The sequence below is a fragment of the Microbispora sp. H10885 genome, from assembly GCF_014161415.1.
GTDB classification, from domain to species: domain Bacteria; phylum Actinomycetota; class Actinomycetes; order Streptosporangiales; family Streptosporangiaceae; genus Microbispora; species Microbispora triticiradicis.
Window position 1 is genome coordinate 1 of sequence record NZ_JABBWY010000015.1, and the last position, 113592, is coordinate 113592.

The following is a 113592-nucleotide window of genomic DNA, read 5'->3' on the forward strand; positions in this document are numbered from 1 at the left end:
GGCCTGCGGCGCGGGCTGCGGCTCGGGTTCGGGCTGCGGGGCCGGCTCGGGCGCGGCCGGCGCCGGCTCGGCGGCGGCCGGAGCGGCGCCCGCCTCGGAGTCGATCAGCGCGAGCTCGGCGCCGACCTCGACCGTCTCGTCCTCAGCCACAATGATCTTGGTCAGGTAGCCGGCGGACGGCGAAGGGATCTCGGTGTCGACCTTGTCCGTCGACACCTCGAGCAGCGGCTCGTCGGCCTCGACGCGCTCGCCTTCCTTCTTCAGCCAGCGGGTGACGGTGCCCTCGGTAACGCTCTCGCCGAGCTGGGGCATGGTTACGGAGACCGGCATGGTTTCTTCTCTCGCGTTCGCTAGGAGGGCTTCAGTTGTGGACGTGCAGCGGCTTGCCGGCCAGGGCCAGCATCGCCTCGCCGAGGGCCTCGGACTGGGTCGGGTGCGGGTGGATCAGCTGGGCGACGTCGGTGGCCGTGGCCTCCCAGTTGAAGATCAGCTGGGCTTCCGCGATCAGCTCGCCCACCCGGCTGCCGACCATGTGGACGCCGAGCACCCGGCCGTCGCGCTCGGCGACGACCTTGACCTCGCCCTGAGTCTGCAGGATCTTGCTCCGGCCGTTCCCCGCGAGGTTGTAGCTCAGCTCGACGACGTCGTGGCCGCGCTCGCGGGCGACCGACGTGGCGACGCCGACCGACGCGACCTCGGGCTCGGAGTAGGTGATGCGCGGGACGCCGTCGTAGTCGATCGGGACCGGGTTGAGCCCGGCGATGTGCTCGGCCACCAGGATGCCCTCGGCGAAGCCGACGTGGGCGAGCTGCAGCGTGGGGATCAGGTCGCCCACGGCGTACACGCCCGGCACGCTGGTCTGGCAGAACTCGTTGACGAGCACGTAGCCGCGCTCCGTCGAGACGCCGTTCTCCTCGTAGCCGAGACCGGCCGAGACCGGGCCGCGGCCGACCGCGACGAGCATGATCTCGGCGTCGAGGGTCTTGCCGTTCTCCAGCGAGACGACGACCCCGGTGCCGGTGGTCTTGACGCTCTCGAACCGGGCGCCCAGCTCGTACTTGATGCCCCGGCGGCGGAAGGCGCGCTCCAGCAGCTTGGAGCTCGACTCGTCCTCCAGCGGCAGCAGGTGCGGCAGCGCCTCGACGATCGTGACCTCGGCCCCGAACGAACGCCACACGCTGGCGAACTCGACGCCGATGACGCCGCCGCCCAGGATGACCACCGAGGACGGCACCCGGTCCAGGACCAGCGCGTGGTCGCTGCTGATCACCTTCTCGCCGTCGATGTCGAGGCCGGGCAGCGACTTCGGCACCGAGCCGGTCGCCAGCACGACGTTGCGGCCCTCGTACACCTGGTCGCCGACCGCCACGCGGTTGGGTCCGGCCAGGCGGCCCTCGCCCTCGACCACGGTGATCTTCTTGCTCTTGATGAGCCCGGCGAGGCCCTTGTAGAGGCCCCCGATCACCTTGTCCTTGTACGCGTGGACGCCGGGGACGTCGATGCCCTCCAGCCGGGTGCGCACACCGAACGACTCGCCCTCACGGGCCTGGTCGGCCAGCTCGGCCGCGTGCAGCAGCGCCTTCGTGGGAATGCAGCCGCGGTGCAGGCAGGTGCCCCCGACCTTGTCCTTCTCGATGAGGACGACGTTCATGCCGAGCTCGGCCGCCCGCAGGGCACAGGCGTAACCACCGCTACCGCCACCTAGGACGACGATGTCGTAGGGGCCGCTGCCATCAGCCACTGGAATGCTCCTTGGTCGTATTCACTCCGCCGGATGAGTCCGGCGGCATCTTCTCACTAGTCCCAGGCGATCATGGCCCCGGCCCGCGGGCACGCCGCCACACGCCGTCTTCTGTCGGTCCGGCCTGGTGTCAGGCCGTCTTCCTGTTAAACAGCCCGGTCGGACGTGCCGTTCCCGGCGTACCGCTCCGCGATCGCGACGAGCGTGCGGGTCAGCGCGCCGGTGCCGCCCTTGGGGGTGTAGCCGTGCGGCTCGCCCTTGTTGAACGCGGGCCCGGCCATGTCCACGTGCGCCCACGGGACGCTCTGCGGCACGAACTCCCGCAGGAAGATGCCCGCGGCGAGCATGCTGCCCCAGCGCTCGGGCTGGAGGTTGGCGATGTCGGCGACCGCGGAGTCGAGCCCCTTGCGCAGCTCGGCGGGCAACGGCATGCCCCAGGCGCCCTCGCCCTGCTCGCCGGCGATGCGGACGACCTCCTCGCGCAGCGCGTCGTCGTTGGCCATCACCCCCGCCGTACGCCAGCCCAGCGCGACGATCTGGGCGCCGGTGAGGGTGGCGACGTCGATGACCACGTCGGGGGCGTCCTCGAGGGCGCGGGCGATGCCGTCGATCAGCACCAGGCGGCCCTCGGCGTCGGTGTCGAGCACCTCGACGGTCTTGCCGCTGTAGGTGTGCAGGACGTCGGAGGGGCGCTGGGCGCTGCCGGAGGGCATGTTCTCGGCCAGGCAGAGGTAGCCGACCGCGTTGACGGGCAGGCCCAGCCGGGCGATCGCGAGGAGCGCGCCGAACACGGCGCCCGCGCCGCCCATGTCGGACTTCATCCAGTCCATCGAGGCGCTGGGCTTGAGGGACAGGCCGCCGGAGTCGAACGTGATGCCCTTGCCGACGAAGGCCACCTTCCGGGAGGCCTCGGGGTGGCTGTAGGCGAGACGGACCAGGCGGGGCGGGTTGACCGAGCCCTGGCCGACGCCGACGATGCCGCCGAACCCCTCCTCCTTGAGCCGGACCTCGTCCCAGACCTCCACGGAGAGGCCGGCCTCGCCGCCCTTCTCCTGCGCGATCTCGGCGAAGCGCGCGGGCCACAGGTCGGACGGCGGCGTGTTCACCAGGTCGCGGACGAGGGTGACCGACTCGGCGACCGTCGCCGAGCGCTCGGCGGCCTCCTCGGCCCCGGCCGCGCCGGACAGGACGACGATCTCGCCGACGGGCGGCTTGCGGTCGCCGCCGGTGCGGTATCGCGTGAAGTCGTAGGCGCCCAGCAGGCCGCCCAGCGCCACGGCCGCCGCCTCCGCGGCCGTGCGGGCGGGCAGGGCGAGCGCCGCGGACGGCGTGCCGGCGAGCGACCGTACGGCCGCTCCGGCCGCCCGGCGCAGGGTTTCCTGGTCGTAGTCGCCTTCGGGCGCCTCGCCGAGGCCGACGGCGACGGCGACGGGCGCGGGCAGCGCGCCGAAGGTCGGAATCTTCACGACCTCCTCGGCCTTGCCCGTGAACCCCATCGTCGTGAGGATCTCGGTCAGCCGTCCGTCCAGGGCCTGGTCGAGGCCTTCGCCGCCCGGGGCCGTGCGTGGGCCGTCGGGGGTCGTATGGATGCCGACTATGAGGGCGCCGGTCTCGGTCGAGACCGCGTCAGACGCGTCGATACGCACTGTGGTCACGTGAGCCGATGCTAGCTGGGCTTACTCGGCTACGCATAAACGAGGGTTCATCCCATCTATGGGTGCGCTCGATGGTGCTGATGGAAACAGCACCAAACGGCAGATAATGCTAATGTGGTTAGCACCATGTTGCTCATGCTCGATCTCAACGACCCGCGTCCCCTGCACGAGCAGGTGAGCGCGGCCATCAAGCGCGCCATCACCACCGGGGACGTCACGCCGGGCGACCGGCTGCCACCGGCCCGGGACCTGGCCGCCGCGCTGGGAGTCAACGCCAACACGGTCCTGCGGTCGCTGCGCGAACTGCGGGACGAGGGCCTGCTGGAGTTCCGCCGGGGGCGCGGCGTGTCCGTGCTCCGGCGGCCCGACGGGCGTGCGGCGCTCCGCCAACGCGTGCGTGACCTGTTCGACGAGGCCGCCCAATACGGGGTCGGTCCCGAAGACGTCCTCGGCATCGTCAAGGAACTCATGAAGGAATCGCCATGACCCACCCGCACCGGACCTCCGACACGGGCGTGCGCCCCCGCTTCCTCCTGGCCGCCGCGGCCTGGACCGTCCTGGTCGCCGCCGTGCTCGTGGCGGTGCCGCTGGCGTTCGCCGGCCGGCTCCCCGATCCCGTCGCGAGTCACTGGGGGCCGTCCGGGCAGCCGGACCGGTCCATGCCGCCGGCCGCGCTGACGCTCTTCGCCCTGGTGTGGGCCGTCGTCGCGGGGACGAGTCTCGTCGGGCTGGCGCGGACGCGGGGGGAGATCCGCAGGGCGACGCGCGTCTGGTTCGCCGCCGGGCTGGGCTGGACCGGCGCCTTCCTGATCGGCGTCCAGGCCGTGACGGTCGCCGCGAACCTCGGCCGGGACGACTGGACCCGGGCGGCCTCGCCGAGCTGGGAGATCGTGGTGGTCGTCGGCGTCGCTTTCGCGCTCGGGGCGCTGGGCCGGCTCGCCGGGCGGCTCGGCCCGGACGACGCGCCGCCGGAGCGGGAGCGGCCGGGTCCGCTGATCGACCTCGACACCCGGAAGCGGCCGGTGTGGGTGTCCACCGCGACGGCGCCCTGGGCGGTGGGGCTGGGGGTCGTGGCGTTCGCCGCGGCGCTGTCGTTCGCCGCGGCAGCTCTGTTGGGCCTCGCCCCCGCGGGCTGGTCCACCGCCCTGCCGCTCGCCCTGGCGGCCGTGATCGGGCTGGCGGTGTCGTCGGTCTCGGTACGGATCGCACCCGAGGGGCTGACCATGGCGTTCGGCCCGCTGCGGTGGCCCTCGCGCACCGTGCGGCTGGACCGGATCGAGCGGGCCTGGGTGGAGTGGAGGTCGCCTGTGCAGGTGGGCGGATGGGGCGTCCGCGGCCTGCCCGGCAGGGCCACCGTCATGATCCGCGGAGGTGACTGCCTGGTCGTGCGCTACACCTCCGGCGGGCAACTCGCCGTCAGCGTGGACGACGCCGAGACCGGCGCCGCCCTGCTCAACGCCCTCGCCGCCCGCAGGACCGCCTGACCACCGCCGCGCCGCCCCACCGCCCCATCCTCCGCGCGCTTCGTGGGGCGGCGGGCGCTCACCCAGTCCGGCCGTCATCCCACCGCTCGCGACACCGCCTCGCCGTGCCTGCCGCGCGGCGGGACCGTCGTCCGCCTACCATCCGTCCTCGTTCGAAAGGTGATGACCGTGGTCCGCCGTAACGCCGATGTCTGCCTCTTCCTCCTCGTCGCGTTCGGGGCCTCGTGGCTGATCGCGCTGCCCGTCTGGCTGGGGGCCGTACGGCTCGCCACGCCGGCCTTCGCGCTGGTCGGAGGACTGATGATGCTGACGCCCTCCCTCGGCGTACTGGCCGTGTGGGTCCTGCGGCGGCGCGGCACGCGGCTGAAGGAGTGGGCGCGGGCGACGGGGCTCACGCTCGGACCGGACCGGGGGAGAACCGCCGCACTCCTGGCGGCGGCCCTGCTCGGCGTGCCGCTTCTCGTGGCCGTCGCACTCCTGATCAGCGCCGCCGCCGGCGTGGTGAGCCTCGACTTCGCCGGGCTCAGCCTCTTCCGCGCGCAACTTGGAGCGGTCCTGGGGCAGGTCCCGATGGACCCGCGGATCCTGTATGTCGTGCAGGCTGTGCAGGCCGTGCTGATCGCCCCGTTCCTGAACGCGATTCCCGCGCTCGGAGAGGAGTGGGGCTGGCGGGGCTGGCTGCTGCCGCGCCTGCTCGGCGACCCCGCCGTCACGCCCGCGCATGCCGCCGGGCACGAGAACGCCGAGGTCACGCCCGCCGGGAACACTGACGCGGAGGTCGCGCACGCCGGGAACGTCAACGCGGAGGTCGCCGGTGCCGAGGTCGCGAACGCCGAGGTCGCGAACGCCGGGGGCGTGAACGCCGGGGGCGTGAACGCCGGGGTCGCGGGTGCCGGGGACGGGGCCGCGGGGGACAGGGCCGCGGGGGACAGGGCCGCGGGGGAGCGGCGCGGGCGCCGGGTATGGCTCGCGCTGGCGCTGTCCGGGGTGATCTGGGGCCTCTGGCACGCACCGCTGACGCTGAAGGGGTACAACTACCCGGCACTCGGCGCCTGGGCGGCGGTGCTGTTCGTCGGCTTCTGCGTCGTCTTCGGGGCGCTGCTCGGCTGGATGCGGCTGCGCTCGCGCAGCGTGTGGCCCGCGGTCATCGCACACGGCTCGCTCAACGCGGTGACGGGCCTGGCGCTGCTCCTCGGCGACGCGGGCGCCCCGCCGAACCCGGCGCTCGCCGGTGTCACCGGCGTCGTCGGCTGGGCGCTGCTCGCGGTCGTCGTGTTCGTCGCCTTCCGGCTGCGTCCCGTGTCCGCGCCGCGCTGACCCGCCCGGTCGCCGAGGCCGCCGGCGGTCCGGCGGCCGAGCCCGTGGCGGGCTGCCGGGCCCTCTGCCGGTGAGCCCCTGTTCGACCGGCAGGCGCCGGACGGACGTCAGACGAGGACGGCGGCGGCCAGCAGCGTCGCCGTCGTGGCCGTCTCCACCAGGGCGCCGAGCACGTCGCCCGTGATGCCGCCCAGTCGCCGTACGGCCCGGCGGCGCAGCAGGGCGGTGGACACCAGCCCGGCGGCCATCGCCAGGAGCAGACCGGCGGTGACGCTCAGACGCGAATCGCCCGAGAGGCGGTACAGCAGCCCGGCGGGCCGGACTCCCGCGTCGGCGACCGCCACCGCGACGTTCTCGGCAGCGATGGACGGGCCGGAGTGGTCGCTGGGAGAACCCTGCGCGAATCCGATCAGAGCCGAGACCGCGTCCAGGTGCGGCGGGCTGATCGCGGCAAGGGCGAGGAGACCCACGACGGCCGCGGTGACGACGGTCGCCGCGACGGCCGCGCCCCGCCCTACGGTGCCCGCGACCAGAGCGCCGAGGCCGCCTGGACGGGCGGCGGGCACCCCCGCGCGGCAGGCCCACGTGACGGCCAGCCTGCCGGTGGCGGCGGCCGTCACCAGCATCGGCCAGGCGAACGGGCCGGCCCGCTGGAGCGTCGCGACCTGGAGGAACAGGGTGATCAGGATGGTGACGACTCCGAACGGCCCGATGTCGGAGCGCTTCATCACGTCGAGGGCCCCCTGGATCGGCTTTCCGCTGCCGAGCCCGTCGGCGAGGTCCGCGAGGCCGTCGAGATGCAGGGCCCGGGTCAGCCACGCGAGCGTCCCGACCGCGAGGACGGCGGCGATCAGCGACGAGCCGGACGCCGCCCAGGCGGCCACGAACACGGCGGAGCCCGCCACGCCGAGGGCCATCCCGACGAACGGCGCCAGGGACATGGCGCGGCCCACCACGGAGCGGTCGGCCCGTACGGGCGGCACCGGGAAGATCGTGAGGGTTCCCACGGCGAACCACCAGGCCGCACCGGGACTTACGCGGGGGTCAGAGGGCACGGGGGACGATCGTAGTGGCCCTCCGGCTCGTGGCTCCTGGCCTGCTGCGGGTGAGGGCGGTGGCGCTGTGGCGATCAGATCGGCAGGGGGACGACCCGGCCGGCGACCACGAGGGCGACCTCCTCGGACTCCCGGGCGAGGGCCTGGTTGAGGCGGCCGAGCGCGTCGCGGAAGAGCCTGCCGGCGGCGGTGGCCGGAACCACCCCCAGGCCGGTCTCGTCGCTCACCGCCACCACCCGGGCGCGGGTGCCTCGCCAGGCGTCCACCAGCGCCGCACACCGCGCTTCCACCCGGCCGAGGGCGAGGCGGCGGAGGTCTTCCGGGCGGGCGTCGTCCGGCCAGGCGCCGCACTCGTCGAACACGGCGGCGAGCCAGGTGCCGATCCCGTCGACCAGGAACGTCCCCCGGCCGCCGGACAGCACCGCCGCGAGATCGGTGGTCTCCACGGTTCGCCAGTGCGTGGGGCGTCGTTCCCGATGAGCCCGTACGCGGGCCAGCCAGTCCGGGTCGTCGCCCCCGGAGGGCCCGGTGGCGACATAGGTCACCTCCGGCTCGGCGGCCAGACGGAGTTCGGCCTCCTCGGACTTGCCCGACCGGGAACCGCCGAGCAGCAGCGTGCGGCGGGGCCGCCCGCCTCGTTGTGCGGCGCGGACGCCGTTCGTCACCGTGACGTCCGGGGCCGGAGAGACGGCCGCGGGGTCACCCGCGCAGGTCTGGCCGCCGGCTACGGCGGATCCGGCCGTGGTGGGAGAGGGTCCGTCCACGGTGTGCCGGACTCCGGTGACGTGGGCAGGACCGCCGGTGATCGGTGTGCCCGCCGTGCCGACGACGGCTCCGTCGGGGACGGTCTCCGCTCCCCAGAAGCCGAGTCTTCGGGCGAGTTCGCCCTCCGAGGGGATGCGGTGGCAGAGGTGCACCGCGACGATCCGGGTGCTCGCCGTCACCCGCCCCCGCCGGCGCAGGTCACCCAGCCGTTCCGGCCGGTCCGGCAGATCGATGAGCACCACGTCGAAGGGCGCGTCGGGAGGCGAGTCCGGCTCGCCGCGGCCGGACGGCGGGCCCACGGCGTACAGCAGCCTGCCGCCGTCGGGCGTCGTGACCTCGCGGCCGTCCGAGGTGCGGAGTTCCCGGTATCCCTCGGGCAGGCGCCCCTCGGCCCCCGCGTGCGGCCCCGCCGGAGCGTCCGGTGCGATCGGGGTGTCCGGTGCGGTCGCGGTGACAGCCTCCGGCGCCTGACCCGGCGCGGCCGGAGCGAGCCGTACGCGGTCGTCGACCAGGACGGACGCGGGCCGCCGGTGGCCGGGATCGAGGCGTCCGCAGGACGCGCAGGCGCAACCTGGGACAGGCCAGCCCTGGAGCCCGCCGGTGCCCTCCACCCGGACCTTCATGTCGCCCCCTTCCGCGCTCCGCCGAGATCGGGTAGCCAGGATAGGGTCCGGCTGCACGGCCGTCGCGTCGCGGCGGCCCGGCGTGCGTCCCGGGCGCGGGGACGGCGAGGAAGCGAAGGAGCGGGTGCGGATGATTTGGCGGTGGCGTTACGAGGACGCGAACGGCGGCGAGGTCACGGACCGCCCGCTGCCCCGGGAGATCTTCTCCAGCCAGTCGGACGCGGAGTCGTGGCTGGGGGAGAGCTGGCGCGAACTCCTGGAGGCCGGCGTCGAGCAGGTGTCGCTGCTGGAGGACGAACGGGTCGAATACTCGGGGATGTCCCTGCGCGCCGAGTGAGGCGCGCGGCGCTCGCCGCCCGGACCCCGTGAACGCGGGAGCCGGGCGGCGCGCCGACGTGATCGGGCTGAGCCTCAGGGACGGCTGGACGGGCTGACGGTCTTGGCCGGGTCACGCTCGACGACGGGCTCCAGCACGTCGTCGATCTTCTTGAGCACCTCGGCGTCGAGCTTCACACCGGTGGCCTTGACGTTGTCGCGCACCTGCTCCGGCTTGGTCGCCCCGACGATGGCCGACGACACGTTGGGGTTCTGCAGCACCCACGCCACGGCGAGCTGGGCCATCGACAGGCCGAGGTCGGCCGCGATCGGCTTGAGGTCCTGCACCCGCCGCAGCACGTCGTCCCGCATCAGCCGGTTGATGAAACCCGAGCCGGTGGAGTCGGTGGCGCGCGACCCGGCCGGCGGCGGCTGGCCGGGCAGGTACTTGCCGGTCAGCACGCCCTGCGCGATGGGCGACCAGACGATCTGGCCGAGGCCCTCCTTCTCGCACAGCGGCACGACCTCGGACTCGATGACCCGCCACAGCATCGAGTACTGCGGCTGGTTCGACACCAGCCGGTCGAACCCCATCTCGTCGGCGATCTTCAGTGCCCGCGCGATCTGGTCGGCCGACCACTCGCTGACGCCGACGTAGAGGACCTTGCCCTGCCGCACGAGGTCGTCGAACGCGCGCAGGGTCTCCTCCAGCGGCGTCTCGACGTCGAAGCGGTGCGCCTGGTAGAGGTCCACGTAGTCGGTCTGCAGGCGGCGGAGCGAGCCGTTGATCGACTCCGTGATGTGCTTGCGGGACAGGCCCCGGTCGTTCTTGCCCTCACCCGTCGGCCAGTAGACCTTCGTGAAGATTTCCAGCGACTCGCGGCGCACACCTTTCAGCGCGCGGCCGAGCACCTCCTCCGCCCGGGTCCCGGCGTAGACGTCGGCGGTGTCGAAGGTCGTGATCCCCTCGTCGAGGGCCGCGCGGACGCACTCGACGGCGGCGTCCTCCTCCACCTGGGAACCGTGGGTGATCCAGTTTCCGTAGCTGATCTCACTGACCATGAGGCCGCTGCGGCCAAGATGACGGTATTCCATGCCTCTGACATTAGGTCATGAGTCTCGGCACCCCGATGATCGGATCGCGGTAAGGTGCCCGGCGTGCGCCGGTTGATCTCTTCTCGTCCCGTACGGCTGGCACTGCTGGCCGCGCTGGTCGCGGGGGCCGCCGCCGGGCTGGTTCTGGCCGCGCGGCGACGCCGGGCCGCCACGCCTGTAGGGCCGTCCCGGGCCACCACCTCGCCGTCCCAAGGGGAGAGCGGGGACGCGGAGGCCCGGCGCGGCCCGGAGCCGGTGCTGGGGTGGGCCACCGAGGAGGACCTGGAGCGCTACCGGCGGCCGGAGGGCGGCGCTCCCGTCGCCCGCCTTCTGGGGGGACTCCCGCCGATCAAGGGGATCGTGCCGCCGCGCGGGACGAGGGCGCGCCGCTGGACGGCGGCGGCGGTCGTGTCGATCACCCTGCTGGCCCTCGGAGCGCAGGTGCTGGAGAGCGCCGTGTTCGCTCCGGACGCCTGGACGTCCTACGAACCGTGCCCGGCGGACGTCTGCGAGCCGGGGCAGGGCCCCGGCATCCTCTACTCGGTGGCCGACTGCACGGCGGACGAGTGCGGAGGTGAGGTTCCCGCATACCCGGAGGATAGGGAGCCCGTGACCGCGGAGCCGGAGACGTCTCCCGGCCCCCAGTGCGTGCTCCATCCGGCGCCCCCGGGAACGCCGGCCGTACGGCCGGTCTCCCGCCGCGTGACCGCCGGGGTCAACCGGCAGTGGCGGCGGATCGAGCGCTGGCTCAAGGCGCACGCGCCGCGGACGTACGCCTCCCTGAACGGCCCGGCGGCCCCGCGACTGGTGGCCAGGGCGGAGGAACGGCTCGGGACCCGGCTGCCCGACTCCCTGCGGGCGTCGCTGCTGCGCCACGACGGCTCCCGTGGCGGTGCGAGCTTCCGGTTCCCGACGTCCGACCTGATGATGAGCACGCGGGAGATGGTCTCCGCCTGGCCGGAGGCGTGCGGGATGGGCGGCGTCCCCGTCGCCCGCGCCGTGGACTTGGGCGGCTACCTGGTGACCGACGCCGCCACCGGCGGGGTCGGCGCGGCGTCGCCGGAGTTGCCGTACTACCAGGCCGGCTGGTCGTCCTACTACGCGCTGCTGCGGGCCACGGCCGACGCGCTCACCCGTGACGCCGCGTCCGGCGGTTTCCGGCCGGTGGTGCGTCACGGCGTGCTGGACTGGACGTCCGCCTGATCCACGCGCGGGTGGCACCAAGCGGGCGTCGCCCTCCGGGACTCACCGTGGGGGGATCACCGCCCGGGACTCACCGTGCCGGGATCAGCGTGCGGGCGTCACTTCTTCAGCTCGACCGGGATGCCGCCGGGCAGGACGGTGGGCTTGGGGAAGCGCAGGCGCCGCATCTGCGACGACCGCATCGCCGCGTAGAAGCCGATGCCCTTGAGGCTCTCGCCCGGGAACTTCTCCGCCGCCTCCTTCTTCACGCGTCCGGCGACGTAGAAGGAGCCGGCCAGCACCAGCACCATCACGACCGGCAGGGACAGCGTGTAGACCAGGAGGACCGCCGAGCGGACCTGGATCGGGAACGGCACCATCGACAGCAGCATGATGACGAAGACGACGGGCAGGAAGTACTGCCCGGGCAGGCGCCGCGAGTCGACCCAGTCACGGGCGAACTTGCGCACCGGGCCGCGGTCGCGTACGGGGAGCGCCCGCTCGTCTCCGCGCAGCATGGCCTCACGCTGCCGCGCCCGCAGCGCCTTGTCGCGCTCGCGGGCCAGGCGGTAGGCCTCCTTGCGGTTGGAGGGCGCGGTCACCGGGGAGCGGCGGCGGCCCTGCGCCTCGCTCCGTTTGGGAGTGGGACGGCCCTTGCCCGGGGTGCCGTGGGGCTTAGGATCCTCTACAGGGACGGGGGAGTCCTCCGCAGAGGTCTGGGTGCGACGTCGGAACACGTCGCCCAGCCTACCGGGAGTGCAACTTAGTGACGCCCTCGCGCGTTATGCGTAGGGTGAACCCAGGCGGTTCCGCCGCCTGGGCAAGGGGCTTTAGACGGCTGGGGTCACCCACGCAGGACCTTGGAGAAGGGGACGGCCGACGCGCATGAGCGTGATGAAGAGACTTTCCATGATCTTCAAGTCCAAGGCCAACAAGGCCTTGGACAAGATGGAGGATCCGCGGGAGACGCTGGACTATTCCTATCAGCGGCAGCTTGAACTGCTGCAGAAGGTCCGCCGTGGCGTGGCCGACGTGGCCACCAGCCGCAAGCGGGTGGAACTGCAGATCAACCAGCTCGAGAGCCAGACCTCGAAGCTGGAGAACCAGAGCAGGCAGGCGCTGTCGGCCGGGCGCGAGGACCTCGCTCGCGAGGCGCTGACCCGCCGCAACGGTCTGAACGCCCAGATCGCCGACCTGCGGCTCCAGTACAGCAACCTCCAGGGCGAGGAGGAGAAGCTCACTCTCGCCAGCCAGCGGCTCCAGGCCAAGGTCGACTCCTTCCGTACGAAGAAGGAGACCATCAAGGCCACGTACACGGCGGCCGAGGCCCAGACGCGGATCAACGAGGCGTTCTCCGGAATCTCGGAGGAGATGGGCGACGTCGGCCTGGCCATCCAGCGGGCCGAGGACAAGACCGCGCAGATGCAGGCCCGTGCCGGCGCGATCGACGAGCTGCTGGCCAGCGGCGCGCTGGACGACTTCACCGGGCAGCGCGACGACATCCAGGCGGAGCTCGACCGCATGGGCGGCGGCCAGGACGTGGAGCTCGAACTGGCCAGGATGAAGGCCGAGCTCGGTCAGGGCCCGGCGCCGCAGAGCGCCATCGAGGCGGGGCAGCAGGGCCAGGCGGCCCCGGCCGCCCAGCAGCACACGCAGCAGCTCCGTAAGCCGGGGGAGGGGTTGTGATAGTCCGGATCATGGGCGAGGGGCAGGTCGAGATCGCCCCCGCCGACATCGACGTGCTGAACGAGCTCGACGGCGAGCTTGAGGCCGCCATCGAGACGGACGACGAGACGCAGTTCCGTGCCAAGCTGCACGCGCTGCTCGACAAGGTCCGCGACGTGGGCAGGCCGCTGGCGGACGACTCCCTGGAGCCGTCCGAGCTGATCCTGCCGCCGGCCGACGCCTCGATCGAGGAGGTGCGGGAGATGCTCGGGGACACCGGGCTCATCCCCGGCTGATGACTTCCACGCGGTTCGCCCCTGATCGCGGCCTCAGCGTGCGGATGACCGTGACGATGTTCCTGCTCGGGCTGCTCTACGTGGCGTTCATGGCCGTCCTGGTCGCGGTGGGCGTCCGGGCGGTCATGGTCCTCGTGATCGCCGCGGGCCTCCTGCTGGTGCAGTACTTCCTGTCCGACAAGATCGCGCTGTTCGCGATGAACGGGCGGGAGGTCTCCCCGCAGGAGGCTCCTGAGCTGCACGGGATCGTCGACCGGCTGAGCGCGCTGGCGGGGATGCCCAAGCCGCGGGTGGCGATCGCGGACTCGGACATGCCGAACGCGTTCGCCACGGGGCGCGACCAGAAGCACGCGGTGGTCTGCGTGACCACCGGCATCCTGCGCCGGCTCGACGCGCAGGAGCTGGAAGGGGTGCTGGCGCACGAGCTGTCGCACGTCGCCCACCGGGACGTCGCGGTGATGACGATCGCCTCCTTCCTCGGGATCGTGGCCGGGCTGATGACCCGCTTCTCGCTGTACGCCGGGCTGGGCAACCGCAGGGACAACAACGGCCCGCCGATCGGGCTGATCATCTTCGCGGTCTCCGGCCTGGTCTACGCCGTCAGCTTCCTGCTGACGCGGGCGCTGTCCCGGTACCGGGAGCTGGCCGCCGACCGCGCGGGAGCGCTGCTCACGCAGCGGCCGAGCGCCCTGGCCAGCGCCCTCACCAAGATCAGCGGGGATATCGCGCGGATCCCGACCCGGGACCTGCGCGAGGCCCAGCCGTTCAACGCCTTCTACTTCGCGCCCGCCCTGTCGGGCCAGAGCGTCGCCTCGCTGCTGTCGACCCATCCGCCGCTGGAGCGCCGGCTGGAGCAGCTCGCCAAGATCTCCGCGGCCCTGGGCCGCTGATGACGGGCCGGCTGATGGTTGCGACGGCTGATGGTCGGGGCGGGGCTGATGGTCGGGGGCCGCTGATGGGCCGGGAGCGCTGATGGGCTGGTTCGACGCCCTGCTCGGCCGGTCGAAGGCCGCGAGACCGAACCTGGACGCGTTGTTCGCCCTGCCGTCCGCCGCCGTCACCCTGCGCGCCGCCACCGGGTTCGCCCCGGCGGGCACCGGCTCGGTCTGCTTCCGGGCGGCCGAGGGAGGCGCGTTCGCCCGGCTCCAGCAGGAGATCGAGGCCCTGATGGGCGAGACGCAGGTGTCGCAGGACTCGTACGGCTACACCTGGGTGTCCGTGCGCAACCCCGACGTGGCCGGGCTCGTGACCGACCTGCACGCCGCGAACTCGTCGTTGGAGTCGGCCGGGTTCGGGCCCTCGCTGCTGTGCACGCTGGTGACGTTCGCCGATTCCTCGCAGCGGAAGCTGGCGATCGTCTATCTCTACAAGCGCGGCACGTTCTACCCGTTCGCTCCCGCCGGGGAGCCGCGCCGCGACAACGCGCTGGAACTGCAGGTGCGGGGCGTCCTCGGCCAGGAGCTCAAGATCGAGCCCGATCTCGCGAGCTGGTTCCCCGTGTGGGGCGCGCCGGGCCTGTGAGCGTCGTCGGCCACCGGAGGCAGCATGAGTGACTGGACCCACCTGAGACACACCGAGGCGGCGGCCCGGGAGATCGGCCTGATGGCCGACGCCGTACGAGGACGGGACGGCGGCACGCCGGTCCCGACCTGCCCCGGATGGGACCTCCGGGCGCTGGCCGAGCACACCGGGGCGGTCCACCGGTGGGCGGCCGCGATGGTCCGCGACGCCGCGGCGCACCGCTATCCCCGCGAGGAGATGGACCACGGGTATCCCGCCGACTTCGCCGGCTTCGCCGACTGGCTGCGGGCCGGAGCCGTGCTGCTGACCGAGGCCATGAAGAGCCGCGACCCGGAGACGGAGGTGTGGGGCTGGGCGGGGGAGCGGAGCGCGGCGTTCTGGTCCCGGCGGCAGTTGCACGAGACCGTCGTCCACCGCGCCGACGCGGAGATCGCCCTCGGCATCGCGCCCGAAGTCGACGAGGACGTCGCGGCGGACGGGGTGGCGGAGTTCTTCGACGTGCTTCCGTACGCCCGGTGGCGGCCCCTGCTCGCCGAGCTGAAGGGCGACGGGGAGTCGATCTCCTGGCGGGCCGGTACGGGCGGGTCCTGGCTGGTCCGGCTCACGCCCGCCGGTTTCGCGTACGAGAGGTCGGACGCGGCCGGCGACGTGACCGTGCGCACGGAGACGACCGGGGATCTGATGCTGACCCTGTGGGGGCGGCGCGAACCCGCCGCGGTCGAGGGCGACGCCGCACTGCTGCACTGGTGGCGCGAACGCGCCCAGATCTAACGAGCCCGCATCTGAGCGAAGGCGCCCCCGAAGTGGCTTCGGGGGCGCCTCTCGCGTCTCGTTACGGCAGGGCGAGCATGCGGTCGAGGGCGACCTTGGCCCAGTGGGTGGTGTCAGCGTCGACCGTGATCTGGTTGACGACCTCGCCCGCGGCCAGCGACTCCAGCGCCCAGACCAGGTGCGGCAGGTCGATGCGGTTCATCGTGGAGCAGTAGCATACGGTCCGGTCCAGGAACGTGATGGTCTTGTCGGAGAACCGGTCCGCCAGGCGGCGCACCAGGTTCAGCTCCGTGCCGACGGCCCAGGAGGACCCGGCGGGAGCCTCTTCCAGCTTCTTGATGATGTACTCGGTCGAGCCGACGAAGTCCGCCTTGTTGACGACCTCGTGGCGGCACTCGGGGTGGACGAGCACGTTGACCCCCGGAATGCGGGCCCGCACCTCGTCCACGCACTCCGCGGAGAAGCGGCCGTGGACCGAGCAGTGGCCCTTCCAAAGGATCATCTTCGCGTTCTCGAGCTGCTCACGGGTGAGGCCGCCGTTCGGGCGGTGCGGGTTGTAGACCACGCAGTCGTCGAGCGACAGGCCCATCTCCAGCACGGCGGTGTTGCGCCCGAGGTGCTGGTCGGGCAGGAACAGGACCTTCTCGCCCTGCTCGAAGGCCCAGTCGAGGGCGCGCCGGGCGTTGGAGGAGGTGCACACGGCGCCGCCGTTGCGCCCGCAGAACGCCTTGATGTCCGCGCTGGAGTTCATGTACGTGATCGGCACGACGCGGTCGGCGATCCCCGCGTCTTCCAGGGCGTCCCAGCAGTCCTCCACCTGGGAGAAGGTGGCCATGTCGGCCATCGAGCAGCCGGCGGCCAGGTCGGGGAGGACGACCTTCTGCGTGTCGCCGGTCAGGATGTCGGCCGACTCGGCCATGAAGTGGACGCCGCAGAAGACGACGTACTCGGCCTCCGGCCGGGCCGCGGCCTCCCGGGCGAGCTTGAACGAGTCGCCCGTCACGTCGGCGAACTGGATGACCTCGTCACGCTGGTAGTGGTGACCGAGCACGAACAGCCGGTCGCCCAGCCTCTCCTTGGCCGCGCGGGCGCGCTCCACCAGCCCCGGGTCGGACGCGGGAGGCAGCTCGCCCGGGCAGTCGACGCCGCGCTCGCTGTGCGCGTCGGTGCCCTTGCCGAGGATGAAGAGCGGAAGGCCGGTCTCGGTGATCGTCACGACCACACCCCCTAGGGGACTTATCGTCTAACTGACGACTAATCATTACACATCGTTTCGCCCTGTTCGTCCGTGGGGTTGCGGGTACCCCCATGGAATGTGTAGGGACCGGCGGGTGTTGGTAGCGTCTAGGTAGGACGTCAGAACCATTCGACCGCTCCGGGTGGGCGGTTGGCGCAGACGCGGGAGTCAGCACATGACGGTTGAGAGCAGCGAGACCACGCAGCAGGGCCTGATCCTGACTGACGCGGCCGCCGGGAAGGTCAAGAGCCTGCTGGAGCAGCAGGGCGAGGAGGGGCTGCAGCTCCGGGTGGCCGTCCAGCCGGGTGGCTGCTCCGGTCTGCGCTACCAGCTCTTCTTCGACGACCGTTCCATGGACGGCGACGTGGTCTCCACCTTCGGCGGCGTGAACGTCGTCACCGACCGGATGAGCGCGCCGTACCTCGTCGGCGCCACGGTCGACTTCGTCGACACGATCGAGAAGCAGGGGTTCACGATCGACAACCCCAACGCGACGGGCTCGTGCGCCTGCGGCGACTCGTTCAACTGACGGCGCCGCCGCGCCCGGCGGCCGGGATCTGAGCGCCCCGCACGGACATCGTCTGTGCGGGGCGTCGTCATGCCCGAGACGGTACGCTCGACAGGTTCGGCGGGAGCACCGTCCCCGCCCCCTGTCTTCCTGACTGTCTCCCTGATGCTGACAACGAGGAGAATGGCCCCGTGCGCATCGCCGTCACCGGCTCCATCGCCACCGACAACCTGATGACGTTCCCCGGCCGCTTCGGCGACCAGCTGATCGCCGAGCAGCTCGACCGGGTGTCCCTGTCGTTCCTCGTGGACGACCTGCAGATCCGCCGCGGCGGCTGCGCGGGCAACATCGCCTTCGGGATGGGCTGCCTGGGGCTCACCCCCGTCCTCGTCGGCGCGGTCGGCACCGACTTCGCCGACTACCGCTCCTGGCTGGAGCGGCACGGCGTCGACTGCGCCTCCCTCCACGTCTCCGAGCTGCGCCACACCGCGCGCTTCCTGTGCACCACGGACGAGGACCACAACCAGATCGCGTCGTTCTACACCGGCGCCATGGCGGAGGCCCGGGAGATCGAGCTGGGACCGATCGCCGAGCGTGTGGGCGGGCTCGACCTGGTCCTGATCAGCCCCAACGACCCGGAGGCGATGCTGCGGCACACCGACGAGGCGCGCACCCGCGGCATCCCGTTCGCGGCGGACGTGTCGCAGCAGCTCGCCCGGATGCCCGGCGAGGAGATCCGCAGGCTCGTCGACGGCGCGGCCTACCTGTTCAGCAACGACTACGAGCTCGGGCTCATCGCCCAGAAGACCGGCTGGTCGGACGAGGAGATCCTCGACCGGGTCGGCGTACGGGTGACCACCCTCGGCCCCAAGGGCGCCAGGATCGACCGCAAGGGCGAGCCCTCGATCCACGTCCCGCCGGCTCCCGAGCTCGGCAAGGCCGACCCCACCGGGGTGGGCGACGCCTTCCGCGCCGGGTTCCTCGCGGGCCTCGCCTGGGGGCTGTCGCTCGAACGCTGCGGCCAGATCGGCAACCTCATCGCCACCCACGTGCTGGAGCGGGTCGGCGGCCAGGAGTACGAGCTGCGCCAGGGCGTCTTCGTCGAGCGCTTCGCCTCGGCGTACGGCCAGGAGGCCGCGGACGAGGTGGCCGCCCACGCCCGCTGCCACTACGCCTGACGCTCCGCCTCTCCACACCGTCGTGACCCGTGGTTCGCCCCGGCAGTGCCCGCGGCGAACCACGAGGTCGCTAGGGAGTGTCAGACACTCCCTAGTAGTTGCGGCGGACGTGGATGGACCAGCCGCCCTGGGGGAGTTCGTGGCTGGCCACGTGCTCGTGTGACTTCAGCCGGCACCAGGCCGGCACGTCGGTGAAGGCGGCGGGGTCGTCGGCCAGCACGGCCACCACGGCGCCCATGGGCACCTGGTTGATACGCTCGGCGAGCATGATGATCGGGATCGGGCACTTGCGGCCCAGCGCGTCGACCGTCAGCGCGGGGACCTCCACGGGCCGGGGCGGAGCCTCCGGCTCCTCTGCCCGGGTGTCCCGGCCGTCCGGCCGTCTGCGCCACATCACCGCACCCCCAAGCTCGACCGGATCCGCCGCACTATCCCCGGCAGCACCGCGAGGAACCGATCGACGTCGTCCTCGGACACGCCACGGGGCAGCGATACCCGGACATTCCCATGTGTAAGCACGCCCATCGCTTCGAGGACGTGCGATGGACGAAGCGTACTCGCCGTGCAGGAACTTCCTGACGAGACGGCGAAACCGGCCTTGTCGAGCTCGGTCAGCAGCGCCTCGCCCTCGACGTACAGGCAGGAGAAGGTCACGATATGCGGCAGGCGCAGGTCCGGGTCGCCGACGACCTCGACGTCGGGCACCAGCCGGGGCACCTCGGCGCGGATCCGGCCGGTCAGGGCCGCCAGCCGCCGCCCCTCGGCCTCCGCCTCCGCCGACCTCGCGCGCAGCGCCGCCGCGGCGGCCACGATCGCGGGGACGTTCTCGAACCCCGGCACGCGCCGCCGTTCCCGTTCGTCCTCGGGCAGCGGCGAACGCCAGCGGACGCCCTTGCGGACCGCCAGCACGCCCACCCCCGCCGGGCCGCCCCACTTGTGGGCGCTCGCGGTCAGCACCGACCAGCCTCCGGGGACCGGCAGGCGGCCCGCCGACTGGGCGGCGTCGACCAGCAGCGGCACACCGGCCTCCCGGCACGCTTCCGCCGCGTCCTCGACCGGCTGGAGGGTCCCGACCTCGTGGTTGGCCGTCTGCAGGCACGCGAGGGCGGTTCCGGGGCGCGCGACGGCCTCGGCGAACGCCTCCGCGTCCACCCGGCCCGTACGGCCGACGCCCACGATCTCCACCTCGCCGCCGTCGCGCTCGTGGACCTCACCGGCGTGCAGGACACTGGAGTGCTCGACCGCGCTCGCCACCAGGCGGCGCCCGGCCCGGCGGCGGCCGGCCAGCGTGCCGAGGACCCCGAGGTGGACGGCCTGCGTCCCGGAGGAGGTGAACGACACCTCGTCGGCGCGGGCGCCGATCAGTTCGGCTACCTCTGCCCGCGCGCGCTCCAGTAACATCTGGGCGCGGCGCGCCGTGCCGTACAGGCGGGCGGGATCGGCCCATCCGGCGTCGATCGCCGCCAGCAGGGCGTCACGTGCCGCGGGATGGAGAGGTTCGGTCGACGCCGCGTCGAGGTAGGCCACAGTTAGGACATTAACGGGGGCTGCTCAGAGGGGCGGCGCCGGTCCGCGCTAATGTGTCCCCCAGCGTGAACTCAACCAAGTAAAGGGCAGACCGGCGGAAACACCGCAGCCGGTCGCACCTTTGGGTCAAATTGGAAAACCCGCCCAAGGGAGGAACTCTTGGGCTTCATCTGTGGGGTAGGCGATCCGTGAGTCCGACCCGCCGTACGACACGGCGACCGTGGGCACGCCGCCGGTTGCCCGGAGCCGCCGCCCTGGCGCTGCTGGTGGCGTCCGGGACGGCGTGTAGCAGCCAGGCGATCGATCAGTGGTCTCGTGGGGGCATGCCGGAAGGCGTCACCAAGCAGGCCGGCATCGTCCAGACGCTCTGGAACGGGAGCTGGATCGCGGCTCTCGCCACCGGCGTGGTCGTCTGGGGCCTGATCCTGTGGGCGTGCGTGTTCCACCGCAAGAAGAAGAACAGCCCCGACGAGCTGCCTCCGCAGGTGCGTTACAACCTGCCGATCGAGATCCTCTACACGGTGGTCCCGGTCATCATGGTGGCGGTCTTCTTCTACTTCACGGCCCGTGACGAGACCGAGATCACGCGGATCACCAAGGCCGCCCCGGTCAAGGTGGCCGTCGAGGGCTACCAGTGGAGCTGGCGCTTCACGACCGACTACCAGGGCCAGAAGGCCGTGGTCGCGGGCGTGCCGGTGGACCTGAGCAAGCAGAGCGTCGAGAACCCCCAGGGTCCGCAGCTCGTGCTGCCGGTCAACACCCAGGTGCAGTTCGACCTGCACTCGCCCGACGTCATCCACTCGTTCTGGGTGCCGGCGTTCCTGTTCAAGCAGGACGTCTTCCCCGGCAACGTGGAGAACCACTTCCAGATCACGACGCTCGACAAGCCGGGCGTCTTCGTCGGCCGATGCGCCGAGCTCTGCGGCACCGACCACAGCAAGATGCTGTTCTCCGTGAAGCTCGTCCCCCAGGCCGAGTTCGACCAGTACATCAAGAGCCAGGCGGGGAGTGCGCAGTGACCGCCATCCAGGAACCGGCCGGCGTCGCCGCGCGGCCGAACACCAAGGGCACGGTCATCGCCAAGTGGCTGTCCTCGACCGACCACAAGGTGATCGGGCACCTCTACCTGATCACGTCGTTCGTGTTCTTCCTCATCGGCGGCGTCATGGCGCTGGTGATGCGGGCCGAGCTCGCCCAGCCCGGGCTGCAGTTCGTGTCGTCGGAGCAGTTCAACCAGCTCTTCACGATGCACGGCACGATCATGCTGCTGATGTTCGCGACGCCGCTGTTCGCGGGCTTCGCCAACGAGCTGATGCCGCTGCAGATCGGCGCCCCCGACGTGGCGTTCCCGCGGCTCAACATGGTGAGCTACTGGCTCTACCTCTTCGGCAGCACCATCGCCGTCCTCGGCTTCTTCACCCCGGGCGGGTCCGCCTCCTTCGGCTGGACGGCGTACGCGCCGCTGTCGAATGCGGTGACCTCGCCGGGCCTCGGCAGCGACCTGTGGGTGATGGGCCTGGCGATGTCCGGCCTCGGCACGATCCTCGGCGCGGTGAACTTCATCACCACGATCCTCACCATGCGGGCCCCCGGCATGACGATGTTCCGGATGCCGATCTTCACCTGGAACATCCTGCTGACCAGCATCCTGGTGCTGCTGGCCTTCCCGGTGCTGGCGGCGGCGCTGCTCGCCCTGGAGGCCGACCGCAAGCTAGGCGCGCACATCTTCGACTCGCCCACCGGCGGGGCGATGCTGTGGCAGCACCTGTTCTGGTTCTTCGGCCACCCCGAGGTCTACATCATCGCGCTGCCGTTCTTCGGCATCATCACGGAGATCCTTCCGGTCTTCAGCCGTAAGCCGATCTTCGGGTACATCGGCCTGGTCGGCGCGACCATCGCCATCGCGGGCCTGTCGGTCACGGTGTGGGCGCACCACATGTTCGTCACCGGCCAGGTGCTGCTGCCGTTCTTCTCGTTCATGACGTTCCTCATCGCCGTGCCGACCGGGGTGAAGTTCTTCAACTGGATCGGCACGATGTGGCGGGGACACCTGTCGTTCGAGTCGCCGATGCTGTTCGCCGTCGGCTTCCTGGTGACCTTCCTGTTCGGTGGCCTGACCGGCGTCATCCTGGCCTCGCCGCCGCTCGACTTCCACATCAGCGACACCTACTTCGTCGTCGCCCACTTCCACTACGTGGTCTTCGGCACCGTGGTGTTCGCGATGTTCGCGGGCTTCTACTTCTGGTGGCCCAAGTTCACCGGCAAGATGCTCAACGACAAGCTCGGCAAGGTCCACTTCTGGATGCTGTTCTTCGGCTTCCACCTGACCTTCCTGGTGCAGCACTGGCTGGGCGTCATCGGCTTCCCGCGGCGGTACGCCGACTACTCGCCGGTCGACGGCTTCACCGACCTGAACATGATCTCCTCGGCCGGCGCGCTCCTGCTGGGCGCGTCCACGCTGCCGTTCTTCTACAACGTGTGGCGGACCTGGCGTTTCGCGCCCAAGGTCACCGTGGACGACCCCTGGGGCTTCGGCGGCTCGCTCGAATGGGCGACCTCCTGCCCGCCGCCGCGGCACAACTTCCTGTCGCTGCCGCGGATCAGGTCCGAGCGCCCGGCGTTCGACCTCAAGTACCCGCACATCACGGCCAAGCCCGAGCTCGTGGAGGAGTCCCGATGAAGATCCAGGGCTGGATGTTCCTGCTCTGCGGCGTCTTCTTCGCCGCGGCCGACGTGGTCTACTGGTTCTGGTCCAAGGAGCCGACCGGTACGACCGCCATGGCGATCTCCGTCGGCCTGGCCCTGATGATCGGCTACTACCTGCTGTTCACGGCGCGGCGCATCGGCGACCAGCCCGAGGACAACAAGGAGGCCGAGATCAGCGACGGCGCGGGCGAGGTCGGCTTCTACAGCCCGCACAGCTGGTGGCCGCTGTTCGTCTGCCTGTCGGCCGCGCTCACGTTCTTCGGCTTCGCCGTCGGAATGTGGCTCTTCTTCGTCGGCGTGTTCTGCACGCTCATGAGCATGATCGGGTTCGTCTTCCAGTACTACCGGGGCAACTTCTCGCACTGAGCCCCTGACCCGGCGGCGGCCGGTCGGCGATCTCGCCGGCCGGCCGTTCGCGTTCCTCCACGGCAACGGTTTTCGCCGGCCTTCGGTGCCGTCGTTCTTTGCCGACCTTCGGTACGGTGTCTGCCCGCTCGGGACGCGGCCCGGGAATAACTCCCGGAAAGCGACCTGAGGGAGACGGACGTGCGTGCTCGTGCGGGGGCGCTGGCCCTTCTCGTGGTGGTGGCCGGGTGTTCCCTCTCCGAGAGAGGGGGCGAGGAGCGCCGGTCAGGAACGCCGATCAGCGTCACCCCGCTGGACGGCTCCGGCGAGCTGCCGCCGGAACTGCCCATCCTCGTCGGGGCGGCCGGCGGCACCCTCACCCACGTGGCCGTACAGGCCGCTGGGCGGCCCGTGGAGGGCGTGTTCAGCGCCGACAGGTCCCAGTGGCGCAGCGCCCGTCCCATGACCCCTGGTACGTCCTACAGCGTCGAGGCGACGGCCACCGGACCGGACGGCCCGGGGAGCAGGACCGTGCGCTTCTCCACCAAGCCGGCGGCCAAGACGTTCGCCGTCACCACCCTGGTGCCGAACAAGGAGGACACCGGCCTCACGGTCGGCGTCGGAATGCCGATCATCCTGACCTTCGACAAGCCCGTCACCGACCGCGTGTCGGTGGAGCGCAACCTCTTCGTGCAGGCGTCCAAGCCCGTCGACGGCGCGTGGCACTGGCTGGACGCCAAGAACGTCGTCTTCCGCCCCCGGCACTACTGGCCGCCGTACACGAAGGTCCGGGTGACCGCCCGCCTCGCCGGGATCAGGGGCGGCGACGGCATGTACGGCAAGCAGGACTACACCCGCGACTTCAAGATCGGCCGGTCGCAGATCAGCGTGGCCGACACGCAGACACACCATATGAAGATCGAGCTGGACGGCAGGCAGATCAAGGACATGCCGATCAGCGCGGGCAGCGGCGACGTCTTCCGCCACCACACCACCAGCGGCATCCACGTGGCGATGTCCAGGGAGGACGTCACGGTCATGACCTCCCCGGACGCCGGTCCCGGCCAGGCCGGCTACTACGAGACGACCGTGTACAACAGCGTCCGGATCTCCAACACCGGCGAGTACGTCCACGGCGCTCCCTGGTCCGTCGGCGACCAGGGCAACTCCAACGTCAGCCACGGCTGCGTGAACGTCAGCCCGGAGAACGCCAAGTGGTTCAAGAACAACACCCTGGTCGGCGACCCCATCGTCGTGACCGGGACTCCGCGCAGGCTGGACGCGGACAACGGGTGGAGCTACTGGCAGGACGACTGGCCGGCGTGGCTCAAGCGCAGCCGCCTTCGCGCCGCCCTCTCCGACCCGCTCTGAGCGAAGCGGGAAACCCCGAACGAGCCGACGGGCGAAGCGGGAAACACCGAGCGAGCCGGAGGGGCGCGCCGCCGGTCTGGACTGAGGAGTGCGCGGGAGCGAAGCGACCAAGCGCGACGAGGGCTGCGTTCCCGGCGCGCCTCCGGCACGAGGCGGCGGATGTGAGCGCCCTGATGAGCGAAGCGGGGAACACCGAGCGAGCCGGAGGGGCGCGCCGCCGGTCTGGACTGAGGAGTGCGCGGGAGCGAAGCGACCAAGCGCGACGAGGGAAGACGGCGGATGTGAGCGCCCCGATGAGCGAAGCGGGAAACACAGCGGCCCGGCGGGGGAGTGGTTCCCCCTGCCGGGCCGCTGTGTGCCGGTCAGTTTGCACCGGTCAGGTTGTGCGTCAGTGGAGTTCCTTGCGCTCGCCGGCGCCGACGGCGGCGGGCTCCTCCTCGTGGTGGCCGTCGTGGTGGCCGTCGGTCAGCGGGACGTGGTCGGTGCCGTACGCCTCGCTCATCCTGGTCCGGAGCCGGCCGATCGCGCTGCGGGCGCCCTTGGGCGGGATGCCGTCGCCGTCCGCCGAGCCCGTCAGGACCGGGATCTCCTTCTTGCCGCGGAGGTGCTCGGCGATGTCCTCCGCCGGCGGCGTGTGGACCTCGATGTACTGGCCATTCGGCATCCGCTTGATGACCCCGGACTCGACGCCGTGCGACAGCACCTCGGCGTCCTTGCGCTGGAGGCCGATGCAGGTCCGGTAGGTGATCCAGTACGCGATCGCCGGGCCGATGAAGACGGCGAACCGTCCGAACCAGGTGGTCGTGTAGAGGTCGATGTGGAAGTTCGCCGAGATCTCGTCGTTGGCGCCGAGCAGCCACAGGATTCCGTAGAACGTGATGGCCGAGATGCCGATCGAGGTGCGGTGCGGGTTGTTGCGCGGCCGGTCGCACACGTGGTGCTCGCGCCGGTCGCCCGTGACCCACTGTTCCAGGAACGGATACAGCGCCAGGCCCGTCATGATGATGCCCATCGGCACCAGGGCCGGGATCAGCACGCTGAACGTCACGGTGTGGTCGAGGAAGTTGATCTCCCACGCCGGCATGAGACGGAGCGCGCCCTCCAGGAAGCCCATGTACCAGTCGGGCTGGGAGCCGGCCGAGATGTTCGCCGGGTTGTACGGCCCGAACAGCCAGATCGGGTTGATCTGGGCGAACGTGCCGAGGAGGGCGATGACCCCGAACGTGAACAGGAAGAACGCGCCCGACTTGGCCATGAAGGCCGGGTAGAACGGCGCGCCCACCACGTTCTTCTCGGTCCGCGCCTTGCCCGGCATCTGCGTGTGCTTCTGCACCCACATCAGGATCATGTGGGCCGAGATCAGCGCGAGCAGGATGCCCGGGATCAGCAGGATGTGGATCGTGTAGAACCGCGGGATGACGTCGTGGCCCGGATACTCCCCGCCGAACAGGAAGAACGAGATGTAGGTGCCGACGATCGGGATCGACTGCGCGACGCCCTGGGTGATCCGCAGACCCGCGCCGGAGAGCAGGTCGTCGGGGAGGGAGTAGCCGGTGAGGCCCTCCAGCAGCGCCAGCGTGAGCAGGCCGACGCCGATGAGCCAGTTGAGCTCACGCGGCTTGCGGTAGGCGCCGGTGAAGAAGATGCGCAGCGCGTGCGCCGTCATGCCGGCGACGAACAGCAGCGCCGCCCAGTGGTGCATCTGCCGGACCAGCAGGCCGCCGCGGATGTCGAAGCTGATGTGCAGGGACGAGGCGTACGCCTCCGACATGCGGACGTCGTACAGCGGGGCGTAGTTCCCCAGGTAGTTGACCTCGCCCATGCTCGGCTTGAACCAGAACGTCAGGAACGTGCCGGTCAGCAGCAGGATGACGAACGAGTAGAGCGCGATCTCCCCCAGAAGGAACGACCAGTGGTCGGGGAAGACCTTGCGCAGGTTGCGCTTGAGGAAGTTCCCCGCGCCCAGCCGGTCGTCGAGGAACGTCGACGGGCCCGTGATGGCCTTCGGAGGAGCGTTCATCACGCCTTCTCTCTTACTTCAGCTTCGGCGTCGCCGCGCTCCCAGAAGCTGGGGCCGACGGGGACCTTGAAGTCGGACTTCGCGACGAGGTACCCCTCCTCGTCGATGCCGAGGGGCAGCTGCGGCAGCGGCCGGGCCGCGGGACCGAAGATGACCTTCGCACCGTCGGCCGCGTCGAAGGTCGACTGGTGGCACGGGCAGAGGATGTGGTGCGTCGTCTGCTCGTACAGCGCGGCGGGGCAGCCCACGTGGGTGCAGATCTTGGAGTACGCGACGATGCCGTCGACGGTCCAGTTCTTGTTCGTGCCGGACTTGATCTCCTCCGGGCGGAACTTGAGCAGGATCAGCGTCGCCTTGGCCAGCGCGTTCAGGTCCTCCTCGTAGCCCTCGGGGACCACGGAGAGGATGCCGCCCGGCGAGTTGAAGTCGGCGGCGCGGATCGGCTGGCCGGTGCCCTCGACGACGAGCCGGCGCGGCTTGCCGTTCTTCATGGCCTCTCCCCAGACGGTGTGCCGCAGCGAGGTCCCCGGCAGCGGGCCGAGGTCCTTCAGCAGCACCAGCGGGGCGAGGCCGAGCGGGGCCGCGGCCAGCAGCAGCGTGCGGCGCAGCAGCCTGTGCTTGACGAAGCCGCTCTCGTCCGCGCCCTGGAGGAAGGTCTCCTTGACGTACTCGCGCGTGTCCGAGTCGGAGGCCATCAGGTGGCGCTCCTGGACCAGGTTGTACTTCGGCATGATCTGCCGCACCCACACCGTGACGCCCGCGCCCAGCGAGAGCAGGGCCAGCGCCAGGGTGCCGCCGAGCGCGTAGTTCGACGTGGCCGTCTTGTCGATCGTGCCGACCTGGAAGATCACGTACGCGGCGATGAAGGCCGCGCCGGCCAGGAAGGTGATCAGGAAGAGGAACGCGACCATGCGCTCCGCCTTGCGGACCTTGACCGGGTCCTGCGGGATCACGCCTTCGACGCCCGCGGGCTCGTGGATCGGGTCGTGCTCCTCGATGGGCGCGTCGGCGGGCGGCGTGCCGATGACGCGCGTCGGCACCCGGCCGCTCTCGGGATACTCGTTCTGCTCTGTCATGCCTGCGCCCGTCGCTTCTTCGCGGTGATCCAGATGGAGGCCAGGATCAGGAGGCTGAGACCCACGACCCACGCCACGAGGCCCTCGGTGACGGGGCCGATGCGGCCCAGGCCCGACCCGCCCGGGTCGACCTGCGACCTGACGTGGGTGATGTAGGCGATCATGTCACGCTTCTGCTCCGGCGTGATCGTGGAGTCGTTGAACACCGGCATCGCCTGCGGGCCGGTGACCATCGCCTCGTAGATCTGCGTCGGCGTCGCCGGGTTCAGCGGCGGCGCGTACTTGCCGTAGGTGAGCGCGCCGCCCGCGCCGACGAAGTTGTGGCACTGGATGCAGTTGGCCCGGAACAGCTCACCGCCCTTGGCGGGGTCGCCCAGCGCGGGGTTCACCTGCTCCTCGGTCGGCCGCGTCGGGCCGCCGCCCAGGGACTGGACGTACGCCGAGAGCTGGTCGATCGCCTGGTCGGTGGCCCAGTCGGGCCTGGGCTTGCGCGGGGCCTGGGGGCCCGCGTCGGCGGCCGGCATGCGGCCGCTGCTCACCTGGAAGTCCACGGCGGCCGCGCCGACGCCGATGAGCGTCGGGGCCTTGTTGGTGCCCTCGGCGTTCAGGCCGTGACAGCTCGCGCAGTGCGCGACGAAGAGGCTCTTGCCCTCCGCCGCGTCGTCGGCCTTGCCGGACGCGATCGCGGCGTCGGCGGTGCTGCCGTTCGGCGCGGCGAGCGCGTACCCGCCGCCGAGCAGGCCCAGCGCGAGTGCCACGACGGCGACTCGCGCGAGGGGATGGCGCCGTCGGGCGGTGATGGAGTTCACCGAAATCCCCGTTCCGATCATTTGATGATGTAGATGGTCGCGAAAAGGCCGATCCAGACCACGTCGACGAAGTGCCAGTAGTAGGACACGACGATCGCGCTGGTCTGCTGCTCATACGTCAAGCGCTTCGCGGCGTACGTGCGTCCCAGGATGAACAGGAACGCGATCAGACCACCCGTCACGTGCAGACCGTGGAAGCCCGTGGTCAGGAAGAACACCGAGTCGTACGGGGAGTGCGAGAGGACGTGACCCTCACGCGCCAGGTTCCCGTACTCGTAAAGCTGACCGCCCACGAAGAAGGCGCCCATCAAGAAGCTTACGACATACCAGAAACGCAGCTTCTTGACCTGGCCTCTTTCCACAGCCCACACGCCCAGCTGGCACGTGACACTCGACAGGACCAGAACGGTCGTGTTGAAGGTCGCGAACGGGACTTCGAGGTGCGCCTCGGGCCAGTGCGTGCCCTGTCCGAGGCTGACCGACCGGATGGTGAAGTACATCGCGAACAGCGCCGCGAAGAACATGAGCTCAGAGGACAACCACACGATGGTGCCGACCTGGACCAGGTTCGGCCGGTTGGACCCGTGCGGTCTCGTCGTCGTAGTAATTGCGGATGCTGTCGCCACGCCCAGCATTATTGCGGCTCCCCAGGTCGGGTCGCCCCACGACCCCCCGCTAGGGTCCGTCCGCGCCATCGGAACGGGCATGTCATGGCAGGAGCCCCGGGGCTGCGAGCCTGGCAGCCGCGCCGGTAGCATCACGATGACCATACCCCGCGATTCGACAGTGAGCGTGTAATGAGGGTTCTCGTCTACAGCGACGACGCAGGCACCCGGGAGAAGGTGCGGCTGGCCATCGGGCGGCGCCCGGCCGCTGACGTGCCCCTCGTCGAGATCGTCGAGTGCGCGACCCAGCCGGCCGTGCTCAGGCACCTCGACTCCGGCGAGATCGACGTGGCCGTGCTCGACGGCGAGGCGGTGCCGGCCGGCGGCATGGGAGTCAGCCGCCAGGCCAAGGACGAGGTGCACGACTGCCCGCCGATCCTGCTGCTCATCGCCCGCAGGGACGACCGCTGGCTGGCCAACTGGTCCCGCGCCGACGCGGTGGTCGCGCACCCGCTCGACCCCGTCGTGCTCGCGGAGGCCGTCGCCGACCTCATGCGGCGCCGCCTGAGCGTCACCCGGGCGCACTGAGTCCTGCCCGGAGTTCCACCCCGCACCTTCTCCGACCTGACACCGACATATCGCGGAGCCCACGATGGACACGCGCACCACTTGGCCCTCGACGCTGCACGCCCTGCTCGCGGGTGAGAACCTGACAGCCGACGAGACGGCCTGGGTCATGGGGGAGATCATGTCGGGGGCGGCGACCCCGGCGCAGATCGCCGCCTTCGCCGTCGCGCTCCGGGCGAAGGGCGAGACGGTCGCCGAGGTGACCGGCCTCGTCCGCACCATGTTCGAGCTGGCCACCCCGCTCACGGTCGAGGGGCCGGTGCTCGACATCGTCGGCACCGGCGGCGACCGGGCCCACACGGTGAACGTCTCGACGATGGCGGCGATCGTCGCAGCCGCCGCCGGGGCGAGGGTCGTCAAGCACGGCAACCGCGCCGCCTCCTCGCTGTGCGGGGCGGCCGACGTGCTGGAACGCCTGGGCGTCGCGCTCGACCTCGCGCCGGAGACCACCGCCAGGGTGGCGGTGGAGGCGGGCATCGCCTTCTGCTTCGCGCCCCTCTACCACTCCGCGCTGCGCTTCACCGGCCCGCCGCGCAAGGAGATCGGCGTGCCGACGGTCTTCAACTTCGTCGGGCCGCTGGCGAACCCGGCGCGCCCCGCCGCCCAGGCGATCGGCGTCTTCGACGCCCGGATGCTGCCGGTCATGGCCGGGGTGTTCGCCGAGCGTGGTGTGTCGGCGCTCGTGTTCCGGGGCGACGACGGTCTCGACGAACTGTCGACGGCCGCGCCGTCGACGGTCTTCGTCGTCCGGGAGGGCACCGCGACCCAGACCGTCTTCGACCCGGCCGACCTCGGCATCCCCCGCTCCGAGCCGGGCGACCTGCGCGGCGGCGACGTGGATTTCAACGCGGCGGCGGTGCACGACCTGCTGCGCGGCAAGACCGGGCCCGTACGGGACGCCGTGCTGCTCAACGCGGCGGCCGGCCTGGTCGCCTACGACGGCCCCGGCGACGACCTCGTCGCCGATCTGCGCGCGGCGTACGCCCGGGCGGGGGAGGCGGTCGACTCGGGCAGGGCGGCGCAGACCCTGGAGCGGTGGGTGGAGCTGAGCAGCGCGCTCCGCTCCTCCGGCGCCTGACCCGGCCGACCCGGCTTCCGGGCCGCCGGCCGCCCGACCTGCCGCGCGGTTCCGGCCGCCGTCCCGGGGTGATCGACTGATCGCTTCCATGCCGGGGGCTGACCGGTTCCTGTCGCCTCCGCCGCTGGAGGGACCACGCGTCCGCCTGTATGGGGACGTGCCGGGTTCCGCCTGAGCCGTACCGTTCGGGCATGATGCGCCTGTTCGTTGCCCGAGCCCTCCGCCGCTGGGCCACCCTCACCCACGGCAGAATGGCCTCTCTCGTGCCCGTACGCTCCGCCGGTCTCCGGCCCGGCGGCGCAGGTCACGTCCCCGGGACGGCCGGGAGACGGGGGCGGGAGACGAGCGCGGAGAGCGCGGCCCCCGCCACGGGGGAGGACCACCCCCGCCCGGATGACGCCGCGGCCTGGGAGCGGCTGCGCATCGCCTCGGAACTGCACGACCTGGTCGCGCACGACCTGAGCGTGATGACCCTCGGGGTGGGCGCCGGCCGGGTGATCATGGACAAGGACCCGGAACGGGCGCGGCAGACGTTCCGCGACGCCGAGGAGTCCGGCCGCCGGGTCCTCTCCGATCTGCGGCGGATGATCGGCCTGCTCCGCATGGACGGGCTGTCACGAGGGCCCCAGCCGGGGCTGGGCGAGCTGCCGGGCCTGCTGGACGACTTCCGGGCGAGCGGGCTCGCCGTCTCCCTCACGGAGAACGGCACGCGAGGCGGCGGGCCGACGCTGGAGCTGTCGGCGTACCGCATCGTGGAGGAGGCGCTGGGCAACGCCCTGTGGTACGGCACGGCCCGCACGGCGACGGTCACGCTGCGGTGGCTGCCCGCCATCCTGGAGGTCGTCGTCCACGACGACGGGCTGCCCCGCGACAGCCTCGTCGGCACCTGGGAGCGGGCGGCGCTGTTCGGCGGCTCGGTGGCCGAGCACCCGCTGCCGGGCGGCTTCGAGGTCCGCGTCCGCCTCCTGCGCCCCGCCTGAGGCGCGTGGGCGGCCCGGGCGGGTCGGCCGGCCGGATCAGTCGGCGTCGCTGAGGCCGATCGAGAAGGCGGCCTCCAGGTCGTGGCGGGAGTAGGTGCGGAAGGCGATGTGGGTCTCGGTGTGCCGCACGCCGGTCACCTTGTTGATGCGGCCCGGCACGACCTCGGCCACCTCGTCGTACCTGGCGACCCTGACCATCGCCAGCAGGTCGAACTCGCCGGTGATCGAATACACCTCGCTGACGCCCTCGACCTCGGCGATGGCCTCGGCGACCTCGGGAATCCGGTCGACATCCGCCTTGATGTGGACGATCGCGGTGACCATTCGGGCCTCTCCTGCTGTGTCGGGGCTTCGCTGTCGCACCCGACACTAGTGCCCTCGTCGGCGCCCTCTATTTCCGGCCGGTGCTCCGATGTCGCCCTGGCCGCGGCGTGCGCCGGACGCGGCATCATGAAGAGCGTGGACTCCTCTCTCGACACCCTGCCGAAGATCGGTGCGCCGGCGACGCGGGCCCTGGGCAACGCCGGTTACACGGCCCTGCGTGACCTTGCAGGGGTGCCGCGTGCCGAGCTGGCCAAGCTGCACGGCATGGGGCCGAAAGCGCTCGACATCATCCAGAGTGCGCTCGAGCAGCACGACCTGAGCCTGGGCTAGTCGTCGCTGGAGCAGCAGCACCCCGTCCCCGGCGTCAGGCCGGAGCCTCCCGCGGCCACAACCGGACCAGGAACCGCTCCCGCGGATCCGCCTCGTCGTCCGCCCATGTGTCCACCCGTACGTTCCAGGACCTCCCCGGCCCGCCGAGGCGCAGGAAACCGTCCTGGACATCCGTGTACAGCTCCATCGCGCAGATCTCTCCTGTTGGGACCCGCAAGACGCAGGAGGTGGCCGTCCACACCTCGCGCAGGCACTCCGGTTCTTCGTCCCACACCTCAAGCGAGAGGCTCACGAGGTCGTCCTCCGCCGAGAGCGTGAGCCACCCGCTTTCGGGCGACTCACACGGGCCGGGGGAGAGCGACACGTCCACGACGAAGAACGTGCCGTCGTAGACGCTCACCTCGCAGTCGCTACGGGCGACCAGGGGCACAGGGATCACCTTTCGTCGTGATCGATCTGAGGTGGGGGTCAGGCCGGTGCGAATCCGAAGATGATGTGGCCCTCCTCGTCGGGTAACCGGCCGAGCAGGGTCGTGCGGCCGGCCACTGTGCCCGGCTCCGGGCCGGCGATGTCCAGGGTGGCCGCCGCCCACCATTTCGTCTTCGCGTCCCAGGCGGTCATGAGCAAGGATTTCTCGTCGTACCAGCCGACATTGCCGTACGGCCGATCAGCGTAGAGGCGGTTCGCGGGGTACGCCCCGAGGAGTTCTCCCTGCCGCGAGCCCCAGACACACACCTGGTCGTCATCGCGGCCTCGGGGACAGTGGGTCACCATTCGTTCTTCCGATGGCGAGAATGCTCCCATTCCGTACTGCCCGAGCAGTCCGACTCGTTCGAACGCCCGTTCCTTCCGGCCCTTGACGCTGAAGAACCGGACGTCGAGCGGATCTTCCTGCCCGAAGTTACCGGCTACGCTGCCGTCTGGTCCCCACTGGTAGGGAGCGGTGGCGCCCAGAGCGAGAACCGTGGGCTTCATGGCGGGCAGGCTGACCATCACGGCGTCCGCCCCGCGCGGATAGTTGTACTTACCTCTCGCGTCGACCGGAGCCTCCGTGAAGAGCAATGTCGTGCTCGTCCTGTTCCATTGCAAATTTGTGGCGAATACGGTGCCCGGTACGTCGATGACCTTCTTCTTTGCGCCTGCTCGATCCATGACGACCACGTCGGCGCCGGGCACCGTGCGCATGTCGACGCCCGCGATCCACCTGCCGTCGGGGGAGACCGCGACATCCAGGTAGTCGCTCCCGAAGCCCAAGGGAGTCGCGAAGCACCGGCGATCGGGCTGCCACAGATATGTCCTCGGATTCGGGCGGTCCCCTTTCGGAGGTTCGAACCCGATCACCGTCGTCGGCCCCGTGAGGTCGTGGAGCAGACTGATGCGGGACTCGGGGAACCGGGTGGCTCTGCCCGGCCGTCCGGTCCGCGAGACCTCGGATCCTCCCCGTTCATCGGCCGGACACGCGCCGGTGGTCGAGAGGCGAGCCGTCATCGCCGGGAGGAAGGTGACGGCCAGGACGACGACGAGAGCGGCGGTGACGACGGCCGCACGTCGCGTGAAGCGCGGGCGGGATCGACGGAATCCCGGTTCCGCCCTCGACGGCGGGACCTCGGCACCCTTCGGCGGCGTCTCCACGGAACTCCGGTACGCGCGGTTCCGCCCCAGAACGAGTGCGCCGCCGTCGTCCCGGGTGCTGAGGTGCGGCTGCGGCAGGCCGCGGCTGCGCATCTCTCGCCGGACGGTCGCGAAGACGGAACGCACGTCGAGGTACGGCCCCGCTCCGGGAATCCCGTTCTCCAGAGCCGAGATCAGGGCCCCGCTGAACGCCGTGTGGCGGTCCCCGGGATTCGCCCGGGCCCTGGCGTAGTCGGAGGTCGCCGTGAGCACGCAGGCACCTTCGATGGGAGCCTGATGCGCGAGTTCCCGGTCCTCCTCCGAACCGTCGAGATAGGCGTTCGAGTGCGCGCGGCCGGAGTAGCAGCAGTCCAGGATGACGATCTTGCGCCGCGAGCCGGCGCTGCGCACCGCACGGCGGACCTCCTCGTACGGGAGCGCAGTGAAGTGTTCCCGTCTTTTCGTTCCCGGTAGGGCGAGCAGCAGACTGTCGTTGTCGTCCTCGTCCAGAAAGCCGTGTCCGACGTAGTAGACGACCAGGGTGTCGGTGGCCTGGCCCGCCACCTCGTGGATCTGGCTGAGTACGGCGTTGCGGCTCAATCCGCGCTTTCCATCCAGGACCGCGACATTGCGGTCTGGGATTCCCCAAATCATCTCATCGCAGAAAATGGTCCTCAGTCGCCGTAAATTGGTGGGTGCGGCGGGAATCCGCGCGAAGTCCACGAATGAGGAGAATCCAATGAGAATCAGACGGGACTGGGCGGGATCAGGTATCGCCACCTCGGGGCCCCTCGAGCGCGCGTACGACCCGTTCCAGCTCTTCCCTCGAACTGCCCTGCAGCTCGATGCGCACTCCCTCTCTCTCGACGGAGACCGTCCACTTCGTCGACCGGCCGTCCCTCCAGGCGGCGATCGAGACGAGTAACGCGCCGAGCGCACCGGCGCCGTCGACGACCGCCAGGATCGCGTCGAGACCGGGGCCGAGCTCGTCAGCCGCCGGAGGATCGCCTTCGCAGGCCGACAGCTTCGCCAGCCGGCTCAGGTCGGGGTCATGCCTGAGGGCCCGGTACAGGGCCCTGGTCTCCGCGCCGGTGTCGGCTTCGACCCGAATGAGGACATTCGCCATAGCCGGGGACCCCCCTTTCATCTCACACCCCGCTCACACGGCCTCTCCATGCGTGGCTGTCGCCCGACGAGTAAAACAGAAGAAATGACCCCGCGTCTGCTCTCCGGAAATCCCCGTCGTCGAGATTGATGCATCACCAGATATCGCGGTGAACCAGGAATTGATCGCTTTTCGAACCGATTGGTGAGCGCTCGGCCGCATCGCGTGCCGGTCGGCGCCGACGGCGGGACCGGTGTACGCGGGCGGGGCGGGGGTCACCGGAGCGGGCGGCCTTCGCGGCGATCGCCGCGCAGGTGCAGGTAGGCGCGCTCGATGCGGCCGACCAGCCGCCCCGCGCCGTACGCCGGGAGGCTCCAGATGCCGTCGACCTGGACCAGGCGCACCCCGGGGGAGTCGAGCCACCTCAGCACGCACTCGGTCTCCTCGGCGCTGGCGGCGGGGGTCGGGCCGGGGCCCGGCGTCACCGTCTCGGCCGTGGCGACCAGCGCGTCCACGTACGGCGTGGGGTGGGCGCCCCGCGGCATGACGCCGGCGGCGGCGAGCCTGCCGTACCGGATGACGTGGATGTCCCAACCTCCGCCGAAGGCGGGGCTGGCCGCGACCATCTGGGAGATGCCGGTGAGCGAGCGCAGGCGCTGCATGCGCGCCGCGGCCCGGACGTAGGCGGCGAGCCGGTCGCGGTCGACGGCCGCCTCCTCGTACCGCTGCTCGGCCGCCAGACGCCGCATGCGCGCCTCCATCGCGGAGAAGACGACCTCGGCGTCCTGCTCCATGGCGTGCCTGGCGCGGCCGGCGTGCCGGGAGTAGGTCTCCTCGCTCTCCCGTCCCTCGCAGGGCGCGCCGCAGCGGCCGATCTCCGCGAGCGCGCAGGCCGGCCGCCGCACCCGGGCCGACAGCCGTTCGGTGCACTGGCGCAGCGGCAGCGCCTCGTGCATGGCCGTGCGCGCGTCGTCGGCCGTGCGGCTGCTGCCGAACGGCCCGAGGTAGGCCGCCCCGTCGTCGCGCACCTCCCGGACGACGCTGAGCCGCGGGAACGGCTCGTTCGTCAGCTTCAGCCAGACCACCCGCTCCGGGAAGCGGGACCTCCTGTTGTAGCGGGGCTTGGTCGCCCCGATCATCCGCAGTTCCCGGATCTCCGCCTCCAGCGCGGTCGCGCAGACGATGGTCCTGACCCGCTCGGCGATGCCGACCATCTCGCGGATGCGCGACCGCGTCTCGCTCGCGGTGAAGTAGCTGCGCACCCGGTTGCGCAGGTTGGAGCTCTTGCCGATGTACAGCGCCTCGCCCCTGGCGTCCTCGAAGACGTACACGCCCGGCGCGCCGGGCACGCCGTCGGCGAGGTGCCGCTTGCGCTGCTGCTCCTGCGTGGGGGCGCGCACGAAGCCGCGCAGCTCCTCCAGTGTGTGCACGCCGAGCGAGCCGACCCGGGCGATGAGGCCGTGCAGCACGTCGACCGTGGCCTTGGCGTCGGCCAGCGCCCGGTGGCAGGGCTCGGTGGAACTGCGGAAGACGCGCGCGAGGGTGGCGAGCTTGCAGTTGGGGGTCTCGTCGCGGGTGAGCACCCGGCGCGCGAGGTCGGCCGTGTCCACGACGGGGTTGGCCGGGGGCGGGTAGCCGCCCGCCTGGCAGGCCGCCTTCAGGAACGACATGTCGAACGGCGCGTTGTGCGCCACCAGCGCCGCCCCCGCGATGAACTCCAGGAAGCTTGGCAGCACCTCGGGAAACTTCGGCGCGGCCATGACCATCGCGTCGGTGATGCCGGTGAGCACGGAGATGAACGGCGGGATCGGGCCGCCGGGGTCGACCAGCGTGGCGAACTCGCCGATCACCTCGCCGCCGCGGACCTTCACCGCCCCGATCTCCGTGATGGCGTGCTCCGCGGCCGATCCGCCGGTGGTCTCCAGGTCGAAGACGACGAACGTCACCTCCCGCAGGGGAGTGCCGAGCTCGTCCAGCGTGCCCTGTACCGCGTCCACGCAAAGACCATAAAGATTCCGACCGACATTTGCCCTCCCGGGCGGTGCGGGAGCGGGCCTCGGGGCGGTCCGGCCGTCCGGTCCACCTGGCCGGACCGCCCGGGAGGGAACTGGCCGGACCGCCCCGGGAGGGGGCTAGCCGAAGGTCACGACGAGGCGGCCGTCGGAGGCGAAGGACCAGCGCGGGGCGCCCCGGTAGGAGGAGCAGCGGGACCCGTTCGAGCCGGACCAGAACTGGTTCGAGCTGTCGGAGTTGCCGACGATCTTGTCGTTCGATCCGCTGCCGCTGCGGCACGAGGTGTTGTTGCGGAACACCGAGGTGCCCGCGTCGAAGGAGTAGTTGCGTTCGGCGTTGTCGACGCCGACGTTGTCCGAGATCGTCATCGTGCCGGGGTTGCGGTTGTAGGTGAACCCGTGGTGGCCGTTGTGATAGGCGATGTTGCGGCGGATGACGTGGTTGACCCCGATGTCCTCGCCGCCGAGCTTGTAGCCGTTGCGGTCGCCGTTGCCGGCCTGGCTGCCGTCGGTGAGGGTGCCGTTGTTGTAGGCCAGCGAGTCCTCGATGGTGACCGGCCCGATGGCTCCGGTGTCCGTCTTGGTGTAGAGGTCCCAGCCGTCGTCGATGTTGTTGTGGGAGACGTCGTAGCGGAAGACGTTGCCGTTGCCGACGGTGAGCTTCGCGGCGAAGCCGTCGGCGTCCTCGCCGTCGGAGTCGGCGTTGTCGTGCGACTCCGAGCTCACGACGAGGTTGTTGGACGGCCACTGGGCGCGGGGGGTGTCGGAGGCGATCCGGCCGAGCTGCAGCCCGGTGTCCCGGTTGAACCGCGTCACCGTGCGCTCGATGATGTTGTTGCTGCCGCCGACGTAGATCCCGTTGTCACCGGCGCGCTGGACGACGATCCCGTAGACGTGCCAGTACGACCCGTTCAGGGCGAGTCCCCGGTTCGACGAGGACTGGCTCTGCGCCGAGAAGTTCAGCACCGGGGTCTCGCCGGGGTAGGCGGACAGCTTCTTGCGGGCGCTCGACGTGCCGTTGTTCCCCGCCGCGATGGTGACCGTCTGCGAGAGGTTGTACGTCCCGCCGCGCAGGTAGATCGTCCCGCCGGCGGCGACGCGGGTGATCGCCGAAGCGAGCGTCGTCGGGTCCGAGATCGTCCCGGACGCGCCGGCGGAGCCGCTCGGCGACACGTACAGCGCGGAGCCGGACGGCCCCGTGGGCGTGGACGTGGGCGTGGACGTCGGAGTCGACGTGGGGGTCGAGGTGGGTGTCGACGTCGGGGTCGACGACGGCGTCCATGTGGGGGTGGCCTGGGGGGTGCGCGTGGGGGTCGCGCTCGGGCTGACCTTGATGGTGGTGCAGGTGACGCCGTTCAGCGTGAACGAGGTCGGGTTGGGGTTGGCGCCGGACCAGGTGCCGTTGAAGCCGATCAGCACCGAGTCGCCGGTGGCGATGGCGGCGTTGTAGTCCACGTTCGTGGCGGTGACGTTCTGCCCGCTCTGGTTGTAGGTGGCCGACCAGCCGACGTCGACCTTCTGGCCGGGGTCGAGGAAGGCGAACCCGAGGGTCCAGCCGTTGATCGCGCTGCCCGAGTTCTGGATCGTGATGCTCGCGCTGAACCCGTGCCACCACTCGCCGGCGGTGTAGGTCACGGCGCAACCGGTCGCGGCCTGGGCGGGCGCCGTGGCGACCAGCGCCGCCGCGGCGAAGGTGACCGCCGCCGCCCCGGCGGCCAGGCGAGCCACACGGGCCCGGGGGATGGTGGGGCGCATCGAATCTCCTCAGTGACGTGTGACGCCGTGCCGAGGCCCGGGAGGTGCCCGCCCCGACCGGCGACGGCCGGTCGGCCCCCCGCCGCCGCGGAGCCGCGTTCGAAGTGCCCGTACCGTAAGTTTCACCGGGGAGTTAGTCAACGCGTCAAACTTATTCCGCGCAGTGTGCTGTGGGAACGCCTGAAACGAGCGGCCCGTTCTTTCATTTCCCGCCCGCCCGGGGCCGAAGGCGGGCGGGCGCGCGTCAGGCTCCGGGCCCGGGGGAGGCGGCGGGGGACGCCCGCCACTCCCGCGCCAGCATCCCGTAGATCAGTTCGTCGCTCCACGCGCCGGCGAAGAACTCGTTCTCGACCAGACGGGCCTCCAGGCGCATGCCGAGCCGTTCCATCAACCGGGCGGACGAGGTGTTGCGCGCGTCGCAGTTGCCGTGGATCCGGTGCAGCCCGAGGCCCTCGAACCCGATGCGGAGAATCTCCCGGGCCGCCTCCGTCGCGAGGCCCCGGCCCTGGCAGGCCGGGTTGAAGACGAAGCCGATCTCGCCCTGGCGGTGCTCCCGGCTGCGCAGGAACAACGTGAGGTCCCCGATCACCGGCCCTCCGCCGCCCAGCGCGGCGGCCACGCTGAGCGCGTCGCCGTCCGCGCCGAGACCCGCGCAGGCGATCTTCCGGTCGAGCGCCGCCTTCGTCTCCTCCCGCGTACGGGCGTCCCAGTAGAGGTAACGCGTGACCTCGGGAAGCGAGTGGAAGGCGTGCAGGTCGTCGAGGTCCGCCTCCGTGAAGGGACGCAGGACCAGCCGGGGGGTGATGATCGGGTAGGGCGGGGTGAACACGCCGACGAGCGTACGGACCGGACCGCGGCACGCGCCAGCGGACCGCCGCCCGGCCCGGTGACAGATCATGAACAGGACATGGACACGGTGCGACGGCCGTACCCTTGAAGAAGGACAAGAACAGAGGACTGTCTCGCAGATCTTGCCGCGTGAGGGGCGCCGGACCGGCGCGCCGCGAGGCCTCGCCTCGTGGAGCCCGGTCCCGGATTCTCACACCGGGGGCGACAGCACCGCGAGGCGCCGCCGGGCGATCCCGGCCGGCGACAGGTCTGCAGGACACGGCCGAGGAGCGACGAGATGAGTTCAGCCGGAGAAGGCCTGTCTCGTCCGTTGCCGGAGCAGGTCCGCTTACACGTGGTGGAGGTCGCGGCGCAGGTGCTGGGCACGATGCCCGCCGCGTCCGTGCCGCCGCCGCTGCGCGGCATCGCCAGGTTCGACCCGCGCAAGCGCGCCCGCCTGGGCAGCGCGCCGATCGCGGCCCAGCTGGAGAACGACAAGGAGTTCCGCGAGCAGGTCGCCGAGGCGCTGGAGGCGGCCTGGCCCGAGCTGGTGGCGAGTCTCGCCGAGGGGACGGTGCCGCCGGCGGCCGAGCCGGTGCTGGTCGCGGCGGCGGCCTATCTGACCCGGCCGCCCGGCTGGCCGGACCTGGTCGAGCAGGCGCGGGCCGACCTGGAGCAGTCGGCCGCGGCGGGCACGCAGCGGGAGCAGGCGGAGACGCGGCTGCGCGAGCAGCTCGCGGCGCAGCGCGCGTCCGCCAAGGAGGAGATCGACCGGGTTCGCGAGCAGCTCAAGGCGGCCCGCGCGGAGAACTCCGACCTGAGACGCAAGCTGCACGACGCGCGTGAGCGGGTCAAGGCGGCCGAGGCCAGGGCGGCCGAGCTGGAGGCCGAGACGGCCGAGGCGCGAGCCAGGTCGGCGAGCGCCAACGGCGCGGCGGAGACCGAGCTGCGCAGGCTCAGGGAGCGCCTGGCGGACACCGAGCGCCAGCTTGAGGCCAACCGCCGCGCCGCCCGCGAGGGCCGCAGCATGGAGGACGCCCGCGTACGGGTGCTGCTGGACGCCCTGCAGGACGCCGCCGCGGGGCTGCGCAAGGAGCTCGGCCTGCCGACCACCATCAACAGACCGGCCGACTACGTGAGCGCGATCGTGCCGGGCGAGCCCGGCGTGACGGCGGTGCCCGCGCGGGCGCTGGCGAACGACGACCCCCAGCTCCTCGACCAGCTCCTCGCCCTCCCCAACCTGCACCTGATCGTCGACGGCTACAACGTGACCAAGACCGGCTATCCGTCGCTGACCCTCGCCGACCAGCGCGCCCGCCTGCTCACCGGGCTGGGCGGCCTCGCCGTGCAGGCGCGCGTGGAGGTGACGTGCGTCTTCGACGGCGCCGAGCTGAACGGGCCCGTGCAGGTCTCCGCGCCGCGCGGGGTGCGGGTGATGTTCAGCGCGCCCGGCGAGATCGCCGACGACCTGATCCGCACGCTCGTGCGCGCCGAGCCGCCGGGGCGCGGCATCGCGGTCGTCTCCTCCGACCGCGAGGTGGCCGAGTCCGTGCGCCGCATGGGCGCCCGGCCGGTGCCCTCGCTCCTGCTGCTGCGGCGTCTCGGCCGCGGCTGATCCCGTCCGGCACGCTCCGTACGAGAGCCGATCCGGTGAGTGATGACTGCCGCGAATAGCTGCGAATAGGTTGAAGCGTCAAGATCGCCTAGATAGAGTCGCGCCGCAGGTTTCGTTGATCCCGAGGGGGCCCGAGTGCAAGGGCGTGTGCCGGTGGCCGCCGTTTTGGCCGCCGTGGTCCTGCTGACGCCGCTGACGGGCGCGCAGGCCGATCCAAAGCCCACCCTTGCCCAGGCCAAGGCGAAGCTGAACCGGCTGAACGCGCAGGCGGACAAACTCGTGGACCGCTACAACGCGGCCAGTGAGAAGTGGAAGTCGGCCAGGAAGAAGTACCTGGCGCTGAACGACGACTACAAGAAGCAGAACGCGCGGGTCGAGGCGCTGCGCTCGGGGCTGGTGACGATGGCGGTCAGCAGCTACCAGGTGGGCGGCATCGGGACGTGGGGCGTCTTCTACAACCCCGATCCCGACACCATGCTCAGCGGTCTCGCCACGTACAACCACATCTCCGCCGAGCGCATCGGGCGGCTCCAGCAGTACGAGGGCGCGATCCAGGGCCTGAAGGACCGGCGGGACGAGACGAAGACCGTCTACGCCGAGGCCACCAAGGTCAGGGGCGAGCTCGCCGACGAGAAGAAGAAGGTCGACAAGCTCGTCAACGAGCAGATGAAGCTGCTCCGCTCGCTCGGCACCTACAACCCCGGCAACCCCAACAGCGCGGGCGTCGCCTACAAGGGCCCGGCGTCGGGTAACGCCCTGTCGGCGCTCCAGTTCGCCTACAAGCAGGTCGGCAAGCCGTACCGCTACGGGGGGAGCGGGCCGGACTCCTGGGACTGCTCCGGCCTCGTCCAGGCCTCCTGGGCGGCGGGAGGGGTCAGCCTGCCGCGTACGAGCTACGAGCAGTGGGCGTGGGGCGCGAGCCGCCGCGTGTCGCTCGACGCGCTCCAGGCGGGCGATCTGCTCTTCCACGCGGGCTTCGGCCACGTGGGCCTGTACGCGGGGGACGGCAAGGTCGTCCACGCCCCGCAGACCGGCGACGTTGTGAAGATTGTCACACTGGCGGACTACCACGCGATCGGCGCCGTCCGCCCCTGAGCCCGCGATGTGATCTTTGTTCCGGCTGTGAGCTAAGTGCCTTATTTGGACATTGCGATGGCTGATGTGAGCAGAGTCACACTTGGTCTTCTGTGACGTGGGTAAGCTGCGGTTTCTCGCGCGCGGCCTCGTTATCCGATCTTTATGCGCCGGGATGGCTTTGCCGGGAGCCGCCTGATCTGGGTAGCTTCTGGGCCGCGGTGAGCACGCCTCGCCGCGGCGAGCCCGGTCCGGCCGGCCGGGCCCGCGTCATCCACCGTCGCCGGCGCCGTCCGTCTACTTGCTCCCCCAGGGGATTTCCGGGCGCCGACGACCTGCCGAGTCCGTGCAGTCAGGAGGCACGGAGCCGGGGAACCATCGACCTTCCTCGCGAAGGTCCGGGGTGAATCGGCGCGTCCACGCGCCGTAGGGCGACTTCCCCGCCCGAACCCGTCAGCTAACCCGGTAGGCGTACGCGGAAGATCCAAGGAGAGATCCTGTCTACCACCCCCGCTAGCCTGTCCCGCCTTGCCCGAATTGCCCTTGGGGGTGCCGCTTTGACGGCATCCGTGGGAGTCGCCGGTGCGCAGCCGGCGTCGGCAGACCCGGTGACGGTCACGGTCATCAAGGTGACCACGGAGACGAACACGAGGGCCGCCACCACCGCGGCGGCCAAGAAGGCCACGAAGAAGTCCACGAAGAAGGCGGCCGTCAAGCGGAAGAAGCTCAGCCGGGCCGCGCTCCAGCTGGCCAAGGCGCAGCGAGCGGTCAGGACCGCGAGGAAGCACATCGGCGACCCCTACCGCTACGGGGCCAGCGGTCCCGGCTCGTTCGACTGCTCGGGCCTGGTCACCTACGCCTGGCGCAAGGCCGGCGTACGGCTGCCGCGCACAACGTGGTCCATCCGCAGCGCCGTACGGAAGAAGGTGTCCTGGGGCCATTTCAAGCCCGGCGACCTCATCTTCACCAGCGGCGGCGGCCACGTCGGCATGTATGTCGGGCACGGCAGGATGATCCACGCCCCGCACAGCGGCACGCGGGTCAGGATCGACAGGCTCGACTCCTACCGCAGGGCGACCTTCGTGGGCGCCGTACGCCCCGGCGCCTGATCCGTCCCCCTGGTGCCGAGCCCGTCGTCGCCGGCACCGCTCCACGGCTCCGTCCCCCTCACAGGTGGGCGGAGCCGTGGCGTTCCCTCGTTACGATGCTCCCCATGGCCTCGGTCCCCCCGGCGCCGCGCCCGCCCATCCCGTACGGCAGGCCCTCGCGAGCGCCGAGGGCCTGGTGAGGACGCGCGGCGGACGGTCGGCGTCCGTGGCCGTCGTGCTGGCCGCGCTGCTGGCCGGTACGGCCGCCGCCGCGCCGCCCGACCCCCTGTCGCCCCTTCTGGCCCAGGCCCGCGCCGCCGTGCGGGAGCAGCCCGGCATGTGGACGGGCGCCTCCGTCGCCCGCGGCGAGCACGCCGTCGTCGTCGGCGCGCCGCGAAGGCTGGTCGCCGAGGTCGCCCGGCTGGCCGGCCGGGCCGACCGCACGGTCACGAGGGTGTGGGGAGAGCACGGCGGCGCGGTGATCCTCGTGCCCCGCACGGAGGAGCAGGCGGCGGTCCTGGCCGCCCCCGCGGTGGTCGGCGGTCTGGCGGCCGTCGCGACCGGTGACCGGGTGATCGTGCAGCCCGCCGCGTTCGCCCGCCTGTCCGCGATCGGCCGCCAGGTCGTCGTGACCCACGAGCTCACGCACGTCGCGGCCTCCGGGCCCCGCGCGGTGCCGATGTGGCTCCTGGAGGGCTTCGCCGACTATGTGGGCTACCTCGACAGCGGCCTGCCCGTTCATGTGGTCGCGGCCGAACTCGCCGCGGAGCTGGCCGCGGACCCGCGGGCCGGCGGCGGAGCCGGAGCGGAAGGCGCCCCACAGGCCGGTGCCGAGGCCGGTACTGCGCCCGGCACCGAGTCTGCCGGCACCGAGTCCGCCGGGACTGGGGCCGGCGCGGCGGCCGGGGCGCCCCTGGCCCGCCTGCCGGAACCCGCGGACTTCGCCGCCAGGCCCGCCCAGGCGTACGAGGAGGCCTGGCTGGCCTGCCGTTACATCGCCGCCCGCTTCGGCGAGCGGAGGCTGGTCGCCCTCTACCGCGCCGCGCTGCGCGAGGACGCCGACGCCGCGCTGCGGAACGTCCTCGGGCTGACCACCGCCGAGCTGACCCGCCTCTGGCGGTCCTCCGTACGGGCCGAGCTGGCCCGGTCCTGATCACGGCCCTGATTCCGGTCCTGGTTCCGGGGCGGGCGAGCGGCGGGAGGGGCCTGCGAGAATGCGATCTCGGGCGGGCCGCGTGGCCGTGGACCGCCCGCCGCGCCGATACCGGGGGTGAGGATGGCGAACAGGACGTTGATCGTCACGAACGACTTCCCGCCCAGACCGGGAGGCATCCAGGCGTTCGTGCACGGCCTCGCCTCCCGAAGGCCGCCCGGCTCGGTCGTCGTGTACGCGCCGCGGTGGAAGGGGTGCGAGGAGTTCGACGCCCGCCAGCCGTACGAGGTGGTCCGTCATCCCTCGACCCTCATGCTGCCGACGCGCGCGGTGGCGGGCAGGGCGGCGGCGCTGGTCGAGGACGGCGCCACCGTCGTCTTCGGCGCCGCCGCGCCGCTCGGCCTGCTCGCTCCCGCCCTGCGTGCCGCCGGCGCGGCGCGGATCGTCATGCTGACGCACGGGCACGAGGCGTCCTGGGCGCGGCTGCCCGGCGCCCGCGGCGTGCTGCGCCGGATCGGGACGGGCGCCGACGTCGTGACCTACCTCGGCGAGTACACGCGCGGTCTGCTCGCCCCGGTGATCCCGGCGCCCCGGCTCGTACGGCTCGCTCCGGGCGTGGACACCGGCGCCTTCCGTCCCGGCGCGGGCGGAGAGCGCGTCCGGGCGGCGCTCGGCCTGGGAGACCGGCCGGTGGTCGTCTGCGTCTCCCGGCTGGTGCCCCGCAAGGGGCAGGACGTCCTGCTGCGGGCCTGGCCGCACGTCCTGCGGCGGGTGCCCGGAGCGGTGCTGCTGCTGGTCGGCGGGGGGCCCTCGCGGCGGTCGCTGGAGCGGGCGGTCGCCGGCGCCGGGCCGCGCGGGTCGGTGGTGATCACCGGGTCGGTTCCGTGGGCCGATCTCCCGGCCCACTACGACGCGGGAGACGTGTTCGCCATGCCGTGCCGCAGCAGGTTCGGAGGGCTCGACGCCGAAGGGCTCGGCATCGTCTACCTGGAGGCGTCGGCCACCGGGCTGCCGGTGGTCGCCGGTTCCTCGGGAGGCGCACCCGACGCCGTACTGCACGGCGAGACCGGCCTGGTGGTCGACGGAAGGTCGCACACGGCGGTGGCCGGCGCGCTGTGCGACCTGCTGGCCGACCCTGCCCGCGCCCGCGCGATGGGCGAGCGGGGCCGGGCCTGGATCGAGGAGGAGTGGGGCTGGGAACGCGTCGCGGCCCGGTTCGCCGCCCTGCTGTGACAGGCCCCTTGAGAGCCGGTGTGAGAGCCGCCGCGACGGCCGCCCGCGGCCGGTGAGGGTCGGCGGGGTCCGTGCTCGTGTCCGTGGTTCGTGCCGGTGGTTCGTGTTCGCGTTTGGTGAGCGCGGCCGGTGAGCGCGGCCTGCGACCGGGGCTGCCCAGCGGAGAGCCCTCAGCCGGTGAAGACTTCCACCAGCAGGAATCCGTTCAACGCGCTGATCACGGCGGCGACGGCGACACCGGCGGCGGTGGTCGCCCGGCGGTTGACCAGATCGCCCATGAGGGCGCGGCGGGCGGTGAACACGACGAGCGGGACCAGGGCGAACGGGATGCCGAACGACAGCGCGACCTGACTCAGGACGAGCGCACGGGTGGGGTCCATCCCCGCGGCCAGGATCGCCATGGCCGGAAGGACCGTGACCAGTCGGCGCGCCAGAAGCGGCACGCGGCGGCGCAGGAAGCCCGCCATGATCACCTGCCCGGCGTACGTGCCGACGCTGGAGGAGGCCAGGCCGGAGGCGAGCAGGGCGAGCGCGAAAGCGACGGCCGCCCCGGGGCCGAGGGTCTCGCCGAGCCCGGCGTGGACGGCCTCCAGCCCCGCGAGATCGCTCCCGTCGAAGGTCGCGGCGGCGACGGTGAGCATCGCCATGTTCACCAGCCCCGCCGTGCCGAGCGCGACGGCGATGTCGACGCGGCTGGCCTGGAGGGCCGCCCGGCGCGGGTCCCAGGCACCGCGGTTCCGGGCGAGGGCTCGGGGCCGCTCGGTGAGAGCCTCATGGTGCTGAGTGACGGCCGCGTGGTGTCGTGTGACGGCCCCGTGGTGCTGTGTGAGAGCTCTTCCCTGGTGCTGGGTCAGTGCGGAGTGCAGGTAGACGACGTGCGGCATGACGGTCGCTCCGACGATCCCGGTCGCCAGCAGCAGGCTGTCCGGCCCGGCGAGGCGGGGCACGAAGCCGCCCGCCACGCCCGCGAGGGACCCCGACAGCATCACCTGGTAGGCGAAACCGGCCAGCACCACGGCGAGCATCACCGCCACGGTCACCTCGAACCGGCGGCGTCCGCGCGGCGCCATCAGGAGCAGCAGCGAGGAGACCAGCGCGGTGATCGCGGCGGCGGGTAGCAGCGGCGCGCCGAACAGCAGGTTCAGCGCGACCGCCCCGCCGATGAACTCGGCCAGGTCGGTGGCGACCGCGACCATCTCGGCCTGCGCCCACAGCAGCAGGCCCACCGGCCGCGGCAGGTGGTCGCGGCACAGTTCGGGAAGGTTGCGGCCGGTGGCGATGCCGAGCTTGGCCGACAGCGCCTGCACGAACATGGCCAGCACGTTCGCGACGGCGATCACCCAGAGCAGCATGGTCCCGTAGCGCGCCCCGCCGGACATGTTGGTCGCGAAGTTGCCGGGGTCGACGTACGCCACGGCGACGACGAACGCGGGACCGCACAGACCGGCCAGCCGCGCCAGGCGTCCCGGCGACGGCGGCCGTCCCGCCGCCGTGACAGCGGAGACGGTCTGTACGGACCCTGACCCGGACCCGGGCATCGACGCGGGAGCGGGAGCGGGCATGGGCGTGCTGCGGCGGTGGTCGGGCAAGGGAAGCCTCGCTGAGGAGAGGTCTGGACGGTGGCGACGCTCACCCGTCCCGGCGTCGCGCCGGGACCGGCGGAGGCGGTTCGGGCGAGGAGGCGGAGGCCGGTGCCGCCCGGCTTTGGCAGTCCCGCGCGACGCGGACGATGTCCGCGCTGCCGCCCGCCACCGATCGCGGGTGCGGGCGGGTCCGCCGGGAGGCCGGGCGGGAGCGGCCCGGGGCTTCAGGTGAGCTTGTCCTTGAGCTTGCCCATGGGGCCGACCTCGGTGCCGAGGGCGGGACCCTGGGGTTCGCCCATGCTGCCGTCGTAGGTGTCGTACAGCTTCGGGTCGGGCGGCGGGGCCTGGGCGAGCCCGCCGAGCGGTTCGGGGTTGAGGAGATAGGAGAACTGGTGGCGGCCGTCGGGCTGCGGCCCGCTCGCCCAGCCGCCCGCCTGCGCCTCGATGCCGTCGGAGAGGTCCCAGATCGTCTCCGCGTGCTCGGCGTGCTCCTCGTCGAACAGGTCGTCGGGCACGACGACGTCCTCCAGGCCGTCCGACTGGAGTTCCTCGATGGCCTTCAGCCACAGGTTCTGGTGCAGGGTGTCGCGGGCGAGGTTGAACTTCAGCATGTCCTTGACGCCGGGGTCGTCGGTCATGTGGTAGAGCCGGGCGGTCTGCAGCCGGCCGTGCGCCTCGGCCGCGACGTTGGCCCGGAAGTCGGCCAGCAGGTTGCCGCTCGCCACGATGTAGCGGCCGTTCCAGGGATACCCGTTGGCGTCGGCGGGCAGCGGCCCGCCGCCGGCCACGATGGCCTGCTGGGGGTCCATCCCGCCCAGCACCGCGCCGACCACCGGGTCGGCGGTCGCCATCTTCGTGACCGCCGTCGCGGGCGCGCCTTCCAGCAGGCGCGCGACCATCGTGGCGAGCATCTCGACGTGCCCGATCTCCTCGGTCGCGATGTCCATGATCAGGTCCTTGTACTTGCCGGGCATCCGGCAGTTCCAGCCCTGGAACAGGTACTGCATCGTGACCGTCATCTCGCCGAACGCGCCCCCGATCAGTTCCTGGAGCTTGCGCGCGTACACCGGGTCGGGCTTTTCGGGCTTGGCCTCGAACTGGAGGTGCCGGGTGTGCCGGAACATATGACTCCTCGCGTCGGAAATCGCAGGGAGCCGCAGGCCTTACATGGGTTGAGGGCGCGCGACCCCGCTGGTGCGGTGGGTTGTTGGTGCGATGGGCCGGGGGGTCACGCATAAATCCCAACACGGGCCGCAACGGGACAGCAGGAGCGACACCTAACGAAGGACCAATGGTTGGGCAGGTGCCACCTATTGCCTACTCACACCGGCTTTCAGCGGCTTCACGGGCACGCCGGCTTCGGGGGACCGCAGGCGTGCGGCGCCGCCCCCAGGGCACACGGAGGCGGACTCGGCGGCTCAGGGCGCGGACACGCCCCGGCGGGCCGAGGAGGAGGCATCCGCCGGGGCACGGTGGCGCGGGCGCCCCTGTCAGTGGCGCCTGTCACTGGCGCCTGTCAGCAGCGCTCGGGGGCCTGTCAGTGGGCGTAGAGTTCGTCGATCTGCTTGGCGAAGTCGCGCATGACGAGGTTGCGCTTGACCTTCAGCGAGGGGGTCAGGTGGCCGCTCTCCTCGGTGAGGTCGGTGTCGAGGATCACGAACTTCTTGATCTGCTCGGCCTTGGAGACCATCCGGTTGGCGCCGTCCACGGCCTGCTGCACCTCGGCGAGGATCTCCGGGTCGGTCGTCGGGACCTCGCTCTTCCCGTTGGCCTGCTTCCACTGCTCCAGGGCCTCGGGGTCGAGCGTCACCAGCGCCCCGACGAACGGCTTGTCGTCGCCGACCACCATGACCTGGCTGACCAGGCGGTGCGCCCGGATGGCGTCCTCCAGTGGCGCCGGTGCCACGTTCTTGCCGCCCGCCGTGACCAGGATCTCCTTCTTGCGCCCGGTGATGCGCAGGTAGCCGTCGTCGTCGAGGCTGCCGATGTCCCCGGTGTGGAACCAGCCCTCGGGGTCGATGGTCTCCTTGGTGGCGCGCTCGTTGTTCCAGTAGCCGTCGAAGACGTGGCGGCCCTTCACCAGGACCTCGCCGTCGTCGGCGATGCGGATGCTCACCCCGGGGAACGGCTTGCCGACCGTACCGATCTTGTTGGCGCCCGGGATGTTGACCGTCGACGGCGCGCTGGTCTCGGTGAGCCCCCAGCCCTCGAAGACCTCGATGCCCACGCCGCGGAAGAAGTGGCCGAGCCGCTCGCCGAGGGCCGAACCCCCGGAGACCGCCGCCGTCAGCGCGCCGCCCGTCGCCGCCCGCAGCTTGCCGTACACGAGCCGGTCGAAGACCGCGTGCTTCAGCCGCACGCCGAGACCGGCCCCGCCGGAGCTTTCCGCCTTGCTCCACTCCACGGCGGCCCGTACGGCGGCGTGGAAGATCTTGCCCTTGCCCTCGTTCGTGGCCTTCTGCTCGGCGGCGTTGTAGACCTTCTCGAACACCCGGGGCACGCCGAGCAGGAACGTCGGCTTGAACTCACGCAGGTCGGGGGCGACGTTCTTCATGTTCGGGCTGTGCGCGAGCACGGTGCCGGTCTCGATCAGGACGATCTCGATCAGCCGGGCGAAGCTGTGCGCCAGCGGCAGGAACAGCAGGGCCGCCCGTCCCCGCACGTCGAACAGTGCCTCCAGCGGCCCCTGCGAGACGTTGCGGGCGGTGAAGAGCAGGTTGTCGTGGGTGAGGCGGCAGCCCTTGGGCATGCCGGTCGTGCCGGAGGTGTAGATGATCGTGGCGAGGTCGCGGCCGCCCCGGCTCGCCCTGCGCTCGGCCAGCGCGTCGTCGCCCACCTCGGCCCCGAGGCGCTCCAGTTCGGCGAACGCGCCGCCGTCGATCCGCCACAGCGACGGCAGCGCGGGCACGGCCTCGCGTACGGTCTCCTCGTGCGCGGCCGTCTCCACGATCGCGGCCTTGGCCCCGCTGTCGGTCAGGATCCACTTCACCTGGTCGGCGGAGGAGGTCTCGTAGACGGGCACCCCGACCGCGCCGGCCGCCCAGATCGCGTAGTCGGCGACCGTCCACTCGTAGCGGGTGCGCGACATCAGCGCGACGCGGTCGCCGGGCTCGATCCCGGAGGCGATCAGGCCCTTCGCGACGGCCGCGACCTGGTTCCTGAACTGCGCGGCGGTCACCGGCGTCCACGGCGCGTCCGCCGCCGCCCCGTCGTCCTTGCGGCGGATCACGACGGCGTCCGGCTCGTCCACGCCGCGCTGGAAAACCACGTCGGTGCAGTTCGCGGACGGAGGCACGTCCACCAGCACGGGAACGCTGAACTCGCGCACGGTCACTCCTTCGCGCACGGCCCCGCGGCCTCCGCCGGACAGCGCCGGGACCGCGTGCGGACCATCACTCTTTGGGTCTCAGTGGACGCTACCGTCCGAAGTTACGCAGGGGTAGATCCGTCACCCAGGCGTTATCCGGGGCGTCGTCCGGGTGCCGTCCGGTGTGATGCGGAACGACATCCGGATCGAAAACGACGCTATCAGGGTCTCTGGCAGTGTCCCCGGCGCGGCGGGCCGGACACCTTTCCGTGACCCCGGCGGCGCCCGGTAAAGCCGCCGTTATCATCTCGTCATGCGAATCCACGTCGTCAGCGACGTCCACGGCCGGGCCGACGCGCTCGCCCGCGCGGGCGACGGGGCCGACGCGCTCGTCTGCCTCGGAGACCTGCTCCTCTTCGTCGACTACGCCGACCACTCCCAGGGCATCTTCCCCGAACTGTTCGGCGCGGAGAAGGCGACCGAGTACGTGGGGCTGCGCACGGCCGGGCGCTTCGACGAGGCGCGGGCGATGTCGGCGGGGCTGTGGGCGGCCCTCGGCGGCGACCCCCGGGAGCACATCGAGACGGCGGCCCGCCGCCAGTACGAGCGGATCTTCTCGGCCATGCCGACACCGGCCTACCTCACGTACGGCAACGTGGACCTGCCGCGCCTGGGGGCCGACCACCTGCGCCCGGGGCAGCGGGTCCTGGACGGGGAGGTCGTGGAGATCGGCGGGCTGCGGTTCGGGTTCGTCGGCGGCGGCCTGCGCACGCGGTACCGCACGCCGAACGAGATCGACGACGAGGAGTTCGCGCGCAAGGTGGAGGCCGTCGGCGAGGTGGACGTGCTGTGCTGCCACATCCCGCCGGCCATCCCCGAACTGCTCTACGACGTGGTCGCCCGGCGGTTCGAACGGGGGAGCGAGGCCACGCTGGAGGCGATCAGGAGGACGCAGCCGCGGTTCGCGCTGTTCGGTCACGTGCACCAGCCGCTCGCCGGGCGGGCCCGGGTCGGCCGTACGGAGTGCGTCAACGTCGGCCATTTCCGCGGCCGTGGCACGCCTTTCGCCTTGGAATGGTGAAGTACGGTTGGCCACATGGCTGATCGCACTTCGTCGAGCATCACGATCGGCGCCGGCCGGTCGACAATCATGGCCGTCATCGCCGACTTCCCCGCGTACCCGCAGTGGGCGGGTCAGGTGAAGGCGGCGGAGGTGCTGGAGACGGGCGAGGACGGCCGCGCCACCCGGGTCCGCTTCGTCCTCGACGCGGGCGTGATCAGCGACGAGTACGTCCTCGGCTACGACTGGACCGGCGACGCGGGCGTGAGCTGGCGGATCGTGGACGCCGGCCGGATGGTCTCGGGCCTGACCGGCAGCTACCGCCTGACCGAGAACGGCGGCGGCACCGAGGTCACCTACGACCTCGCCGTGGACCTGAAGGTCCCCATGATCGGCATGATCAAGCGCAAGGCCGAGAAGGTCATCGTCGACACCGCGCTGAAGGGGCTCAAGCGGCGCGTCGAGGGCCGATGAGGGTCCTCCTCTTCACGGGGAAGGGCGGGGTCGGCAAGACCACCGTGGCCGCCGCGACCGCCACGCTCGCCGCCGGTCGCGGGCTCAAGACGCTCGTGGTCTCCACCGACACCGCGCACTCGCTCGCCGACGCGCTGGGCGTGCCGCCCTCGGACGCCCCGGTCGAGGCCGCGCCCGGCCTGCACCTGCAGCAGGTGGACACCCAGAGGTCGCTGGAGCGGCACTGGGGCGAGTTACGCGACTACGCCCGCGACGTCCTGGCGGAACTCGGCCTCGACGAGGTCACCTCCGAGGAGATCACGGTCCTGCCAGGCGCCGAGGAGGTCATCGCGCTGCTCGAACTGCGAGAGCAGGCCCGTTCCGGCCGGTGGGACGTGATCGTCGTCGACTGCGCGCCGACCGCCGAGACGCTGCGCCTGCTGGCCCTGCCCGAGGCGCTCGACTGGCACGTCAACCGGCTGCTTCCGGCGGGACGGCGGCTGCTCGGGGCGCTGTCGCCGGTCATCCGGCACGTCGCGAAGGTGAGCGTGCCCCAGGCCGAGGTCATCTCGGCGGGCGAGCGGCTGCACCGGGGCCTGCTGGAGGTGCGGGCGCTGCTCGCCGGCGACGACGCGTCCGTGCGGCTCGTCCTCACCCCCGAGGCCGTGGTCGTCGCGGAGGCCCGCCGCACGCTCACCTCGCTCAGCCTGTACGGCTACCGCGTCGACGCGGTGATCGCCAACCGGGTCTTCCCGGCCGAGGGCGCCGACGAGTGGCGGCGGAGCTGGGTGGAGGCCCAGGCCAGGCAGCTCGCCGGCGTGCACGAGTCGTTCGCGCCGCTGCCCGTCCTGACCGTTCCCTATCTTCCGGGCGAGCCCGTCGGGACCGACGCGCTCGCCCGGGTCGGCGAGGAGCTGTACCGGGACCGCGACCCGTTCGCCCGCCCCGGCGTGGAACCCCCGCTGCGGATCTCCGCCGACGAGCTGTCGCTCAGCCTGCCGCTCGCCGACCGCGACGACCTCGACCTCGCCCGCAAGGGCGACGAGCTCATCGTCACCGCCGGTTCCCACCGGCGCGTCATCGCCCTTCCCGCGGCCCTGGCCAGACGGGAGATCTCCTCGGCCGCGCTCCGGGACGGCCGGCTCCGGGTACGGTTCGAGACAGGAGGGGCGAGATGACGGATTCGAACGAGAGCACCACCCGCCGTCAGGACCCGGTCGGGTCCGCGGCGGAAGAGGCGATGAAGCTGCTCGACGCCGTGCAGCGGCGGATGGGCCGCGAGTTCGGCAAGGGCCTGGTGAAGGGCGGGGTGAGCGGCATCGGGTCCGCCTTCGCCGGCGCGAGCGGTATCGGGGCCGCCTTCGGCGGCGCGAGCGGCGGCGCGGGCCGGTCCGGCGACGTGTGGAGCGAGGCCGTGTCGGAGGACCACGACGAGTACGTCTGCCGTGCCTGCCCGGTGTGCCGGGTGATCGCGGCGCGCCGGGAGGCCGGCGGGGACGTCACCGGTCATCTGATGGCGGCCGGCGGTGAACTTTTCGCGGCGTTCCGGGAGGCGGTCGACGCCCTGCAGCGGCCCCAGTCGTCACCCCAGTCGCCGCCCCGGTCGCGGCCTGACGGGGAGCGGCGGTCCGGTGAAGCTGCGGTGGAGCACATCGATCTCGCATGACGGGGCTGTAAACGGCACGCGTCTGCGGAATTGCCACAACCCTGCGCGATCGGCTTCAATCAGCGCGGCGTAGCGGATCGGGCGGAAGGACGACAGCATGGCGCTGACCATCGGCGTGGACGTCGGCGGCACCAAAATCGCGTTCGGGGTCGTGGACGAGAACGGCGGCATCCTGGAACGCGGCCTGCGGCACAGCCCCGCGGGCGACCCCGAGAAGATGGCGCTCACGATCGCCGATGTGGTGAACGAGCTCGCGGCGCGGCACGAGGTCGAGGCGGTGGGCATCGGCGCGGCGGGGTTCGTCGACGAGACCCGGTCGGTCATCCGGTTCGCCCCCAACCTGGCCTGGCGGGAGGAGCCGCTGCGCAAGAAGGTCGGCGAGCTGGTCGGCCTGCCGGTCGTCGTGGAGAACGACGCGAACGCCATGGCCTGGGGCGAGTACCGCTTCGGCGCGGGCCGGGGCGAGAGCCACGTCGTGTGCGTGACCGTGGGCACGGGCATCGGCGGGGGCATCGTGCTCGGCGGCGACCTCTACCGCGGCCGGTGGGGGATGGGCGCCGAGCTCGGCCACATGCAGACGGTGCCCGGCGGACGCCCCTGCGGCTGCGGCAACAACGGGTGCTGGGAGCGGTACGCCAGCGGAAGCTCGCTGCTGGCGGAGGCCAAGGCGAACGCCGAGGCCGACCCCGCCGCCGCCACCCACCTGCTGCGGCTCGGCGGCTCGGTCGAGGGCGTCCGGGGCGAGCACGTGACCGAGGCGGCGCGCCTGGGCGACCGCGCGGCGCTGGACGCGTTCGAGTCGCTCGCCGACTGGCTCGCGCAGGGCCTCGCCGACCTGGCCGCGATCCTCGACCCCGGGTGCTTCATCCTCGGCGGCGGTGTCTCCGGAGCCGCGGACCTGTTCGCCGACCGGGTACGCGACGAGTTCGCCGCGCGGCTGACCGGCCGGGGCCACCGTCCGCTCGCCGACATCCGGGTGGCCGAGATGGGACCGTCCGCCGGTCTGGTGGGGGCCGGTGACCTCGCCAGGCTCCGCTGAGGACGTGCCGGAGGCCGGCGACGGCACCGCCCGGGAGGGCGGGAGCGTGTTGCGGGTCGCGACCTACAACGTCCGCGGGCTGAAGGACGACCGGAGGGCGCTGGCCCGGGTGATCAGAGCCCTCCGGCCGGACGTGCTGTGCCTGCAGGAGGTGCCGCGCCTGCCGGCGCGGCGGCACGGGCGGCCCGTGTTCAGCCGCGCCGTCCCGGTCTCCCTGGCCGCCCTCGCCCGCGCCGCCGGGCTGTCCGTGGCGGCCGGAGGCCGGCTGAACGGCACCGCCGTCCTCACCTCCCCGGCCGTACGGCTGCTGCGGGGCGAGGGGCGGCGCCTGCGGTGGTTCACCGGCCTCGAACGGCGCGCGGTCGCCGTGGCGGTCGTGGAGAAGGGCCGGGACAGGTACGCCGTGTGCTCGGTCCACCTCGACCTCCTGGCCGGGGCGCGGCTGAGCCACGCCGCCGAGATCGTGCCGATCCTGGAGGGCGCCGCCCGGGAGTTCGGGGCCGCCCCCGTGCTGGCGGGCGACCTCAACGAGCCTCCCGGCGCCCCGGTCTGGCGCTTCCTCGCGGCCCGGTACGCCGACTGCTTCGCCGCCGCGGCCGGGGGTTCCCGTACGGCCACCGGCGCGGCGCCGGGCGGCGGGACCTTTCCGGCCCGCGACCCCCGGATGCGCATCGACGCGGTCTTCGCGGGGCCGGGCCTGACCGTCCTCTCCTGCGGAGGGGCGGACGTGCCCTCCGGCGATCTGGCCGCCGCGAGCGACCACCGGCCGGTGGTCGCCGAGATCGCGTCCGGGCGTCACGCCGGGCGTCGCGCCGGGCCCGGAATCACGACCTCTGCGACGGAGAGGGCGCCGTTCCCCTTACGATCTGTTCCATGACCCGACGCCGCATCCGGCGTGCGGTGCCGTTGTGTGTGCTGTCCGCCGGTCTGCTGGCCGGACTCCTCCCGTGCGCAACATCGGTCGCGCACGCGCAGACAGGGACCGCCCGCCCCCGGGCGGAGCGAGGCCCGTCGGGAGACGAGGTCGCGCAGGGCCCGGGGCTCCCCACCGGGCGCCTCAGGGCCGACGCCTCGCTGTCCGACGTCGCCGGCCTCTCAGCCGGGGACGTCTGGGCGGTGGGCCAGCAGGAGGCCTGGGACTTCTGGCGCAACCGGGGAGTCATCACCCACTGGGACGGCTCCTCCTGGAGCGAGGTGCCGATCAGGGGCGACGCCACCGGCGCCGGGCACCTGCGGTCGGTCGCCGCCGCGTCCCCCAGGGAGGTCTGGGTGGTGGGCGACGGGCACGACGGCCTGCCGTACCTCGCGAAGGGGTCGGCCGACGGGTTCGACCGGGTCGGCGTGCCGCGCCTGCGCACGGGCGACTGGCTCGGCGGGATCGCCGCGTCCTCCGGCCGGGTGGCCGCCGTCGGCAGCCGCGACGGCCAGGCGTTCCTGCTGAGCAGCGGCGGCGCCGGCAAGGGGGCCGCCTGGAAGACCGGCCAGGGGCCCGGGGGAGCCCTCTACGGCGTGGCCCTGGCGGGCAAGTCGGACGGCTGGGCGGTGGGCGACTCGGGTGACGGCCCCCTGGCCATGCGGCTGACCGGCGGCGGGTGGAAGCGGGCCGACCTGCCGCGAATCAGGGGCGGCTTCCTGCGCGACGTCTACGCGGAGAGCCGCAAGCGGGCGGTCGCGATCGGCGGCGTCTACCGGGACGGGAAGATCTCCCCGCTGGTCCTCGACTGGGACGGCAGGCGCTGGAAGCGGGCGACGCCGCCGGAGCGGCACGCCGAACTGTACGGCGTGACCGGCGACGGCGAGGGCGTGTTCTGGATCGCCGGCTACGACCCCGCCCACGCGGCGGACGGGTTCCTGCTCCGCTACGACGGGTCGCGCTGGACCAGGCTGCGCGGCCAGAAGTCCGGCGCGGACCGCAAGGTGCGGTTGCAGGCGGTCACCCACACCGGTGAGCTGACCATGGCCGTCGGCCACGTGCTGGACGGCAAGGAGCGCTACACCGACCTCGTCGAGCGGTTCGGCCCTCCGCACGCCCTCGCCGCCCAGTGAGGCGCGGCAGGCGTGACGGGAGGCGGGCGCCGGGTCAGACGACCGCGCCGTCGTCCCAGCCGGAGTCGGTGGGCGGACCGTCGCCCATCCGTACGACGAGGACCACGAACCCCGCGATGAAGGCCGACACGGCGGCGAACACGATCCAGCCGTCCCTGGGCCAGTCGAGCAGGGCGGCCAGCAGCAGATAGGCCGGGCCGCCGAACAGCGCCAGCCACGACGCCCGGGTGACCGCGTCCGCCTGGGGGAGCGGCGGCGGGGGCGGCGGGACGTAGTGGTCGTCGTCCTCGCTCACCGCGACGGGGGCCGTCTGGCCGTCCGGCTCGTCCGTGCCCTCGCCGGCGGCGTCGTCACGCTCGCCGCCGGTGTCCCGGGCGCCGTCGTCGGCGCCGTCACGGTCGGTGGCGGTGGAGCCGTTGGCCGCGCCGGGGCGGGGCTCCTCGGTCACGTTCTCGCGATCAGGCCATGGCTGATCGGCCGAGGCGTCCTCGGCTTTTTCGTTGAACGAGGCGACGATCTGGCGCCAGACCTCGTCCTCGTCACTTTGCGGTGTCACGTCGATCCCTGGTCACAGGTCCTTCGTCAAGGGTACCGAGGCGTGGGAGCGGATGAACTCCAGACTCCCCTCGAAGATCGCGGGCGCGTCGTTGTCGAGGGTGGCGACGTGATAGCTGTCCGTCAGCTCCCTGACCTCCAGATTGTCCCCCAGCCTCGCCTGGAGGAACGCCACGCTCGCCGGCTTCACGACGTGGTCGTCCCTGCTGTGGAACACCAGCAGCGGCTGCTTCACCTCGCCGATGTCCCGCTGGACCAGCTTCCACAGCTGGGGCAGCGTGGCCGCGGCACGCACCGGGGTGCGCGCGTAGCCGAGCTCCGTCATGCCCTCCTTCTTGATGTCGCCCGCCACGCCGGGGACCGAGGGCATCACGTACTTCAGCGCCGGGGCGAGCCGCAGCAGCGGCGCGTCGCTGACCACCGAGGGGTTGACCACCACGACCCCGCGTACGGAGTCGCCGTGGACCTCGGCCAGGCGCAGCGCCATGCAGCCGCCGAGGGACAGCCCCGCCACGAACACGTCCGAGCACCGGCCGCGCAGGTCGGCGAACGCCTTGCCCAGCTCGGCGTACCAGTCCTCCCAGCGCGTGCGGCTCATCTCCTGCCAGCTCGTGCCGTGGCCGGGCAGGCGCGGCAGGGAGACGGTCAGCCCGGCCCGGGCCAGGTGCTCGCCCCACGGCCGCAGGGACTGCGGCGAGCCGGTGAACCCGTGGCAGAGGAGGACGCCGATCTCGCCGCCGTCGTGGTGGTACGGCTCCGCACCGGGCAGCACTGGCATGGGAGACCTCCGTCCGACGGCGGCGTGTTCCGCCCGATACTCGCACGTTGGTCAGCGTTAGTGCGAGAGGGCTGGGCGTGCGAAGATGACTTCACATCTGAGCCGAGGGAGTCCGCGTGTTGTACTGGGTGGTGAAGGCCATCCTCTGGCCGCTCCTCCACTTCGTGTTCCGCCCCTGGGCGGAGGGCGTGGAGAACGTCCCGAAGGAGGGCCCGGTCATCCTGGCCGGAAACCACCTGTCGTTCGCCGACCACTTCTTCGGGGCCGGGTTCCTGCCCCGCAAGGTCATCTCGCTCGGCAAGGCGGAGTACTTCACCGGCAGCGGCATCAAGGGCCTCTTCAGCCGGGCCTTCTTCTCGGCCGTCGGCACCGTGCCGATCGACCGCTCGGGCGGCAAGGCGAGCGAGGCGGCGCTGCGCACCGGGCTGCGCATCCTCAACGAGGGCAAGGTCCTCGGCATCTACCCGAGGGCACCCGGTCGCCCGACGGCCGCCTCTACAAGGGCAAGACGGGCGTGGCGCGGCTGGCGCTGGAGTCCCGGTCGCCGGTGATCCCATGGGCGATGGTCAACACGTTCGAGATGATGCCCCCCGGGCGGCCCGTGCCGAGGTTCGGCATCCGTCCCGGCGTGCGGTACGGCAAGCCGCTCGACTTCTCCCGCTACTACGGCATGGAGAACGACCGCCTGGTGCTCCGCGCCGTCACCGACGAGATCATGTACGCGCTGATGGAGCTGTCGGGCCAGGAGTACGTCGACAAGTACGCGGCGGCGGCGAAGACCGAGATGACACGGGCGGCTCGCGAGAATTCCTAATACTTCCGGACTGGACGGGTAACGTGGCGATGTCCACCGCGCGTGATCCAGACGTTCAGATCGGAAGGCGCATGCCCAAGCCAGCACACAGGTGCCGCACGTCGACGTCACCCACCGCGTGGGGGTCCGGCCCGCGGGGGCGCGCGGCATGAGCGTCCGCGAGGAGCAGCAGGCCGCACCGGGATACCTGCCCCACCGTCAGATCCTGATCGTCCTGTGCGGAGTCGCCGCCGGGATGCTGCTGGCCGCGCTCGACCAGAGCATCGTCGGCACCGCGCTGCCGCGCATCGTCAGCGAGCTCGGCGGCCTCGACAAGCTCTCCTGGGTGGTCACCGCCTACCTGCTCACCTCGACCGCGGCGACCCCGCTGTGGGGCAAGATCTCCGACCTGTACGGCCGGCGGGTGATCTTCCAGACCGCGATCGGCATCTTCCTGCTCGGCTCGGTCCTGGCCGGGCTGAGCCAGAACATCGGCCAGCTCATCGCGTTCCGCGCGCTGCAGGGCCTGGGCGGCGGCGGCCTGATGTCGCTGGCGTTCAGCATCATCGGCGACGTGATCCCGCCGCGTGAGCGCGGGCGCTACCAGGGATACTTCGGCGCCGTCTGGGGCACCTCCAGCGTGGCCGGGCCGCTGCTCGGCGGCTTCTTCACCGACGGCCCGGGCTGGCGGTGGATCTTCTGGATCAACCTGCCGATCGGGGTGGTCTCGCTCGTCGTGACATCGGTGGCGCTGAAGATGCCCACCGTGCGCCGCAGCCACCGCGTCGACTACCTCGGCGCGACGCTGATCGTGGCCGCCGTGTCGTGCTTCCTGCTCTACCTCGACTGGACGGGCAACGAACTCGGCTGGACGGCCCCCGGCGCGCTGGCCCTGCTCGCCGCCTTCGTGGCGTTCGCAGCGCTGTTCGTGCTGGTGGAGCTGCGGGCGCCCGAGCCGATCCTGCCGATGCGCCTGTTCCGCAACGCGGTCTTCAGCGTGGGCAACGGCTACAACTTCCTCGCGGGACTCGCGATGTTCGGCGGCATGATCTTCCTGCCGGTCTACCTGCAGGCGGTGCAGGGCATGTCGCCGACCGTGTCGGGACTGGCACTGCTGCCCGCCGTGGTCGGCATCTTCTCCACGTCGATCACCTCCGGCCAGCTGATGAGCCGCACCGGGCGCTACAAGGTCTACCCGATCCTCGGCGCGGCGGTCCTCCTGGTGGCACTGTGGCTGCTGTCCACGATCCGGGCGGACTCGCCGTACTGGCAGGTGGCGATCTACGCCTACCTCTTCGGCGCCGGGCTCGGGTTCACCATGCAGACGGTCGTCACCGCGATCCAGAACGCGGTGGAGCGGGCCGACATGGGCGTGGCGACCAGCTCGGCGACGTTCTTCCGGATGATGGGCGCCGCCATCGGTACGGCGATCATGGGCGCGGTCCTCACCAGCCGGCTCGCCCACCATCTGGCCGCGGAGTTCGGCGGCAGGATGCCTCCGGGACAGGTGAACGCCGAGAACGTGCAGGCGATCCAGCGGCTGCCGCAGCCGGTCAAGGAACACGTGCTGGTCGCGTTCACGAACGCGATCGACGACGTGTTCCTCGCCAGCCTGCCCTTCGTCGCCGCCGCGCTGGTCGTGGCCCTGTTCCTCAAGGAGATCCCGCTGGCGTCCCGGGGCGGCGAGGGCCAGGCCCAGGCCGAGATGGGCTGACAGCGCCCGCTCGGGCCGGCCCGGGCGTGGGCCTCGCGGTCCAGGAGGTCTGCCCCGGGTCAGGACCGGTCAGGTGAGGTGGGAGCGGATCTCGCGGATGTGGGCGGGAGTGGTGCGGCAGCAGCCGCCCACATGACGGGCGCCGAGCGAGACCCATCCGGCGGCCGCCCTGCCGAACTCCACGGGGTCGGCGAGGCCGAGCCAGCGGCGGTTCACGGCGTCCCACCGCTCGCCGGAGTTCGGATAGACGACGGTGGCACCACGCTTGACCAGGTCGGGCACGAACCGTGGCGCGGTGCAGTTCACGCCGACGGCGACCACCTGGGGAAGCCCGTCGAAGATCGCGCGGCACTCCTCGAAGGGCGTCCCGTCGCTGACGTGCTCGCCGTCCCGGCAGGAGAAGGCGACCCAGGCGCGCACGTACGGCGTCTCACGCAGGAGCCGCGCCAGCGCCCGGGCCTCGGCCCCCGAGGGAATCGTCTCGCACGCCAGCAGGTCGGCTCCGGCGCCGGCGAGGATGCCGAAGCGTTCGCGATGCCACTCGACCAGGCCGTCCTCGTCCAGGTCGTAGTCGCCCGTGTACTCGGCGCCGTTGGCGAGGTAGGCGCCGTAGGGCCCCACGCTCGCCGCGACCAGTCCGTGCCCGGCCTCGTCCCTCGCCTGCACGGCCAGCGTCACCGACAGCCGGATGAGGTCGCGGGCCTCCCGCGGCGACATGCCGTGCCGTACGAACCCGGGGACGCTGGCCTGATAGCTCGCCGTGGTGGCGACGTCGGCGCCGGCGCGGAAGTAGTCGAGATGCGCGCGGCGGATGACGCCGGGATCGTCGGCCAGCAGCCGGGCCGACCACAGGTCGTCGCTCAGATCGCAGCCGAGGGACTCCAGATGGGTCGCGAGACCGCCGTCGAGGACCACGGGATGCATACCGGCACCCTACGTGCTTCAGGTCCGTGAGCTGGCCGGAGGGGATGGTTCGCCCGGAGCGGACGCCGGTTCTCTGTCGGAACCGCTCGTGGATCTACTACGTTCGCCAGGTATGGGGCTTAAAGAGCTCGTCAATCGGTTGCTGCGCCGCCGGTCTCGCGTCCCCGCAGGTGGACGCGACGATCGGCCCGACGCGGGAGGGGTGCGGGAGCCTCGGCGTCCCGTGCCCACCCCGCCGTCCGATGTCATCCGCCTACCTGAACCCTCGTAGGGCTTCGCTCACTGCGGCAGCGGACCCTCTGTGGCCGGGCCCGGCGTTTCCGCCGGTGTCCCGGCCACAGCCGTCCGTCCCGAAGACGCTCGCGGCGACGCGCCCCGGGAGGCGGGAAGGGTCAGGACCGCTTCCAGAAGGGGCGCCGGCGCTCCTTCTCCGTCGCGGAGCCGTGTTTGCCCTCGCCGTCACCGGCGCCGTGTTTGCCTTCGCCGTGACCGGCGCCGTGCTCGCCCCGCCCGGAGCCGCCGACCAGGGCGGTCAGCAGATCGACGGCCCGCCGCCAGAGGTCGTCGAGCGAGCTTTCGGCCCACTCGGCCTTGTCGAGGTCGGCTGCCAGCGCGAGAAGGCCGGGGTGACTCCCCACCATCTGGGCGACGACTCGCAGGCGGCTGGCGAGATCCGCCAGGTAGCGCCGGCGCTCCCGCTCCGGCAGCGACTCCGCCTGGCCCAGTCTCGTGAGCTCCTCGGTCAGCAGGGGCCGTACGCCGTCGAGATCCGTCAGCGCCGCGGGCTCGGAGCCACGACGCGACAGGAAGCCTCCGGCGGAGAACCCTCGGGACGGACGCGCCCCGCCGCCCGGTGCGCCCGGGGCCGGAGGCGGAGCCGGAGACAGAGGTGGGGGCGGTGCGGCGGCGAAGGGCGCGCTCGGCGCGACAGCCCCGGAGACCACTCCGATGGGCGCGTCCGCCGCCGTGCCGGGTGCGGCCTCCGCGCTGCTGGTGACGGAGGCCATCCTGGCCATCATCGGCGCTCCGGCCACCATCATGGGCATCGCGGCGGGTATCTCCCACCCGCTCGGCGGTTCGACCGGCTGGAGGACGCGATGCTCCGGAGCGCCTTCACCGGTCACATGGGTGTCGACGGCCACGAACGCGGTGAACCGGCACAGCACACCGAAGCGGAGCGAGATGTCGATGATCTGCTGCTCCAGTGAGCGGTCGCCCACCGCGTATCGGTCTTCCAGGGCGCGCAGATGCGCCCGCGCCCACACGGCCCGCGCCGCGCCGTCCCGGGCGGGACGGCCCTCGACGCGATCCTCCCAGGTACGCCCGTCGGTCGTGCGGCCGTGCACGGTGAGAGCGCCCGCCGCCCCGCCCCGGTAACGCCCGGTCACGACCAGCGGGACCCCCGGGTAGAGCGAACCCGCGTGCGTGACGGTGCCCGGCACCAGGTCGACGCCCTCGGCGCGCACGGAGACGTCGGTCACCAGCGGCGAGCCGATCCGCCGGTGGATGTGCTCCATCGCCTCGTCGAGACGGTCCTCCGACTCGACCAGTTCGCAGCGGCCGGAGCCGAGCAGGGCCAGCCGGCCGAGGAACCCCGCGTTCACCGCCCTGTCGATGCCCACGGTGTGGACGCGGGTGCCGCCCAGCCGGGGGCCGACGCGTTCGAGGATCTCGTCCTCGTTGCCCACCTGGCCGTCGGTGACCAGCACGAGCACCCGATCGCGTGCGGGCTCGCCCGGGAGGTCGTCGTCCCGCTCGCCCAGCAGGCGCAGGGCCTCCTCAAGGGGGGCGAGCATTTCGGTGCCGCCCCGGGCGCCGAGCCGGGCGAGATGTTCGACGGCGCGGTACCGGTTGCGGTCGGTGCCCTCCACCAGGCCACCCGGGAACGCGCGCTCGACCACGGAGTCGAACGAGAGCACGGCGAACCGGTCGTGCCGGGTGAGTGTGTCGACGATGCGGGCTGCGGCGCGGCGAGCCGCCACCATCTTCCATCCGGTCATGCTGCCCGAGCGGTCGAGCAGCAGGACGACGTCCCGGGGCGCGGACCGTGCCGTGTCCTCGGGCGGAGGCAGCAGGGTGAGCACGAAGGTCCCCTCCGGGGTTCCCAAGGCATCGCCCGCCTCCCGTCCGCCCGCCTCCCGTCCGCCCGCCTCCCGTCCGGCCGTCGTCTCGCCTGCCCGCGGCTCGCGGCCCGCGGGTCCGGCGGGGACGCGCTCCGGCACGCCGCCCGGCGCGTCCGGCACACCGCCGGACAGGGTGTCCGGGACGAGGGCGAGGGACGAGGAGGCGTCGAACGCCAGGCGCAGGATGAAGTCGCGGTCGAGCCGTTCGCCGGGCCGCAGGGTGATCGTGTCGCCCTCTCGCTCGACCTCGTGCAGGCTGGAGCGGACCTCCCGCAGGCCGAGCCCGGCGGAGTCGACGGTCGTCGTGAGCGACAGCCGTACCGGGGACGGGAACCCGGGCAGCAGGACCGGCGGTGAGATGCGGGAGGCGTCGGGCACGGCGTCCGTGTCGGGCGCGACGCCGTCACCCGCGGCGGGCCCGGACAGGGGAGCCCCCGGTATGTAGCGGGGAGCCACGACCAGCGGGAAGCGGAACTCGGCCGCGCCGTCCTCGTAGGGGAGCGGCTGGCTCATCGTGAGCCGGACGACCACGCGCTCCCAGGGGACGATGTTGCCGACCCGGATCGTGAAGACGTCGGGCCGGTCCTCCTCGGCGATCGCCGCGCGCCTGCCCTCGGCGAGCGCGCGGTCGTAGTCGGCCCGCGCCTGGCCGCGCTCCTTGAGCACGCCGTCGATCACCCGGTCGTCCGCCTCCATGCGGAAGGCGGTGACCGCCGCTCGCGGCGGCAGCGGAAAGACGTACGTCGCCTCAAGCGACACGTCGAACGGGTTGCGGAAGGTCTGGACGACCTCGACGCCGGCCACCAGCCCGGTGAGACGCGCGGTGACGTCGACGCTCTCCAGAGGGAGGTTGCCCTTCGCGGTTTCGAGCGCGCCGAGCCCGGCGTGCGGCTCGGGCAGGCACTCCTCCGGCCGCAGAGGTGTGATGGGAACGGTCATGAGGTCATCCCCTTGCGTGTCTCGGAATCCGATGAGTCCCAGGGCGTCGTGGTCTCGGTGTCCTCGAAGGGCCCGGCCAGGCCGAGCGCGCCGAGTGCCGCGAGGAGCGGGGCGGCGGCCCGGCGCAGCGCGGCCGCCTCGTCGCCGTCCGGCGTACGGTGGGCCGATTCGAGCAGGACCGTCACCCCGGGCGCGAGACGGACGCCGAACAGGACGTCCCCCCGAAGGTCCCCCGCCGGTCCGCCGGTGGAAGCCGTTGTGACGGTGCGCAGGTCTGGTGTGCCGAAGGAATCGGGTGCGGCGCCGGGGCGCGGCACCGGGACGGGATCGCCGGGTCCGGCCCCCGCAGGGACGGAGCCTGCCGGATCGAAGTGGGTGGAGCCGGCCGGCCGGGCCCAGAACCGCTTCCGGTCCGTCGGCCGCGCCACGTCGGGGATCGTGGCGGCCGAGGGCCGTTCCGGCTCTGTCACTCCCGGCTGGGACGGCTCGGCGAGGGCGCGACCGGGGCCGCCCTGCGGGTGGGGCACCTCGGGAAGGCCGGCGATCCGCTGGAGCATGGCGTCGGTCGCGCCCGCGAGCTCGGCCTGGATGGCGGCGATGGACAACCCCTCCGCCTGGCGGCGCTTGACGGCCACGAGCTGAAGCAGGTGGCGGCGTCCGTAGAGAGCGAGCCTGCCGCGCCGGGCGGCGGGCGGGTCGAGCAGGCCGATCGTCGTGTACCAGCGGATGAGCCGTTCGTTGGGCACCTCCCGGACCCTTCCGTTGACGCGCGGCTCGGATCCGAGCAGGTCCGCCGCCCGCTCTGCCAGCTCACCGATCGTCCAGGTCCCGCTCATGCCTCTACGATGACACTGTAACAATGACACTGTCAACATCTCGCCGATGAAGGTTCCCGTCAGGGGTGAAGGGCCTCGTCCCGGCGTGCGGCGCCAGGGTTCGCGGAGCGTTCGCCTCGATAAGAGATGTCCCTTTCCTCGGCGTTCACGCGTTCCCGATCCACTGGGCGTCCACGTGTGCGACCCGCCGTCCTGGAGAGAAAGACCCGGTCAGATGCGTTCCGGACGGGGTAGGGGGAGCGGGCGGCGCCCGGCGGCACGGCGAGCGGCCTCGGGCGAGAGGGCGGTCCGGGCGGCCGTGTGAGAGGGCGTCCAGGTGAGAAGGCGGCCGTCCCGGGCGGCCCGCAGGCGAAGCGGCACCGTCCGTACGGGGCGGACCGGAGCGACAACAGGCGTGACCAGAGGCATGACCAGGGGCAGGTCAGGAAGGCGGGTCAGCGGTGCGGGGTACTTCCTTGTCGGCGGCCGTGTCGGCGTCGCCGGGATCGGTCTGGCGCACGGCGTCCCCTCGCGGAGCCGACCCGCACGGGCCGGGAGGCGTCGGCCACGGCGAGCGGGACGAGCCGCCGGGGGAGCGGAACCCGCACGGGCACACGGGCCGCCCCCGACAGGCCGAGCCGCGCCGGAAGAGGGCTCTCGCCGGGCGCGCGGACCGGTCTGACCGGAACGAGTCTCCCGAGCGGAGCGACGCGGACGACCTGGTGGCCCGGCACCTGCCGCGTACCCTCCCGCCGGGCTTCACCTGCCGGATCGTGGCCTGGTCGGGGGAGCGTACCGGCGGCGTGGTGTGGCACGCCGCGCCCGGCGGCGGCGGGTGCTTCCCGGACGGTGACGGCTGGATCTACGTCTCCAACTGCGCGCTGCCGCTGCTCGGTGGCGTGACCGCGCTGCGGTTCGCGCCGGACGGGAGCCTGCGCGGCGGATATCGCGTGCTGTCCGGCGCCGACCGCGTCGACTCCGGCGCCGTGACCCCGTGGGACACCTGGCTGTCGGGCGAGCGGACGCCCCAGGGCACGGTCTTCGAATGCGACCCGTACGGCCTGCGCGCTCCGATGCCCCGGCTGGCGATGGGCCTGTTCACCCATGGGGGCATGGTCTGCGATCCCGACCGGGGGTTCGTCTACCTCACCGAGGGGGAGCCGGACGGGTGCCTGTACCGGTTCCGCCCCGGCGACTGGGGCGATCTCACCACCGGCGTCCTCGACGTGATGACCGGAGCTCCCGGCGACGAGGCCGTCCGGTGGGAGCCGGTGCCGTCCCCGGCCGCGTCCCGCGTGCCCGTACGCGACCAGGTGAAGGGTGCCCGGCGGTTCGCGGGCGGCGGCGACTGTCATTACCTCGACGGCGTGTTGCGGTTCGTCAGCGAGGGCGACGGCCGCGTGTGGGCCTACGACGTCAGGTCGGAGCGTCTCGGTGTTCTCCACGACCCCGGCACCCCCGGTATCGCCCCTGGCAGCCCCGGCATCGCCCACGCCCCCGGCACTCCTGCCGACCTCAGCGCCCCCACCCGGTCGAGCGGCCCGGGCTCCGCGACGGCCGAGGAACCGGAGGCACGGCCCGGCGGCAGGGACGACGACGAGGAGATCGTCCTCGTCGCGGGGGACCGGGTGGTGCCGTTCCTCCGGATGCCGGACGGCTGGACGGTCACGGGTCCGTCCATGTCCCCGGCGGGCGACAGGCTCTATCTCTCCTGCCGCCCACCCGCCGCCGCCCCGTCCGGTGTGGTGCCCGTCACCGTTGAGATCACCGGCCCGTTCGAGGACCTCGTACGCGCCTGAGCCACGCGCGGCAGGCCCCGTCCGTCCCGCCGAGCCCGGTGACATCAGGCCGGGCAGGCGACGTCAGCAGGGGCCGTGGGACACCGCACGAGTGGCGTTCCGGCCCGGGCGCCGAACCGCCGTCCGTCGCCGAAGGCCACTTCGAGATCCTTGTCCACGCCCGCGACGGCATGCGGTTGAGCGGCCCGCCGTACCGCTCCGCGCATGGCGATCATGCTAGGGCGGGGGGTCAGAGGTCGCGCGTCCACACCTCTTCGACGATGGGGACGCCCGACTCCTCGCCCGGATAGCGATCGGCCAGGGTGAACCCGGCGGCCTGGTAGATCCGGCGGGCGCCGAGCAGCACGTCCCGGGTCAGGAGCGTGATCCTGCGGTACCCGGCCGCGGTGGCGAAGCGCAGGCACTCCTCGACCAGTCGCCCGCCGATCCCCATGCCCCGCGCGGACGGCTCGACCAGCAGCAGTCGCAGCCGCGCCGTGGTCTCGTCCTCGTGCGCGCAGAAGACGCACCCGACGGGCTCGCCCGCGACCTCGGCGATCCAGCCCGCCTCCCGCCGGGGGTCGTGGTCGTCGAGGTAGGCGGCGAGGATCCTGATGACGTACGCCTCGAACGACGCGCCCCAGCCGTACTCCTCGCTGTAGAGGGCCCCGTGACGCTGCACCACCCAGCCGAGGTCGCCCGGCCGCGGCGGCCGGATCACGTACGGTTCGCGCCGTTGCGCGGGTGGCTCCAGCAGGCGCTTCACCGTGTCCATCGCGGAGACGAGCCGGCGGCGTTCGGGGTCGGCGAGCTTCTCGACCAGGGCGTCGATCTCGGCGGCGGAGCGCCGGTCGATCATCGCGAAGGTCTCCCGGCCCTTCGGGGTGAGCCGTACGACCTGGCGGCGGGCGTCCTCCGGGGACTTCTCGCGGGAGACGAGCCCGTCGGTCTCGAACCTGGACAGGATCCTGCTCAGGTAGCCGGCGTCGAGACCGAGCATGCCCCTGATGTCCGCCGCGTCGGCCGCCTGCTCCCGGGTGCCCAGTTCGAACAGCACCCGCGCCTCCGTCAGCGAGTAGGGGGTGTCGTGCATTCCCGCACCGAGCACCCCGATGACGGAGGTGTAGAAGCGGTTGAACGCACGCACTTGCGGCACTATGTCCATTTTGGTTGCCCACCTCAAGGAAACGTTTGACTGAGTCAAACATAGAGCCGCCGCGTACGGTTGGGAAGACGGGTCTCCCGGCGGCTGCGGTCTCGCCGTGCGAGACTGTTTTGGTCGTGGTCGGCCGGGTGGCGTAGCCTCTCTTGTTGGTCTAGACCATTGTCGCGAGGCTTGGGCAGAATGCGGTGCGGTGAGCACCGGGGTCTGCGTTGGGCCCGGCCGCGCCATTCCGCGTATCCAAGATGGAGGAATACCCGTCATGCGTATTGGAGTCCTGACCGGAGGCGGCGACTGCCCCGGTCTGAACGCGGTGATCCGCGCCGTCGTCCGCAAGGGGATCGGCGTGTACGGGCACGAGTTCGTCGGATTCCGCGACGGCTGGCGTGGGCCCCTGGAGGGCGACACCATGCCGCTCGACATCCAGGCCGTCCGCGGGATCCTGCCGCGCGGCGGCACGATCCTCGGGTCCTCCCGCACCAACCCGATCAAGATCGAGGGCGGTGTCGAGCGGATCAAGGAGAACCTGGCCGCGCAGGGCGTCGACGCGCTCATCGCGATCGGCGGCGAGGACACCCTCGGCGTCGCCAAGCAGCTGTTCGACCGCGACGTCAAGGTCGTCGGCGTGCCCAAGACGATCGACAACGACCTCAACGCGACCGACTACACCTTCGGCTTCGACACCGCGGTGAACATCGCGATGGAGGCCATCGACCGGCTCCACACCACCGCCGAGTCCCACCACCGCGCGCTGATCTGCGAGGTCATGGGCCGCCACGCGGGCTGGATCGCGCTGCACGCGGGCATGGCCGCCGGCGCCAACGTGATCCTCATCCCGGAGAAGCCGTTCGACATCGACAAGGTCTGCTCCTACGTCGAGTCGCGGTTCAAGACCCGCTACTCGCCGATCATCGTCGTCGCCGAGGGTGCCCACCCGATGGAGGGCCAGATGGCGCTCCAGGCCGGTGAGCTCGACGCGTTCGGCCACGTGCGTCTCGGCGGCATCGGCGAACTCCTGGCCAAGGAGATCGAGAAGCGCACCGGCAAGGAGGCCCGCACCACGGTCCTCGGCCACATCCAGCGCGGCGGCACTCCGACCGCCTACGACCGGGTGCTCGCGACCCGCTTCGGCCTCGGCGCGATCGACGCCGTGCACGACGGCGACTTCGGCAAGATGGTCGCGCTGCGCGGCACCGACATCGTCCGCGCCGGCCTCGACGAGGCGACCTCCGAGCTCAAGACCGTCCCCGCCTCCCGCTACTCGGAGGCCGAGGTCTTCTTCGGCTGATCCGCCGGCCACACCGATTGGCCGGGCCACGCTGACCCGCCGATCCGTGATGACGGCCCGCTCGCTGCGGGCGGGCCGTCCACCGTCCGTCCGTACGGCTCCCGCGTCGCCTCGCGGGAGCCGTACGTGTGTGAGAGGCCGGAACCCGCCGGATCGCCACCCGGAATCGCCCAGTATGTGAGCGGAGGGATCGGCCCTTCCGGCTCAGTCACGAGGGGGCGCCGCGCGATGGGCATCGAGGGACCGTTCTGGCGGGCGATCGCGGTCTACCGCGTCGCGTCGCTCGCGTACGCGGCGCTGTTCGTGCTCGGAGCGGGCGGATACGCCCGTCCGGTCGTGTCCTGGACGGTCATCGGCGTGATGGCCGCCTGGACGGCCGTCACGCTCGTCCGGTATCCCGCCACCCGGCGTGTGCCGCTGCTGGCCGCCGACCTCCTCGTCACGGTCGCCTGCCTGCTGGCCACGCCGTACGCGCAGGGCCCCGCCGCCGCGGCGGCCGGCGTGATGCCGCTGACGGCGACGTGGGTGGCCGGGCCGGTCCTCGCGTACGGCGTGGCCGGAGGACGCCGCGCGGGCGCCGCAGCCGCCGCGGTCATGTCGGCGGCCGACCTGTGGCTGCGCGGCGGGAGCGGGGTCGAACTCGCCTCGCTGCAGGTGAACGGCGCGGTGCTCATGTTCCTGGCCGGAGTGGTAGTCGGGCACGTCGCCCGGCTCGCGCGGGAGGCGGAGGAGCGCATGCGGCGCGCCGTGCTGATGGAGGCCGCGGGCCGGGAGCGGGAGCGCCTGGCGCGCGGCATCCACGACTCGGTGCTCCAGGTGCTCGCCCTCGTGCAGCGCAGGGGCGCGGAGATCGGCGGCGAGGCGGCCGAGCTCGGCAGGCTCGCGGGCGAGCAGGAGGCGGCGCTGCGGGCGCTGGTGCAGGCCCCGCCCATCACCCGGGCGCCGGATCTCGCCCCCACCGGCCTGCGCGACCGCCTGCGACCGGCGTTCGCGGCGCGCGGCACCCGCGCCGGGCGGGGCCCGGGCTCCGCCGCGCGCCTCCGTCGCCCCGCCCGCCCCGGCGCGGAGTCTGCGCCCGAGCCCGATCCCGGGGCAGAGCCGTACGCCGACCTGCGTGACCTCCTGCGGCCGTTCGGCACGGCACGGGTGACCGTGTCGGCGCCCGCGACGCCGCTGCCGCTGCCCGCCGCGACGGCACGGGAGGTGGCGGCGGCCGTCGGCGCGGCCCTCGACAACGTCGTACGGCACTGCCCGGAGGGCACCCGGGCGTGGATACTCGCGGAGGAGGACGACGACGCGGTGGTCGTCACCGTCCGCGACGAGGGACCGGGCATCCCCGGCGGACGGCTGGAGCAGGCGGCCCGCGAGGGACGCATGGGCGTCGCCCGATCGATCCGGGGACGCGTGGCCGACCTCGGCGGCACGGCGGCCATCACCTCCTCGCCGTCGGGGACGGAGATCGAGCTGTCGGTTCCGGCGTGGGAGCGGGCGTGACCTCGGCCCTGCGGCGGAGGGAGCGTGCGGGCGGGACGGGCCCTGGGCGTGGTGAGGGCGGAGCGCGCGGCTCGACGTGAACGGCGCCGGACGCGGGCAGGGTGCAGCTCGCGGGCGGTGTGAAGGTGGTGAACAGGCCCTGGACGTGGTGAGGGCGGAGGAGGGCGTGAACGTGGCCGGAGGCGAGGGGGCCGAGCGGTCCCCGGTGCGGGTCATGGTGGTGGACGATCACCCGATGTGGCGGGAGGCGGTCGCCCGCGACCTGACCGAGGCCGGATACGAGGTGGTCGCGGCGACGGGCGAGGGCCGGCAGGCGCTTCGGGTGGCGGCGGCGGTCCGGCCGGAGGTGGTGGTGCTCGACCTGCGCCTGCCCGACCTGCCGGGGGTGGAGGTGGCCCGCGGGCTGGGCGCGTCCGCGCTCCCTCCGCGCGTGCTCGTCCTGTCGGCCAGCGCGGAGGAGGCCGACGTGCTGGAGGCGGTCAAGGCGGGCGCCTCCGGATATCTCGTGAAGTCGGCCGGGCGGGAGGAGTTCCTCGACGCGGTCCGGCGGACCGCCGAGGGCGACGCGGTGTTCACGCCCGGCCTGGCCGGGCTCGTCCTGGGCGAGTACCGCAGGCTCGCCCACCGGCGGCCCGGCGTCCAGGAGGAGGAGCAGCGGGACGGTCCCCGGCTGACCGAGCGGGAGACCGAGGTGCTGCGCATGGTCGCCAAGGGCCTGTCGTACCGGCAGATCGCCGAGCGTCTGGTGCTGTCGCACCGCACGGTGCAGAACCACGTGCAGAACACGCTGAGCAAGCTCCAGTTGCACAACCGGGTCGAGCTGGTCCGCTACGCCATCGAGAAGGGCCTGGCCGACCTCGATTGAGGGAGTGCGCCGCTCGGCGGCGGCGTTACAGTGGGAAGCCCGCACGTGGGCGACGCGTTGTCCTCTTCAGCGAACCAGCGAACCCTTTCCCGGCCGCGCCTCACCCCGGCGCCGTGGCCGTCCCTGTCCGTCCGGAGGTTTCCACCCATGACCATGACCGCCCTGGGAGAGCCCTGTGTGCTGCTCAAGTTAGGCGAGGTGGTCCTGAAAGGCCGGAACCGCGAGATCTTCGAGATGCGCCTGCGGGCCAACATCAAGCACGCGCTCAAGGACCACCGCGTCGACATCCGCCAGCGGCACGGCGTGATCGCCCTGTTCCTGCCCGCCGGCACCGACGTCGAGGTGGCCGAGACGGTGGCGGCCCGCGTGTCCGACGTGCCCGGCATCGTGCTGGTCCACCTCGCGTGGCGGATCCCGAAGGACCCGGACACGATCACCAAGGCCGCCATCGAGCTGATCAGGGACAGCGACGAGGTGGCGCGCTCGGCCCGCTTCGCGGTGCGCTCGCGCCGCCGCGACAAGCGGTTCCCGTTGCGCTCCAACGAGCTCGACCACCTGGTCGGCGGGGCGATCAACGACACCTTCGGCCTGCCGGTGGACCTGAGCCGCCCGGAGCTCACCGTGCACATCGAGGTGGACAAGGACGAGGCGTTCCTGTTCACCGACGGCCGGCCGGGCCAGGGCGGCCTGCCGGTCGGCTCCAGCGGGCGGGGGCTCGTGCTGCTGTCCGGCGGCATCGACTCGCCCGTCGCGGCCTACCGGATGATGCGGCGCGGTCTGCGGGTCGACTTCCTGCACTTCTCCGGCATCCCGTTCACCACCTCCGAGTCGATCTACAAGGCGTACGCGCTGGTGCGCAACCTGGACAGGTTCCAGGGCAAGTCGCGGCTGTGGGTGGTGCCGTTCGGCAAGGCGCAGCAGTCGATCAGGAACTCCGGGCAGGACCGGCTCGCGGTGATCGCCCAGCGGCGGCTGATGCTCAAGACGGCCGAGGAGGTCGCCCACCGCATCCACGCCGAGGCGCTGGTCACCGGCGACAGCCTCGGGCAGGTCTCCTCGCAGACCCTCACCAACATCACCGCGCAGGACCACGCCGTGGACATGCCGATCATGCGTCCGCTGATCGGCCTGGACAAGACAGAGATCATGGCCGAGGCGCGCAGGATCGGCACGCTGCAGATCTCCGAGCTGCCCGACGAGGACTGCTGCACGCTCCTCGCGTCCCGGCAGGCCGAGACCCGCGCGAAGATCGAGGACCTCAAGCTGATCGAGCGGCGGCTGGACGCCGAGGACCTCGCCGCCCAGCTCGCCGACTCCATCCAGCCGTACAAGCTGGAGGTCTGAGCCCGGGTACGGCCCGCGGTCGCGGGCCGTACCGGACCCGGCGTGGTCAGGCGAGAGCGGAAGCGACGGCCGCGGCTCCTCCGGCGGTGGCTCCCTCTGCGGTGGTCCCCACGGTGGCGGTGCGGCCGACCAGCGGGGGGAAGTCGCGCATGATCGCGGCGAGCCGGTCCAGGTCGCCGTCGACGAGGGCCTGCGGGCCGTCGCAGAGCGCCTGCTCCGGATGCGGGTGCACGTCAATGATCACGCCGTCGGCGCCCACCGCGACGGCCGCGCGGGTCAGCGGCAGGACGAGGTCGCGCCGGCCGCCGGAGTGCGACGGGTCGACGATCACCGGCAGGTGCGACAGCCGCTGGACGACCGGGACCGCCGAGATGTCCAGGGTGTTGCGGGTGGCGGGCTCGTAGGTCCGGATGCCGCGCTCGCACAGCACGATGTCGAGGTTGCCGCGCTGGGCGACGTACTCGGCCGCCATCAGCCACTCCTCGATGGTCGCGGTCATGCCGCGCTTGAGCATGACCGGCTTCCCGGCGGCGCCCACGGCCTGCAGCAGCGCGAAGTTCTGCGCGTTGCGGGTGCCGACCTGGAGCATGTCGGCGTACGACGCCACGAGCGCCACGTCGTGGGCGTCCACGACCTCGGTGACGATCGGCAGCCCGGTCTGCTCGCGTACGTCGGCGAGGATGCGCAGGCCCTTCTCGCCCAGCCCCTGGAAGGCGTACGGCGAGGTGCGCGGCTTGAAGGCCCCGCCGCGCAGCAGCGTCGCGCCCGCCGCCTTGGCCATCAGCGCGGCCTCCAGCGTCTGCTGCGGGGTCTCCACCGCGCACGGGCCCGCGATCAGCGTCACGGTGTCGGGCCCGATGGGGACGCCGCGCACGGTCACCGTGGAGCGATCGGGATGGTTCTCGCGGCTCACCAGCTTGTACGGCGTGGAGACCCGCACCACGTCCGCGACGCCCGGCATGGCGCGCAGGTTGAGCGTGGCGAACTGCTCGACGTCGCCGATGAGGCCGATGATCGTGCGGTTCACGCCGCGGCTCGCGAACGCCTCCCCTCCGGCCGCGGCGACGAGGTCGGTGATCGCCTCGACGTCGTCCTGGGTGGCCTCGGGGGTCATGACGATGACCATGGTGTCTCCTCGTGCTCTCGATGGTGCGGACGGACGGTGTGGCCGGGTGTCTCCGGTCCGGAAAACGACGAAGGCCCCGGGTCCGTGGGACCCGGGGCCTTCGTTCTCCTTGGCTGTCAGCGCAGCGCTTGGAGGCGATCGGTCCTCACGGGTCCGTCGCCATACCAAAACGACCAAGCGGTACGCATGTGACGCAATATAGCGCACATCTCGACGCTCGCGTCGACCTCTCGCGTCCGTGGCGTGTTCCGTACGGCTCCGCGCGGGCGTGCCCGGAGCGCGGCCGGAGCGCGACCGGAGCCGGGCCGCACGCCCGGGATCCGGTGCGGGCCGTCTTTCCGGCGGGTGGCAGGATGGCCTGCGTGCCGGAGATACCTGACGAGGAGACGCGACTGCCCCCGGGCCAGTACGTCCCGCGCGGACGGCCCGTCGTCCACTACGGCAGGGTGCCGGCGTTCCGCCCCGAGACGTGGCGTTTCCAGGTGTTCGGCGAGACGGCTACCGGCCGGATCCACGAGTTCTCGTGGGAGGAGTTCTCCTCGCTGCCGACGACGACCATGGTGTCCGACTTCCACTGCGTCACCAAGTTCTCGATCATGGGGAACGAGTGGAGCGGCTTTCCCGCCTCGGCCCTGCTCGCCCGCGTCCCGCCGGGGCCGGGCGTACGGCACGTGATGGTCTGGGCGGAGTACGGCTACAGCGCGAACCTGCGCCTCAGCGACTTCGACCGCCCGACGACGCTGCTCGCCACGCACCTCGACGAGAAGCCGCTCTCCGCCGAGCGCGGCTTCCCCGTCCGGCTCGTCGTGCCGCACCTGTACGCGTGGAAGAGCGTGAAGTGGGTGCGCGCCATCGAGTACCTGACCGAGGACCGGCGTGGTTTCTGGGAGGAGCGCGGCTACCACAACGTGGCCGACCCCTGGAAGGAGCAGCGCTACTCATACCAGGAGGAGCCGGGCGAGGGCCCACCGTGAGGCCGCCGAAGGGCTACGGTGTCCGGCGTGTCGACAGCCGTGTGGGTCACGCTGTGCGCGCTCTGCGGAGTCTGCGGCGGCGTGCTCGGCCGCGCCCTGCCCCACAGGGAGCCGCCGCCCGGGGAACGTCCGGGGAGGTCGTGTGCCGGGCTGCCGCCGTACGGGACGGCGGGCGCGGCGGGGCGTGACGCGCCGGATGACGCGTGGCGCGACGCGCCTGGTCGCGTACGGGGCGAAGGGCCGGGTGAGGCGGCGTTCCGCGCCCTGCGCGCCGCCGGTCTGGCCGCGCGTTCGCTGCGCGCCGCCGGGCTCACCCGGGCCTCCGCCCGCGGCGCCGTACGGCACCTGCGGACGCTGCTGGGCACCGCCGGGCTGGTCGTCGCGACGCCCGACCGGGTGCTGGCCAGGGGCGGCGCGGACGTGCCGGGGGACGAGGCCGTCCTCGCCGAGGTGCGGGCGGCGGCGGCCGGGGGCAGGCCACGCGTCGTCCCGGCGTCCCGGGGAGGCGGCCGGCGCGGGGTGGTCGTCCCCCTGGCCGTGGAGGGCCGGGTGGTCGGGGCCCTGGCGGCGTACGACGCGCGGGTGGGCACGGCGCTCGTGCGCACCGCGACCGAGGTGGGCCGCTGGCTGTCGGGCCAGCTCGAACTCGCCGAACTCGACGCCTCGCGCAGGCGGACGCTGGAGGCCGAGGCACGGGCCCTGCGGGCCCAGATATCCCCTCATTTCATCTACAACTCGCTGACCACGATCGCCTCGTTCGTCCGGACCGATCCGGAGCGCGCCCGCGAACTGCTGCTCGACTTCGCCGACTTCATCCGGTACGCGCTGCGCCGGGCCGCCGACTTCACCACCCTCGCCGACGAGCTGACCTGCGTGGACCGCTACCTGCTGCTGGAGCAGGCGAGGTTCGGCGACCGGCTGCGGTTCACCGTCCAGGTCGCCCCCGAGGTGCTGCGGGTGGACGTGCCGTTCCTGTGCCTGCAGCCCCTGGTCGAGAACGCGATCAAGCACGGCATGCCGGGGGAGGTGCGGGTCGTGATCAGGGACGCCGGGTCGGAGGCGCACATCTGGGTCGAGGACGACGGCGTCGGGATGAATCCCGAGCAGCTGCACGCCGCGCTGCGGGAGCAGCGGACCGGCATCGGGCTGAGCAACGTCGACGTGCGCATGCGGCACATCTACGGCCCCGGTCACGGACTGGTCGTCGAGACCGCGCCGGGCAAGGGGACCCGCATCGGGCTGAGGATCCCCAAGACCCGTCCCCGTACGAGCCCGGCCCGTCCCTGACCGGCCGCCGCCGTCGTCACGCGGCCGCGCTGCCCGAGGCCGCCTCCCGGCCGGGGGAGACGCCGGTGAGGAGCGGCAGCCGCAGGACGAACCGCGCGCCGCGCGGGGACTCCTCGATGCGGAGGCTGCCCGCGTGGGCGACCGCGATCTGCCGGCACAGGGCCAGGCCGAGCCCGCTGCCACCGGGGTCGAGGCGCCGCCCCGCGTCGAGGCGGACGAAGGGCTCGAACACCCGCTCCCGGTCCTCCTCGGCGACGCCGTCGCCGTCGTCCAGCACCGTGACCAGCGCCTGGGCGCCGACGGACTCCGCGGTCACGTCCACCTTGGAGGTCGCGTGCCGCTGCGCGTTCACCAGCAGATTCGTGACGATGCTGGCCAGCTGGACACGGTTGCCGAGGACCCACAGCCCGGGCTCCGTCCTGGCGTGCACCGGAACCTCTCCGCCGCGCGCCGCCACCTCGGCGCGTACGAGAGCTCCGAGGTCGACCGGCTCGGACACGCAGGGGGTGTTGCGGAGCCGGGCGAAGGCCAGCAGTTCGTCGATGATCTGCTGCAGGCGGTCGGTGACCGGCAGGGCCCCGGCGATCGCCTCGCGCGCGTCGACCTCCGGGTAGAGCAGCGCCTCCTCCAGGCCGGCGCGGAGCCCGGCGAGCGGGGACTTCAGCTCGTGCGAGACCACGGCGGCGAAGTGCCGCTGCTGCGTGACCGCTGATTCGAGCCGGTCGAGCGTCTGGTTCGCCGTGCGGGCGAGCCGGGCGATCTCGTCCCGGCCGGGCGGCTGCGGCACCCGCAGGGACAGGTCGTGGGCGGTGATCTCCGACATCCGCTGCCCGATCGCCGTGATCGGCCGCAGGATGCGGCCCGCCGCCCGCCAGGTCGTCCACGTCCACAGCGCGGCCAGCACCGCCCCGCTGGCGCCGACGAGGAGCTCCAGCCGGTGCCCGCGCAGGGCGGGCGGCTGGTCCGTGCCGGCGTACACGTAGTGCGGCTCGCCCTGCCAGATCTCCGCCGCCTGCAGCGACGGGACCCGCGCGGCGGTGAGCACGACGCACCGGTCGCCGGAGCACTCGGTCACATCCTGGAAGCGGTCGTCGCTGGTGGGCCGGGCCGTGCTCATCGGCTGCTCGCCGGCCACGGGATTGGCCAGCACCACCCGGCCCTGGGAGTCGATGAGCTGGACGAGGGGGACGCGCGCCGTCGGAGCCGGTGGCGGTATGCGGTCGCGCCGCATCGAGCCGATCCATTCGCTCGCGACGCGGCGCGTCTCATTGAAGATCTCGGTCTCGACCCGGTGACGGATCAGCAGGCAGAGACCGGCCGCGATCATGCCGGCGAGGAGGACGGACAGCCCGGCCACCGTCAGCGTCACCCGTGCCCGGATGGAGCCGGAACGGGGAAGAGGCAGGGACCTCCGCCTGATGCGCATCGACCTCCCTCGCTCCGCCTGATTTCCTCGCCATCGTAGGCAACCGCATGGGGCGTAAAGGCTGATAACGGGGCAAATGGGAATAGATGCTCCCAAAAGCTTCCCTTGGCTTGACCTGGTGTTCGTCGAGGCGGCGACCGGCCGGCGCGGGCGAGGTGCGGACGGCACGCCCGGCCCGGTCCCGCCGGCGGGTGAACCGCTGCCGGAACCGGTGGAGTTGCGCACGGACACCGGCGACGCCCCAGCGTGACGGGCCCGTCACCTACCGTCCGGTCACCCCTTGCGCGGAGAGGCGGGCACACGGCACGGTGGACGCCATGCTGCGTGTGCTCGCGGTGGACGACGAGGTCCCCGCCCTGTCCGAGCTCGCCTTCCTGTTGCGCCAGGACACCCGGGTGGAGCACGTGAGCACGGCCACCGACAGCGGGGCCGCGCTCCGCGACATGGTCCAGATGATCGCCGACGGCGAGCGTCTCGACGGGGTGTTCCTGGACGTGCGCATGCCGGGGCTCGACGGCCTCGACCTGGCCCGCCTCATCGGCGGGTTCCCCACGCCGCCGAAGCTGGTCTTCGTCAGCGCCCATGACTGCGCCGTGCAGGCGTTCGAGCTGGAGGCGGTCGACTACCTGCTCAAGCCCGTGCGCCCCGAACGCCTGGCGGAGGCCGTACGCCGGCTGCTGACCGCCGTGGCGCCCCCCGGCGCGGACGAGGACCTGGAGACGATCCCGGTCGAGCTGGCAGGCCGCACGAAGTTCGTCGCCCGGCAGGACGTGTGCTACGCCGAGGCGCACGGCGACTACGTCCGCCTGCACACCGCCGGGGCCGTCTACCTCGTACGGATGTCCCTCGCGGCGCTGGAGCGGCGCTGGGCGGGGTCGGGGTTCGTCAGGGTCCACCGCAGCACGCTCGTCAACGTCAGGCACGTCAGCGAGTTGCGCTTCGACGCCGGGCGGGTGGTCCTTCAGGTGGGCGGGGAGACGCTGCCGGTGAGCCGGAGGCTGACCCGGCAGGTGCGGGAGCAGCTCGTCCGGCAGTTCCGCCCCTGATCTGCCCGCCCCTGATCTGCCCGGCCTTGATCTGCCCGGCCTTGATCTGCCCTGCCCTGCCCGGCCCGGATCGGTCCCTGACCCGCGCTCGCCCCCGGCGCCCCGGGAGCGGGCCAGGGAACGGCTCGTCCCACGGCATGCGGGACCGTCCGAGGGCCGGGCCGCTGCGACGGGTCCGGGGCGACCGTTTGTCGCTCACGGGGCTCCGCTCGTCGTGTGAGGACGGGCCGCATGGCGCTGGCTAGGGACCGCTCGTCCGAAGGGCCATCCGGTGGCCCGACTACACCTCGTAGTCTTTCGCTCGTCGCAAGACACGCGGGGTAATCACAAAGTGAGTCGATTCTCACCAGGTGGTTATCAAGCGGGGCCCTACTCGGGGGGGAAGGGCCCCGCCCGCGCGTTACCGGGGGACGCGGCGATCCGGCCATACGGGGGCGCCGGATCGCCGCGAACGCCTCCGACCGGCCACGACGCGCGACGCCGGCAGCCGCGATCCTCGCGAGTCGGCCGCTCCTCAGGCGCTTCGGAGCTTCTTCAGCAGGTCGATGTCCTCGCGGTGCTTGTCCGCCTTGCCGGGCGTCTCGATGCAGAGCGGGACACCGGCGGCCGCCGGATGCCGCATGAGATCGCCGAAGGCCTGCGCGCCGATGTGCCCGGCCCCGATGTTCTCGTGCCGGTCCCTCTTGGACCCGCACGGGTCCTTGGAGTCGTTGGCGTGGATGAGCCTGAGCCGCCCCGGGGCGACCTCGTGCAGCGCGTCCATCATCTCCTTCACCCCGCCCGGCGCGGAAAGGTCGTGCCCCGCCGCGAAGGCGTGGCAGGTGTCCAGGCACACGCCCGCCTTCGGATGGTGGTCGAGCGCCTCCAGATAGGGCCCGAGGTCCTGGACCGTGGCGCACAGCATCCGGCCCTGCCCCGCCATCGGTTCGAGCAGCAGGTCGGGGCCGTCGTCGGGCAGTTCGTCCAGCACCGGCAGCAGGTGCTCGTGGATCTGGCGCATCGCGGTCTCGCGCGACTGGCTGACGGCGGAGCCGGTGTGCACGACCACCCCCCGCGCGCCGGTCTCGGCGCCCCGGCGCAGCGTGTGGCGGATCACCGCGAGCGAGTTCTCCAGGGTCGCCGGCGTCGGCGACCCGCAGTTCACGAGATAGGCGGCGTGCAGGAAGACCGGCACGCCCGACTCGCGCAGCCTGGCGTCCTCGGCGGGGTCGCCCGCGCTGAGCGCCCAGCCGCGCGGATTGGTGACGAAGACCTGGATCATCTCCGCGCCGATCTCGGACGCGTACTTCAGCCCGCCCTTGGCCAGGCCGCCCGCGACGAAGACGTGACCGCCGATGAGATTGCTGGGAGTCATGATGACCTCCAGGTTAGTCGCGCACCTCGTGGCCTCTCACGTGCCACCCCTTTGTCACAACGTACAAAGCGGCCCCCCGAGCAGGGCACGCGGTTCGGACCTCACGCCGCTGGACCCCGCCGCGGGCCCGGCGGTTGACTGACGGGCATGCGCGAACTCAGCCGGGAGGACCTGCGGTCCTGCTGCGCCTCCGCCAGATGGGTGGAGGAGGTGGCCGCGCGCGGGCCGTACCGGGATCTCGACGGGCTGCGCCGCGCGAGCGGGCCGGCGCTCGCCGCGCTGGCCTGGGACGACGTGCTGGAGGCGCTGGCGGCGCACCCCCGCATCGGCGAGCGGCCCGGCGGCGCCGGACGCGAGGCCGCGTGGTCGCGGTCCGAGCAGTCCGGAGCCGCGGACGCCGGCCGGGGCGTCCTCGACGCGCTCCGCGAGGGCAACGCCGCCTACGAGAGCCGGTTCGGCCACGTCTACCTGGTCTGCGCGACCGGCCGGGACGCCGACGAGCTGCTGGCGCTGCTGCGCGGGCGGCTCGGCAACGACGAGGAGACCGAGCGCGGGGTCGTCAGGGACGAGCTGTCGAAGATCGTCGCATCGCGGCTGGCCAAGCTCTGGGAGGGCCGGTGAGCCTCTCGACGCACGTGCTCGACACCGCCGCCGGGACGCCCGCCAAGGACGTGCCCGTACGGCTGTCGCGGCGCGCCGCGCACGGCTTCGTGCCGGTCGCGGAGGGCCGCACCGACGCCGACGGCCGCATCCGGGAATGGAGCCCGCTGGGCCGGGAGTGGGACCCGGCGCTCGACCCGCGTCCCGGGACCTACCGGCTCGTCTTCGACACGGCCGCCTATCTGGGGGACGACGCGTTCTTCCCGGAGGTGAGCGTGGTGTTCGCCGTCCGGGAGCCCGGCGGGCACTACCACGTGCCGCTGCTGCTGAGCCCCTTCGCCTACTCGACCTACCGGGGGAGCTAGCCGTGGCCGTTCTGGGACCCAACAGGTATGGCAAGGCCGAGACGAGGGTCGTACGGGTGACCCGGCACGGCGACGCCCACCGGATCAAGGACCTCACGGTGAGCACGGCGTTGTCGGGCGACCTGGCCGAGGTGCACCTGAGCGGGGACAACTCCGCCGTCCTGCCCACCGACTCGCAGAAGAACACCGTCTTCGCGTTCGCCAAGAGGCACGGCGTCGGGGCGATCGAGGACTTCGCGCTGCTGCTGGCGCGTCACTTCGTGGACTCCCAGCCCGCGATCCACCACGCCAGGGTCGCGGTCGAGGAGCACGTCTGGGAGCGCAACGGCGCGTTCGGGCACTCCTTCGTCCGCTCCGGGCGGGAGGTGCGCACCTGCGTGGCGCATCACGACGGGACCGGGTCGTGGGTGGTCTCCGGGCTGCGCGACCTCGTCGTGCTCAACACGACCGACTCCGAGTTCCGGGGGTTCGCGAAGGACGAGTACACGACGCTGCCGGAGACCGGCGACCGTGTCCTGGCCACCGCCGTCGACGTGTCGTGGCGGCACGCGGACGTCTCGCGGGACGGCTCCCCGGACGTCTCGCCGGACTGGGACAAGTCCTACGAGAAGGCCCGGGCGGCCCTGCTCACGGCCTTCGCCGACACCTACAGCCTGTCGCTGCAGCAGACGTTGTACGCCATGGGCACGCGCGTGCTGGCCGAGTGCCCGGGGATCTGCGAGGTGCGGCTGTCGCTGCCGAACAGGCACCACTTCCTGGTCGACCTCGCGCCCTTCGGGCTGCCCAACGACGGGGAGGTCTTCTTCGCCGCCGACCGGCCGTACGGGCTGATCGAGGGGACCGTGCTGCGCGAGGACGCGCCCGACGCCGGCCCGGCCTGGGAGTAGCCGATGGACTTCCTGCGCCCGCGCACCTGGGCCGAGGCCCTGGACCTGAAGGCCGGACGGCCCGAGGCCACCCCGATCCAGGGCGGCACCGACGTCATGGTGGAGATCAACCTCGACAAGGGCCGCCCCGCCGCCCTGCTCGACCTCACCCCGATCCCCGGACTGCGGGAGTGGTCGCGGGAGGGGGACGTCATCCGCCTCGGCGCCGGGGTGACCTACGCGCGGCTGATCGGGGAACTGGGGACGCGCCTGCCCGGCCTGGCCCAGGCGTCCCGCACGGTCGGGTCGCCGCAGATCCGCAACCGGGGCACGGTCGCGGGCAACCTCGGCGCGGCCTCGCCCGCGGGCGACAGCCACCCGCCGCTGCTGGCCTGCGGCGCGGTCGTGGAGGCCGAGTCGGTGCGCGGCGCCCGGCTGATCCCGATCGGGGAGTTCTACACCGGGGTCAAGCGCAACGCGCTGGCGCCCGACGAACTGATCCGCGCCGTACGCGTCCCGGTGGCGCGCGGGCCGCAGTACTTTTCCAAGATCGGCACCAGGAACGCCATGGTGATCGCGGTGTGCTCGTTCTCGATCGCCCTGCACGCGGCGGAGCGGCGGGTGGGGACCGGCGTCGGCTCGGCCGCCCCGACGCCCCGCCGGGCCGTCGCCGCCGAGGAGTTCGCGGCCGCGCGGCTCGACTGGCAGGGGCGCTCGCCGCTCGATCCCGAGGTGGCCCGCCGCTTCGGGGAGCTCGTCGCCGGCGCCGCCGCCCCGATCGACGACGTACGCGGACGCGCCGCCTACCGCACGCACGCGCTGGCCGTGCTGGCCCGCCGCGCGCTCGGCTGGGCCTGGGCCGACTTCAGGGCCGATTCGGGGGCCGATTCCGGGGCGGACGGCGACAGGGGGAGCGCATGAGGGTGAACCTCACCGTGAACGGCCGCGCGACCGCGGCCGACGACGTGTGGGAGGGCGAGAGCCTGCTCTACGTCCTGCGTGAGCGGCTCGGCCTGCCGGGCGCCAAGAACGCCTGTGAACAGGGGGAGTGCGGCTCCTGCACGGTCTATCTCGACGGCACGCCGGTCTGCGCGTGCCTGGTCGCCGCCGGCCAGGCGGAGGGCCGCGAGGTCGTCACGGTCGAGGGACTGTCCCACGGCGGCGCCCCGTCGTCCGGCGCCGGATCCGCGTACGGCGACGGCCCGGCCCCAGCCGGTGCGTCCGGTGTCTCCCGGACCGCCGATGACTCCGGGGAGGGGCTGCACGAGGTCCAGCGGGCGTTCCTCGACGCCGGGGCGGTGCAGTGCGGCTTCTGCACGCCCGGCCTCGTCGTCCAGGCGCACGCGCTGCTGGCCGAGGCGGACGGCGTGCCGGCGGACGCCGACATCCGGGAGGCGCTGGCCGGCAACCTGTGCCGCTGCACCGGTTACGAGAAGATCCTCGACGCGGTCCGGCTCGCCGCCGCCCGCCTCCGGCCACCGCCGTGAGCGCGGCGCCGGCCGCACGCGGCCCGGCCGCCACCCGCCTCCGTCCCGCCCGACCAGGGAGTCTTCATTGCGTGATCTCGCACCACGGCGAGTGGTCATCGAGAACGCCTACATCGTGCCCGTCACGGCGGAGGAGATCCCCTCCGGCCACCTCGTGATCGAGGGCGATCGGATCACCGCGGTCGGCCCGGGACCCGCGCCGTACGCGCCGGGGGAGGCCGAGCGCGTCGACGGCTCCGGCTGCCTGGTCACTCCCGGCCTGGTCAACACCCACCATCACCTCTACCAGTGGGCGGCCCAGGGCGTGACGCCCGACGGCACCCTGTTCGAATGGCTGGTCGCGAGCTACCGGCTGTGGGCGCGGATGGACGCCGAGGTCGTGTCGGGCGCCGCGACGGCCGGGCTGGCCTGGCTCGCCCTGTCGGGCTGCACGACCTCGACCGACCATCACTACATCTTCCCCAAGGGCCGGGGCGACCTGTTCGAGGCGGAGATCGAGGCCGCCCGCGCGGTCGGGCTGCGGTTCCATCCCTGCCGGGGATCCATGGACCGGGGGACCTCGCATGGCGGGCTGCCGCCGGACGAGGTCGTGGAGGACATCGACGAGATCCTCGGGGCGACCGAGGAAGCGGTCCGGAAATATCATGATCCGTCCTTCGGGTCGATGCTGCGCGTCGCCGTCGCCCCCTGCTCGCCGTTCTCGGTCAGCGGCGAGCTCATGACCCGCTCGGCGGAGCTCGCCCGCTCCCTCGGCGTACGGCTGCACACCCACGGCGCGGAGACGGCGGACGAGGACGAGCACTGTGTGGAGCAGTTCGGCGTGCTTCCCGTCGAATACCTCGACCGGCTCGGCTGGCTCGGCCCCGACGTGTGGCTGGCCCACTGCGTGCACCTCACCGACAAGGACGTGCGGCGCTTCGCCGAGACCGGCACCGGGGTCGCCCACTGCCCCTCCTCCAACGGCCGTCTCGGCGCCGGCATCGCCCGGATCAGCGACCTGCTCGCGGCGGGCGCCCCGGTCGGGCTCGGCGTGGACGGCGCCGCCTCCAGCGAGATGACCCCGCTGGCCGGGGAGATCCGCATGGCCATGCTCATGCAGCGGGCGAGGTACGGCCCGCGCGCGCTCACCGCCCGCCAGGCCCTGGAGACCGCCACCCTGGGCGGCGCCCGCTGCCTCGGCCGGGAGGCCGAGATCGGCTCGCTGGAGCCCGGCAAGCTCGCCGACGTCGCGCTGTGGCGGCTCGGCGGCTTCCACGCCGCGATCGACGACCCCGTCGTCGCGTTCGCCTACGGCGCCACGCCGCCGCTCGCCCGGCTGCTGGTCGGCGGCCGGACCGTGGTGGACGGCGGCGAGCTGCGCACGGTGCCGGGCGAGGCCGCCGCGCGCGCGGGGGCCGACGCGCACCGCCGCTTGCGCACCGGGGATCATGTCTGAGAAGTTCCAGACGGACTATCGGAAGGCCAGGCATGACAGGGCACACGGCTACGGGGCACACGGCATGACAGGGCACGTCGTCATCGCGCCGGACAAGTTCCGGGGGTCGCTCACCGCACCGGAGGTGGCCGCGCACGTGGCCGCCGGGCTGGGCGGCGTCCCCGTCGTGTCGCTGCCGGTCGCCGACGGAGGGGACGGCACGGTCGACGCGGTCGTGGCGAGCGGGTTCACCCGGGTCGAGACGGAGGTGACCGGGCCGGACGGCACGCCGGTCCAGGCGGCCTACGCCGTGCGGGACGAGCCGGGCGGCCGGGTCGCGGTGATCGAGCTGGCCGAGGCCTCCGGCCTGCGACGGCTCCCGCGAGGCGTCACCGCGCCCCTCACCGCCACCAGCCGCGGCACCGGTGAGCTGATCGCCCACGCCGTACGGCACGGTGCGGCCCGGGTCGTGCTCGGGCTCGGCGGCAGCGCCTGCACCGACGGTGGCGCGGGCATGGCCCAGGCCCTCGGCGTACGGCTGCTCGACGCCGGGGGGAACGAGCTCCCGCCGGGCGGGGCGGCGCTGCGCGACCTGCACGCGATCGACGCCTCCGATCGGCTGCGCGGGTTCGAGGTCGTGGTCGCGAGCGACGTGGACAACCCGCTGCTCGGCCCGTACGGCGCGGCCGCGGTGTACGGCCCGCAGAAGGGCGCGAGCCCCGGCGACGTCGCCGTGCTGGAGGCCGGGCTGGCCCGGCTGGCGGCCGTCGCCGCGCACACCCACGGCCTGGCCGGCGCCGCCGAGCACGACGGCGTCGTGCGCGCGATGGGTGTGGCCGGGCGGGAGGGGGCGGGCGCGGCCGGCGGGGTGGGCTTCGGCGCGCTGGTCTTCCTCGGCGCCGAGATCCGGCCGGGCATCGGCTACCTGCTCGACCTGGTGGACTTCGACCGGCACATGGCGGGCGCCCGGCTGGTGATCACGGGTGAGGGCGCGATCGACGAGCAGACCCTGCGCGGCAAGGCGCCCGTGGGCGTCGCCGCGGCGGCGGCCGGCCACGGCGTGCCGGTCGTGGCCGTCTGCGGCCGCCGGGCGGTGGGCGACGACGAACTGAAGAAGGCGGGAATCGAGGCGGCGTACGCGCTGACCGACATCGAGCCCGACGTGGGCAGGTGCGTGGCCGAGGCCGGGCCGCTGCTCGAACGGCTGGCCCGGCGGATCGCGGCCGAGCACCTCACCAGGCGGTAGGCACCGGCGCGGGACCACGACGGGAGGCGCCGGGATCGCGAGAGGAGCGGTGAGTTCTTTGCACGATCACTCGGGGGAAGAGGAAGCCTCACCCGGCGGCCGGCAGTGCGACCTGGTGGTGCGGTCGCGGCGGGTCGTGACCCCGGAGGGGGAGCGGGCACTCGCCGTCGCCGTGCGCGGGGGCCTGATCGAGGCCCTGAGCCCCTACGACGACCCGCCCGGCGCCGCCGAGCTGGTCGACCTCGGCGACCTGCCGCTGCTGCCCGGGCTGGTCGACTCCCACGTGCACGTCAACGAGCCCGGCCGCACCCACTGGGAGGGCTTCGCGACCGCCACCGCGGCGGCGGCGGCCGGCGGAGTCACCACCATCGTGGACATGCCGCTGAACTCGCTGCCGCCGACCCTGGACGTCGCCTCGCTGGAGGTCAAGCGGAAGGCCGCCGAGGGGCGGTGCCACGTGGACGTCGGTTTCTGGGGCGGCGCGGTCCCGGGGAACCTCCCCGACCTGCGCCCCCTGCACGAGGCCGGCGTCATGGGCGTCAAGTGCTTCCTGTCCCCGTCCGGGGTCGAGGAGTTCCCCGAGCTCGACCACGACGGGCTGCGGGCCGCGCTCGCGGAGGTGGCGGGCTTCGGCGGCCTGCTGATCGCGCACGCCGAGGACCCGGCGCTGCTGTCCGAGCCGGGCGGCCCGGCGTACGACGACTTCCTCAGGTCGCGCCCGCAGGAGGCCGAGCGGCGGGCGGTGGAGCGGGTGATCGCGCTGGCCGCCGAGACGGGCGCCAGGGCGCACATCGTGCACGTGTCGGCCGCCGCCTGCCTCCGGCCGCTGCGCGAGGCGCGGGCGGCCGGGGTGCGCGTCAGCGCCGAGACCTGCCCGCACTACCTGACCCTGACGGCCGAGCAGGTCACCGGCCCGGCGTACAAGTGCTGCCCGCCGATCCGGGAGGCGGCCAACCGCGACGCGTTGTGGGAGGCCCTCGCCGAGGGGGTGCTCATGGGGATCGTCTCCGACCACTCCCCGTCGACGCCCGACCTCAAGGTGCCCGACTTCGCCAAGGCCTGGGGCGGGATCTCCTCGCTCCAGGTCGGCCTGCCCGCCGTGTGGACCGCCGCCCGCGCCAGAGGGTACGGCCTGACCGACGTCGTCCGCTGGATGGCCGAGGGCCCCGCCCGCCTCGCGGGCCTGCCGTACAAGGGGGCGATCAGGCCGGGCAACGACGCCGACCTGGTGGCCTTCGACCCCGACGCCGAGTTCACGGTCGACGTGGCGGCGCTGCACCACCGCAACCCCGTGTCGCCCTATGACGGGCGGCGGCTCTCCGGCGTCGTCCGCACCACCTGGCTGCGTGGCAGGCCCGCCGACCTCGCCACCCCGGCCGGACGTCTGCTGACCAGAGGAGCCCGGTGAACGCCTTCACCCGCCTGCCCGACCTCGCCCTCCGCACGTACGGCGGGTCGGTCGTGGCGGCCAACGACGAGTCGTTCGCCGAGCGGGAGGCCCTCATCAGGCCCGGACCGGCCGAGTTCCGGCCGCACACCTTCGGCGCCAAGGGCCAGGTCTACGACGGCTGGGAGACGCGCCGGCGGCGCGAGGCGGGCCACGACTGGGCGATCGTCCGACTCGGCATGCCGGGGGTCGTCCGGGGCGTCGTCGTCGACACCGCGTGGTTCCGCGGCAACTACCCGCCGTACGCCTCGGTGGAGGCGTGCGCGGCCGAGGGCCACCCGGCGCCGGAGGAGCTGGACGGCTGGGTGGAGATCGTGCCGAAGAGCCCGCTCGGGGGCGACGCGACCCACGAGTTCGCGGTCACCGATCCCCGGCGGTTCACGCACGTCCGGCTGAACATCTTCCCCGACGGCGGGGTCGCGCGGCTGCGGGTGCACGGCCGGGTCGTGCCCGACCCCGCGTTCCTGCACGGGCTGACCGTCGACCTCGCCGCGCTGGAGAACGGCGGGTTGGTCACGGCGTGCTCCGACGAGTTCTACTCCTCGCCGAACAACGTCCTCGCGCCCGGCCTCGCCCGCAACCAGGCCGAGGGCTGGGAGACCGCCCGGCGGCGCGACGGCGGCAACGACTGGCTCGTCGTCGCGCTGGCCGGGCCCGGCCGGATCGCCGTGGCCGAGATCGACACCGCCAACCTGAAGTTCAACGCCCCCGGCTGGGCCTCCCTGACGGGCATCGACACCGGCCGGGCACCCCAGCCGGACGACGGCCAGGCGCCCCCGCCGGACGACGACGCCTGGTTCCCGCTGCTGCCGAAGACCCGGCTCCAGCCGGACACCCGCCACCGCTTCCGCCTCGACGACGACCGCCGCGTCACCCACGTCCGCCTCGACATCTTCCCCGACGGCGGCCTCGCCCGCCTCCGCCTCCCCGGCACCCTCATCGCCTGAGCACCTGAACCGGTGGAATCACTGCGTACCGAGCATGGCGCGAAGTAGGGTGGCAAGGCGATTTCGGAGGGTAGCGGAACGAGTACGGTTCGTTCTGCTACACTGGGACCATTACTCCCCGCCGTCCTCCGGGACTGGCGGGGCTTTTTCATGTGAGAGACGACCTCGTGGCGGAACGTGTCGCGGTTTTCCTGGACTTCCAGAACGTCCATCTGAGCGGGCACGGTCTCTTCGAGAGTTACGGTCTCCCGCTGTACAGATGCGTGCCCGATCCCGCCGGGGTCGCCGATTTGATCGGTCAGCGGAGGTCGCGCGCGAGTGAGGTGACGGCGGTGCGGGTCTACCAGGACGACCCCGGAGCATCGTCGTCATCGACGACGCCGAACGCGACGATGACCTCGTGCGGGACATGACCGAGGTGCTCGCCTCGTTCTGCGCCCGCCTGTACGGCCGCCGTTCGGCCGCCCGCAGGGCCCGCGCCGCCTTACGAGCTGCGGGAGACGCGGCGTGACCGACCGCCAGGGCTACCGCGTGGAACTCGCGCCGACACACGAGCAGCGGCAACGTCTCGGACAACACGCCGGGCTGTCGCGGGTGGTCGAGAACTTCTGCCTCGAGCGGGTCAAGGCCGCGCTCGCCCAGCGGGAAGCGGAGAAGACCTACGGCATCGCCGACAAGGACCTGACCGCGGTGCCGTGGTCGGCCCCGGCACTGGAGCGGACGCCGACCGCGCCCGCCCGGTCAGTGCTCGAGTGGTGGCACTGCCTGGGGTCGGCAAGGTCCGCACGCTCGAGGACATGGCGTGGCTGACCGGCCGCATCGCGGACGGCCGCGCGCGCGTCATCGGCGCGACCGTGAAGGAGACGGCCGGCCGCTGGTGGGTGTCCTTCCAGCTCGAGATCGACCGGTCCGACATCAATGAACACCGCCTGGTGGCGAGCGACGCGGCCGCCTGCGGGATCGACGTCGGGGTGAAGACGTTCGCCACGATCGTGGACGACGACGGCACCGTCACCGAGATCCACGCGCCCAAGCCGCTCAAAGACGCCCTGCGCAAGCTGCGTAAGGCGAATAAGGCGCTGGCGTGTCAGGGCGATCTCCGACCTCGGGTTCGGCGAGTTCTTCCGCCAGCTCGCCTACAAGTCCGCATGGTACGGCTCCAGTGTGTGGGCGGCCGATCGCTGGTTCCCGTCCTCGAGACTGTGCGGCGGGTGCGGCGCGATCAACACGGGCCTGGCTCTTGCCGACCGCACATGGGTATGCGGCTGCGGTCTCGAGCACGACCGGGACGTCAACGCCGCCCGGAACCTGCTCGAGGCGATGGACCGCGAGCAGCAAGCCGCGTAGGTACACGTCGCCGGGCAGTTCCCCGGAGACGCAAAACGCCTGTGGAGGCGACGTAAGACCAGGCTCCGGCCTGGCGGATGCCGACGAATCAGGAACGAGAATCACTGAGATTCTCCGAACGGTCAGTGCCAGATCGTGATGGTGCTGCCCTGGGGTTGCTGGCCGAGGGGGTTCTCGCCGACGACGCGCTGGGTGCCGACGAGTTCGCGGACCCTGACCTTGAACCCGGCCGCCTTCAGCTCGGACACCGCGTCCCGCACCGCCTTGAAGCGCACGTCGGGCACGTTCACGAAGTCGGGTGCGGCCTGCGAGGGGTCGGTCTCCCACGGCCAGTGGAAGCCCTGGTCCGGGCCGCGTGACACGGTCAGGTGGACGGTCGCCCCGGCCACCACCTCCGCGCCGCCGGAGGGGTCCTGCGCGATCACGGTGCCCGGCGGGGCGTCGTCGGCCGTCTCGTCGATCTGGACGTTGAAGCCCTTGTCCCGCAGGAACTTCTCCGCCTGGTCGCGCATCATCTGCGTGACGTCCGGCATGAGCAGCCCGGCGCTGACCACGAAGTTGACCGCGCCGCCCTTCCTGACGCGCTTGCCCACCAGCGGGTTGGTACGGATGACCTGGTCGCGCGGGACGGTCTCGCTCGCGCTACGGCTGACCCGCCCGGGCGTCAGCCCGGCCTCGGCGATCTTGGCCCGGGCGTCCGCGAGGCTGAGGCCCTCGACCTTCGGCACCGGGATGGTCTCCGGCCCGGCCGACGGGACCAGCTTGAGCACCGCTCCCTTGACCACCTCGGCGCCCGGCCCGGGCTCGGTGTTCAGGACGACGGCCTTGGGGATCTTGTCGTCGAACACCGGCTTGAGGACCTGGACCTCGAAACCGTGGTTCTGCGCCTCCTGCCGCGCGACCGTGAGGGGCTTGTTCACCAGATCGGGCACCTTCGTGTAGCGCCCCTCGGAGAACCACCAGCCCGTGAAGGCGACGCCCGCGAGCATGACGAGGGCCAGCGCGGAGAGGAACCAGACCGGTCTGGCCCTGCGGGTGCCGCGGCGCCCTCCCGCCTCCGGCGGGCCGGTCATGGGGCCGGTCAGCAGGTCCGTGCGCGGCTGGATCATCGTCTGGCCGAGCTGCGCGTGCCCGGCCGTGCCGGACGCGGGGGTCGCGCCGACCGGGGCGGCGGGCGCGCGGTGCGCCCCCGTGCCGGCCATGCTGTGCGCGCCCGTCACAGAGCCCGTCACAGAGCCCGTCGCGGAGTCGCCCGCGACGCCGGGGCGGGCGTGCCCACCGGTGTGCCCGGTCTTCGGCAGCGTGCGGTGGATCTCGACCGCGGCGACCAGCATGGCGGTCGCGTCGGCCGGGCGCCGGGCGGGGTCCTTGTCGGTGGCCGCGGTGACGAGCGCGTCGATCTGCGGCGGGATGCCGGGCACGACCGAGGACGGCGCGGGCACGGTCTCGTGCACGTGCCGGTAGGCGATCGACATCGGCGTCTCACCGGCGTACGGCTGGCGCCCGGTGAGCAGTTCGAACAGCATGATCCCGGCGGCGTACACGTCGCTGCGCGCGTCGGCGAGGCCGGTCGTGACCTGCTCCGGCGACATGTAGCCGATCGTGCCGATCATCATGCCGGTCTTGGTCTGGTTGGTGGCCTCGATCGCCCGGGCCAGGCCGAAGTCCACGACCTTCACCCGGCCGTCGTCGGCGAGCAGCACGTTCTCGGGCTTGACGTCCCGGTGGATCAGCCCCGCCTGGTGGGCCGCGCCGAGGGCGGCGAGCACCGGGATGACCATCTCCAGGGCCTCGCGCGCCGGGAGGCGGCCACGCCGTTGCAGGATGTCGCGCAGGGTCTTGCCGGGGACGTACTCCATCGACAGGTAGACGTTCGCCCCGTCGGTGCCCTGGTCGAAGACCTGCACGATGTTCGGGTGCGAGAGGCTCGCCACCGACTTGGCCTCGCCGATGAACCGCTGGACGAACTGCGGGTCCTCGGCCAGTGAACGGTGCATCACCTTGACGGCGACCGTGCGGTCGAGCCGGACGTCCAGAGCCAGGTAGACGGAGGCCATGCCGCCCCGGGCGATCCGGGACTCGACGCGGTAGCGCCCGTCGAGCAGCTGCCCCACGAGCGGATCGGTTAGCGTCGTGTCCACCCGCCCGAGTTTACGGGTGATTTGCCGCCGGGCGTGTTCCCGAATCCCAAACCGAGACCTGACGCGGCCCTTTCCGCGCCACCCGGAAAGCCGTTCTCCATCCTAAAACCCGCCTTACCCGGCGTCCGAACCGGAAGGACGCCGGGCCGGTGCGGTCAGGCGGGGCGAGAGGGGGAGGACGCCTCGGCGTAGCGGCGGCGGGGGATGCGCCCGGCCAGGCGGGCGAGCCGTCCGGCCGTGACCGCCTGCCGCATGGCGGCGGCCATGAGGCCGGGCCGGTGCGCCCGCGTGACGGCGCTGGCGAGCAGCACGGCGTCGCAGCCCAGCTCCATCGCGAGCGCCGCGTCGCTGGCCGTGCCGATCCCGGCGTCGAGGATCACCGGCACCGTGGCGGCCTCGGCGATCAGCTCGATGCTGTGCGGGTTGCGGATGCCGAGGCCCGAGCCGATCGGGGCGCCGAGCGGCATCACCGCCGCGCACCCGGCGTCCTCCAGCCGCCGTGCCAGCGCGGGGTCGTCGCCGATGTACGGCAGCACGACGAAGCCGTCGGCGACCAGCCGTTCCGCCGCGTCGAAGGTCTCGATCGGATCGGGCAGCAGGGTCCGCTCGTCGGCGATGACCTCCAGCTTGACCCAGTTCGTCTCCAGCGCCTCGCGGGCCAGCCGGGCGGTCAGCACGGCCTCGCCGGCCGTGAAGCAGCCGGCCGTGTTCGGCAGCACCTTGATGTTCCTCGCCCGCAGCAGGTCGAGCACCGAGCCGCGGGCGGCCGGGTCCAGCCTGCGCATCGCGACGGTCGTCAGCTCGGTGCCGGACGCCTCCAGCGCCTGGTCGAGCACCTCCAGCGACGGCGCGCCGCCGGTCCCCATGATCAGGCGCGAGGCGAACTTCTCCCCGCCGAGCACGAAGACGTCGCCGGACGCGTCCTGTTCCGTCATTCCTGTCATCCTCCCTGCACCGCGGTGAGCACCTCGACGCCGTCGCCGTCCTCCACCTGGGTGGAGTCCCAGGCACTGCGGCTCACCACCTCGCCGTTGACCGCCACCGCGACGCCGGACGTGAGCGCCGTGAGGATCCGTACGGCGTCGCCCACCGTCGCCCCCTCCGGCAGCTCGGCCGGGTCTCCGTTGATCGTGACCTTCATTCGCGGAATCTCCCTGGGTCGCAGGACAGGGCGGCCTCCGGCACCGCGCCGCCGGTGAGGAGGGCGGCGACGGCCTCGGCGGTGATCGGGGCCAGCAGCACGCCGTTCCGGCCGTGCCCGGTCGCCGCGAGGACGCCGGGGTGGCCGGCGGGGCCGATGAGCGGAAGGTTGTCCGGGGTCCCCGGGCGGAACCCGACGGCCGTCTCGGCCAGTTCGAGCTCGGTGAGGCCGGGCACCAGTTCGCGGGCGTCGCGCAGCAGCTCGTACACCCCGCCGGCGGTGACCCGCGCGTCGTATCCCAGCTCCTCGGAGGTGGCGCCCAAAGTGATCTCTCCGTCGCCCCGGGGGACGAGGTAGGCGGGAGAACCGTGCACCAGCCCCCGTACGCACCGGGTGAGGAACCCCTTGGGGCCCCGGAGCCGGAGGATCTGCCCCTTGACCGGCCGTACGGGCAGGCCGGGGAGCAGGGAGGCCGACCACGAGCCGGCGGCCACCACGACCCGGCCGGCCGGGACGGTCCCGCCGGACTCCAGCCGCACCGACGGGGAGCCCCGGCCGGGAAGGACGATCCCGGCGGCGCGCTCGGCCACCAGCGTGCCGCCCGCCTTCTCGAACGCGGTCAGCAGCGCGCGCACGACCCTGCGGGGGTTGACCCAGGCGTCGTCGCGGGCCAGCAGCCCGCCGCGCACCGAGGGGGACAGCATCGGCTCGAAGGAACGGCACTCGCGCCCGGTCAGGCGTTCGACCCGCAGGCCGAGCGTGCGCTCGAAGGCCGCGAGGTCGTCGAGGAAGGCCATGTCGTCCGCGCCGCGGGCGACCTCCAGCGTGCCCTCGGTGCGGTAGTCGAGCTCGGCGCCGGACTCGTCCTCCAGCTCCGCCCGGAACGCCGGCCAGGCGGCCAGCGACGCCAGCCCGAGCCGCAGCAGCGGCTCCTCCGTGTAGGTCACCTCGCTGACCGGCGCGAGCATCCCGGCGGCGGCGTGGGTGGCGCCGCCTCCCGGCGCGGGGTCCACCACGGCCACCGACAGTCCGCGCCGTGCCGTGCGCCAGGCGGCGGCGAGGCCCGCCACGCCGCCTCCCACGATCACGACGTCGTGGCCGGGCTCGATTCCGGAGGGCCGTGTGGAGGACACCGCGCTCCCTTCGCCGGCATTACCCGGATCAGGTGGTGGGCGGTCGAGAGCCGTACGCTCTCCTCTCAGCCCGGTCCGCCGGGCTCCCGCGCGTCTTACGCCCAACAGCGTAGTACGTGGCCGATACCGGCGGATCGCCCGGTTCGGCGCTCGCCCGGGCGGGCGTGACGTGGCTCACAACCGGGGCTGCCGGAGATGTGCGCGCTCCTTGCCCAACTCGTTATGGGGAGCCGGTTGGCCAGTCCCCCCGTTGACAATCTATGGTCAAGGCGTGGATCACGTCGTGGTGGTGGGTGCCGGCCTGGCCGGCGTGCGAAGCATCGAGGCGCTGAGGTCCCGGGGGTTCACCGGGCGCATCACGCTCATCGGCGAGGAACACCATCGCCCCTATGACCGCCCGCCGCTGTCGAAGGCGGTGCTGCTCGGCGACGCCGACTCCACCGTGGTCGACTCCGACCTCGACGCCATGGACGTGCGGCTGTGCCTCGGCACGGCCGCCAAGGGCCTGCGGAACGGCGTGCTGGAGACGACCGAGGGCGAGCTGGAGTACGACGGCCTGGTCATCGCCACCGGCGCGGCCCCGATCCGGCTGCGGGGAGAGGGCCACCAGCACGTGCTGCGCACGATCGACGACGCGCTCGCGCTGCGCGAGCTGCTGGTGCCCGGCGCCCGCGTGGCCGTCATCGGCGCCGGCTGGATCGGCGCCGAGGTCGCGACCGCGGCGGCCAGGGCGGGGTGCGCGGTGACGGTGGTGGAGGCGGGGGAGAGCCCGCTCGCCGCCGCGGTCGGCCCCGCGGTCGGCTGCCACACGATCGGCTGGTACGCCCGGGCCGGCGTCGAGCTGCGCCTCGGCGCGATGGTCGGCACGGTGGACGCCGACGGGCTCACGCTCATGTCCGGCGCGCGGGTGCCCGCCGACGTCGTGGTCACCGGCGTCGGGGTGCGTCCCTCTGTCGAATGGCTCAAGGGCTCGGCCGTACGGCTCGACGACGGCGTGGTCGTCGACGAGCACCTGCGCACGTCGCTGCCGAACGTGGTCGCGGTGGGCGACTGCGCCAACTGGTGGTCGCGCAGGTTCGGCACGCGGCTGCGGGTCGAGCACTGGGACACCGCGCTCCAGGCCCCCGACACGGCCGCCGCCACGCTGCTGGGCGAGGAGGCGGTCTACGACCCGGTGCCGTACTTCTGGTCGGAGCAGTTCGACCACATGCTGCAGTTCGCCGGCCACCCGACCGCGGACGACCGGGTGCTGCTGCGCGGCGACCCGCGCGCGGACGGGAAGTGGGCGGTGTGCTGGCTGACCCCCGAGGACCGGCTCGCCGCGGTGTTCACCGTGGACCTGCCGCGCGACGTGGTGCAGGGCCGCCGCCTGGTGGAGGGCGGCCGGAGGCTCGACCCCCGGCGGGTGGCCGATCCGGCCGTGCCGCTCCGCGACTGCATTATGACGTAATCGAGGTGTTTCCCGGCGGCTCGCATGTGGTAATGGTGGTTCCGTGACGCTTACTGTTGCGCAGATCGACCGGGAGACCGACCAGCTCGTAGGGGAGTGGCTCCCCCTCTCGCAGGCGGCCGAGAAGCTGGGGCTCAGCATCGGCCGCACCAAGCAACTCCTTAAGGACAAGAAGCTCGTCGGCGCCCGGCGGAGCGGAGGCGGCCAGCCGCAGATCCCGTCGGTGTTCGTCGCCCACGGCGAGGTGCTCAAGGGCCTGCCCGGCACGCTGACCGTCCTGGCCGACGCCGGGTACGACGAGGTGGAGTCGATCCGCTGGCTGTTCACCCCGGACGACTCGCTGCCGGGTGCGCCGATCGACGCGATCGTCAAGGGCCGGCACACCGAGGTCAAGCGCAGGGCCCAGGCGCTGGGCTTCTGACCGTCCGCCGCATGGCATTGTTGGTCGGGTGAACGACACCCGGCGACGGCTCGCGCAGGCCAGGCTCTACCTCTGCACCGACGGCAGGAGGGACCGCGGCGACCTGGAGGACTTCCTCGACGCGGTCCTGGCCGGCGGCGTGGACATCGTCCAGTTGCGGGAGAAGGGCCTGGAGGCCCGCGAGGAGCTGGACCTGCTGGAGGTGTTCCGCGCGGCCTGCGACCGGCACGGCGCGCTGCTGGCGGTGAACGACCGGGCGGACGTCGCGTACGCCGCCCGGCCGGACATCCTGCACCTCGGCCAGGACGACCTCCCGGTCTCCGTGGCCCGGGAGATCCTGGGTCCCGGCGTGCTCGTCGGCAGGTCGACCCACTCGGCGGCCGAGGCGTCGGCCGCCGCGACGGAACCGGGCGTGGACTACTTCTGCTGCGGGCCGGTGTGGCCCACGCCGACCAAGCCGGGCCGCCCGGCGCCCGGTCCCGCGTTGCTGGAGCACGCGGCGGGCCTGGGCTCCGACCGGCCGTGGTTCGGCATCGGCGGCATCGGCCCGGAGAACCTCGACGAGGTGATGGCGCACGGCGTGCGCCGTGTGGTGGTCGTCAGGGCCGTCACCGAGGCAGAGGACCCCGGTGCCGCCGCCTCGGCTCTCAAGGCGCGCCTGTCGGCCGTCCCGCTGTGAGCCGGCCCGCCGCCTGAACGGCGACGCGGGCCGGGCTCGGAGCCGGGCCCCGGGCGCGCGGAATCGCCCGGCACGGCGACTCGGGTGCCGGCGATCCCGGGCAGGGGCGTCGTCAGGTGCGGCGGGAGGTGGCGGCGACGGCCAGGGCGGCCAGCGCGGCGCGGGCGTCCTCCTCGATCGGCGCCTGTTCGAGGGCGTGCAGCGCCTCGTCCAGATAACGCTTGATCATGTCTTCGCAGTCCGTCAGCGCGCCGGTCTCCTCGATCACCGTGCGCAGCCGCGCGACCCCGTCGGCGTCGAGCCCGGGGTCGCCGAGCAGGGTCCGTACGACGTCCTGCTGGGCGGGGGTGGCCCCGGCGAGGGCCCGCGCGATGAGCACGGTCCGCTTGCCCTCGCGCAGGTCGTCCCCGGCGGGCTTGCCGGTCTCTGCCGGGTCGCCGAACACGCCGAGGATGTCGTCGCGGAGCTGGAAGGCGATGCCCACCCGCTGGCCGTACTGCACGCACAGGCGGTCGATCCAGGAGTGCCGGGCCTGGGCGGCGAGGACCAGCCCGAGCCGCAGCGGCTGCTCGACGGAATATTTACCGCTCTTGTAAAGGGCCACCCGCAGGGCGCTGTCGAAGGTGCTCTCGCCCTGCGCCTGCTCCAGCAGGTCGAGGTACTGCCCGCACATCAGCTCGGTGAGCATGTAGTCGTGCAGGGGCTGGGCGGCGGCCATCGCCCGGGGGTCCAGGCCGCTGCCGCGCCACATCTCGCCGGACCACACCAGCAGCAGGTTGCCCAGCAGCACGGCCGAGCCCTCGCCGAACTGCCGCGCCGACCCGTGCCAGCCCGCGTCCGCGTGCAGGCGTTCGAAGCGCCGGTGCGCCGAGGGCATGCCGCGGCGTACGTCGCTCGCGTCCATGACGTCGTCGTGGATCAGCGCGCTGGCCTGGAGCAGCTCCAGTGACGCGGCGGCGAAGTGCAGTCCCGGCTCGTCGCCGCCCCCGGCGGCGCGCCACCCCCAGTGGCAGAAGGCGGGACGCAGCCGCTTGCCACCGGCGAGGAAGTCCTCCGCGGCGGACAGCAGGACGGCCAGATGCGGGTCCTCGAAGTGTGGGCGCTGCCGGTCGAGGAACTCCCGGAGAACGCGGTCCACCTCCGTACGGATGTGGTCGAGCGAGGCGGCGGAAGTGGTCATGCTCAGAGAGTAACCGGGCCAGATCCCGACATCACAGCGCAGATCCCCTCTAAATTGGTCAGCTCGCGCTGTTAGGGCAAAACGTCCGGGTGACCAGTACATGCGGCCGGTCCACATGGCAAGACCGCGAGGCCGGGGACCGGCCCGCGCTGTAATCTTTCCCGTATGGCTCTCGGTCTGCCCTCGCGGCTTCCCGATCGCGTCCCGACGGTCCGCGAACTGCTGGCCGCGGGCGAGCGCTCGTTCTCGTTCGAGTTCTTCCCGCCGAAGACCGACGAGGGGGAGCGCCAGCTGTGGCGCGCGATCCGCGAACTGGAGGCGCTGCGGCCGACGTTCGTCTCCGTCACCTACGGCGCCGGCGGCTCGACCCGCGACCGCACCGTGGACATCGTCGAGCGGCTGGCCCACGAGACGACGCTCACGCCCGTCGCCCACTTCACCGCCGTCGACCACTCGATCCGTGAGCTGCGCCACCTCGTCGGCCGGTTCGCCGACGCCGGGGTGCGCAACATCCTCGCCGTACGCGGCGACCCGCGCGGCGGCGACCCGATGGACGAATGGGTCAGGCACCCCGAGGGCGTCCTGTACGCCGAGGACCTGGTGCGGCTGATCCGCCAGGCGGGCGACTTCTGCGTGGGCGTGGCGGCCTTCCCGTACAAGCACCCGAGGTCGGCCACGGTCGAGTCGGACACGAGATACTTCGTGCAGAAGTGCCGGGCCGGCGCCGACTACGCGATCACCCAGATGTTCTTCCGCGCGGAGGACTACCTGCGGCTGCGCGACCGCGTGGCGGCGCAGGGGTGCGACACGCCGATCATCCCGGGCGTCATGCCCGTGACGCAGATGAGCACGATCGCCCGGTCCGAGCAGCTGTCCGGCGCGCCGTTCCCGCCGGAGGTGGCCGAGCGGTTCGCGGCCGTCGCCGACGATCCGGTGGCGGTCCGCCGCCTGGGCATCGAGCACGCCGCCGAGATGTGCCGGACGCTCCTCGACGAGGGCGCCCCCGGCATCCACTTCATCACCTTCAACCGGTCGAGCGCGACCCGCGAGGTGTTCCAGGCGCTGCACGGCGTGCCCGCCGTCGCCGGCTGACCCGCCTGCCCGTGTATCAGTCCTTCGCGAGCGGCGCGGGGCCGGGCAACGGCAGCCGCACCCCCGCGATGACGTACTCCTCGTAGCCGCCCGGGAAGACGAACCGGGTCATCAGGTCGGCGAAGCCCACGTCGCGGTAGAGATGGCGGGCCACCGTGGGGGCGTCGTGCGTGGACAGCACGGCGGTGCGCTCCGGGCGGCCCTCGCACAGCGCGTGGATCATGCGCCGCCCGACGCCCTTGCCCTGGTACCCGGGGCGTACGTGGATCTCGGCGATCTCCAGGGCGTCGCCGAACCACTCGTCGGCCACCACCGGCCCCGCCCGGTCCTGCAGGCCGCCGCGGACGACGTCGTGCCACCACTGGCCGGGGCCGCCGTGGAAGCCGTACGCGAAGCCGGCGATGCCGGGGCCCTGCGGGTCCTCGGCGAGGACGCAGGCGAAGTCGGGATAACCGGCGTGGTTGCGCATGATCGCCATGCGGCCCGCGAGCTGGTCCGACGGCGGCCGCATGGCGTCCGTGTAGATCTCCAGCACGGTGTCCAGCACCGCCCTGAACGTGTCGGGCCCCACCCGGCGCAGTCGGATCACGCGTCGCACACTAGCAAAGCGCCGCCAGGCCGGTCGCGGACGTCATTCGACCTCGGCGGGGGTGCCCCCGGTGATCCGTACGAGCTCGTCGAAGGAGGTCGGGAAGACCGAGTGCGGATGCCCGGCGGCGGCCCACACGACCTCGTGCTTGCCCAGCCAGGTGTCCACGAGCGTCCGCACGGGCGCCGGATGCCCGACCGGGGCCACGCCGCCGATGGGCTGCCCGGTGTGATCCCGGACGAACTCCGGCGTCGCCCTGCGCACCTTCGCCGCTCCGGCGAGCCGCGCGATCAGGTCGGTGTTCACGCGATGGGCGCCGCTGGTCAGCACCAGCAGCGGCGCGCCGTCCGCGTCGAAGATCAGGCTGTTGGCGATCGCGCCGATCTCGCAGCCGAGCTGGGCCGCCGCCGTGGCGGCCGTCGGCGCGGCGTCGTCCAGCACGACGACCTCACCGGTCACCTGCCGCTCCCGCAGGGCCTGCTCGACTCGGGCGACGTTCGGATGCAACTTTTCCGGCACCCGGCCACTCTAAACGGATTGCCAGGACAGACGCGGCCGATTATCGCCACTTGTGATCACACGGCTCGCAATCGGACCGTAAGGTGAGTCCTTTGTTAGAAATCAGGCTTATGAGGGGTTGGTCATGATGAGAGGTCGACGGCGACCGGCCGCGGCCATGCTCGTCGCGATGGGGGCCGTGGCGTTCGCGACGGCCGGGGTCGCCGGCCCGGCGCGGGCCGGCGCAGCCGTTCCGGCGGGAGCCGTGACGTACGCGACGGCCGGCCTCGCCGGCGCGGCGCCGGTGTCCGGCGCGCGGACGGTCGCGACGCGGGTGGCCGGAGCGCGGGGAGCCCTGCCGGGACGGGCCGGATACCCGCCGTTCGAGGCGCCGGGCAAGACGCTCAGGCTCGGGGCGAAGGGCGCCGCCGTGAAGGCGCTGCAGGCCCGCCTCAAGGAGCTCGGCTACGTGCCCGGCAGCGCCGACGGCCGGTACGGCGGGGCCACGCTGACGGCGGTCTGGGCGTTCCAGAAGGTGCAGGGGATCAAGCCGACCAGCACGGTCGCCGCCCGCACCTGGAGGGCGCTGGAGAACCCCCGCGCGCCCCGGGTCCTCGTGCCCCGCGGCAAGGCCACCCGGGTCGAGGTGGACCTGACCAAACAGGTGATGGTTCTGTATCGTTCCGGCGTCCCGGTGCTGATCAGTCACATCTCCAGCGGCAGCGGTATTCCCTACACCGAGTACGCCGTGTGGAACGGCAAGAGGCAGGTCTTCTCCGGCAGCGCCCGCACGCCGACCGGCGACTACAAGACCACGTGGCGGGCCAGGGGCTGGCACCGGTCCTACCTGGGGCAGCTCTACAACCCGATCTTCTTCAACGGCGGGATCGCCCTTCACGGCGCGCTGTCGGTGCCGCTCTATCCGGCGTCGCACGGCTGTGTACGGCTGCCGATGAACGTCGCCGGGATCCTTCCGGGCATGCTCGGCAAGGGAGTTCCCGTGCACGTCAGAGGTGCTTTCCGGCGATAGCCGGCGGATCGGAGGGCCCCGCGCGAGGTGTTCGCGCGGGGCCCTTCGTCGTACGGGCCCCCGCCAGTCCTCGAACCCTTGTTCGTTGACATCCTTGACAGCGGGCATGGTCGAATCTATGTTCGATGGAGTGGGCGCGGGACTCGCGGCCTGCGCCCACACCGTCGGATCCGTGCCTACGTCGTCGGCGGAGACGGATGCGGCACGGCCCGCGGCGTGGGCCGGACGGGGAGAGGGGAAGCTCCTCGTCCGGCCGCCCACGGGAGCGTGAGAAAGCCGCGTGATCCCGGTGGTGCCCGGGATTACGCGGCAGATCGAAATTGTCGGTGCTGTCTGCGACTGTGAAGTCACCGGCGGCCTTCGCCGGATGCCACGACTCAAGGAGGCGGGCATGACTGAAGAGAACGGCGATCAGCGGACCGGGCCCCGGCTTCCGCAGGCGGTCCTGGCGCGTCTCGCGGACGCCAGGGCGTGCCTCGCCGACGCGACCGTCGGGCCCACGCCCGCGGACCGCTACGTGTCGGCCCATCTCGCGGCGCTGCGCGCGGCCGCCGGGATCCTCGCCGCGCGTCCCCGTCCGATGGACGGACGCAGGCGGCGGCTGCGCAGCGCCTGGGAACTGCTTCCCGAGGTCGAGCCGAAGCTCGCGGACTGGGCGGCCTACTTCGCGATGAGCGCGACCAAGCGAGCGGCGGTCGAGGCCGGAATGGTCCGGGCCGTCACTCAGAACGACGCAGACGAGATCATAGCGGAAGCGGACCGGTTCGTCGGCGAGGTCGAGTCGATCCTCGGCCTGCCCGGCCGCCCCACCCTCCCCATGGCCGGCTGACGGCGCTGCAAGGGCGGGAGGCCGGCGCGCGAGCGGCCCGGCTCCGCCTGCCCGCTCCGTCGAGTTCGTCAGCCACACAGGACGGCCTGGCCACGCGACGCGCCCGCGAGAAGGCGGTCCGCACGGGCCGGGGCCCCCGCCCAGGGGCCGCGAACGGCCGGGTGCGGCCTCAGACGGGATCGCGCTCCAGAGGGCAGCTCATGCAGCGGGGCCCGCCGCGTCCGCGGCCGAGCTCGCTGCCCCGGATCGGGATGACCTCGATGCCGTGCCTGCGCAGGTAGTTGTTGGTCGTGGTGTTGCGCTCGTAGGCGACGACCACTCCCGGCTCAAGGGCCAGCACGTTGCAGCCGTCGTCCCACTGCTCGCGCTCGGCCGCGTGCACGTCCTGCGTCGGCGTGAGGACCTTGATGTCGTCCAGGCCGAGGGCCCGCGCGATCGCCCGGTGCATGTCCTCGGGCGGATGGTCGGTGACCTTCAGCTCCTTGTCGGTGTCGCCCGGCTCCACCGTGTACGACGGCAGCATGCCGAGCCCGGCGTACTTGGTGAACACCCCCACGTCGACGTTGGTCATCACGGTGTCGAGGTGCATGAACGCGCGGGTCTTGGGGAGGTCGAGCGCCACGATGCGGGTCGCCGCGCCCGCCCGGAAGAGCTTCGTCGCCAGCATCTCGACCGCCTGCGGCTGGGTGCGCTCGCTCATCCCGACGAGCACGACGCCGTCGCCGAGCACCAGCACGTCACCGCCCTCGATGGTGGCGGGGGCCATGCGGGTGCCGTCGTACCAGACGTCGAACCCCCCGCCGGACGGGTCGCCGTAGCCCGCGGCGAACATCGGGTGCCACCGGTAGACCGCCTCGAAGTTGAGGGTCTCGCGCCTGCGCGCCTTCTTGCGCATCGCGTTGATGGACACCCCGCCGTACACCCAGCAGGAGGTGTCGCGGGCGAACAGGTGGTTGGGCAGCGGCGGGAGGACGAAGTCGTCCATGCCGAGCGCGTGGAAGACGACGGACCCCGGGTCGCAGCCCAGTTCCATGATCTCGCGCTTGGTGATCCCGCCGGTCAGGTACGGCGCGAGCGCGGCTCCGTCGAGGGCGTCCAGCGTGTTGCGGATCGCGTCGGCGGCCAGCGGGCCGAACCAGTGCTCGTCGACGCTGCCGTCGAGGATGTGCTTGCGCGCGTCGGGCACCTCGATCGCCTCCCGCAGGAGGTCGCCGAGGTGGTGCACCGTGACGCCGCGCGCCGTGAGCACCTCGCACCACTCCCGGTGCTCCTCCAGCGCGCGGTGCACCCAGAGCACGTCGTCGAAGAGCAGGCCGTCCTTGTTGCCGGGGGTGAGCCGCTTGAGCGCCAGTTCGGGGATGTCGACCAGGACCTGGCGGAGCCTGCCCACCTCCGAGCCCACGAAAAAAGTCATGTCCTGCCTATCCCCCTATGACAGGAATCACTCGTGACGCGGCTCCCCGGCGTGCGGAGGCCGATGGGGGGCCGCCGCGGCGGCCCGGTGGTCGGAGGGAACGGCCGGGAGGAGTGGTCAGAAGGACTCGACGGCGCGGCGGGCCTCGGCGTCGAGCACGCCCCAGTTGATGAACTCCTCGGTCAGCTCGACGGGTGACTTGTCGTAGATGACCGCCAGCGAGCGCAGGTCCTCCTGCCGGATGGACAGCACCTTGCCGTTGTAGTCACCACGCTGGCTCTGGATCGTGGCCGCGTAGCGGGCCAGCGGACCGGCCTTGTCCTTCGGCAGCTGCGACAGCCGCTCCAGGTCGATGACCAGCTTGGGAGCCGGGGCGAGCGGGCTGGGAGCGGCCCCGCCCGGCAGCAACTCGGAGACCGGCACCCCGTAGAAGTCCGCGAGTTCGGCGAGCTTCTGCACGGTCACCGCGCGGTCGCCTCGCTCATAGGAGCCCACGACGACGGCCTTCCACCGGCCACGGGACTTCTCCTCGACACCGTGCAGGGACAGCCCCTGCTGGGTCCGGATGGCGCGCAGGCGCGCGCCCAGCGACTTGGCGTAGTCAGACGGCATCGTGTGGCCCCCGGCTTTCTATGTCTCTTCTCACTTGATTGTGCGTCCTTGTCCCAAGCGTTCCGAACACCGGGGCTGGCACCGGCCCCGGCACCTTCGGTGACCGCTGCGTCGGGTTTTACCCAGGAAGGTCGCGTGTTGTGGTTACGGACAGTGACGGTAAAGCCGACACTCCCAAAGGTCAAGCTGATTGGAAAAAAGAGCGCCAAACAGTGCTCTCACCGAAATCCCCGACACCCGATGTGATGCGGCTTCCGATCCCCCGGGGACCCGGGGCGTACGCCGCCTCCCCGGCGCATCACCCCTGGCGGGAGGGGGGATGGCGGAGGGCCCTGATACTCTAAGCAGACCTGACACCCTTTTAAGACCCGTCCCGTGAGGCGGGAAAGGTGGTGACTTTTTCATGTCCGATGTCCAAAATCAGGCCCGTGCCGTCCTGGAGGGGCCCGACATCCACCGGGCGCTCACGCGGATCGCGCACGAGATCCTGGAACGGACGAGAGGCGCCGAGAGCGTCGTCCTGCTCGGCATCCCCACCCGCGGCGCCACCCTGGCCCAGCGGATCGCCGGCCGGATCGCGCAGTTCGAGGGGATCAAGGTCCCCGTCGGTGCGATCGACATCACGATGTACCGCGACGACCTGCGCCTGCGTCCGGCGCGCCCGCTCGGCCGCACCGAGCTGCCCCCGGACGGCGTGGACGGCAGGACCGTCGTCCTCGTGGACGACGTGCTCTTCTCCGGGCGTACGGTACGTGCCGCGCTCGACGCGCTGAACGACGTGGGCAGGCCCCGGGCGGTCCAGCTCGCCACGCTGGTGGACCGCGGCCACCGGGAGCTGCCGATCCGCGCCGACTACGTCGGCAAGAACCTGCCGACCTCCAAGAGCGAGAAGGTCAAGGTCTTCCTGGAGGAGACGGACGGGCGCGACGCGGTCGTGCTCATCAAGGGGGACGACCGATGAAGCCGCACCTGCTCTCGACCGGCGACCTCACCCGCGACGACGCCCTCCTCATCCTCGACACGGCGGAGGAGCTCGCCCGGGTCTCGCAGCGGTCGATCAAGAAGCTGCCCACGCTGCGCGGCCGGACGGTGGTGAACCTCTTCTTCGAGGACTCCACCCGGACCCGCATCTCCTTCGAGGCCGCGGCCAAGCGCCTGTCGGCCGATGTGATCAATTTCTCAGCCAAGGGGTCGAGCGTGTCCAAGGGCGAGTCGCTGAAGGACACCGCGCTCACCCTGGAGGCCATGGGCGCCGACGCCGTGGTGATCCGGCACAGCGCCTCGGGCGCGCCGCACCGCCTGGCCAACTGGGTGCGCGGCAGCGTGGTGAACGCCGGCGACGGCACCCACGAGCACCCGACGCAGGCGCTGCTCGACGCGTTCAGCATCCGCCGCAGGCTCGGCCGGCTCGACGGTCTGAAGATCTCGATCGTCGGCGACGTGCTGCACAGCCGGGTGGCCCGGTCGAACGTGCTGCTGCTGCACACGCTCGGCGCGGACGTCACGCTCGTCGCGCCGCCCACCCTGCTGCCGGTGGCGGTGGAGAGCTGGCCCTGCCAGGTCTCGTACGACCTCGACGCCGTGCTGCCGAAGTCGGACGTCGTGATGATGCTGCGGGTCCAGCTCGAACGGATGAACGCGGCCTACTTCCCCTCGGCGCGGGAGTACAGCCGCCGCTACGGCCTCGACCGCGACCGCTTCGCCCGCCTGCACGACGACGCGATCGTCATGCACCCCGGGCCGATGAACCGCGGCATGGAGATCTCCGCGGAGGTCGCCGACTCGCCGCGCTCGACGATCGTCGAGCAGGTCGGCAACGGCGTCACGGTCCGGATGGCCGTCCTCTATCTGCTGCTCGGCGGTTCCGAGCCCGCCATCGGAGGCGCCGAATGAACGCGTACGACCTTCACGAGGGAGCTGTGACCACCATCCTCATCAGGGGCGCCCGCATCCTGGGCGGCGCTCCGCGCGACATCCTGCTGCGCGACGGCGTCGTGGCCGAGATCGGCGACCTCGCGGGCGCCGAGGCCGGCCAGACGATCGACGCCGCCGGGCTGGTCGCCCTGCCCGGCCTCGTCGACCTGCACACCCATCTGCGCGAGCCGGGCCGGGAGGACGCCGAGACCGTCGAGACCGGCACCCAGGCCGCGGCGCGCGGCGGCTACACCGCCGTCCACGCGATGGCCAACACCTCCCCGGTGGCCGACACCGCCGGGGTGGTCGAGCAGGTCTGGCGGCTCGGCCAGGAGTCCGGCCACTGCGACGTCCAGCCCGTCGGCGCGGTGACCTCCGGCCTGGAGGGCCGCCAGCTCGCCGAACTCGGCGCGATGGCCGACTCCGCGGCCCGCGTCCGGGTCTTCTCCGACGACGGGAAGTGCGTCTCGGACGCGGTCCTGATGCGCCGGGCGCTGGAGTACGTCAAGGCGTTCGACGGCGTGGTCGCCCAGCACGCCCAGGAGCCCCGGCTCACCGAGGGCGCCCAGCTCAACGAGGGCGAGGTGTCGGCCCGGCTCGGCCTGACCGGCTGGCCGGCCGTCGCCGAGGAGGCGATCATCGCCCGCGACTGCCTGCTCGCCGCGCACGTCGGCTCCCGGCTGCACGTCTGCCACGTCTCCACCGCGGGCTCCGTCGAGATCATCCGGTGGGCCAAGTCGAAGGGCTGGGACGTGACCGCCGAGGTCACCCCGCACCACCTGCTGCTGACCGACTCCTGCGCGGAGACCTCGCCGCTCGGGCCGTACAACCCGATCTACAAGGTGAACCCGCCGCTGCGCACCGCCGAGGACGTGCGCGCGCTGCGCGAGGCCCTCGCCGACGGCACGATCGACTGCGTCGCCACCGACCACGCCCCCCACCCGGTCGAGGACAAGGAGACCGAGTGGGCCGCGGCGGCGATGGGCATGATCGGCCTGGAGACCGCCCTGCCGGTGGTCCAGGAGGCCATGGTCGAGACCGGGCTGCTCGACTGGGCCGGCGTCGCCGACCGCATGTCCGCGCGGCCGGCCAGGATCGGCCGCCTCTCCGGGCACGGCCGGCCCATCGAGCCCGGCGCGCCCGCCAACGTCACCCTGTACGACCCGTCGGTCCGGCGGCCCGTCGACCCCACCGCGATGGCGTCGAAGAGCCGGAACACCCCGTACGAGGGGATGACCCTGCCCGGCCGCGTGGTCGCCACGTTCCTGCGCGGCCGCCCCACCGTTCTCGAAGGGAAGCTCGTATGACAGCCCTGCTGGTTCTCGAGGACGGACGCGTCTTCGAGGGAACGCCGTACGGCGCCGTGGGCGAGACGTTCGGCGAGATGGTCTTCAACACCGGCATGACCGGCTACCAGGAGACCCTCACCGACCCCTCCTACCACCGCCAGATCGTGGCGATGACCGCCCCCCACATCGGCAACACCGGCGTGAACGACGAGGACCCCGAGTCCCGCCGCGTCTGGGTCGCGGGCTACGTGGTGCGCGAGCCGTCGCGGATCCCGTCGAACTGGCGCTCCCGCCGGACGCTCGACGACTACCTGCGCGAGCAGGGCGTCGTCGGCATCGCCATGTCCGGCACCCGGGCCCTCACCCGCCACCTGCGCGAGCGCGGCGCGATGCGCGCCGGCGTCTTCAGCGAGGGCGGCGACGTCGCCGAGCTGGTCGAGCGTGTGCGGCGCTCGCCCGGCATGGAGGGCGCCGACCTCGCCCGCGAGGTCAGCACGCCCGAGCCGTACGTCGTGCCGGCGCGCGGGCGCAAGCGCTTCACCGTCGCCGCGGTCGACCTCGGCATCAAGGCGATGACCCCGGAGCGGATGGCCGAGCGGGGCTGCGAGGTGCACGTGCTGCCCGCCACCGCCGGCGCCGCCGACATCCTCGCCCTCGGCCCCGACGGCGTCTTCTTCTCCAACGGCCCCGGCGACCCCGCCGCGGCCGGGTACGCGGTCGAGTCGCTGCGCGAGGTGCTGGACGCGAGCGTGCCGTTCTTCGGCATCTGCTTCGGCAACCAGATCCTCGGCCGGGCGCTCGGCCTCGGCACCTACAAGCTGCGGTACGGCCACCGCGGCGTGAACCAGCCGGTGCAGGACCGCAGGACCGGCAAGGTCGAGATCTCCGCGCACAACCACGGCTTCGCCGTGCAGGCGCCGCTCGACGGGCCCTTCGAGACGCCGTACGGCGCGGCCGAGGTCAGCCACGTCAACCTCAATGACGACTGCGTGGAGGGGCTGCGCCTGCTGGACCGTCCCGCGTTCAGCGTCCAGTACCACCCCGAGGCGGCGGCCGGCCCGCACGACGCGGCCTACCTGTTCGACGAGTTCTGCCAGCTGATGGAGCGCAGGAGGGAGCGAGGGAGCGGCGCGCAGCGTGTCTCCCCACCTGCGAGTGAACGACCGGGCGCGACCGAGAACGCGGAGAAGAAGGGGGCCAAGGGTGCCTAAGCGTACGGACATCAGGTCCGTCATGGTGATCGGCTCCGGCCCGATCGTCATCGGACAGGCGTGCGAGTTCGACTACTCCGGCACCCAGGCCTGCCGGGTCCTGCGCAGCGAGGGCTTCCGGGTCGTCCTGGTCAACAGCAACCCGGCCACGATCATGACGGACCCCGAGTTCGCCGACGCCACCTACGTCGAGCCGATCACGCCGGACATCGTCGAGAAGATCATCGCCAAGGAGCGGCCCGATGCGCTGCTGCCCACGCTGGGCGGCCAGACGGCGCTGAACACGGCGGTGGCGCTGCACGAGGCGGGAGTCCTCGGCAAGTACGGCGTCGAGCTGATCGGCGCCGACATCGACGCCATCCAGGCGGGGGAGAACCGCGAGCGGTTCAAGGAGATCGTCGCGAAGGTGGCCGCCGAGCACGGCCTCAACGCCGAGTCGGCGCGCAGCGCGATCTGCCACACGATGGACGAGTGCCTGCGCGCGGCGGACGAGCTGGGCTACCCGGTCGTCGTCCGCCCGAGCTTCACGATGGGCGGCGCCGGGTCCGGCTTCGCGCACGACGAGGAGGAGCTGCGCCGCATCGCGGGCGCCGGCCTCGACGCGTCCCCGACCACCGAGGTGCTCCTGGAGGAGTCGATCCTCGGCTGGAAGGAGTACGAGCTGGAGGTCATGCGCGACCGCAACGACAACGTGGTCATCGTGTGCTCCATCGAGAACATCGACCCGATGGGCGTCCACACCGGCGACAGCGTGACCGTGGCGCCCGCGCTGACGCTGACCGACCGCGAGTACCAGAACATGCGCGACGTCGCGATCGCGGTCATCCGTGAGGTCGGCGTCGACACCGGCGGCTGCAACATCCAGTTCGCGGTCGACCCGGCGACCGGCCGGATGATCGTCATCGAGATGAACCCGCGCGTGTCGCGGTCGTCGGCGCTGGCGTCGAAGGCCACCGGCTTCCCGATCGCCAAGATCGCCGCCAAGCTGGCGATCGGCTACACCCTCGACGAGATCCCCAACGACATCACCAAGGAGACCCCGGCGTCGTTCGAGCCGTCGCTCGACTACATCGTGGTCAAGGTGCCGAGGTTCGCGTTCGAGAAGTTCGCCGGGGCCGACGAGACGCTGACCACTCACATGAAGTCGGTCGGCGAGGCGATGGCGATCGGCCGTTCGTTCCCCGAGGCGCTGCAGAAGGCGCTGCGGTCGATGGAGAAGAAGGGGTCGTCGTTCACCTGGGCGGGCGAGCCCGGCGACCTGGACGCGCTCCTGGAGGCCTGCCGCAGCCCCCACGACGGGCGGCTGCGCACGATGCAGCAGGCGATCAGGGCGGGCGCCACCCCCGAGCAGGTCCACGAGGCCACCTCGGTCGACCCGTGGTTCGTCGACCAGCTCTTCGCGATCGACGAGGTCGCCCGGTCGATCACCGCGCTCGACCGGCCCACCCTGGACACGGCCAAGCGGCACGGCTTCAGCGACGCGCAGATCGCCGAGATCCTCGGCGTGGCCGAGGCCGAGGTGCGCTCCACCCGGCACGAGCTGGGCCTGCGGCCCGTCTACAACACCGTGGACACCTGCGCCGCCGAGTTCGCCGCGCGCACGCCCTACCTCTACTCCACGTACGACGAGGAGACCGAGGTGCCGGTGGGGGACCGGCCCAAGGTGATCATCCTGGGCAGCGGGCCCAACCGCATCGGCCAGGGCATCGAGTTCGACTACGCCTGCGTCCACGCGTCGTTCGAGCTGGCCAAGGCTGGCTACGAGACCGTCATGGTCAACTGCAACCCCGAGACCGTCTCGACCGACTACGACACCTCCGACCGGCTCTACTTCGAGCCGCTCACGCTGGAGGACGTGCTGGAGGTCGTGCACGCCGAGCGGGAGACCGGGCCGGTCGCGGGAGTGATCGTCCAGCTCGGCGGCCAGACGCCGCTGGGCCTCGCGCAGGCGCTCAAGGACGCCGGGGTGCCGGTGGTCGGCACCTCGCCGGAGTCGATCCACCTCGCCGAGGACCGCGGGGCGTTCGGCCGGGTCCTGTCCGAGGCCGGGCTGACCGCGCCCAAGCACGGCACCGCGACGACCGTGGACGAGGCGAAGGCGGTCGCCGAGGAGATCGGCTACCCCGTGCTCGTACGGCCGTCGTACGTCCTCGGCGGGGCCGGGATGGCCATCGTGTACGACGAGGACACGCTCGCGACCTACATGGCCAGGGCGGCCTCGGAGCACCCGGTGCTGATCGACCGGTTCCTCGACGACGCCATCGAGATCGACGTGGACGCGCTGTTCGACGGCGAGGAGCTCTACCTCGGCGGCGTCATGGAGCACATCGAGGAGGCCGGCATCCACTCCGGCGACTCGGCCTGCGCGCTGCCCCCGATCACGCTGGGCGGCTACGACGTCAAGCGCATCCGCGCCGCCACCGAGGCCATCGCCCGCGGCGTCGGCGTGCGCGGCCTGCTGAACGTCCAGTACGCGCTGGCCGCGAACGTGCTGTACGTCCTGGAGGCCAACCCCAGGGCCAGCCGTACGGTGCCGTTCGTGTCCAAGGCGACGGCGGTGCCGCTGGCCAAGGCCGCGGCCCGGCTGACGATGGGCGCCACGATCGCCGAGCTGCGCGCCGAGGGCATGCTGCCGGAGGGCTACGACGGCGGCACGCTGCCGCTGGACGCGCCGGTCGCGGTGAAGGAGGCGGTGCTGCCGTTCAACCGGTTCCGCGGCGTCGACACCGTCCTCGGGCCGGAGATGCGCTCGACCGGCGAGGTCATGGGCATCGACGAGTTCTTCGGCACGGCCTACGCCAAGTCGCAGTCGGCCGCGTACGGCGCGCTGCCCACCAAGGGCCGGGCGTTCGTCTCGGTGGCGAACAAGGACAAGCGGGCCGCGATCTTCCCGGTGAAGGCGCTGGCGGACCTCGGGTTCGAGATCCTCGCCACGGAGGGCACCGCGGAGGTGCTGCGCCGCAACGGCGTCCGTGCCAGGATCGTGCGCAAGCACAGCGAGGGGACGGGCCCCGGCGGCGAGCCGACGATCGTGCGCCGCATCCTCGACGGGGAGGTGGACCTCATCGTGAACACCCCGTTCGGCAGCCCCGGCCAGTCCGGGCCGCGCCTGGACGGCTACGAGATCCGCACCGCCGCCGTCAACCGCGGCATCGCCTGCATCACCACCGTCCAGGGCCTGGCCGCCGCGGTCCAGGGCATCCAGCAACTCGTCCGGGGCGACATCGACGTGCGTTCCCTCCAGGAACACGCCAGGAGGCTGCGAGACTGAGCGAGCCGCGATAGCAGGGAGGACTTAGTGGCCGGGAGTCCGGTTCAGGTCACGGGAACGGTGCTGACGACGCGCCGGGTGGACGCCTACCATGCGCTCACCGTCGTCGCCCCAGGCATCGCCGACCGGTTCCGGCCCGGCCACTTCGTCACGGTCGCCGTGGGCGGCCGGAACACCTCGATGCTCACCCGGCGGGCCTTCACCGTCCACGACGTGAAGCCGGACTACGGTGGCACGGTGGAGCTCGTCTTCGGCGTGCGCGGCGCTGGGACGGCCTGGCTCGCCGACCTCAGGGTGCGCGACACGCTCGACCTGGTCGGCCCGCTGGGCCGGCCCTTCCCGCTGCCCCGCGACCCCTGCACCTGTGTGCTGGTGGGCGACGAGCACGGCGCGGCGGCGCTGTTCGCGCTGGGCGACGCGCTGCAGCAGCGGGGCTGCCGGGTCGACTTCGTGCTCGGGGCGCCGTCGGCCGACCGGGTCTTCGGCGCGCTGCGGGCCCGCCGGATGGGCGAGACGACCACGCTGACCACCGAGGACGGCTCGCTCGGCATGCGCGGCCGGGTGACCGACGTGCTGCCCGGGGTCATCGCCGACGCGCGGGCCGACGTCGTCTACGCCTGCGGTCCCATGGAGACGCTGCGCGGCGTCACCGCGGTCGCGGCCGAGTTCGGCATCCCGGTGCAGGTCGCCGTGGAGGAGCGGATGGCGTGCGGCATCGGCGTCTGCATGACGTGCGTGGTGCCGGTCATCGGCGACGACGGAGTGACCCGGATGGTCCGCGCCTGCGCCGACGGGCCGGTGTTCCGGGGCGAGCGCGTGCGGTTCGACGACGTCGGAACGATCCCGTTCGACGCGCTCGGCGCGCCAGGCGGACGGCATGCCTGAGCCGAGGCGGGGGCGCCGGCGGTGACGGCCGACCTCCGGACCTATCTGGCGCACGTGGAACTGCCCAACCCGATCCTGACCGCCTCCGGCTGCGGTGGGACCGGCCGTGAGCTGGCCCAGTTCTCCGACGTCCACCGGCTGGGCGCGTTCGTCACCCGGTCGATCACCATGGCCCCGCGCGCGGGGCGGCCGACGCCGCGGATGGCCGAGACCCCCTCCGGGCTGCTGAACGCCGTGGGCCTCCAGGGCCCGGGCGTCGAGGCGTTCCTGGAGCGCGAGCTGCCCTGGCTGGCCGAGCGGGGCGCCCGTACGGTCGTGTCGATCGGCGGCGGCACCGTGACCGAGTACACCGCGCTGGCGCGGCGCCTGGCCGGGGTCTCCGGCGTCACCGCCGTGGAGGTCAACCTGTCCTGCCCGAACGTCGAGGACCGCGGCAGGGTGTTCGCCCGCGACGGCTCGGCCGCCGCGGAGGTCG

The 113592-nt window shown here is 72.4% G+C and carries 108 protein-coding genes, 2 pseudogenes and 2 riboswitches (1 of these 112 only partly in view); of the genes and pseudogenes, 67 read left to right on the forward strand and 43 right to left on the reverse strand.

Going from position 1 to position 113592, the window contains the following annotated elements; translation table 11 throughout:
• The 3 genes from HHX37_RS32000 to HHX37_RS32010 all read right to left on the reverse strand — a co-directional run.
• Positions 1-330: biotin/lipoyl-containing protein (locus HHX37_RS32000; protein WP_310740628.1), on the reverse strand; the 330-nt coding region annotated here is incomplete at its 3' end.
• 31 nt (positions 331-361) lie between these two features.
• Positions 362-1741: a dihydrolipoyl dehydrogenase gene (gene lpdA, locus HHX37_RS32005; RefSeq protein ID WP_182879155.1), complete on the reverse strand. Its 1380-nt coding sequence runs from the start codon at positions 1739-1741 to the stop codon at positions 362-364.
• Between the two features lie 146 nt (positions 1742-1887).
• Positions 1888-3396, reverse strand: a complete 1509-nt coding sequence (locus HHX37_RS32010; RefSeq protein WP_182887814.1) for a leucyl aminopeptidase — start codon at positions 3394-3396, stop codon at positions 1888-1890.
• Positions 3397-3531: 135 nt separating this feature from the next.
• On the opposite strand from HHX37_RS32010, the gene HHX37_RS32015 reads away from it, so the two are divergent.
• From HHX37_RS32015 to HHX37_RS32025, 3 genes are all read left to right on the forward strand, one after another.
• Positions 3532-3882 (forward strand): GntR family transcriptional regulator, encoded by a 351-nt coding sequence (locus HHX37_RS32015; RefSeq protein ID WP_259406910.1) that lies wholly within the window; start codon positions 3532-3534, stop codon positions 3880-3882.
• Positions 3879-4880 carry a DUF1648 domain-containing protein gene (locus HHX37_RS32020; RefSeq protein WP_182887815.1) on the forward strand — a complete coding sequence of 334 codons (1002 nt, stop codon included), beginning with the start codon at positions 3879-3881 and terminating at the stop codon, positions 4878-4880. Before HHX37_RS32015 ends, HHX37_RS32020 begins: the two co-directional genes overlap by 4 nt.
• A gap of 168 nt (positions 4881-5048) precedes the next feature.
• Positions 5049-6197, forward strand: a complete 1149-nt coding sequence (locus HHX37_RS32025) for a CPBP family intramembrane glutamic endopeptidase (protein ID WP_310740629.1) — start codon at positions 5049-5051, stop codon at positions 6195-6197.
• A 107-nt stretch (positions 6198-6304) separates the two neighbouring features.
• Here HHX37_RS32025 and HHX37_RS32030 read toward each other — a convergent pair whose 3' ends face one another.
• Complete coding sequence (locus HHX37_RS32030; RefSeq protein ID WP_310740630.1) at positions 6305-7204, reverse strand: adenosylcobinamide-GDP ribazoletransferase; 900 nt, start codon at positions 7202-7204, stop codon at positions 6305-6307.
• A gap of 122 nt (positions 7205-7326) precedes the next feature.
• The gene (locus HHX37_RS32035; RefSeq protein WP_182887817.1) at positions 7327-8640 is read right to left on the reverse strand and encodes a bifunctional adenosylcobinamide kinase/adenosylcobinamide-phosphate guanylyltransferase; all 1314 of its coding nucleotides are present in this window, start codon (positions 8638-8640) and stop codon (positions 7327-7329) included.
• Between the two features lie 130 nt (positions 8641-8770).
• Between HHX37_RS32035 and HHX37_RS32040 the strand changes: the two genes are divergently transcribed.
• Positions 8771-8977, forward strand: a complete 207-nt coding sequence (locus HHX37_RS32040) for a hypothetical protein (protein WP_117409166.1) — start codon at positions 8771-8773, stop codon at positions 8975-8977.
• A 74-nt stretch (positions 8978-9051) separates the two neighbouring features.
• On the opposite strand, the gene HHX37_RS32045 is transcribed toward HHX37_RS32040, so the two are convergent.
• A complete protein-coding gene (locus HHX37_RS32045) occupies positions 9052-10050 on the reverse strand; it encodes an aldo/keto reductase family protein (RefSeq protein WP_117409167.1) in 999 nt (332 codons plus the stop codon).
• Between the two features lie 63 nt (positions 10051-10113).
• Between HHX37_RS32045 and HHX37_RS32050 the strand changes: the two genes are divergently transcribed.
• Positions 10114-11253, forward strand: coding sequence for a hypothetical protein (locus HHX37_RS32050; protein WP_182887818.1), 1140 nt, complete (start codon positions 10114-10116; stop codon positions 11251-11253).
• A gap of 98 nt (positions 11254-11351) precedes the next feature.
• Here the strand turns inward: HHX37_RS32050 and HHX37_RS32055 are convergent, their stop codons facing one another.
• On the reverse strand, positions 11352-11969 hold the full coding sequence (locus HHX37_RS32055) for a DUF3043 domain-containing protein (RefSeq protein ID WP_138462863.1): 618 nt from the start codon (positions 11967-11969) through the stop codon (positions 11352-11354).
• Between the two features lie 148 nt (positions 11970-12117).
• Between HHX37_RS32055 and HHX37_RS32060 the strand changes: the two genes are divergently transcribed.
• The 5 genes from HHX37_RS32060 (at position 12118) to HHX37_RS32080 (ending at position 15485) form a co-directional block, all read left to right on the forward strand.
• Complete coding sequence (locus HHX37_RS32060; RefSeq protein ID WP_117409170.1) at positions 12118-12918, forward strand: PspA/IM30 family protein; 801 nt, start codon at positions 12118-12120, stop codon at positions 12916-12918.
• Entirely contained in the window at positions 12915-13193 is a 279-nt protein-coding gene (locus tag HHX37_RS32065) for a PspA-associated protein PspAA (protein ID WP_117409171.1), read from the forward strand. Before HHX37_RS32060 ends, HHX37_RS32065 begins: the two co-directional genes overlap by 4 nt.
• Entirely contained in the window at positions 13193-14083 is an 891-nt protein-coding gene (htpX, locus tag HHX37_RS32070) for a zinc metalloprotease HtpX (protein WP_117409172.1), read from the forward strand. The genes HHX37_RS32065 and htpX overlap by 1 nt, the downstream gene beginning before the upstream one ends.
• 82 nt (positions 14084-14165) lie before the next feature.
• Entirely contained in the window at positions 14166-14714 is a 549-nt protein-coding gene (locus HHX37_RS32075) for a PspA-associated protein PspAB (RefSeq protein ID WP_182879149.1), read from the forward strand.
• A gap of 24 nt (positions 14715-14738) precedes the next feature.
• Positions 14739-15485, forward strand: a complete 747-nt coding sequence (locus HHX37_RS32080; protein WP_182887819.1) for a maleylpyruvate isomerase family mycothiol-dependent enzyme — start codon at positions 14739-14741, stop codon at positions 15483-15485.
• A gap of 61 nt (positions 15486-15546) precedes the next feature.
• Here the strand turns inward: HHX37_RS32080 and nadA are convergent, their stop codons facing one another.
• Positions 15547-16701, reverse strand: coding sequence for a quinolinate synthase NadA (nadA, locus tag HHX37_RS32085; RefSeq protein ID WP_182887820.1), 1155 nt, complete (start codon positions 16699-16701; stop codon positions 15547-15549).
• 196 nt (positions 16702-16897) lie between these two features.
• On the opposite strand from nadA, the gene erpA reads away from it, so the two are divergent.
• The gene (gene erpA / locus HHX37_RS32090) at positions 16898-17251 is read left to right on the forward strand and encodes an iron-sulfur cluster insertion protein ErpA (protein WP_117409175.1); all 354 of its coding nucleotides are present in this window, start codon (positions 16898-16900) and stop codon (positions 17249-17251) included.
• A 170-nt stretch (positions 17252-17421) separates the two neighbouring features.
• A complete protein-coding gene (locus tag HHX37_RS32095; RefSeq protein WP_182878149.1) occupies positions 17422-18408 on the forward strand; it encodes a carbohydrate kinase family protein in 987 nt (328 codons plus the stop codon).
• Between the two features lie 91 nt (positions 18409-18499).
• Here HHX37_RS32095 and HHX37_RS32100 read toward each other — a convergent pair whose 3' ends face one another.
• Together HHX37_RS32100 and HHX37_RS32105 are read right to left on the reverse strand one after the other, a co-directional pair.
• Positions 18500-18802, reverse strand: a complete 303-nt coding sequence (locus HHX37_RS32100) for a sulfurtransferase TusA family protein (RefSeq protein WP_182879146.1) — start codon at positions 18800-18802, stop codon at positions 18500-18502.
• Positions 18802-19935 carry a cysteine desulfurase family protein gene (locus tag HHX37_RS32105; RefSeq protein WP_182887821.1) on the reverse strand — a complete coding sequence of 378 codons (1134 nt, stop codon included), beginning with the start codon at positions 19933-19935 and terminating at the stop codon, positions 18802-18804. The genes HHX37_RS32100 and HHX37_RS32105 overlap by 1 nt, the downstream gene beginning before the upstream one ends.
• Positions 19936-20258: 323 nt before the next feature.
• On the opposite strand from HHX37_RS32105, the gene coxB reads away from it, so the two are divergent.
• From coxB to HHX37_RS32125, 4 genes are all read left to right on the forward strand, one after another.
• Positions 20259-20954, forward strand: coding sequence for a cytochrome c oxidase subunit II (gene coxB, locus HHX37_RS32110; protein ID WP_259403199.1), 696 nt, complete (start codon positions 20259-20261; stop codon positions 20952-20954).
• On the forward strand, positions 20951-22615 hold the full coding sequence (gene ctaD, locus HHX37_RS32115; RefSeq protein WP_310740632.1) for a cytochrome c oxidase subunit I: 1665 nt from the start codon (positions 20951-20953) through the stop codon (positions 22613-22615). The genes coxB and ctaD overlap by 4 nt, the downstream gene beginning before the upstream one ends.
• Positions 22612-23007, forward strand: a complete 396-nt coding sequence (locus HHX37_RS32120) for a cytochrome c oxidase subunit 4 (protein WP_182887823.1) — start codon at positions 22612-22614, stop codon at positions 23005-23007. The genes ctaD and HHX37_RS32120 overlap by 4 nt, the downstream gene beginning before the upstream one ends.
• Positions 23008-23187: 180 nt before the next feature.
• Complete coding sequence (locus tag HHX37_RS32125; protein WP_182875789.1) at positions 23188-24357, forward strand: L,D-transpeptidase; 1170 nt, start codon at positions 23188-23190, stop codon at positions 24355-24357.
• A 388-nt stretch (positions 24358-24745) separates the two neighbouring features.
• Here HHX37_RS32125 and HHX37_RS32130 read toward each other — a convergent pair whose 3' ends face one another.
• Genes HHX37_RS32130 through HHX37_RS32145 form a run of 4 tightly spaced genes read right to left on the reverse strand, consistent with a single transcriptional unit; the run spans position 24746 to position 28897 of the window.
• Complete coding sequence (locus tag HHX37_RS32130; RefSeq protein WP_182887824.1) at positions 24746-26377, reverse strand: cytochrome b; 1632 nt, start codon at positions 26375-26377, stop codon at positions 24746-24748.
• Complete coding sequence (locus HHX37_RS32135) at positions 26377-27453, reverse strand: ubiquinol-cytochrome c reductase iron-sulfur subunit (protein ID WP_117409184.1); 1077 nt, start codon at positions 27451-27453, stop codon at positions 26377-26379. The genes HHX37_RS32130 and HHX37_RS32135 overlap by 1 nt, the downstream gene beginning before the upstream one ends.
• A complete protein-coding gene (locus HHX37_RS32140; RefSeq protein ID WP_117409185.1) occupies positions 27450-28262 on the reverse strand; it encodes a c-type cytochrome in 813 nt (270 codons plus the stop codon). Before HHX37_RS32140 ends, HHX37_RS32135 begins: the two co-directional genes overlap by 4 nt.
• A 17-nt stretch (positions 28263-28279) precedes the next feature.
• Positions 28280-28897: a cytochrome c oxidase subunit 3 gene (locus HHX37_RS32145; protein ID WP_117409186.1), complete on the reverse strand. Its 618-nt coding sequence runs from the start codon at positions 28895-28897 to the stop codon at positions 28280-28282.
• A gap of 162 nt (positions 28898-29059) precedes the next feature.
• Between HHX37_RS32145 and HHX37_RS32150 the strand changes: the two genes are divergently transcribed.
• The 3 genes from HHX37_RS32150 to HHX37_RS32160 all read left to right on the forward strand — a co-directional run bounded on the left by HHX37_RS32150 (position 29060) and on the right by HHX37_RS32160 (position 31552).
• Complete coding sequence (locus HHX37_RS32150; protein ID WP_117409187.1) at positions 29060-29455, forward strand: response regulator transcription factor; 396 nt, start codon at positions 29060-29062, stop codon at positions 29453-29455.
• Between the two features lie 64 nt (positions 29456-29519).
• A complete protein-coding gene (trpD, locus tag HHX37_RS32155) occupies positions 29520-30572 on the forward strand; it encodes an anthranilate phosphoribosyltransferase (RefSeq protein WP_182879141.1) in 1053 nt (350 codons plus the stop codon).
• 191 nt (positions 30573-30763) lie between these two features.
• Complete coding sequence (locus tag HHX37_RS32160) at positions 30764-31552, forward strand: sensor histidine kinase (protein ID WP_182879140.1); 789 nt, start codon at positions 30764-30766, stop codon at positions 31550-31552.
• Positions 31553-31588: 36 nt separating this feature from the next.
• Here HHX37_RS32160 and HHX37_RS32165 read toward each other — a convergent pair whose 3' ends face one another.
• The gene (locus HHX37_RS32165; protein ID WP_117409190.1) at positions 31589-31876 is read right to left on the reverse strand and encodes an Lrp/AsnC family transcriptional regulator; all 288 of its coding nucleotides are present in this window, start codon (positions 31874-31876) and stop codon (positions 31589-31591) included.
• A 135-nt stretch (positions 31877-32011) separates the two neighbouring features.
• Between HHX37_RS32165 and HHX37_RS32170 the strand changes: the two genes are divergently transcribed.
• The gene (locus tag HHX37_RS32170; RefSeq protein WP_182875784.1) at positions 32012-32206 is read left to right on the forward strand and encodes a helix-hairpin-helix domain-containing protein; all 195 of its coding nucleotides are present in this window, start codon (positions 32012-32014) and stop codon (positions 32204-32206) included.
• 34 nt (positions 32207-32240) lie between these two features.
• Here the strand turns inward: HHX37_RS32170 and HHX37_RS32175 are convergent, their stop codons facing one another.
• From HHX37_RS32175 to HHX37_RS32200, 6 genes are all read right to left on the reverse strand, one after another.
• Positions 32241-32636 (reverse strand): hypothetical protein, encoded by a 396-nt coding sequence (locus tag HHX37_RS32175; RefSeq protein ID WP_182887825.1) that lies wholly within the window; start codon positions 32634-32636, stop codon positions 32241-32243.
• 38 nt (positions 32637-32674) lie between these two features.
• Positions 32675-34540 (reverse strand): caspase family protein, encoded by a 1866-nt coding sequence (locus HHX37_RS32180; protein ID WP_182887826.1) that lies wholly within the window; start codon positions 34538-34540, stop codon positions 32675-32677.
• A 43-nt stretch (positions 34541-34583) separates the two neighbouring features.
• A complete protein-coding gene (locus tag HHX37_RS32185; RefSeq protein WP_182887827.1) occupies positions 34584-34943 on the reverse strand; it encodes an effector-associated constant component EACC1 in 360 nt (119 codons plus the stop codon).
• A 254-nt stretch (positions 34944-35197) separates the two neighbouring features.
• Positions 35198-36919 (reverse strand): DEDD exonuclease domain-containing protein, encoded by a 1722-nt coding sequence (locus HHX37_RS32190; protein WP_182887828.1) that lies wholly within the window; start codon positions 36917-36919, stop codon positions 35198-35200.
• A 135-nt stretch (positions 36920-37054) separates the two neighbouring features.
• Positions 37055-38689 (reverse strand): cellulose binding domain-containing protein, encoded by a 1635-nt coding sequence (locus HHX37_RS32195; protein WP_182887829.1) that lies wholly within the window; start codon positions 38687-38689, stop codon positions 37055-37057.
• 244 nt (positions 38690-38933) lie between these two features.
• Positions 38934-39518 carry a GNAT family N-acetyltransferase gene (locus HHX37_RS32200; RefSeq protein WP_182887830.1) on the reverse strand — a complete coding sequence of 195 codons (585 nt, stop codon included), beginning with the start codon at positions 39516-39518 and terminating at the stop codon, positions 38934-38936.
• 297 nt (positions 39519-39815) lie between these two features.
• Between HHX37_RS32200 and HHX37_RS32205 the strand changes: the two genes are divergently transcribed.
• From HHX37_RS32205 to HHX37_RS32225, 5 genes are all read left to right on the forward strand, one after another.
• A complete protein-coding gene (locus tag HHX37_RS32205; protein WP_182879132.1) occupies positions 39816-41132 on the forward strand; it encodes an NYN domain-containing protein in 1317 nt (438 codons plus the stop codon).
• 153 nt (positions 41133-41285) lie between these two features.
• A complete protein-coding gene (locus HHX37_RS32210) occupies positions 41286-42227 on the forward strand; it encodes a C40 family peptidase (RefSeq protein WP_310740633.1) in 942 nt (313 codons plus the stop codon).
• Positions 42228-42532: 305 nt separating this feature from the next.
• Positions 42533-42693: riboswitch (cyclic di-AMP (ydaO/yuaA leader) on the forward strand.
• 70 nt (positions 42694-42763) lie between these two features.
• Positions 42764-43315 carry a C40 family peptidase gene (locus HHX37_RS32215; protein WP_220503323.1) on the forward strand — a complete coding sequence of 184 codons (552 nt, stop codon included), beginning with the start codon at positions 42764-42766 and terminating at the stop codon, positions 43313-43315.
• 76 nt (positions 43316-43391) lie between these two features.
• Complete coding sequence (locus HHX37_RS32220) at positions 43392-44447, forward strand: hypothetical protein (protein ID WP_182887832.1); 1056 nt, start codon at positions 43392-43394, stop codon at positions 44445-44447.
• A gap of 123 nt (positions 44448-44570) precedes the next feature.
• Positions 44571-45680, forward strand: coding sequence for a glycosyltransferase family 4 protein (locus tag HHX37_RS32225; protein WP_182879128.1), 1110 nt, complete (start codon positions 44571-44573; stop codon positions 45678-45680).
• Positions 45681-45850: 170 nt separating this feature from the next.
• Here the strand turns inward: HHX37_RS32225 and HHX37_RS32230 are convergent, their stop codons facing one another.
• The 3 genes from HHX37_RS32230 to HHX37_RS32240 all read right to left on the reverse strand — a co-directional run bounded on the left by HHX37_RS32230 (position 45851) and on the right by HHX37_RS32240 (position 50591).
• A complete protein-coding gene (locus tag HHX37_RS32230; RefSeq protein WP_259406911.1) occupies positions 45851-47269 on the reverse strand; it encodes an Nramp family divalent metal transporter in 1419 nt (472 codons plus the stop codon).
• Positions 47270-47487: 218 nt separating this feature from the next.
• On the reverse strand, positions 47488-48387 hold the full coding sequence (locus tag HHX37_RS32235) for a manganese catalase family protein (RefSeq protein WP_117409201.1): 900 nt from the start codon (positions 48385-48387) through the stop codon (positions 47488-47490).
• Between the two features lie 413 nt (positions 48388-48800).
• Positions 48801-50591 carry an AMP-dependent synthetase/ligase gene (locus HHX37_RS32240; protein WP_182887833.1) on the reverse strand — a complete coding sequence of 597 codons (1791 nt, stop codon included), beginning with the start codon at positions 50589-50591 and terminating at the stop codon, positions 48801-48803.
• Positions 50592-50883: 292 nt separating this feature from the next.
• Between HHX37_RS32240 and HHX37_RS32245 the strand changes: the two genes are divergently transcribed.
• The 7 genes from HHX37_RS32245 (at position 50884) to HHX37_RS32275 (ending at position 56834) form a co-directional block, all read left to right on the forward strand.
• Positions 50884-51651: a metallophosphoesterase family protein gene (locus HHX37_RS32245; protein ID WP_182887834.1), complete on the forward strand. Its 768-nt coding sequence runs from the start codon at positions 50884-50886 to the stop codon at positions 51649-51651.
• Positions 51652-51666: 15 nt separating this feature from the next.
• The gene (locus tag HHX37_RS32250) at positions 51667-52104 is read left to right on the forward strand and encodes an SRPBCC family protein (RefSeq protein WP_182879126.1); all 438 of its coding nucleotides are present in this window, start codon (positions 51667-51669) and stop codon (positions 52102-52104) included.
• The gene (locus HHX37_RS32255) at positions 52101-53261 is read left to right on the forward strand and encodes an ArsA family ATPase (protein ID WP_117409205.1); all 1161 of its coding nucleotides are present in this window, start codon (positions 52101-52103) and stop codon (positions 53259-53261) included. The genes HHX37_RS32250 and HHX37_RS32255 overlap by 4 nt, the downstream gene beginning before the upstream one ends.
• Complete coding sequence (locus HHX37_RS32260) at positions 53258-53749, forward strand: DUF5304 family protein (protein WP_182887835.1); 492 nt, start codon at positions 53258-53260, stop codon at positions 53747-53749. The genes HHX37_RS32255 and HHX37_RS32260 overlap by 4 nt, the downstream gene beginning before the upstream one ends.
• A gap of 97 nt (positions 53750-53846) precedes the next feature.
• Positions 53847-54788: an ROK family glucokinase gene (locus HHX37_RS32265; RefSeq protein WP_117409207.1), complete on the forward strand. Its 942-nt coding sequence runs from the start codon at positions 53847-53849 to the stop codon at positions 54786-54788.
• Positions 54766-55665, forward strand: a complete 900-nt coding sequence (locus tag HHX37_RS32270; RefSeq protein ID WP_310740634.1) for an endonuclease/exonuclease/phosphatase family protein — start codon at positions 54766-54768, stop codon at positions 55663-55665. Before HHX37_RS32265 ends, HHX37_RS32270 begins: the two co-directional genes overlap by 23 nt.
• Positions 55662-56834: a hypothetical protein gene (locus HHX37_RS32275; RefSeq protein WP_182887836.1), complete on the forward strand. Its 1173-nt coding sequence runs from the start codon at positions 55662-55664 to the stop codon at positions 56832-56834. Before HHX37_RS32270 ends, HHX37_RS32275 begins: the two co-directional genes overlap by 4 nt.
• Before the next feature lie 34 nt (positions 56835-56868).
• Here HHX37_RS32275 and HHX37_RS32280 read toward each other — a convergent pair whose 3' ends face one another.
• Complete coding sequence (locus HHX37_RS32280; protein WP_182879123.1) at positions 56869-57390, reverse strand: hypothetical protein; 522 nt, start codon at positions 57388-57390, stop codon at positions 56869-56871.
• A 12-nt stretch (positions 57391-57402) separates the two neighbouring features.
• Positions 57403-58167, reverse strand: a complete 765-nt coding sequence (locus tag HHX37_RS32285; protein ID WP_182879122.1) for an alpha/beta hydrolase — start codon at positions 58165-58167, stop codon at positions 57403-57405.
• A 116-nt stretch (positions 58168-58283) separates the two neighbouring features.
• Here HHX37_RS32285 and HHX37_RS32290 point away from each other — a divergent pair.
• Positions 58284-58981, forward strand: a pseudogene (locus HHX37_RS32290) (lysophospholipid acyltransferase family protein).
• 148 nt (positions 58982-59129) lie between these two features.
• Positions 59130-60674 (forward strand): MDR family MFS transporter, encoded by a 1545-nt coding sequence (locus HHX37_RS32295; RefSeq protein WP_182887837.1) that lies wholly within the window; start codon positions 59130-59132, stop codon positions 60672-60674.
• A gap of 69 nt (positions 60675-60743) precedes the next feature.
• Here HHX37_RS32295 and mmuM read toward each other — a convergent pair whose 3' ends face one another.
• The 3 genes from mmuM to HHX37_RS37340 form a co-directional block, all read right to left on the reverse strand.
• The gene (gene mmuM, locus HHX37_RS32300) at positions 60744-61598 is read right to left on the reverse strand and encodes a homocysteine S-methyltransferase (protein WP_182887838.1); all 855 of its coding nucleotides are present in this window, start codon (positions 61596-61598) and stop codon (positions 60744-60746) included.
• A gap of 392 nt (positions 61599-61990) precedes the next feature.
• A complete protein-coding gene (locus tag HHX37_RS32305) occupies positions 61991-64660 on the reverse strand; it encodes a VIT domain-containing protein (RefSeq protein ID WP_259406912.1) in 2670 nt (889 codons plus the stop codon).
• The gene (locus tag HHX37_RS37340) at positions 64657-65496 is read right to left on the reverse strand and encodes a helix-turn-helix domain-containing protein (protein ID WP_259406913.1); all 840 of its coding nucleotides are present in this window, start codon (positions 65494-65496) and stop codon (positions 64657-64659) included. Before HHX37_RS37340 ends, HHX37_RS32305 begins: the two co-directional genes overlap by 4 nt.
• Positions 65497-65936: 440 nt before the next feature.
• On the opposite strand from HHX37_RS37340, the gene HHX37_RS32315 reads away from it, so the two are divergent.
• Complete coding sequence (locus HHX37_RS32315) at positions 65937-67274, forward strand: alkaline phosphatase PhoX (protein WP_182887839.1); 1338 nt, start codon at positions 65937-65939, stop codon at positions 67272-67274.
• A 44-nt stretch (positions 67275-67318) separates the two neighbouring features.
• Here the strand turns inward: HHX37_RS32315 and HHX37_RS32320 are convergent, their stop codons facing one another.
• Together HHX37_RS32320 and HHX37_RS32325 are read right to left on the reverse strand one after the other, a co-directional pair.
• The gene (locus tag HHX37_RS32320; protein WP_182887840.1) at positions 67319-67480 is read right to left on the reverse strand and encodes a hypothetical protein; all 162 of its coding nucleotides are present in this window, start codon (positions 67478-67480) and stop codon (positions 67319-67321) included.
• Positions 67481-67503: 23 nt separating this feature from the next.
• Positions 67504-68400 (reverse strand): helix-turn-helix domain-containing GNAT family N-acetyltransferase, encoded by an 897-nt coding sequence (locus tag HHX37_RS32325; RefSeq protein ID WP_310737895.1) that lies wholly within the window; start codon positions 68398-68400, stop codon positions 67504-67506.
• Between the two features lie 277 nt (positions 68401-68677).
• Here HHX37_RS32325 and HHX37_RS32330 point away from each other — a divergent pair, with 277 nt between their 5' ends.
• From HHX37_RS32330 to thiI, 4 genes are all read left to right on the forward strand, one after another.
• On the forward strand, positions 68678-69703 hold the full coding sequence (locus tag HHX37_RS32330; RefSeq protein ID WP_117409215.1) for a 6-phosphofructokinase: 1026 nt from the start codon (positions 68678-68680) through the stop codon (positions 69701-69703).
• 228 nt (positions 69704-69931) lie between these two features.
• A complete protein-coding gene (macS, locus tag HHX37_RS32335) occupies positions 69932-71197 on the forward strand; it encodes a MacS family sensor histidine kinase (protein WP_182887841.1) in 1266 nt (421 codons plus the stop codon).
• Between the two features lie 214 nt (positions 71198-71411).
• The gene (locus tag HHX37_RS32340; protein ID WP_117408380.1) at positions 71412-72062 is read left to right on the forward strand and encodes a response regulator; all 651 of its coding nucleotides are present in this window, start codon (positions 71412-71414) and stop codon (positions 72060-72062) included.
• 147 nt (positions 72063-72209) lie between these two features.
• Complete coding sequence (gene thiI / locus HHX37_RS32345) at positions 72210-73406, forward strand: tRNA uracil 4-sulfurtransferase ThiI (RefSeq protein WP_138462839.1); 1197 nt, start codon at positions 72210-72212, stop codon at positions 73404-73406.
• A 46-nt stretch (positions 73407-73452) separates the two neighbouring features.
• Here the strand turns inward: thiI and aroF are convergent, their stop codons facing one another.
• Positions 73453-74532 carry a 3-deoxy-7-phosphoheptulonate synthase gene (gene aroF, locus HHX37_RS32350; protein WP_182879114.1) on the reverse strand — a complete coding sequence of 360 codons (1080 nt, stop codon included), beginning with the start codon at positions 74530-74532 and terminating at the stop codon, positions 73453-73455.
• 353 nt (positions 74533-74885) lie between these two features.
• On the opposite strand from aroF, the gene HHX37_RS32355 reads away from it, so the two are divergent.
• Both HHX37_RS32355 and HHX37_RS32360 read left to right on the forward strand, forming a co-directional pair.
• Positions 74886-75506: a sulfite oxidase-like oxidoreductase gene (locus tag HHX37_RS32355; RefSeq protein ID WP_182887842.1), complete on the forward strand. Its 621-nt coding sequence runs from the start codon at positions 74886-74888 to the stop codon at positions 75504-75506.
• A gap of 27 nt (positions 75507-75533) precedes the next feature.
• Positions 75534-76793 (forward strand): sensor histidine kinase, encoded by a 1260-nt coding sequence (locus HHX37_RS32360; RefSeq protein WP_310740642.1) that lies wholly within the window; start codon positions 75534-75536, stop codon positions 76791-76793.
• A gap of 16 nt (positions 76794-76809) precedes the next feature.
• On the opposite strand, the gene HHX37_RS32365 is transcribed toward HHX37_RS32360, so the two are convergent.
• Positions 76810-78219 carry a sensor histidine kinase gene (locus HHX37_RS32365; protein WP_182887843.1) on the reverse strand — a complete coding sequence of 470 codons (1410 nt, stop codon included), beginning with the start codon at positions 78217-78219 and terminating at the stop codon, positions 76810-76812.
• A 317-nt stretch (positions 78220-78536) separates the two neighbouring features.
• On the opposite strand from HHX37_RS32365, the gene HHX37_RS32370 reads away from it, so the two are divergent.
• Positions 78537-79265, forward strand: coding sequence for a LytR/AlgR family response regulator transcription factor (locus tag HHX37_RS32370; RefSeq protein ID WP_182875761.1), 729 nt, complete (start codon positions 78537-78539; stop codon positions 79263-79265).
• A gap of 514 nt (positions 79266-79779) precedes the next feature.
• Here the strand turns inward: HHX37_RS32370 and HHX37_RS32375 are convergent.
• A complete protein-coding gene (locus HHX37_RS32375; RefSeq protein ID WP_182887844.1) occupies positions 79780-80619 on the reverse strand; it encodes a deoxyribonuclease IV in 840 nt (279 codons plus the stop codon).
• Positions 80620-80766: 147 nt separating this feature from the next.
• On the opposite strand from HHX37_RS32375, the gene uraD reads away from it, so the two are divergent.
• The 12 genes and pseudogenes from uraD (at position 80767) to HHX37_RS37355 (ending at position 90338) form a co-directional block, all read left to right on the forward strand.
• A complete protein-coding gene (uraD, locus tag HHX37_RS32380) occupies positions 80767-81240 on the forward strand; it encodes a 2-oxo-4-hydroxy-4-carboxy-5-ureidoimidazoline decarboxylase (RefSeq protein ID WP_182887845.1) in 474 nt (157 codons plus the stop codon).
• Positions 81237-81584, forward strand: coding sequence for a hydroxyisourate hydrolase (uraH, locus tag HHX37_RS32385; protein ID WP_182879110.1), 348 nt, complete (start codon positions 81237-81239; stop codon positions 81582-81584). Before uraD ends, uraH begins: the two co-directional genes overlap by 4 nt.
• 2 nt (positions 81585-81586) lie before the next feature.
• Positions 81587-82471: a factor-independent urate hydroxylase gene (pucL, locus tag HHX37_RS32390; RefSeq protein WP_182887846.1), complete on the forward strand. Its 885-nt coding sequence runs from the start codon at positions 81587-81589 to the stop codon at positions 82469-82471.
• A gap of 3 nt (positions 82472-82474) precedes the next feature.
• Positions 82475-83371, forward strand: coding sequence for an FAD binding domain-containing protein (locus tag HHX37_RS32395; protein WP_182887847.1), 897 nt, complete (start codon positions 82475-82477; stop codon positions 83369-83371).
• Positions 83368-83937 carry a (2Fe-2S)-binding protein gene (locus tag HHX37_RS32400; protein ID WP_182875755.1) on the forward strand — a complete coding sequence of 190 codons (570 nt, stop codon included), beginning with the start codon at positions 83368-83370 and terminating at the stop codon, positions 83935-83937. Before HHX37_RS32395 ends, HHX37_RS32400 begins: the two co-directional genes overlap by 4 nt.
• Before the next feature lie 67 nt (positions 83938-84004).
• Positions 84005-85372, forward strand: coding sequence for an 8-oxoguanine deaminase (locus HHX37_RS32405; protein WP_220503324.1), 1368 nt, complete (start codon positions 84005-84007; stop codon positions 85370-85372).
• A 64-nt stretch (positions 85373-85436) separates the two neighbouring features.
• Positions 85437-86597, forward strand: coding sequence for a glycerate kinase (locus HHX37_RS32410; protein ID WP_182887848.1), 1161 nt, complete (start codon positions 85437-85439; stop codon positions 86595-86597).
• Between the two features lie 49 nt (positions 86598-86646).
• A complete protein-coding gene (allB, locus tag HHX37_RS32415; protein WP_310737893.1) occupies positions 86647-88005 on the forward strand; it encodes an allantoinase AllB in 1359 nt (452 codons plus the stop codon).
• Positions 88002-88991 carry an allantoicase gene (gene alc / locus HHX37_RS32420; protein ID WP_182887849.1) on the forward strand — a complete coding sequence of 330 codons (990 nt, stop codon included), beginning with the start codon at positions 88002-88004 and terminating at the stop codon, positions 88989-88991. Before allB ends, alc begins: the two co-directional genes overlap by 4 nt.
• Positions 88992-89346: 355 nt before the next feature.
• A pseudogene (locus HHX37_RS37345) lies at positions 89347-89502 on the forward strand (IS607 family transposase); the annotation flags it as partial.
• Positions 89499-89801, forward strand: a complete 303-nt coding sequence (locus HHX37_RS37350; RefSeq protein ID WP_310740643.1) for a helix-turn-helix domain-containing protein — start codon at positions 89499-89501, stop codon at positions 89799-89801. The pseudogene HHX37_RS37345 and the gene HHX37_RS37350, both read left to right, overlap by 4 nt.
• Before the next feature lie 285 nt (positions 89802-90086).
• Entirely contained in the window at positions 90087-90338 is a 252-nt protein-coding gene (locus tag HHX37_RS37355; RefSeq protein ID WP_310740646.1) for a zinc ribbon domain-containing protein, read from the forward strand.
• Between the two features lie 122 nt (positions 90339-90460).
• On the opposite strand, the gene pknB is transcribed toward HHX37_RS37355, so the two are convergent.
• The 4 genes from pknB to thiO all read right to left on the reverse strand — a co-directional run bounded on the left by pknB (position 90461) and on the right by thiO (position 94753).
• Positions 90461-92479 carry a Stk1 family PASTA domain-containing Ser/Thr kinase gene (pknB, locus tag HHX37_RS32435; RefSeq protein WP_182887850.1) on the reverse strand — a complete coding sequence of 673 codons (2019 nt, stop codon included), beginning with the start codon at positions 92477-92479 and terminating at the stop codon, positions 90461-90463.
• A 155-nt stretch (positions 92480-92634) separates the two neighbouring features.
• Positions 92635-93423 carry a thiazole synthase gene (locus HHX37_RS32440; protein ID WP_138462828.1) on the reverse strand — a complete coding sequence of 263 codons (789 nt, stop codon included), beginning with the start codon at positions 93421-93423 and terminating at the stop codon, positions 92635-92637.
• On the reverse strand, positions 93420-93620 hold the full coding sequence (gene thiS, locus HHX37_RS32445) for a sulfur carrier protein ThiS (RefSeq protein ID WP_111700300.1): 201 nt from the start codon (positions 93618-93620) through the stop codon (positions 93420-93422). Before thiS ends, HHX37_RS32440 begins: the two co-directional genes overlap by 4 nt.
• Entirely contained in the window at positions 93617-94753 is a 1137-nt protein-coding gene (gene thiO / locus HHX37_RS32450) for a glycine oxidase ThiO (protein ID WP_182887851.1), read from the reverse strand. The genes thiS and thiO overlap by 4 nt, the downstream gene beginning before the upstream one ends.
• Positions 94742-94853, reverse strand: a riboswitch (TPP riboswitch). Its footprint overlaps the gene before it by 12 nt.
• A 171-nt stretch (positions 94854-95024) precedes the next feature.
• Here thiO and HHX37_RS32455 point away from each other — a divergent pair.
• The 3 genes from HHX37_RS32455 to thiE are packed head-to-tail and all read left to right on the forward strand — an operon-like array spanning position 95025 to position 97303.
• The gene (locus tag HHX37_RS32455) at positions 95025-96203 is read left to right on the forward strand and encodes an NAD(P)/FAD-dependent oxidoreductase (RefSeq protein WP_111700301.1); all 1179 of its coding nucleotides are present in this window, start codon (positions 95025-95027) and stop codon (positions 96201-96203) included.
• Between the two features lie 43 nt (positions 96204-96246).
• Entirely contained in the window at positions 96247-96624 is a 378-nt protein-coding gene (locus HHX37_RS32460) for an Rv2175c family DNA-binding protein (RefSeq protein ID WP_111700302.1), read from the forward strand.
• A 28-nt stretch (positions 96625-96652) separates the two neighbouring features.
• Positions 96653-97303, forward strand: a complete 651-nt coding sequence (gene thiE, locus HHX37_RS32465) for a thiamine phosphate synthase (protein ID WP_244302388.1) — start codon at positions 96653-96655, stop codon at positions 97301-97303.
• 112 nt (positions 97304-97415) lie between these two features.
• Here thiE and HHX37_RS32470 read toward each other — a convergent pair whose 3' ends face one another.
• The gene (locus HHX37_RS32470; RefSeq protein WP_182879103.1) at positions 97416-98483 is read right to left on the reverse strand and encodes a polyprenyl synthetase family protein; all 1068 of its coding nucleotides are present in this window, start codon (positions 98481-98483) and stop codon (positions 97416-97418) included.
• Positions 98484-98648: 165 nt separating this feature from the next.
• On the opposite strand from HHX37_RS32470, the gene metF reads away from it, so the two are divergent.
• Positions 98649-99575, forward strand: a complete 927-nt coding sequence (gene metF, locus HHX37_RS32475) for a methylenetetrahydrofolate reductase [NAD(P)H] (protein ID WP_138462825.1) — start codon at positions 98649-98651, stop codon at positions 99573-99575.
• A gap of 16 nt (positions 99576-99591) precedes the next feature.
• Here metF and HHX37_RS32480 read toward each other — a convergent pair whose 3' ends face one another.
• On the reverse strand, positions 99592-100164 hold the full coding sequence (locus tag HHX37_RS32480; protein ID WP_182879102.1) for a GNAT family N-acetyltransferase: 573 nt from the start codon (positions 100162-100164) through the stop codon (positions 99592-99594).
• 42 nt (positions 100165-100206) lie between these two features.
• The gene (locus HHX37_RS32485; protein ID WP_182887852.1) at positions 100207-100683 is read right to left on the reverse strand and encodes a YbaK/EbsC family protein; all 477 of its coding nucleotides are present in this window, start codon (positions 100681-100683) and stop codon (positions 100207-100209) included.
• Positions 100684-100807: 124 nt separating this feature from the next.
• On the opposite strand from HHX37_RS32485, the gene HHX37_RS32490 reads away from it, so the two are divergent.
• Together HHX37_RS32490 and HHX37_RS32495 are read left to right on the forward strand one after the other, a co-directional pair.
• Positions 100808-101692, forward strand: coding sequence for a L,D-transpeptidase family protein (locus tag HHX37_RS32490; protein ID WP_259403194.1), 885 nt, complete (start codon positions 100808-100810; stop codon positions 101690-101692).
• 391 nt (positions 101693-102083) lie between these two features.
• Complete coding sequence (locus HHX37_RS32495) at positions 102084-102521, forward strand: SAV_6107 family HEPN domain-containing protein (protein ID WP_117408560.1); 438 nt, start codon at positions 102084-102086, stop codon at positions 102519-102521.
• A 169-nt stretch (positions 102522-102690) separates the two neighbouring features.
• Here HHX37_RS32495 and HHX37_RS32500 read toward each other — a convergent pair whose 3' ends face one another.
• Both HHX37_RS32500 and HHX37_RS32505 read right to left on the reverse strand, forming a co-directional pair.
• The gene (locus HHX37_RS32500) at positions 102691-103935 is read right to left on the reverse strand and encodes an arginine deiminase (protein WP_182887853.1); all 1245 of its coding nucleotides are present in this window, start codon (positions 103933-103935) and stop codon (positions 102691-102693) included.
• A gap of 117 nt (positions 103936-104052) precedes the next feature.
• A complete protein-coding gene (locus tag HHX37_RS32505) occupies positions 104053-104547 on the reverse strand; it encodes a transcriptional regulator (protein WP_117408562.1) in 495 nt (164 codons plus the stop codon).
• Positions 104548-104950: 403 nt separating this feature from the next.
• Here HHX37_RS32505 and pyrR point away from each other — a divergent pair, with 403 nt between their 5' ends.
• The 7 genes in view from pyrR to HHX37_RS32540 are tightly spaced (at most 27 nt apart) and all read left to right on the forward strand, a layout consistent with a single transcriptional unit that may run on beyond the window.
• Positions 104951-105508, forward strand: coding sequence for a bifunctional pyr operon transcriptional regulator/uracil phosphoribosyltransferase PyrR (gene pyrR, locus HHX37_RS32510; protein WP_117408563.1), 558 nt, complete (start codon positions 104951-104953; stop codon positions 105506-105508).
• On the forward strand, positions 105505-106440 hold the full coding sequence (locus tag HHX37_RS32515) for an aspartate carbamoyltransferase catalytic subunit (protein WP_117408564.1): 936 nt from the start codon (positions 105505-105507) through the stop codon (positions 106438-106440). The genes pyrR and HHX37_RS32515 overlap by 4 nt, the downstream gene beginning before the upstream one ends.
• Positions 106441-106466: 26 nt before the next feature.
• Positions 106467-107768, forward strand: a complete 1302-nt coding sequence (locus HHX37_RS32520; RefSeq protein WP_117408565.1) for a dihydroorotase — start codon at positions 106467-106469, stop codon at positions 107766-107768.
• Positions 107765-108961: a glutamine-hydrolyzing carbamoyl-phosphate synthase small subunit gene (gene carA / locus HHX37_RS32525; RefSeq protein WP_182887854.1), complete on the forward strand. Its 1197-nt coding sequence runs from the start codon at positions 107765-107767 to the stop codon at positions 108959-108961. Before HHX37_RS32520 ends, carA begins: the two co-directional genes overlap by 4 nt.
• A complete protein-coding gene (gene carB / locus HHX37_RS32530) occupies positions 108954-112232 on the forward strand; it encodes a carbamoyl-phosphate synthase large subunit (protein ID WP_117408567.1) in 3279 nt (1092 codons plus the stop codon). The genes carA and carB overlap by 8 nt, the downstream gene beginning before the upstream one ends.
• Positions 112233-112259: 27 nt before the next feature.
• Positions 112260-113117: a dihydroorotate dehydrogenase electron transfer subunit gene (locus HHX37_RS32535; RefSeq protein ID WP_182879099.1), complete on the forward strand. Its 858-nt coding sequence runs from the start codon at positions 112260-112262 to the stop codon at positions 113115-113117.
• A gap of 21 nt (positions 113118-113138) precedes the next feature.
• Positions 113139-113592, forward strand: the 5' end (the start) of a protein-coding gene (locus tag HHX37_RS32540; RefSeq protein ID WP_117408569.1) for a dihydroorotate dehydrogenase. It continues 521 nt past the right edge of the window; 454 of the gene's 975 nt are visible here — the first part of the coding sequence; its start codon is at positions 113139-113141; its stop codon lies off the right edge, out of view.

Excerpts from the sequence above, each read along its gene's own strand:
- HHX37_RS32515 (WP_117408564.1), top strand. The coding sequence starts at position 105,505 with ATGAAGCCGCACCTGCTCTCGACCGGCGACCTCACCCGCGACGACGCC.
- HHX37_RS32075 (WP_182879149.1), top strand. The coding sequence starts at position 14,166 with ATGGGCTGGTTCGACGCCCTGCTCGGCCGGTCGAAGGCCGCGAGACCG.
- HHX37_RS32505 (WP_117408562.1), bottom strand. The coding sequence starts at position 104,547 with ATGCCGTCTGACTACGCCAAGTCGCTGGGCGCGCGCCTGCGCGCCATC.
- HHX37_RS32265 (WP_117409207.1), top strand. The coding sequence starts at position 53,847 with ATGGCGCTGACCATCGGCGTGGACGTCGGCGGCACCAAAATCGCGTTC.
- HHX37_RS32330 (WP_117409215.1), top strand. The coding sequence starts at position 68,678 with ATGCGTATTGGAGTCCTGACCGGAGGCGGCGACTGCCCCGGTCTGAAC.
- HHX37_RS32130 (WP_182887824.1), bottom strand. The coding sequence starts at position 26,377 with ATGAACGCTCCTCCGAAGGCCATCACGGGCCCGTCGACGTTCCTCGAC.
- HHX37_RS32305 (WP_259406912.1), bottom strand. The coding sequence starts at position 64,660 with ATGACCGTTCCCATCACACCTCTGCGGCCGGAGGAGTGCCTGCCCGAG.
- HHX37_RS37340 (WP_259406913.1), bottom strand. The coding sequence starts at position 65,496 with ATGAGCGGGACCTGGACGATCGGTGAGCTGGCAGAGCGGGCGGCGGAC.
- thiI (WP_138462839.1), top strand. The coding sequence starts at position 72,210 with ATGACCATGACCGCCCTGGGAGAGCCCTGTGTGCTGCTCAAGTTAGGC.
- HHX37_RS32080 (WP_182887819.1), top strand. The coding sequence starts at position 14,739 with ATGAGTGACTGGACCCACCTGAGACACACCGAGGCGGCGGCCCGGGAG.
- HHX37_RS32165 (WP_117409190.1), bottom strand. The coding sequence starts at position 31,876 with ATGGTCACCGCGATCGTCCACATCAAGGCGGATGTCGACCGGATTCCC.
- carA (WP_182887854.1), top strand. The coding sequence starts at position 107,765 with ATGACAGCCCTGCTGGTTCTCGAGGACGGACGCGTCTTCGAGGGAACG.
- uraD (WP_182887845.1), top strand. The coding sequence starts at position 80,767 with ATGCGCGAACTCAGCCGGGAGGACCTGCGGTCCTGCTGCGCCTCCGCC.
- trpD (WP_182879141.1), top strand. The coding sequence starts at position 29,520 with ATGGACACGCGCACCACTTGGCCCTCGACGCTGCACGCCCTGCTCGCG.
- HHX37_RS32410 (WP_182887848.1), top strand. The coding sequence starts at position 85,437 with ATGACAGGGCACGTCGTCATCGCGCCGGACAAGTTCCGGGGGTCGCTC.
- HHX37_RS32040 (WP_117409166.1), top strand. The coding sequence starts at position 8,771 with ATGATTTGGCGGTGGCGTTACGAGGACGCGAACGGCGGCGAGGTCACG.
- HHX37_RS32320 (WP_182887840.1), bottom strand. The coding sequence starts at position 67,480 with ATGCGCGGAGCGGTACGGCGGGCCGCTCAACCGCATGCCGTCGCGGGC.
- HHX37_RS32375 (WP_182887844.1), bottom strand. The coding sequence starts at position 80,619 with ATGACTCCCAGCAATCTCATCGGCGGTCACGTCTTCGTCGCGGGCGGC.
- HHX37_RS32395 (WP_182887847.1), top strand. The coding sequence starts at position 82,475 with ATGGACTTCCTGCGCCCGCGCACCTGGGCCGAGGCCCTGGACCTGAAG.
- HHX37_RS32400 (WP_182875755.1), top strand. The coding sequence starts at position 83,368 with ATGAGGGTGAACCTCACCGTGAACGGCCGCGCGACCGCGGCCGACGAC.
- HHX37_RS32470 (WP_182879103.1), bottom strand. The coding sequence starts at position 98,483 with ATGACCACTTCCGCCGCCTCGCTCGACCACATCCGTACGGAGGTGGAC.
- coxB (WP_259403199.1), top strand. The coding sequence starts at position 20,259 with ATGCCGGAAGGCGTCACCAAGCAGGCCGGCATCGTCCAGACGCTCTGG.
- aroF (WP_182879114.1), bottom strand. The coding sequence starts at position 74,532 with ATGGTCATCGTCATGACCCCCGAGGCCACCCAGGACGACGTCGAGGCG.
- HHX37_RS32035 (WP_182887817.1), bottom strand. The coding sequence starts at position 8,640 with ATGAAGGTCCGGGTGGAGGGCACCGGCGGGCTCCAGGGCTGGCCTGTC.
- HHX37_RS32150 (WP_117409187.1), top strand. The coding sequence starts at position 29,060 with ATGAGGGTTCTCGTCTACAGCGACGACGCAGGCACCCGGGAGAAGGTG.
- HHX37_RS32160 (WP_182879140.1), top strand. The coding sequence starts at position 30,764 with ATGATGCGCCTGTTCGTTGCCCGAGCCCTCCGCCGCTGGGCCACCCTC.
- HHX37_RS32365 (WP_182887843.1), bottom strand. The coding sequence starts at position 78,219 with ATGCGCATCAGGCGGAGGTCCCTGCCTCTTCCCCGTTCCGGCTCCATC.
- HHX37_RS32100 (WP_182879146.1), bottom strand. The coding sequence starts at position 18,802 with ATGTGGCGCAGACGGCCGGACGGCCGGGACACCCGGGCAGAGGAGCCG.
- HHX37_RS32355 (WP_182887842.1), top strand. The coding sequence starts at position 74,886 with ATGGCCTGCGTGCCGGAGATACCTGACGAGGAGACGCGACTGCCCCCG.
- htpX (WP_117409172.1), top strand. The coding sequence starts at position 13,193 with ATGACTTCCACGCGGTTCGCCCCTGATCGCGGCCTCAGCGTGCGGATG.
- HHX37_RS32275 (WP_182887836.1), top strand. The coding sequence starts at position 55,662 with ATGACCCGACGCCGCATCCGGCGTGCGGTGCCGTTGTGTGTGCTGTCC.
- HHX37_RS32185 (WP_182887827.1), bottom strand. The coding sequence starts at position 34,943 with ATGGCGAATGTCCTCATTCGGGTCGAAGCCGACACCGGCGCGGAGACC.
- HHX37_RS32060 (WP_117409170.1), top strand. The coding sequence starts at position 12,118 with ATGAGCGTGATGAAGAGACTTTCCATGATCTTCAAGTCCAAGGCCAAC.
- HHX37_RS32015 (WP_259406910.1), top strand. The coding sequence starts at position 3,532 with ATGCTCGATCTCAACGACCCGCGTCCCCTGCACGAGCAGGTGAGCGCG.
- thiS (WP_111700300.1), bottom strand. The coding sequence starts at position 93,620 with ATGAAGGTCACGATCAACGGAGACCCGGCCGAGCTGCCGGAGGGGGCG.
- HHX37_RS32255 (WP_117409205.1), top strand. The coding sequence starts at position 52,101 with ATGAGGGTCCTCCTCTTCACGGGGAAGGGCGGGGTCGGCAAGACCACC.
- HHX37_RS32195 (WP_182887829.1), bottom strand. The coding sequence starts at position 38,689 with ATGCGCCCCACCATCCCCCGGGCCCGTGTGGCTCGCCTGGCCGCCGGG.
- HHX37_RS32285 (WP_182879122.1), bottom strand. The coding sequence starts at position 58,167 with ATGCCAGTGCTGCCCGGTGCGGAGCCGTACCACCACGACGGCGGCGAG.
- HHX37_RS32340 (WP_117408380.1), top strand. The coding sequence starts at position 71,412 with ATGGTGGTGGACGATCACCCGATGTGGCGGGAGGCGGTCGCCCGCGAC.
- macS (WP_182887841.1), top strand. The coding sequence starts at position 69,932 with ATGGGCATCGAGGGACCGTTCTGGCGGGCGATCGCGGTCTACCGCGTC.
- HHX37_RS32235 (WP_117409201.1), bottom strand. The coding sequence starts at position 48,387 with ATGTTCCGGCACACCCGGCACCTCCAGTTCGAGGCCAAGCCCGAAAAG.
- HHX37_RS32225 (WP_182879128.1), top strand. The coding sequence starts at position 44,571 with ATGGCGAACAGGACGTTGATCGTCACGAACGACTTCCCGCCCAGACCG.
- HHX37_RS32370 (WP_182875761.1), top strand. The coding sequence starts at position 78,537 with ATGCTGCGTGTGCTCGCGGTGGACGACGAGGTCCCCGCCCTGTCCGAG.
- metF (WP_138462825.1), top strand. The coding sequence starts at position 98,649 with ATGGCTCTCGGTCTGCCCTCGCGGCTTCCCGATCGCGTCCCGACGGTC.
- HHX37_RS32120 (WP_182887823.1), top strand. The coding sequence starts at position 22,612 with ATGAAGATCCAGGGCTGGATGTTCCTGCTCTGCGGCGTCTTCTTCGCC.
- HHX37_RS32295 (WP_182887837.1), top strand. The coding sequence starts at position 59,130 with ATGAGCGTCCGCGAGGAGCAGCAGGCCGCACCGGGATACCTGCCCCAC.
- mmuM (WP_182887838.1), bottom strand. The coding sequence starts at position 61,598 with ATGCATCCCGTGGTCCTCGACGGCGGTCTCGCGACCCATCTGGAGTCC.
- erpA (WP_117409175.1), top strand. The coding sequence starts at position 16,898 with ATGACGGTTGAGAGCAGCGAGACCACGCAGCAGGGCCTGATCCTGACT.
- HHX37_RS32490 (WP_259403194.1), top strand. The coding sequence starts at position 100,808 with ATGATGAGAGGTCGACGGCGACCGGCCGCGGCCATGCTCGTCGCGATG.
- HHX37_RS32135 (WP_117409184.1), bottom strand. The coding sequence starts at position 27,453 with ATGACAGAGCAGAACGAGTATCCCGAGAGCGGCCGGGTGCCGACGCGC.
- HHX37_RS32145 (WP_117409186.1), bottom strand. The coding sequence starts at position 28,897 with ATGCTGGGCGTGGCGACAGCATCCGCAATTACTACGACGACGAGACCG.
- pyrR (WP_117408563.1), top strand. The coding sequence starts at position 104,951 with ATGTCCGATGTCCAAAATCAGGCCCGTGCCGTCCTGGAGGGGCCCGAC.
- HHX37_RS32250 (WP_182879126.1), top strand. The coding sequence starts at position 51,667 with ATGGCTGATCGCACTTCGTCGAGCATCACGATCGGCGCCGGCCGGTCG.
- HHX37_RS32495 (WP_117408560.1), top strand. The coding sequence starts at position 102,084 with ATGACTGAAGAGAACGGCGATCAGCGGACCGGGCCCCGGCTTCCGCAG.
- HHX37_RS32260 (WP_182887835.1), top strand. The coding sequence starts at position 53,258 with ATGACGGATTCGAACGAGAGCACCACCCGCCGTCAGGACCCGGTCGGG.
- HHX37_RS32440 (WP_138462828.1), bottom strand. The coding sequence starts at position 93,423 with ATGACAGGAATGACGGAACAGGACGCGTCCGGCGACGTCTTCGTGCTC.
- HHX37_RS32045 (WP_117409167.1), bottom strand. The coding sequence starts at position 10,050 with ATGGAATACCGTCATCTTGGCCGCAGCGGCCTCATGGTCAGTGAGATC.
- HHX37_RS32020 (WP_182887815.1), top strand. The coding sequence starts at position 3,879 with ATGACCCACCCGCACCGGACCTCCGACACGGGCGTGCGCCCCCGCTTC.
- HHX37_RS32500 (WP_182887853.1), bottom strand. The coding sequence starts at position 103,935 with ATGACTTTTTTCGTGGGCTCGGAGGTGGGCAGGCTCCGCCAGGTCCTG.
- HHX37_RS32245 (WP_182887834.1), top strand. The coding sequence starts at position 50,884 with ATGCGAATCCACGTCGTCAGCGACGTCCACGGCCGGGCCGACGCGCTC.
- HHX37_RS32205 (WP_182879132.1), top strand. The coding sequence starts at position 39,816 with ATGAGTTCAGCCGGAGAAGGCCTGTCTCGTCCGTTGCCGGAGCAGGTC.